This window comes from Verrucomicrobiia bacterium (assembly GCA_035629175.1).
Taxonomy (GTDB): domain Bacteria; phylum Verrucomicrobiota; class Verrucomicrobiia; order Limisphaerales; family DASXHY01; genus DASXHY01.
Window position 1 is genome coordinate 1 of the sequence record DASPIL010000021.1, and the last position, 89096, is coordinate 89096.

Below are 89096 nucleotides of genomic sequence, written 5' to 3' on the forward strand. Positions count from 1 at the left end.
CGCCTACGGCTCCAGGGACTCCGTTCCACCGAAGGGGGTGGTTTCGAAAGGGTTGAAAGATGACACAGAGATGAAAACAAAACCGGCAGGCACAGTGATTTCTAATTGTCACTGAAGTGAAGAATAATTGTCATTGAACACCCTCTCCGCTCGTGACCGGTGTGGCTTGGGTGGCGTCGCGCATCACCCCAGCCGCCGAACGGTTCCTGCGAGTCACGCGAGATTCCGCGAAGGAAAGCTAAAGGCGACTGCACTATGGTGACGCTTCGTTGCTATCCCGGGTTGGGCCGCAATTCGCCGGACTCCGGTCCCGTCGGGACAACATCTGATCGGACCACCAGGAACCCAGCGCCATACCGCTGATATTGTTTCCAGCCGGTGCTGCAACGGCCGGGCACCTCTAATCCATTGAGCCAATCTCAAGCGCGTAAATCTCCCGGGCGAGACCTGCTGGGTGGCGGGGAGGAGAGATAAGCCGGTGGCGTTATCCAATGAAGCCGACCGGTTTGCACATTGCCTGGGAAGACATTCGAAATAATATCGACGTAGTTTGCAGGCGAATTCTCAGTTTCGGTCGCGATGAGATTTTTCGGCCAAGTCAAGTTGGCAACAGTTGGCAACAGCGGCACTGCCAAATAGTGCACTTTCGCGCGGCAGATGTTCGTCAGGCGAAATCTATAATGGTCTTAGCGCTTTGAGGGAAATTGGAAATTTGTTTCCATGATTCGAATCCCTTCGCTCGCTCCATCTTTTTCATCCACTTCTCATCCCCCGGTTCTGGTTCACTTTGAGCGGTAACGTTCCGCAGCGGAATGCGACCGAGCGCATCGGCGCGCCGCTGGCCTCGCTCCGCCTCCCCGACGCAGCGATAAACGCGAATTCATAACCACGGTCCCCCGCGAGTTCCTCGAGCTGCGGTGCGACTCCGCCTCCTTACTTTAATTCCTGCCCGCCCTGGCGAACGTTGCTGGCATCGAACAATCGTGTGCCCAGAATGATCTCCCTGGGCACCGTCTCTCCTTTGAGGATTTTCAGTGCGGTGTCGATTGCTTCTGCGCCTCCGCTTGGATACTCGAAGGTGGCATCGAGAATGGATTGGCTGACATAGGCAACGCCTTCCTGCGGCAAGGCATCAATCCCGACAAATTTGATTCCGGTTCGGCCCGACGCCTTGGCTGCGAGATAAGCACCGTGCGCCGCAGCATCGTTGTGCGCGTAGACCAGGTCAATTTTCTCGAAGCGCGACAATGCCGATTCCATCTCCTTGCGCGCATCAGGCTCGAGCCATTTCATGTCCGCGCTAAAAATGATTTTGATGTCGGAGCCGGCGATGCCTTCCAGGAATCCGCTGTGCCGATCCTGGCCGGGGGTTGATGTTTGAAGGCCCATCAACTCCACAACATTCCCCTTGCCGCCCAGCGTTTTCACAATCCACTCGCCCGCTGCCTTTCCTATCTTCTTATTGCTAGCCCCTATGAAACACGTGAACTTGTCGCCGAGCAACGCGCGGTCGAGCACGATTACCGGGACGCCGGCCTGTATCGCCTTAGCAACAGGTTCAGTCAGCGGCTGGGCTTCCTTGGGACTGATGATGAGCAAATCCACCTTGGAACTGACGAACTCCTCCACGTGCGCACGCTGCTTGAGGGTGTCGTTTTGCGCATCCTTGAACACCACTTTCAGGTTGGAGTGTTTCGCCGCCGCATTCTTGATATCCTCGTTCATCTGCACACGCCACGGTTCTCCCAAATTGCATTGAGACATGCCGATTGTGTACACCCGGTTCTCACCATCCGCTTTCGATTCGTTGCCGGATTTTGAGGCCGGGTCGGAACAGCCATTCGCCAGCAGACTGAGGAAAGAGAGAATTGCGAATGCCAGGCTGCGGATGTGGTTTGGTTTCATGAGTTTCGTCAGTTGCTAAAAAATGCGCTCAACTTTCACGGCGGCGTTGGGTCAACACGGCTGCGACAATGATCACCCCGGTCAACATCAACCGGCCCGCCTCCGGCACGGCATTGATGCTGAGAATCTTGTCCAAATAGCCAATCGTCAGCACGCCGAGCAAGGTCAATCCCATTCCCCCACGGCCGCCTGACAAACTCGTTCCGCCGATCACCACCATCGCGATGGCAATCAATTCGTAGCCGGCGCCTGCCTCGGGATCACCCTGCTGTTCCTGCGCCCCCTGGCAAATCCCGGCCACTGCAGCCAGCACACCGGAAGCCGCATAAGCGCAGATTTTGGCGGAGACCACCGGCACACCAGAAAGCCGGGATGCCTCTTCATTGCCTCCGATTGCATAAAGTTGCCGTCCCCAGCTGTGTTTCGCGAGCGCAAGCCATGAAAAACCAAGGCAGATCAAAAAAATCACTGTGACCATTGATACGTTGTCCCCAAGGATGCGAGTGTCCACGGCGCGGAACAGTGCGGGCACGTCCACGTAGTCGTAACTGCCACTGGAGCTCTTCACGGCTGTCGAAACCTTCATTCCGCCGGAGAAGTATTTGGCAGCCCCTCGAGCAGCCACCATCAACGCCAGGGTGGCTATGAACGGCTGCACCCGCAGTTTTGCTGCCACAACACCAGACAATCCACCGCTCACCGAACCCACCAGCATGCAGGCAGGAACAACCAGCCACCCGCTCCAACCCCAGTGAATGGCCATCTTCGCGCAGCACACAGCGACCAGCGCCAGCACGCTTCCGACTGCCAGGTCAATGCCGCCAGAGATGATGACGAGCGTGAGACCGCAAGCCAGAATTCCGTAGACCGACGCCTGTCGCAGGGCGTCACGGTGGGTGCCGATTTTGAAGAATGCTCCGTCGGCATTGAAGATTGCTCCCACCACAAACACGAGAACCAACGCCATGAACGCCCGCCCGGCTGCGCTTGTTGAGAACCTCCGCAGTCCATTCGTTTTTGCCATTGTCGAATCGCTGCTCATGCCACGATAGCGGGCGTCGCGTTGCCGACCCTCCCCATTGCCGCAGCCAGAATCGCTTCCGGCGTAGCGTCAGTCCGGTTGAATCTCGCAGTCACCCTGCCGCGGTGCATCACCACGATGCGATCGCTCAACGTGAGCAACTCGGGCATCTCGGAACTGATCAACAGGATCGCCATTCCTTCGGACGTCCATTCATCCATCAGTTGGTAGATTTCGCGTTTGGCAGCGACGTCGATCCCGCGCGTGGGTTCATCGAGAAGCAATACCCTGGGTCGCGTTTGGAGCCATTTTGCGATCGCCACCTTTTGCTGGTTGCCGCCGGAGAGCGCACTCACTTCCAGCTCGAGCGACGCGGCGCGCAACTTCATCCGGCTCGTGGTCTTTTCGGCCGCGGCCCGCTCCGCATCTGCTCGCCGCCATCCCGCCCTCGACAACTCCCGCAATCCGGCCAGAGTCGCGTTTGCAATAATCGAAAGGGACAGCACCAGTCCCGTCGCCTTGCGATCATTCGTGAGCAACGCCAATCCAGATTCAATCGCGGCGCGCGGGGAGGCGAACGACACTTCCCTGCCATCCAGGCGCATGGCGCCCTGCGTGGCGCTGCAGGCGCCAAACATTCCCCAGAAAAGCTCGCTGGCCCCCGAGCCCTGCAGGCCGCCGATACCAAGGATCTCCCCGGCGCGAACCTCGAGCGACACTCCGTGCACCGCGTTTTTCTCAGCGAATCCTTTGGGAAACACACTGAAATTCTCCAGGCGCACTCTCTCGGGTCCCGGATTGGGCGCGCGTCGTGGAAACTGTTCGCCGAGATCCCGTCCCACCATCCATTGGATAAAACGTTGCGCCGGCAACTCCGTTGCAGGTGCAGTGCCGACCCATTGTCCATCGCGCAACACCGTGATGCGATCCGCGATCTGCTCGATCTCCTCCATCTTGTGCGAGATATAAACGATCCCGCAGCCGCGTTCTTTCAAGGTGCGGATGAGTGCGAACAGCTTCTCAACCTCAGGCGCGTTCAAGGCGCTCGTGGGTTCGTCCATCACAATCACCTTTGCCTTTTGGCTCAGCGCCTTCGCGATCTCGATGAGTTGCTGCACTGCAATCGGAAATTGCTCGGCGCAACGGCGCACATCAATTTCCAATCCCAATTGCCTGACCCAGTGCAAGGCTTCCTCGTGCTGCCGCGCCTCACAGACGAAGCCAGCTCGCGTTGGTGTCCGGCCGAGAAAAATGTTGTCGGCCACGCTCATCGGCCCAATCAGGGAAAGTTCCTGATGTATCACAGCGACCCCGAGCGCACTGGCTTCCAGCGGAGAACACGGCCGCGCTGGCCGACCGCAATACTCGATCAGTCCTTCGAAGTCGGTGTGGATCCCCGCAAGGATCTTGATTAGCGTACTCTTTCCCGCCCCGTTTTCTCCCGCAAGCACGTGAACTTCGCCAGCCGCCACTTCAAACCTGACATCCCTGAGAACCGTCACGGCGCCGAAACGCTTCGTGATACCGGATAGCCGCACCAATGGTTCAGCGAGGGACGTGGTGCCGGACGACGAAGTCGCGTTCACGGGGACTGCACGCCTCCTGGATTTTGTTCAGCCAGCGGCATCCAAACTTGGTAAGGGTCCTGGGTGCTGCCGGCTTCAGCAAACGAGATGAGTTGAAGCGCGAAAATTTCATTTGTCGCGCGCTCTGCTGAAGGAGTTGTCCGGATGGCGTGAACAGAGCCGCGTTGTTCGCCGATTAACGTGCCAGCCTGCATCTTCGACTGTGCCGGCAAAATGCGGAAAGTTCCGATGGGTGCCCCGGGATTGAGGGCATCGTCTGCCGCCAGGATTAAAGGACCTCGCGCAAAAGCCACTTTGCCCGCATTTCCATGCGCTCCGACGATCGTGCGAAGCGACATTGGCATTCTCAACGTGATGACATCACCGTCATGCCATTCCCGTCGCAGCGCTGCATACTCGCCAGCGGGCAGCGACCTTTCCTGAGATCGGTCGTTTACCGAGAGCGTTGCTGTTTGGCTCCAGGCGGGCACGCGCAATTTCAAGGTGAACACCGAGGCTTGGTCGAGAACGACTTTAACGCGCATGTCGCCGGTTCCGGGATAGCCGGATTCAATTTCAAGGCGAACGAATTTGCCGTCGGGCAGCCGCAGCCGGGATTTCCCAGCTGTCAGAAAATTGATGATTACGCCTTCATGGTCGGCCGTCACCGCAAATGTCGGCACGAGAGCCAGGCCACGGGGTCCGCTTGAAAGGCAGCAATGCCCCGAGAGCTCCGCCGAGTAGGGTTTCTTTCCCTCGAGTTGCACATAATATCCCCAGCCACTGCCGTCAGGTTTCTGCGCGCCCAGTAATTGATTGTAAACGGCACGTTCCAACTCTTCCGCAAAGCGCGCTTCGCCAGTCAGCCGAAGCAACTGCGCGTTGAATTGAATCCACGTGACGGTCACGCACGTTTCACCCACGTCGGCATTGCCATTTGGGAGTTCATGGTCCTTGTGGAAATGCTCGTGGTGACTGGCGGTGCCTGTGAGATACAGGCGGCTGTTGACGATGTCCTGCCACGCATTCAATGCCGCCTCCAGCAACTGCTTCTCGCCTGTCGTGCGATAAAACTCGAGGGCGCCATTCAGGCACGAAAGCATTTCATAGGCTTTGGCGTTGCCGACCTTGTCCACGCGTTTGGCTGAAAGCAGAGTCGAAACAATTTTTGGCCCCGCGGGAGTCTCCCACGATGCGAGGATGTAGCGGCAGAATTCGAGATACTTCGTTTCCCCTGTCAGCCGATACAACAGGACCATCGGTTCCAGCACGCTCGTAGGAGCCATGCCCATGTGCCAGCCGGCTTTAAGAATGTCCCGCTGCCCGGCATTTGTTCCAAAGGTGCGACACAACAGATCGGCGCAACGCCGGCTGATGGCGAGCGCGTTGGTGTTCCCTGTCGCGCGATAATAAGTCAGCAGCCCAAGCATGTCATACTTGTGAGCCCAAACATCCCACTCCGTCCAACGTTGCTCGGGCAAGTAGGTTCCAAGATAGCCATCTTCCATCTGACACTTTCCCAACTCGGCAACAACGCGATCCAATTTCGTGCGGAGTTCGGAACCTTGCGAGTATTCCCACGCCAATGTCGCAGCGTGCAGCCATTTGCCAGCGTGTTCTCCATCCCATGCCTGCCGGCCTGGACGCTTGCGAAAACCTTCGAGCAGTCGTTCCTCATCAACCTTCGCAAGCCGATTCGTGACATTTGCGTCCAACCGCTTGCCCAGAAACCCACCCAGCTGGATCGCCGCTGGGATCGTGGCTTCCTGCCTGTCCTTGACGGCTGGAGGGACGGCGTCGACGACAACCGGGGCGCCGTGCAGAGCGGCGGCCAGTGAAAACAATCCGACCATTGTTGCGTTGAGAAACAGACACTGCATGCGATCAGTTCTTTTGCAACGTGCGGAGGTCGACGCTCGCGGGGCGGCTGTAAACCGGCGTTTGCGCCGTCAACGCATCGAATCCCAGGAAGTACCCTGCAGACTTCTCGGATTTGCCGGCGCACTCGAACCGAAGCGTGTGCTTGCCTGCGGCAACGTGATGCGTGCCCAGCTTGTGCTGCGCTTGAGTGATTCCGGGCGCGTAGAGATCAAATTGTCCGATTTCCCTGCCATCCAATTTCACCCGATAGATGCCGTAATCCCACGAGTGGGTGACTTTCCACGCAAGGCCGAGCGGCTGGTCCTTGTCGGTTTCGAATGAAACCTCCACCCAACCCTGGTCATCGGTGGGCTTGAACCAAAGTTGTTTTCCGTCAATGACGCCACCGAGTGGCTGGACTTCAAGCGGATGGTTCGAATGCCTGGCGGCCACAACGGCTTCATACCCCTTCAGCACCAAGCGTTCGCGGAGTGGCAGACGATCCACACCCGAAGGCAGCGCTGGCCACGGCTTGTGCGGTTCGGTCTGGTACCAGATGGCAACACTGGAAAACAGATCGTCGCGTTCGATGCAGCCGTCACTTTTTCCGTCGGGAAATTTCTGGAAACCTTTGTGTTCGATTTCCAACCGCAGGGATTTCTTGAAAGTGACCGGGTCAGGCAGATGAAATCTATAGGCCGTGCCTCGGTCGCCCGTATTGAATCCTTCCCACAAGGGTGTTCCATAGAACGGTCCGGCCTGCTCGCGAAAGCCCCAGCCGTCGCAGAAATAGTCTTCAGTGCCCGTGCCGCGCAAGCTGGGCGTTTTTTCGCCGTCGATGAAAAAGAAATCATCGCCCTCACCGTACCAGCCCCCCGAAGAATGATAAACGCTCTTGATCGTACCGACGTAGTGACCCCGTCCCTCAATGTCCGCGATCAAATAGTTCTGGCCCATAACACAGGGGAATTCCTGGCGATACATTGCGTGGAAATAAGCGGTGTCGGCCGGCAGGGAGTCATGCTTCTGCCAGTCGATGTAATAATAAAAGCAATCGCAGCGCCTGTCGCTTTCGTTAGTAACGGTGATGCGGGCTTTCTTGCGGAATGGCATCGGCCAATAGGAGTTTCGCCCGCGGCCCTCGGAGCTGACGCGAAGGGGAATGGATGTGAATGGTTTGTCCACGCCGAAGCCGATGCCAAAGAAATCACCGATGGGACATTCGACGCTGGGATGCTCCTCGTCGTCCCAATAAATCCGCAATGTAAGCTTGGCCGAGTAGAAGGGATCGCCGTGTGCAATGGTGATCCAGATGTGCACGATCTTGCCGGGTCCCTCGAGTTCAGCGAGCGTCAGCATTCCTCCGGGTTCGATTGGCCGCAGATCGCCATTTCCGTTCTTCAGGTCCGGATCTGTTGAAGACGCGCGGCGGGTTTCAAATCCCTTGAGCCGCTCCAGCCCGCCGAGCGGATTGCCAAGGTTCTCCTGCCCGGAAGAACCAAGGACGGTTAATGACAGGAACGCTGTGAAGACGAGACAGTGCAATTTCATTTTAAATTGACGGAGTTCATTTGAGATTCGCGGGCGATGAAACGCAAGCTTTGGCATGCCTCCCGGCACGGCCAAAGCTTGACGTTCGGAACGAATGCAGATCACTGGGCGAGCCGATAAAATCTGCTGGAGTCAGCGCCCGGAACAATCACCGCATTGTTGGTGATTCCTGCAACAGGCTGCCATTCTGGAGTAATGAGGTCGACCGCTTGTTCCAGTGCATAACCCACATAACCGGCCGGCCAGGATACGACCGCGCCAGCCGGAGAGCTTTGAACCGAAAGTGCGGGCGCGGGTGAGAGACTGGGAACGAAAATTCCACTCGCCCTGGCCGCACCCAATCCCGCGATCTCGGATGCAGATAGCGCGCGATCCACGAACGCGATACTGCTCACATAGAGCTCGTGCGTGTAAGTTCCCGAACTGTCTCCCTCATTAAACAGCAACAGGTCGGGACCTGGATCCTGATTTGAATAAAGGGCCCAGCGCCCGCCAATCCCATCGGCAGCCCGCGTCTTGACGTTCGTTCCATTGACGTAATACGTGAGCGTGTTCGCTACAAGGTCGGCGACGAACGCCACGCGGTTCCAAGTGCCGGGCGTGATGACGCCTGCCGCGGAATACCCACCGCCGCCGATTCCGACCGAACCATCCGCGGCAAAATAAAAGTCAGCATCATTCAAATTGAACGGATCAGTGTTGAACAGTGCGGTCCAATCCAATGGCCCCGGCTCCATCACGTCAAAGAGCAGGGTGTAGCGATTGATCGAGGCGTTTGTGCCCGTATTGGGACCACTGCCTGAAAAACTCAGGTGGTAGCCGTCCGTGTCGGAGGCAAAAGCCGGGACATGCATATAGGTGGCAGGCATCCCCTCGATGTGCGGAACGGTGCCGCCATCGGTCGTGCCGAACGAAGTGAGACCCGCGTTGCCGGGGTCTGCATGAGCCAGGACACCGTTCCCGAGAGCGGCGCTCAGGTCGCCTTCGGTGAAACGCCACTCATAGGGAGTGTAGTTCTGGACCGTAAACGTGACTTCGTTCGTTGCAAGAGTCTCGCCAGAACCGGCGATCAGCGTGTAGGTGTGCGTCGAGCCACCGCGAAGGAGGCCGCCGCTGGATGACTTGATTGCCTTTGTGGCAGCGGATGTGATTTCGATCGGCATCGGAACACCATCGAGCAGCAATTGAATCGAGTTGGTATTGATCACGTCATCCGGATCAAGAATGGTCGCCTGAAAAGAAAAGTTCGGCGCAACATTCGTCTCCCCTTGTGCAGGCGACATCGACGTCAGTGCTGGAGCCTGGCTCGGAAAAAGCAAAGGCGTTGGCGAAGCCGCCTCGCCGATCCACCCGCCCATCCCGGCGACCTCCGCGTCGGTCAACGGCCGATTCCATACCGCCGCAGTGCCTGCAAGACACCATGCGTCTTCCCAGTTGTCGTCTGCAAACAGGTGGAATCGATCCAGTTCCAAGGCCCATCGCCCGTCAATGGCCTGGCCGGGTCCATCGAGGATCAACGTTCCATCCACGTAAACGCGGAAGAAGTTTCCGTTGTCGACGGACCACACGATTCGGTGCCATTTTGTTGCATCAAACGTGATGGTTGAATACCCAACGCCTGAAACGCCGACGACGGCGTTGGAAACGGATGAGGCATTCACCCAAAGGTCGGCATCATTGGCGTTACCATTGAGCGACGTCTGGTACAGACTGTTCCAGCCAACACCCGCGAAGAAATCGACGGCAATCGTGTACTTGTTGATGTACTCGCCGTCGCCTTTCCCTTCCGCCCCAATGCCGTGATACACCGTCAGGAAATCAAAGCTCCGATCCTGGACGATTCCACCATCGCTATACTTGGTATGCCACGATTCCACCCCAAGATCAGTCCACGGACCCAGCAGGAAGTTGGCATTGTCGACATGGCTGTTTACGAGATTCGCACCGATCGTCGCGGTCAACTTGTCTGCACTGTTCTGAAAACGCCAAAGTCCCGTCACGCCCGGGGGAACGTTTGCCGCCTCGAGGTGGCCCGCGCCAATCAAAGCGAGCGAGAAAAGCGCTGCGTTCATCAGTAGCGGCAGCCGCGTTCCCCTGATTTCACCCCCCTGATGGGTTGTCCCGACTGCCAGGCATCCATGGATGCGAGGCACGGCCGAACGTTTGGTAGTATTCATATATCTGGTTTTGTATTCCGATGAAGCGTTGGTTCGAATGTCTTCGTATGATCTGCGCGGATAGGGCAAGGGGGCGCTACGGCGTCACCTGGGAGGCGCCCCATTTTTGCAAATCGTCTTTGTGTGGTTGCACCAAGGCGTGCTTGAGCTGAGCGTTGCACCGCTCGCAAACAGCAGCGCCTTCAGGTCCCGGTACTTTGGGTCGCAGAGTCAGATGCTGGTCATTCGCACATCGATATCCCACAACTTCTGCCAGGGCGTCCTCCTTGCACTTAGGACATTTTTCCAGGAACACCTTGCGCTCCGTGAACATCTTGCCCCTGCACTTCTGGCAGAAATAGCCGTTCGCATCTGTCTCAATCGCTTCACTGCCTGGCTCCGGGAAACAACCCGCGAGAACCAGACATATCACTGCTGCGAGCAAAGATTCAAAGATGAAAAAACGCGACTTCATGAGCCACAAACGCGTCCGCCACATGCATCCGCCAAACGAGTTGAGTCAGGGGTCGGCATCTGTTCCGAGGTAAATTGCGGTGATGTATTTTGTGTCCGGCCGGGCGCTGACAAATTCAGCGTGTCCGTCGCAGAAGGATATATTTCCGCCGCTCGCCCCGTGATTATCAATCGGATCAGGAAAGTTGCTTACATCCGTGCGCGTGCTTTGGTACGCCGAATCGCCATCCAAAAAGAGACAGGCACGCGACGGACCCGCCGCCATGCCTTTGTAGCCTGCATTATACGGAAATATGGATGTGAACTGGTAAACCCATGACTGGACGTTGCCTTGAGTTTTGGCCGCCGGAACGGGAGTGGGTTTCCCCTGGTCACCCCACCATGAAAACAACTCGTAGCTGGAACCCGGCTTCAGCGTTTTGTTGCCTGCATAGGACAACAAGTCGCGGAGAACCATTGGACCTGCAGGCGGAGGGCTGGGGACCCAGCTGTCCCGGATGAAATTCTGTGTGCCAGGACATACAAACGAATTCATGTTCGGAATGTACGCCTTGTAGAGCCACGTCTGGTTGTCGTCCGAGGGATCCACTGTCGGCGCGAACTGGCCTTTTCGATTTTCGTCAGAATACATGATGCTGCCGAGCGTCAGTTGTTTCACGTTGTTGAGGCAACTGATCCGCCGCCCCTTGTCCTTCGCCTTGGCAAGCGCCGGAAGGAGCATGGCTGCGAGTATCGCAATGATCGCGATGACTACCAGCAGCTCGATCAGGGTAAATGCACGCTGTGTCTGTCTGCTGGTTTGCATAATGCGAGACGCTTGAAAAACGCCAGACGTTGGGCCTGGTCTGGGACCGGCATGAACCCTACTCGATGGCGCCGCCTGGATCGATGTCTCACCTTCGTGATTTTTCAGACGGACACGCATGCCTCGGGTAAAGCTCGGTTTGGGTTCTGCGGAAAACTTTACATGGTGCAAATGCTTTCTCCATACCCTGTTTTAGGGAGACTTCTGGTACGGCGGGGCCTGGCGCATTCGCCTGCTTCAGGCTCTTCGTCAACAAACCCTGAATCAATATGATCTGATCGCGCACCTGCAGATCCCCACGGGAATGGCCGACGTTCTGCCAGGATTCCACACGCACGCGACTGCCAAATCTGGAACTTGAGGTATTTGCCGCCGTGGCTTAAAGAGGAGACGTGTTCAAGAAACGTCCAAGAACTCGACGCCATCCGGTTACTGATTCATCGGTGTCTGGCGGGCTTTCGAAGATGGAATCCGCTTACTGGGGGCAACGATTGTTCAAAAACACGTTCACCTACAAGGGGCGCAGAAGAAAGGTGAACGCCTGGTCTGTAAAAATACAGTTATTCGGCAAGCGCAAAACCTTTTCTCTCAGTTCGAGCGACCCAGCCGAAGCAGCAATAGAGGCCAGCCACATCTATCAAACCATCAACAGCCAGGGCTGGGATGCTGTCGGGCAGCGCCGTGGCAGGACAGGATTTCATCCGCCACTCGCTGAATCCAGAGCGGCTGCCACCGCCTCGACGGAACTTGGCCCGGAGTATTGGAAAGGACGGTTGATCCATCGAAAACATCCCGAGCCGGCCAGCGCCAGCGGCGAACGCTCTCTCTCGGTGCGCATCGAGCATTCCGGCGTCAGCCGGTATTTTCCGTTGGGCACGGGAGACGAAAGCCGGGCGGCGATCCAGGCAATGCACATTTATCAAGTGGTCGCCAGTCAGGGTTGGGGGATCGCCAACCAAAGATTTGCCAGGGAGCTCACCCTGGCCTTTCGCTGGCTGGAAGATCCCCTGGCGTGGACTTATACCACGTTACACACCCGGACCAACTCGGATGCACCCGTTTTTCTCCCAGGCTCGAAGTCGAAAGCTGCGAAACGAACTGTTGCCATCATAGAGCCCGATGCTGGCATTCGAAACGCGCTGATCGTCTGTGCCAACAGCCAGGAGGGATTCGGGTGTTGCGCTGCGTACAGCGGTGTCGCTGAAGCCATGCGCGAAATCACCCGGCGGCGCATTGACCTGATGATCGTCAACTACGCGCTCCCCGATCAGCCTGGCTCGAGCTGCCTGGAAGCGTTGGACAAGGAAAAGTCCGGCACGGTTGGCCTTCTCTACTCGGTGTTTGAAGATAGCGACCAGCTTTTCAAGTCCACGCCCGGAGGAGCGGTTGGATACATGTTAAAGCGCACGCCAACCAGCCGGATTTTCGATCCCATCGCGCAAACTGCTGGCGCACTGACGCGCGAAGTTATTGCACTGAAGATTCGCGAATATTTTCAACGGCTCGTTGCGGCAATGCCGTCGGGCCCCTCAGCCCTGGATATGGCCAGGCTCACTCCACGAGAACTGGAAATTCTGACGCTCCTCGCCAAAGGCGATCTTGCGAAGGAAATTGCCGACTCCCTGGACATCAGCGTGTGGACCGTGCATGGCCACGTAAAGAGCATCTTCGAGAAGCTCAACGTGCATACGCGGACTGAAGCCGTCTTGAAATTCCTGCAAAAATAGATTCGCTCGGGAGAGCTTGCTTCACCGGTGGATGGCCGCTGAAATGGCCGGAGGGACGGCATTCCATTTGGGCAACAACAACAGTCCTGCGAAAACCACGGCAGCACCCAGGCAGTTGAATACACCCTGCCAGCCCCAGCTTTCCTGCAGCAACCCGGGAATCACTCCACCCGCCATGGCTCCAATTGAACCCAGGCCGTTCACCAGTCCCGTCGCGGTTGAAGCACCTTTCTTCGCGCCGAAATCAACCACCGCGACTCCCGCGATCATGGCGTCCGGAGCGTAGGCCAGGAATCCAAGCAGGAACAGGCTTGCGCCGAGCGCCCAGCGCGTCGCCGGCAAATGATCAAGGGCGAACAGCAATCCACCCAACAAAAACAGGCACAGTATTGAGACAGGCATCCTGCGCGCGCCAAAAACCCGATCAGACACAACGCCCATCAGCAGAATGCTGAATGGCCCAGCCAATTCAAACATGGAGCTCAAAATTCCCGCCTCTGCCATGTCAGATCCCAGCCGGTCGTAGATATATTTCGGGCCCCAGAACAAGATCGCGTAACGCGTCGGCTTCAGGCAGAAATAAACCGCTCCCAGCAGGATCACCATCGGATTGCTCAGCACCGCGCGAATCACCTTCCACGATCCTTCCGGTTCCTCCTCCGGCGTTTCACCCGCCTTTACCAATGGCGTGGGCTCACCGTGATAGGTCTCCACAGGCGGCAAACCGAGATCTTCGGGACGGTCGCGTTGGAGGCAATAGAACAGTATCCAGACCCCAAGCAGAATTCCGGCGGGAACATAGAACGCGTATCGCCAGCCCAATCGCTCGGCGACAACACTCGCGATTAGAGAAGCCATCAATCCGCCGACGGCGTAATTCGTGCACCACAATCCAAGGACGAACCCGCGCTCTCGCCGCGAGAAAAAATTCCCAACATTCTTCACAAGCGGGGCCCAGCCGCTGGATTGGCAAAGTCCCTGGAAGAAAAAAAGGGCGACAAACATCGTGACGTTCGAACAAGCGCCCATCACGAATCCCGCCAAGACAGAACACAGCATCCCCGTGAGAACAACCCTGCGCGGCCCGAATCGATCCCCAGCCACACCCCAGAAAAACTGGCCGATCGCATAAGCGGCGAGAAACGCACCATCAATCCCGGCCATCTGCCTCTCGGTCAGTTGAATGTGCGTGTCTGCCTCGATGCCGGCCTTCGAAACGGCAAACGACATCCGAGTGAGATTGAAACCGGCGTAGGCCAGCCAGGTGATGGCGAAAGTCTGCCAGCGCCAGCGCTCATACAGGGGGTCGCTGCCGAGCTTTCGAAAGATTGGATCCAACGCCCCGCTGCCGACGAAGTCCGGCCTTGCAGCTTTGGGCGATGGCATCCGTTGTTACTACTTGGCGGTCCCGACCGGGAGCAAGTCCTGAATCGGCGGGCCCGACTTCGGCACCGCAGAATGGTAATCCTCACCCAAAAGCGCGGCGAGTGTCGCGGCAATCTGGCTGTGCGTTACCTGTGCGATGTTGGTTCGTTCACCGAGCGGCCGGGTGTCAGGTCCTATCACAGCCAGCCATGTTTTCTCCGCGCCGGCAACACCCGCACCGTGGTGCTTCCACTCCGCCCCGCTGCCACGTCCGTGATCGCAGGTAATGATGAAAGTGGTCTTGTCCTTGTAAGCAGCGATGGACTGCACAGTGTCCCAGAGCTTCCCTATGTAACGGTCCGAGTTGTTTGCCGCCTGCAGGTAATGCTCGTAATTCCCTCCGTGCCCCCATTCATCCGTTTCGCTTAACGCCAGCCAGACCAGGCGGGGTTGCTTGTCCCGCATATACTCGTTTGCCGCATGGAAATAAAACGAGTCAAAGGTCATCTCGTACCAAATCTGAATCGTATCCTTCTGCAGCTGTTGAATGAGTTCCAGCCGCGAGCCGGGTTCGCCCGGAAAGTTGGTGTCAAAACCCGACCATACCGGTATCCCACTGCGCTGCGTGTTCAGGACGTAGGGATGCACCGCCCAGTTCGCAAAGCCCACGACGCGACCCGCAAACGCTGGTTTGCGATGCAGCCATTCCAGAACGGAAACATTGGAATTATACCGCTTCTCGTTTTTGTCGATGCGATCGTCGGGTGAGCCAGTGAATATCTCATTGAAGCCTGGATACGTGAAATTTTTTCCGTTGGTGACAATGGAGACGCTGCCTTTGTTGCCGTTGCCGTAGAGCTGTCCTCGTTTGCCGATGGTTTTCCAAAGGAACGGCATGAGCGCCTGTCGTCGTTCCTCCGTCGTTTCGCGCCAGAACCAGGAACGCAAGCGGTTCGTATCCCACACCCCGTATTCTCTCGTTGCCAGCTGTTCCTCCATGCCCATAAAGACTTCCTGCCACCGCAGTCCATCCAGGGTGATCAACACCACATTTTCGGTCTGATGCGCAGGGGCAGCGATGGCCAGAAGACGCACGCACGAGAGCGCTGCCGCGATGAGGACAATTCTTTTGAACATAGAAGGTTTCGTTGAGTCGCGACGAATGTAAATTTCCCGATGTGAACGGCAATGCCTTGTTTAGGTGAGAATGCCGCCTTGCTTGGACGCATCTTGGACAGGTGGCATCCCAACCGCGGGCCGACCGACCAAATCAAGCCATTGACGTTACGCCACCAGCTTCGCGAGGCTACGAACACACCAAAATCACCCATGAGCTCACTCGTGCGAAAATCGTTGCGGCTACTCCTCGCGATAACCGCCATTTCACTTCCTGCTGCGGAACCGGCATTCGAGATCCGCCTCGAGGGCGTCAAATTCGATTATCCTGGCGCGGAGCAATGGGCGGCGATTGCCCGGCCTGATGGGCAAACAAACTGGGCATTTGCCATCTATACGGGCCAGAACAAATGGACCGTTCCACTCCAGGAAGATACGCCAGGCACATACCGGATTGTTCGCGTTGAGCGGCGGGCTGGGGAAAAGAAATCTGATGTCACCATTGGCAACGAGTCGCAACTCGCTCTCGATCTGCCGGCCGGGACGAAAGTTTCCAAACCCACCGCTGCGTCACAGCCCCTTTTGGAAGTCGGAGAATTTAAAACATTCTACACCGCTGCAGAACCGTGGTGCGTGAACGATCACACGTTTGTGCAGGGACCGGACAAGACATGGCACCTGTTCGGCATTACGCATCCAAAACCCCTGGTATGGGAGAAGGACCCCGGCCGGCAGCTGGCGCATGCCACCGCAAAAACCTTGCTGCAGATTCCGTGGGACAGCCAGCCGTTTGCGGTGACGCGCGATTGGGAGAAGTATCGCGAGTTTGTCTTCTGGGCTCCGCACGTCGTGCGACACGATGGAACGTATTACATGTTCGTCTGTGTCGGGGACCGCGATACCCACCGATATCGTATCCACCTCCTGACTTCGTCCGACCTCAAATCATGGACGCGCAGTCCGCACAATCCGATGGTGGTGGACGGCTTCGACGGTCGCGATCCATTCGTGATGCGTGTTGGCGAGCAGTGGGTGCTCTATTACACCGCCAACTCAACCCCCGAATGCGGCAATTACATCATCGCCGCCGTGACGAGCAAGGACCTTGTTCATTGGTCTGATCGCAAGGTGATTTTCATACACCCACGTGCCGGAAGTTTTGGCGGGCCCACGGAATCGCCCTTCATCGTGCGTCGCGGCGGCCAGTATTACCTGTTCGTCTGTGACAACGAATGGACAGACGTGTATGTGTCAACCGATCCATTCCACTGGGACTTTACACAGAAGAACACGCGGTTCCTTGCGCACGCATCCGAAATCGTTCGTGACACCGACGGGAAATGGTTCATCAGCCACGCCGGCTGGACCAGCGGACCGTTGAAGATCGCGCCTTTGAAATGGAAGGACGGTTTGGATATGGAAGCCACAAACATTTTGCCCGCTGAAAAATAGACTCCCGCGACAATCCCAACCAATTATCCGACGCGCATGAAACCAACATCGAAAAAAACCGCGCAGGGCGAGATCCAGGCGGGCATGGATCGGCGCCGGTTTGTCACGGCCGTCGCCGCGCTTGGCGCTACGGCCGCCTTGCCAGGCATTGCCACCGCCGCAGAATCCACGCCCTCCGACGTCAGTAATCCAGCTTTCCGAGTGGATGCTCTGCGCATGGCAACGTTGCGCAACGAAACCACCCGGCAATTCACGACGTTCAATCTCGATCGCAAGAGCAAAACCATTCCGATTCCGAAAGGCCAGCGCGTCACGATCGGCGAGGTGAAGGGAGAAGGATATGTGACACAGTTCTGGCTGACGTTTCCAGGCTGGTTCTGGCAGCACTGGAACACCAAAGCCGCAGTCAATCAATCCATCCTCAAGACATTGCTCCTTCGGATTTATTTCGACGGTGCGGAGCGGCCCGCTGTCGCCGCGCCCGTGGGCGATTTTTTTGGTGCTGGATTGTGTGAAGTGGCCAGCTTCGCTTCCCTCTACTTCGGGACCTCGAGCGGCGGATTTTTCTGCAAGTGGCCGATGCCGTTCCGCAAAAGCTTCCGTGTGGAGTTGGAGAATGTTGATCCCGAAATTACCACCGACGTGTTCTGCAACATCCTGTATCAACTCGCGCCTCTGCCGGATGGAACCGCCTACTTCCACACGCAGTTCCACACCGGCTTCAACAAAGGTCCGGAGCCGGTGAAAATCGCCGAAGCGCACGGACGCGGTCATTACGCCGGCTGCCAGCTCTACATGCAGGGCGAGGATCGCAACTACCTCAGCTTCCTGGAAGCGCCCGAGTACGTCTATGTGGACAACGACTGGGAGAAACCGCGCTTTGCGGGCACCGGCCTCGAGGATTATTTCCTCGGCGGCTGGTATTTTCGCGAGGGAACCATTGCCGGCCCCACCCATGGCGTGACCATCAAGGACACGCTCAATTCAAACGTGGCGATGTATCGCATCCACGAATCCGACACCATCCACTTCCGCGAGCGGCTTAAGTTCTCGTTCGTAAATCCCTGGTCACCCGATCGGTTAAAGCCTTTCTGCTTTTCCTCCGTGGCGTTCCTGTATCTCGACAAACCCGAGGGCCAGGGCCCTGCCATCCCGTCCGCAAAAGACTTGATGTGCTGGTATCGCATTCGCGACACCGATCACCTGAGCGTGCCGTGATCACAGCCGCGCGGACGGCTTACCAGTTGTCGAGCGCCAGGGTGGCAGCATCATCGCGATGGAGCGGAATGGATTTAAGCACCAACGCGCGTTCGCGATCCACCAAAACGCGGTCGAGTTGGAGCAGGGAGTAAAGCAGGCAGCCGACGCCATCCAAAGCCTCGTAGTAGGGCTTTGCGGGGTGACCCCGAAAAAGCCCGCGATACTCCAGCCGTTCCGTGGCGTCTTCTGCAACCTGCTGCGCCGTATTTAAATAGTGTGCGTCTCCGGTCAGCAAGAACATCTGGATGAAGAACGAAATCGTTTGCCCATAGATCCCTGCATAAGTGCCCCTGGGCGCGTACTGTTGCGAGTAGCCTCGATACCACGTGTTCGTCTCGCATTGGCGGGGCGGCAGCTCGCGCCCAATCCATCGGGCAAATCTTTCAGCTGTGACGCGCAACTCGGAGTCGCCCGTTCGCAACGCAGCAAAAGCAAACATTTGAGCCGTCGCGATCGGATGTTCGTAACCCGCGACGTACGGCTGCCACAGATCCAGATGCCCGCGCGGCTCATAGATCCCGTATTCTTCGGCCTGGAGTTCCTGATCCTGGCCTGCTGGAGGCGGAACGCGCGGGCCGCGCACAGGTGTTCCATCCAGATTAAGGGAGCCCCAAAACTTTCCTGTCTGCGCATCAAAGCCGTAGCGGCCGTAGGCTTTCAAATACGTCACCGCCTGATCCTGGAAGCGTGCATCGCCCGTCAGTTCAGTGCACTTGAAAAGCGAATGACAAAAAAGCCCGGTGTCGCTCGTCAGGAAATGCGATCCATCAAACCGATTCGCTCCAGCGTTCGGCCGGTCGGGGAACAAGCCGGTTGCGGGATTGCGGCTGTTCCAATACCGGTCTGAAAGCAAACGCACGCGATCCAGCCACACCCGCTCCCCGGTCTGCCGATGCAGAAACGCAAACGCTTCCGCACATGAACCGGCCGACATGGCAAAATCGCAGCCTCGCACCCCGTCACCATGGCGATCCACCTCTCCGGTTTCCTTGTCGATGACGTGCCACCGCCAGATGGCTTCAATCTCCCGGAGAACCGCATTGGAGTTCACATTCCAAAGTTGGGCCCACGGAATGTCATGGATGGCGTGGATCTCGTGGTGATTACCCAGATGCCCTGCCCTCTTGTCCGCGAACACGTCAAAGTGCCGATGCCAGCCCCACCAGATGAAACCCCGCTCGTCAACGAGATGCTGCAGATACCAGCCAACATACCTGTCTGCGAAATGCGCAAACTTCTCCTCGCTCGCGATCTTTGAAAGCGAATACATCGTTTTCAACATCGGAAGATCGGTAAGAAGGTTTGCACCCGCAGGATTGCGCCGCTCGCGACGCACTGCCCGCCAGGCTTCATCCAGCGCTGCCGGGTTGCTGGGACATTGACGGGTCTCGACATCGAGAATGCTTACAAGGATCGGGGCGTTCGATCTTCCGTAACGATCCGTGCCGTCACCCATCAGGATGGTAAGACAATCCCAAACCCGGCGGGCATAGACCGATTCAACCTCAGCCCCGCAGGCACCAGAGAGGAACACGAAACAAGCCAGCACCGCGCCAATCAAAACACTGCCGCGACAATAACAATCCATTTTCATGCCAGGTGCGCTCATGTCGATGCCAAGCAAGCATGACGCCGAATCCAGGCTGCGCGAGTCATTTCTCCACGTACGTGACTCGTGAACAAAATTTGAAACTCGCAACTCAAAATGAACTGCGGAATAGAAGCCATCCGAGTAGGCCAGCACCCATCACGACGCATGGGATCACAGTCTTGCCTTTCCACACGTACAAGGGGATCAGCGCGAGGACAAACACGGCCGCCGCCTTCACGTTGGTGATGGTTCCCACTCCGAGCGTGATCAGCGTCGACACAATGATTCCGACAACCGCAGCGGTAACGCCTTCCAACACCTCGCGCAACAGCGGCCGTTCCATCAACCGTTCGAGCTGCGTGTGAAAGAGCAGCGAGAAACAAAACGCCGGGAGAAAGACCCCGATGGTCATCAGAAGCGCTCCCAGTGCACCCCCGCCAATATAGCCGACAAACGTGGAGAAGATGATCAACGGCGCGGGCAGGGTTCCCGAAATCGCGACACCGTCCAGGAACTCGCCATCGCTCATCCATCGGCCGTTGTGGACGGCATCACGCTGCAAAAATGGAATCGCCGTGTAAGCTCCGCCAAACGTCAGCAACCCGGCGCGCAAGCCCGACACGAACAGTTGCGAGCCTGAGGCCGTGTGGCTCCCTTCAAGGACGGTGGATTGCATTGTTCCGGTCCGCTGTGTTGTTTTGAAAAGTTTTTGTTCAGGCCCATACGTCACCGCGCCCGCAAGCAAGACAGCCCCAAGCACGGCAGCAACCATCCAGCGCTTCTGTGTTGCAAAGAGATACGCCAGTCCGGCCACGGCAAGCGTCATCCAGAACGGCACGCCCAGCAGATCGACAACCCCGCTCACTACCGCAATCACGAGCAGCGCCCGATCGGTCAGGACATGTGATCCAATCCGATGCGCCGCCCGGAAGATCAACGCAATCACAGCCGGTTGTATTCCCAGAAACACCGCCTGCATTGGCGTCTCCGTGATTTGATACGCCACGTACAACCAGGAAAGGAGGAACATCAAAAGGAAACCCGGGAGCATGAAACCGAGCCCTGCCAGGATGCCGCCAATCCTGCCACGCGCCAGCATTCCAAAATAGACGCAGAGCTCGTGGGCTTCGGGTCCTGGCAGGATTTGATACATCGCAAGGAGCTTTTTGAACCGGGAAGGCGACACCCACTTCTCCTCTGTCACCAACTCCTGTCGAATCATGTCGATCTGAGCGACGGGCCCGCCCCACGCAAGAAGACCGAATCGCAAAAACCGCAGGAACAGCTTTGCGAACGATTCACGGGGTGGACCGTGGACGTCTGCTGCGTCATCCAGAAATGCGTGCGCCATGGCGGCCTTTTATGAGTGCAACACCTGGAGCAATCAAGTGCTTACAACGACAGCGTGACAGTGACAACTTTCCCGGTTTCTACTTGCCAGTGCTCGCATGGGGCGCTGCGACCTCCTTGGATTCCGCCGAATCCTTCTGCCGCAACCAGATCGAGAGAACTACAATGGCGAGGACCGCGAGGAACTCGCTCTGCCAGTTCTGGAACGACTCGAACCAAAACCGCGCCGAACTCGCGTACTCTGCCAGCGACAACTCCGCCAGGCCGTGAACACTTCGCTCCTCGTTATATTCCTTCACCCCCGAAATCGCGTGGCCAAGCATTGAAAGGAGAAACAATAGCCCCAGGGCGATCGAGAGTGAGTTCTCATAGATTTTGAGCATCCAGCCTCCACGCCGCACCGGGCTGGGCGTTTCGTCTGTAATTTTGCCGCAGCCTTCGGATTCGGATTTGTCGGGATCCTTTGACTCCGCCGAACCGCGCTGAAAGAGGAATGCTGTCAGGACGACGTACGCAGCCATTTGCAGGAATTCGCTTTCCCAGTTTTCAAAGAGAGCTTCGAGGAAGTGACTGCTGCGGATGTACTCGCCGAATGTGCTGGTCGGTTCGTTGTGGAGCCTTTGATCCTCGTTGAACTCGTGATTTCCGGCACGTGCCATGCCGAATAGGAAAATGACGAAGAGGAACACCAGAGTGAGCGAAAGACCGTTGTTGCGTAAGAAGTTCCTCATAGTCACTGGTCCGCTGACCTGCGTTCGCTCCCTCAGTCACCCGAGGCATCGTCGCGCGGAAACGTCGGACGGTAAACTGGAGCAAGTTGCCCAGCGGCTATGGGGAGAATCTAATGGGCTCTTGCCGCAGGAACGGTGAGCCTGTCAATCCACGCCAGCGCAATGGCGGAAGCAACGAACGTCACGTGAATGATCACCTGCCACAACATTGTTTTCTGATCGTGCGAACCTGCGCTGATGAAGGTCTTGAGCAGGTGAATCGAAGAAATGCCGATCAGCGCCGTCGCCAGCTTGACCTTGAGAATGCCTGCGTTGACGTGCGACAACCATTCCGGCTGGTCGGGATGCCCTTCCAGCCGCAGCCGCGAAACGAACGTTTCATATCCGCCGACGATGACCATGATGAGCAGGTTGGCGATCATCACCACGTCGATCAACCCCAGCACGCTTAGCATCACGATCGATTCAGCATCCGTGGCCGAGGTAGTGACCGAGGCCGGGGCAGGATGATTGAACAGTGCGAATCCGAGCAGATGCCAGAGTTCCAGCAGGAACCGATAAACGTAGACGGCCTGCGCCACGATGAGCCCAAGGTAGAGAGGAGCCTGGAGCCAGCGGCTCAGAAAAATAAAACTCGCGAGCGTCCGTTTACGTTGTGGACTGATTGCAGACGTCATGGTTCAGATTCGGGTCTCGTTCAAATGGTTGTGCGGCGACAAGTTATTGGTCGCCAGCGCAGCGTCCAGCAGAAAGCCGCGGAACGATCGAAAGGCAAACGGCTTTACGCGAATTACGCTCATTTTCGTGAAGTTCATCGATGTCTCTTCAGCCTCCGTTCGAGAGCTTCGCGCCACCATTCGGTTAGCTCGTCCGCTTCCGTGCTGCTGTCCGTCAAAGTCTCGTTCTTTTGGCAAATTTTAGGCGGCAATCTTTCGTAAGCTCCTGAATGTCAGCCTGCGACCGCAGTGTCTTTCGTGGCTATACCTCTTCTCCGCGGCCAAACAAATAATCTCACGCGAAGGCCGCGGAGGTCCCGAAGAAAAAAGACGTCGAACGGATTTCTGTTTTAAGTTTTTCGTGTTTCAGCATTTTTCTTCCATCCGTGTCCATCCCGTTTAACAGGAGCAAGCAGAGGCAGCAGAGAAAGGGCAAAGGAAGCTGTTTCCGAATCCGGGTTCATCCGTCTCCATCCGTGATTAGATTTCCATCTCCATTGCTGTCTCTTCGTGTGGTTCGTGTGATTCGTGGTTGAACTTCCTCTCTTCCAATCCGCGCAATTCGCGTAGACCCGTTTTGTCTTTCCCGATCTGCCTCCAGAATTCAAAAGAAGTTGCCTCACGGGAAGGGCACAAGAAGCGCGAAGAGAAGACGTTTAACAGGAGCACTCAGAGGCAGCAGAGAAAAGGGCAAAGGAAGCTGTTTCCGAATCCGGGTTCATCCGTCTCCATCCGTGATTAGCTTTCCATCCCCATTGCTGTCTCTTCGTTTGGTTCGTGTGGTTCGTGGTTGAACTTCCTCTCTTCCATTCGCGCAATTCGCGTAGACCCGTTTTGTCTTTCCCGATCTGCCTCCAGAATTCAAAGAAGTTGCCTCACGGGAAGGGCACAAGAAGCGCGAAGAGAAGACGTTTAACAGGAGCACGCAGAGGCAGCAGAGAAAAGGGCAGAGGAAGCTGTTTTCCGAATCCGTGTTCATCCGTCTCCATCCGTGATTAGATTTCCATCTCCATTGCTGTCTCTTCGTGTGGTTCGTGTGGTTCGTGGTTGAACTTCCTCTCTTCAATTCGCGCAATTCGCGTAAACCCGTTTTTTCCTTTTCGCGTTTTGGTTGCGGCTCTGCCGTGCTGTGTGATTCGTGGTTGCTTGTCTCTTTCCCTTCAATTCGCGTAAACGCGTTTCCCCATTTCGTTTGGGTTGCGGCATTGCCCTGCTGTGTATTTCCTGACGTCCGTTTTCCCCTTAGTCTATGTGGAATCCGAACACGATTCGCGATCTCCCAATTGATCGTTGACAGCCGGCTGCATGACATGGCTAATGGAACGCAGTTGTTTGCGGAGAAAGGTGGTACATTACGAAATCCAAATCTTCCCGAAAAAGCCTGCTGCTGTTGACTGCTGTTATTTTCTGTTTTGTCATCGGCCATTGTGGTCGGGCGCAAACCTTGGCTGACGCCGTGGATGCCAGCAGCCTCTCGTGGACAACTGGAGGTGATGTTCCGTGGGACGCGCAAACAACCAACACTCACGACGGCGTTGACGCAGCGCAGTCTGGAAACATCCAGTCGAACCAGATCTCATGGATCGAGACGGAGGTTGTGGGACCGGCAACGATCCATTTCTGGACGGCGACGCAGTTCGACGCATCCGGATCTTTCGGTTTCGTTTGGGAATTTACCATCAACGAAAGGCGGTCTGGTGTTTACCTTATGAGTTCGTTTTGGACGGAGCAGGTGCACGATTTGCCGGCCGGAACAAACGTGTTGCGCTGGACGGGCTTTTGTCACCATGGGAATTCCGGTTCGGTTTGCCTGGATGGGTTTGCCGTATCGGAGCCGCGGCCTCTGGCCATCGATTACGGACCGGCGGACGTGACTGCGTTCATGGGAGAGTTTGCCGGGATTTCTGTTTCAGCTTCGGGAACTCCGCCGTTCCGGTTTCAATGGCGGCGCGACGGAACGAACATCGTTCATGCGACGAATTCGTTTCTATATTTCCCGGCAGCAACCACAAACGATTCTGGAACCTACTCGGTCCTCGTGACTAATTCACAGGGTTGGATCGTGAGCAGCAATGCTTCGGTCACCATCCTGCCGCCGGTCCCCCCGTTTTTTACTTTCGAGCCGGAATCAGCCATTGCTTACACGGGGCAGAGCTTCACTGGGTGGGGCGGCGTCGGTGGTTCGCCTCCCTTTTGGTTTCAATGGCGAAAGGCCGGCTCGGACTTGCCCGGCGGCATCGGGGAATGGCTGAACCTCACGAACGTCTCTCCCGCACATGCCGGCAGCTACAGTCTCTTTGTCACGAACGCTTTCGGAAGCGTCGAGAGCAGCAATGTGTCGTTGACAGTGATCACGTCCGTGGCCCCGGTCATCACCTGTCAACCGCGCAGCGTGGAAGCAGCAGAAGGCGTGAACACGCATTTCACGCTTGAGGCCGCAGGTTTGCCGGACCCATGGGTTCGTTGGACCAAAGTCGGAACAACGTCATCGCCAAACCCCGGCGTGCCTTTTCCGCAAACTGCTGGCGCCAGTCGAACCAGGAGGTTCGACAACGTGAGCACCAATGATTCGGGCGTTTACTTTGCCACGGCGGGGAATTACGGCGGCGAAGTCGGCAGCCGTGAGGTGCTCCTGACAGTGCTGCCTCCCATCGCATCCATAGGCACATGGAACCAGGACGCGGAAGACGTTGTTGTAGCGAACGGCCTGGCTTATCTGGCTAGAGGAACAAACGGGCTCTCCATTGTCAGCGTGACCGATCCCGCGTCGCCGCACCTGGTCGGGAGCTTCGCCACTGCGGGTTATGCTTCGAAGCTAACTGTCTGCGATGGCTTGGCCTTCGTCGCCGAGGGAATTCTTGGTTTCGAGATCATCAGTGTTGCAGATCCCTCCGCTCCATTTCTGCTGGGCGGCTGCAACACCGCAGGATATGCGAGCGACATTGCCGTGCGTGGAAACTTCGCATATGTGGCCGACGGAAGCGCAGGGCTCCAGATCTTCGACATCAGTAATCGAGAAGTTCCTGTTCTGGCGGGCGGCTTTTCTACCAATATCCAGCCTCGCCACATATGCCTCTCCGGCGATATCGCGTACCTCACGTCAATTGCAGCCATTGTCCCGATTGGCTCCAATTCGTCGCCTGGTGGACTGCTCATCGTTAATGTCTCCGATCCAACCCACCCGTATGAAACGGGCCGTCTGGAAACGTCCGTCTTCGCAATCGCCGCCCAACAGGATTTTTTAATCGCTGACACCTCGATCATCTCCGTGACCAACCCAGCACAGCCCGCTTCGATCGGATATCTGAGCTACCAGACCCCCAATTTCCCGCGGCTTCTTCGCATCTCGGCAGTACAGATCGTGAACGGATTGGTTTATCTCGTCGATTCTGACGGCAGCACCATGGAACTGATCGTGTTCGACGTACGGGAACCGGAACTCCCGGTGCCGGTCGGCTACTACCGAGGTGACGGCTATTGCAGCGCCATCTCGGTGGACGGCAATCGCGTCTATGTTGTCGGATATGACACGCCGATGCGGATCATTCAAACGCCGTTCAATCTGAATTCCGCACCCGCGCCTGAGTTGTGGCTCTTCGGGCAGGACGGAATGAAGCTGATTCTCCGCGGGCGGCGTGGGCTGCACTACGCACTCGAGGTTGCCGACGATTTGAACAGTCCCGAATGGCAGAGCTCCGCAACAATGCTGCTCACCAACGACACCAGGGTCTTGGACGTGCCCGAGGGTCCACCCCAACGGTTTTTCAAAGCGAGGTGGGTGGACTGACCCTTGCGCAACGAAGCTTTGTTCTACGGGATATTTCGCTTTGGCTTCGATCGCGTGTTCTGTTTTAACTACCGCATGCGTTCAATCCCTGGCAGCTTCTGTCTGGCTTTGGTCTTATTGTCCGCCTTAGTGACCATGGCTGGTGAGCCCCCAGGATCCTCCGCAACCTCCAATCTCGAACAAGCTGCCATTCGCGACGTCCTGAAGCGCGTGGCCGACTGGCAATTGGTCAATCCTTCATCCTCCAGCAACCGTTATACTGAAGACTGCTGGACGTGGGCGGCCTTTTACACGGGGCTGATGGCATGGAGCCGAATGGCGGACGACCCACGCTATCACAACGCCATGCTGCAGATGGGCAAACGATTCAACTGGCAGCCGGCCCGGCGCATTTATCACGCGGACGACCATTGCGTAAGCCAGACATACCTCGAGCTTTATTTGCAGCATCGCGATCCTGCCATGCTTCAACCCACAAAAGCGCGCTTTGATTACATCCTGGAACATCCAAACACCAACAGCCTTCAATTCGATATCCGCGGCGCGCTGGATCGATGGTCCTGGTGTGACTCGTTGTTCATGTCGCCGCCGGCCCTTGCGCGTCTCTTCACCGCGACGGGAGATCGGCGATACCTCGACTACATGACGCGCGAATGGTGGATCACGACCGATTACCTTTACGACCGGGAAGAACGTCTCTATTTCCGCGACAGCACGTTCTTCAGCCGCCGCGAGGCAAACGGCCGCAAGATCTTCTGGAGCCGCGGCAATGGCTGGGTGCTGGCGGGGATTGCGCGGGTGCTGGAACACCTGCCGGCGGATCACCCAGATCGTCCACGATTCAACACGCTCTTTCGCGAAATCGCAGGGAAAGTTCTCGCGTGTCAACAACCCGACGGTCTTTGGCGAGCCAGCTTGCTGGACCCGCAGAGTTATCCAATGAAGGAAACCAGCGGATCCGGGTTCTTCGTGTACAGCTTCGCCTGGGGGGTCAACCACGGCCTGCTAGACCGAACGGAATTCGAACCCGGAATTCGTCGAGGTTGGCACGCGTTGGTGGAATGCGTTCAACCCGACGGAAAGCTCACGCATGTTCAGCCCGTGGGTGCCAATCCCAAAGAGTTCGAAGCATCGTCAAGTGACGTTTTCGGCGTCGGGGCCTTCCTGCTCGCAGGAAGCGAAGTCCATGCACTTGCTGTTTCGCTGTCCAAGGCCGAGCCACAAACATCAGAAAAACAATAGGGCAGTGGCTTCGTCATCTCAGCCATAACAGCGGCTGAGTGATGGCGATGTTTCGTTTAACCTCCCCATCTTCGGGGTCGGGCGGCAGCTCGGTCCATAGCTTGATGTATTTGGGCTCATCAAACATGAGTCCTGCAAACAGCAGGCACGGCTGGCGCGCCGGCCATCCGTTCCAGGCTTGCACATCGGGCGGATTCGGCCAACTCGACTTGTCTGCCAGATACGGAAAGAGGTGCTGCATCGCCCGCCGGATTCCGCGGCCGTCAGGCAACGCAAAGCGCCACAAATCATCTTCCGGCGTGGACGCGACCTGGCACAGCGACGTCATGTTATCGAGCTGAAAAATCGAATAGGCATAAGGTTTGGTGCGGCGTAATTCCGCTGGAAAGCTGCCATCCTGCGCCATCTGCTTCGCGACGAACACCTCCTTGAAACGCCTGCGGACTTCAGCGAGCCGATTCGAGTCACCCGTCAGGCGCGCGAAGCACGCCACCTGCAGCCAGTACGCCACTGCATGATTGTTGCCGGTGTTTGCCTCATCACGCCCGTTCCTGCTGGTGATCATCCACTCAGTGTATTCCCTGAACCATTGTTCAACGGCTGTCGCAACCTCGCGCGAAAAGGCCGGCGACTTTCGTAATGCGAGCACCGCCAGCGGCACTTCGGCAAGGTGCAGCGTATCGATGATGCCGATCCCCCGGCCGGGAGTGATCCCCGGAATGGCCTGTGCAAAGTTGAGGCTCGGGTTCATTCGCGTTTCAGCATCAACAAAGAAAACCCGCAACAGGGTTGCGCCCTTTTCCGCGTAACGTTCCTCCCCCGAAATGCTGTAAGCCGCCGCCAGCGCTGCCACAGCGTCGCGCAACCGCATCACGCAACGGCGATGCTCCGCGAAATTTTCAGGATTGGATTCCCCGTCCCGCTGCACATATGGCAACCCGTTTGTTGTATTCGGGTTGGGCCACCAATAGTCGCCGTTCGAATAAAAATCGTGAGGTCCTCCTTCGCTCAGCTTCGCCCGGAATTGCGTGATCGTGATTGGCGCCATTGCCAGCGCGAGGTCCGCCGCACGGAAGATCCGCGCCCGATCAATTCGCTCCACATCCGCGGCCGCGAACGGGAACTCCGTTGCCGACAGTCTCTGAACGAAAGACAAACTCCCGATGAGATAGATGACGAGACGGAAAACCTGCAGCGCGCGACCAGTGTTCATGTTTTCAAGGGATCGGGTGGACAAGTTCCAAAATAACCGCGGACAAACGCAGGCATCATGCACGACCTGGTGACGGATCCATTGCATCTCCGCGAACTCGCGGGCTATTTACTTTGGCATCTCGAGACCAACTTTTGCCGCGACTTGCGAGACGTCCTTGTCGCCGCGGCCGGAGAGGTTGGCGATCAGGATTGAATCCTTGCCCATGCCTGGCGCGCGGCGGAGGACTTCAGCGATCGCGTGGGAACTCTCCAGGGCGGGAATGATTCCCTCAAGCCGGGCCAGTTTCATGAACGCTTCCAGCGCCTGCTCGTCGGTGGCGAAGGTGTATTCGGCACGATGCGCATCACGCAGGTAGGCGTGCTCAGGTCCGACCGCGGCATAATCAAGTCCAGCGCTGACACTATGCGTCGATTGAATCTGGCCGCAGTCGTCCTGCAGGATGTAGCTGCGGGTTCCCTGCAATACGCCAAGCGAGCCGCCCTGGAATCGCGCGGCATGCTTCTCAGGCTGAATGCCGAGACCGCCGGCCTCCACTCCGATCAAGCGAACGGAGGTGTCTCCAATGAACGGGTAAAACAAACCGATGGCATTCGATCCTCCGCCGACGCAGGCCACAAGTGCGTCTGGAAGGCGCTGCTCTTTTTCGAGAATCTGCCGCCGCGCTTCGTCTCCAATCACGCGCTGGAAATTCCGCACCATGACAGGATAAGGATGAGCGCCGTACGCGGTGCCGAGAATATAATGCGTGCTGCGGACGTTCGTGACCCAGTCGCGCATCGCCTCGTTCACGGCCTCCTTCAGCGTCTTCTGGCCCGCATGCACTGGAACGACGTCGGCCCCCAGCATCTTCATGCGGTACACGTTCAGTGCCTGCCGTTCGCAATCGACCGCTCCCATGTAGATCACGCACTTCAAGCCAAACATGGCGCTCACGGTTGCCGTGGCGACTCCATGCTGGCCCGCGCCGGTTTCGGCGATGATCCGCGTCTTGCCCATGCGCCTGGCGAGCAGGATCTGACCGATGGCGTTGTTGATTTTGTGCGCGCCCGTGTGGAGCAGGTCTTCGCGCTTCAGGTAGATCTTTGCGCCGCCGAGTTCGCGCGTGAGCCGTTCGGCAAAATACAACGGCGTCGGGCGGCCGCAGAACTCGCGGAGGTAATACTGAAACTCGCGCTGGAATTCCGGGTCCTGCTGCGAACGAAAATATTCCGCTTCCAGTTCCTGGAGCGGGTGCATCAGAGTTTCCGGAACGTAGCGGCCGCCGTAGGGACCGAAATGCCCCTGGGCGTCCGGAACAGTTTCAGCAACAGGATGGTTCATGGCGGAAACCTAAGGCAAAGCGCGTGAGGGAGAAAGTGGGAATGTGGTGCGCGTCTGCAGCACGAGCGCTGACTTGCAGCCTGCTTAGGACGCTCAACAAGACGATCACGCGAGCGAATGGCGAGTTTAGTCCAACTCGCAAACAGGCCCAACGCTGCACTGGCAACTTCAAGGCTTAAGCCAAACTGCAGGCAGGGTGTAACCGCAGCGTTCTAAACGTTTCGGCGTAATCGACGCGCAGCCGGCTTGGAAGCCAGCGATACAACAGGTTGGGAAACCTCGCTACGCCGGCTCTCCCTTGGCTGCGCGGATGAACTCGCGAACTTTCACGTGATCCTTCACGCCCGGTGCGGATTCCACGCCGCTCGAAACGTCCACGGCAAAGGGTTGCACGCGCGTCACGGCGTCACCGACGTTCTTTGGTGTCAGGCCGCCTGCAAGAAAAATCAGGCGCCCCCACTGTTTCGCCTGCAGGGCAAGATCCCAGTTAAACTGCTCGCCCGTACCGCCAATGCTCTTTTCTGAAAACGCGTCCAACAACCAGGCGTCCGTTGGATAATCAGCGAGTTGCTTCAGGGAATCGGCATCACGCACACGAAAGGCCTTGATGCTCATCACTCCGAATTGAACGCAGAACTCAGGCGATTCGTTGCCGTGAAACTGCACGACGTTCAGGCCGCACTCGGTGATCGCCTGGAAGACGAGATCCTCCGGCGGGTCAACAAAGACGCCCACCTTCAGCACGAATGGAGGCAGGTTGCGAACGATCGCTGCGGCTTCGCTGACGCACACATAGCGCGGGCTTTTTTCGTAGAACATCAGGCCAATGGCGTCGGCCCCCGCCTCCGCCGCGGCAAACGCGTCGGCGGCGCTCGTGATCCCGCAGATTTTGACTTTTACGGACATTGAGTGGCCGCATCATTCCACGGAATTCCGGGAATCTCAATCGATGTCGTGGCTCAAGGTTTCGGACGAAGGTCGCGCGACGTTGCCAGGGCAATGGTGCGATGGTGATTCTTGCCGCCGACCGCGCAGTAGAAATGGTACACCACTCCATCATGCTTGATGAGCCATGGCTTGTGCGCAAACGGCGTGTCGAACGGCTCGCTTGGCTTGACGAGATCCTCGCCGTCCCATTTGGTCCAGTTCACCAGGTCGCGCGAAGCCGCAAACGTGTCGAAGGCACCCTCCTTCCAAAACGCACCAAAATAGAACATCACCCAGAGATCATTCATGCGCACCACTTGCGGATCCCCGCTGATCACGCCATGGCGCGCGCCCGCTGGCGGAAGATTCTCCAACGCAGTGCCTGAGCCGAACCGCTTCCATGTTTTCATGTCGTGCGAGGTCGCGGCAAATATCTGTTCGCTGCCGCGATTCGGCTTGGCGTTGTAAAACATTACAAACGGTGCGCCCAGCGTCCGGTGTTCATCCCGAAAAATGTAACTCTTATACAGCGTCTCTTTTTCCTGCGGGCGTGCATCGGCATCGTCCGCCCTCAGAACGGGCTTCGGAAGCTTTCGCCACGGCTCCGGACGCGAGGGATCGCTTGTGTAGCCCAGGCCGATCGCGAGCGGCGTTTTTTCGTATCCGAACAATTCGCCGCCAAGATAGGAGAGCCAATACTGCCCTTCGTATTGAAGAAGCGTATTGCTGCCGCCCCACTTGGTGTCGAAGAGCGCGACGCCTCCGCCCGCATTGGCATGATCCCATGTATTCGTGCCGCCACGATTCAGGATGGTGCCGAGGGGCTGCCAATGCAGCAGGTTCGTGCTTTCCGCCAGTTGCGTGGTGTAACCTTCAGGCGAGTTCTCAAGCAGCACATACATCATGTACCAGCGGTCTCCCGCGCGGAACACGTTTGGGCAATCAACCTTTTTTCCAGGAGGCGGCTCGAGAACAACGCCGTATTTGCACGGCGTTCTTACCTCCTCATAAATTGCCTGCATTTCGACCGGCGAAACGCCATTGGTTTCGGCGGCGTTGCTTGTGCCTGACGCCAGCAACATCAACAAGAGCGCTGTGTTCACCAGCAGGTTCCGCTCACGCGAACAGCTTAAAGTTTCCATGCATCTCGATACGGTTTGGGAGCCAGCAGCTTTTCCGCTGCCTCATCGCCAATCACCTTTTCCGCGGTCGGATCCCACTTCAGCGGCCGGCCTGTTTCCATCGCGGCCAGCGCGAGATGACACAGGCTTGTGTTGCGATGCCCCGCCTCCACGTCGTAGAGCGGTTGTGTTCCCGCTTTTACAGCGTCGAGGAAGTCCCGCTTTTCACTTCTCTTGTAGGTCAGGTGCAAATCGTCCGGGCCAGGTGTCCATCGAATCAGCGCCTTGTCGCTCGCTTCAACGGAGCCTGAGTCGTTGACCTGAATCCATCCATCCGTCCCTTCATACCGCACAAAAGGCTTCGGGTCGGTTTTGCAAATCAGATCCATTCCATTCGCAAAGCGATAGGTCACTTCGAAGTCGATCACCACGTTCCAGAGATTCTCCCGCGGCGGGAACTTGCCGCTTCCCCGCACTTCAACAGGCCCTGTGTGCTCAAGGTTCATTGCCCAAAGCGCCATGTCATTCAAGTGCGCTCCCCAGTTCGCAATCATCCCGTCCGCATAATCCCGAATACAAATCCAGCCGGGCCGTTTTCCCGTGTTATGCCGCGTATGAACGCGTTGCTCGGTATAGGGGGCCTCGGGTGCAGGTCCCAGCCACATGTCGTAGTCGAGTTCCTCGGGCACAGGCATCGCCGGCTGCGGTTCCAGCGTTGGATCGCGCGGGGTGGCGGTGATGACGCGCTGCAGCTTGCCGATCCTGCCGTTGCGAACTGCCTGAATAGCGTTGAAGAAGAACTTGCGGGAGCGGTATTCGCTATCTGTTCGAAAAACCACTTTGGTCTCCTTCACGACGTCGCAAAGCTTGCGTCCTTCAGCAATGCTGCGCGTCAACGGCTTCTCGCAACTGATCGACTTGCCAGCGCGCGCTGCAGCGATGGCCTGGATGACGTGCCAATGGTCGGGCGTCGAGATCATCACTGCATCGATATCCTTGCGCGCGATCAGCTCCCGCCAGTCGCGGAATGTGGCGCAACCCCTGTAGGTTCCTTCCTGCTTTGCAGCGTAGAATTCCTCGATCTGTTTTCGCGCCTGGCCCATGCGCCACGAATCCACATCGCACACGGCAACGCATTGCGCATCGTTCTCGTTGAGCAACGCGGGAATGTTTGCGTAGAACGCCTGACGCCCCGTGCCAATGAAGCCGATCGTAATCCGATTGCTCGGAGCGACTCCTCCCTCGAGGCCAAGCACGCGGGCGGGAACAATCATCGGGGCAGCGACGGCGGCAGCCGCTGCGGCGGCGGAGCGGGATAGAAAACGGCGCCGGCTCCAGTCCGGCTGCCACGACATCTTTTTGTTCATAATCGAAAAAACAGATTGGTCTTAACGCGCGAGGGTTACACTCATGAGGCCAATGACCACTTCGTTCGCGAGCGCGCGAACCGTCAGTGACTTCAATTCCTTCGCGGGATTCAGCGGAAGGTCGAGCACGGTTGCGGCGCCGCCCGCCACGGTGCGACCGCGTCCTTTGAATTCCACAGGATCGGTAACACGCACCTGCCCGGTCTTCAACACCACTCGCGGAGGAATGGGTTCGTCACGGCGAAACGCAAAGTCATCAATGAAATAATCCTGGTCGATCAACCACCAGTTGTCCGGGTTTCGCAGCGGCAAGCGCTCCACTGAGCCGTCCGTGTAGGCCACCACCACTTCACCATTGTCGAACCGGCTTTGCATCGGGCTCGACGAACCCGCCATCAACAGATACGCGTGCGATGCCTTCCCGCTGAGCCCAACCGCGGCTTCACTCGGATAGTTGTCCCACTGTGACGTGAAAAGCACATTGCGAGCGCCGTCCTGAGAAGGCGTTCGCAGGGGAACACCGTTCGGCAAACGGAGGACGCCTTCATTCGAACCCGCCAGGGCGCGCAAGCCGGAATCGTCGATATCGAACTGATCAGCGGGATGACACCAGCTGCCGATGCCTTGCTTGGGAACGGCGAGCGAACAGAACGGCGAGCGCGGCGAAAGGTATTCGTTCTTGAAGATTTGTGACACGCGGTCGTTGAAAACCGCGGCAAGATCCACCGCCTCGAAACGGGAATCCGCCGCAGCATCCAGTCGCCAGTTCACCACGCTGTTACTGACGGTCAGCGAATCAGAAATCTTCACTGAGACGAGATTCGCGCCGGGAACAAGGCGTTTCGCTGAAAGCACAATTTCATCGGATTCCGCGAATGCGCCGACTGGCACCTGCAGTCGCACGGTTTCATCTCCGGCCTCGCACGAGACCGCGCGGCTCAGCGGGTCTGGTGTGTTGTTGCGCAGTCGAAACCGAAGTTCACCAGGACGTTGAACGACCGAACCCACAATCTCCCAAGCCGGCCGCACTTCGAATTCGAGCGGCTCGCGCCATCGCAGTTTCCCCTGCTCAACCAGTGCAAAGACGGTGCGATGTCCAATCGTGCCGGCGACTCTTCCAGAAACAGTCGAGCCTTCGAACCCTTCGTCGTGCAACGCGTCTTGAGGGTCAGAGAGGCTGATGACGCGCGGCCCATTTGCAGCGCGATATTCGGATTGCAACGCGGCGATCGCAGGTCCTTGCATGTGGCGGATACCTCCGCCGTTCCAGTCGATCGTCACTGCGTGCGCGGAGCCCGCTTCGGTTTCAATTTCGATTGCTGGAGTGCCGATTGCGGTTTCAATTGGCTTCCAGGAAAGCTGTCTGCCATTGCATGTGACAGTGGCCTGATCGCGCAAAGCGGGTGCGTGCAGTCGCAGTTTCACGGGCTTTGCGAAACGCGAATGAAAGACGTAGTGCTCGCGGGTCCCATCCCGCTCGAAACGAATCGTGAAATCGGGATGGTCCATACGGGCGAATTGCCAATCGCCAGGGAAACCTGGGCGCACACGAACCTCGCCCTGCAGCAGGTCTGGCTGCACGCCAAACAATCCTTCCACAAGCGCTCGAGAAAGACTGCCAACGCCATCAGCAAAGTCGCGTTGCGATTCGCGGCGGTATGCGTCGTAGAAGGTGCTCATTCCAACGTTCCCCGGGCAGAGGCCGAGGAACATGCTGTCGAGCAACGCGCCTTTGAAGAGCGGCATCGCGGCATCCCGCCTTCCTGCCTGCCAGTGTGCGAGCGCGGTGTGCTGGACTTCGGACAGCACCACGTTGTTCAGCGACCAACTGTAAGGCATCCACGTGGTGGTCGGTTGCGTATGCGCACCTTCGGGAACGCCGGGTCCCCGCACGGGAATCTTCGTGATCTCCTTTTGCGCAAACCGGCTCATCTGCCACGCCTCTTCAGCTGAAGGCACCGCGGAATCGATCGTGTGATAGAAAGTCCAAGCCGCAGCATTTGGGTGAACGAGTTGAAGCCCGAGCAAATCCTTCCACTCAGCAAACCAGCCGCGTTCCGGCAGCCAGAGTTCACGCCGCATGGCCTGCCTGATGAGATCGGCTTCGCGATTGAAAGGCGCTGCATCTTTTCCAAGCCGTGCCGCAACACGCGCAGCCATGCGTTGATGAAAATAATTATACGCTGAACCATGCGTCGAACCTCCGCCGTTGTAGGCAAGATCGTCGCTCGCCCAGATCGCCGCATAAGCTTCGTAAAGCGGGAGCCGATCTGATCCAAACTCACGCCGGAACAACCGCCTTTCCCAGGCGAAATGGCGTTCAATCACAGGCCACATCCGCGCCGCGAATTCCAAATCACCCGTCCACAGCAGGTGGCGAAAGAACGCGTCCACAGCCACGAGGTTCATGTCGTAGTGGTTGCGCGTCATGTTGCCATTGCTGTGCAACGCCGCTTCGCTTCGGGACAAATTGGCCGATGCGTCGGCAGGAGGAATTATTTCAGGTATCGCGTTGGTATTCTGCTGCCGCGCGAACCCGTCGAAGTGGCGGCGCGTCCGTTCGTGCCAGCCCAATGCGTCACCCGAGTACATGCCGCGCCAGCCCAGCAACCGATTGCGCCACGCAACAGCGCCATGCATGAAGGATTCCTGGCGCGCATCCCACACGCCGTCCGCCGCGATGTTCAACGCCGCCGCCGCCGCGTTGATGAAGGGATCGGGAGTTTCAACCCGCACGCGTTCTGCGATGCGTTTGCGATGCTCCTCGGCTTCAGCGAATAATCTCGCGAGCGAAGCTTCGTCAGTTTGTGCCACGTCACGCGGCGCCGAATTGGTTTCCACCTGGCGCAGGACGAAGTGAAAGGCAGCTTGCGATTGAGCGTTTCGTCTGAGCACTGCCAATTGATTCTCGATGTTCGCTGCATTCGTATTCTGCAGGAGCGAAGACAGCGACGACCAATGGTTCGCATCGGCAATGACGGCGCGCGAAAGAGGCAGCACGCCTGCAATGGCTCCCGGCCGCCCGTGCGTGATGAACACCCCGTTGCCAGGCGTGATCCTGTCATCACGACACTGTTCCGGGCGCAACTGAAAGAACTGGCTTATGGGAAGGTTTTCGCAGCCGATGTCCCCGCTTCGCCTGCCCCGCATTCCATTCACCCCGCCGAATGCGAGGACCCATTCGGTTCCGTTTTGAATCGATGATCCCGGCTCAACGCGTCCAACCAACCCGCGCGCATCCTTCAGCGGCAGGACCGTTAACCGCGCAACGTGTTTCCCCGATGAGTCGGTGACATCGTAGATCAGGGATCCAGGCCGATACCGCGCGACGATATTGGAACTTTGGTCCAGCCAAGCTGCGGCGCCATTTGCGATCCAGCCCAAACGCAAATTTCCCCCGCGGCCTGGAAGGTAAAGCGAAAATTCCGGGCGATCGCCGCCATCGATCCGGAACGGCGCGTTGGCGGCATACAACGGGCGATTGAAATACTCTGTTCCGTTGGTGATCACGAAATCCGTTCCCTGCGGGGTGTAGCGCAGCGGACGATCGATCATGTTTTCGAGGATTGGCGTGAGTCCATGCGTCTCCTGCTCAGGTGGCCGCTCTGCGGCTGGCGTGGGACGGCAGACAACCAGCAGCGAAAGTATTCCATGCAGCAGTACCGTAAACCGGCCGGAGCTCCGTCTGCCGCACGCGCTTCGAACCCATGGGGCGCCGAGGCGTAAACCGCGCGTTCCAATAGGTGTATGCATAGGCATGTCTGATCCGGCAACGGCAGTGGTACCCCCACCCTGAATTGAACAGGGATCAACGGTTTAGGAAACCGCTGCTCTATCCATTTGAGCTATGGGGGCGACCCAATATCGGAGGCTCAATCGCGCCTCACGGTCCTGGATGAGTGTCGGAGAATACTATTCAACCGCTGCGGGATGCAGCAAGAGGTTTGGCCGGGATCCCGCCATGAGAATGGATGGTTCGCCGCGCCGCATCAAAAAGGCACAGAAGAATTAGATCTTCCAAGTTCGGGTCAGGCAGGGACAGCCGCTTCCGCCGCAGCCTGCTGTTCGAAAATCTGTCTCACTCTGGATACAAGGTGTGCGGGAGTGACTGGTTTCGCGACAAAGTCCGTCGCGCCGGCTTCGATCCCGGCACAACGAGGCAGTTGCCCGCTCAGGCCGCTGACCATGATGATCGGTATGCTTCGCGTGCCTTCGTGCTTCTTCAGCAGTTCGCATACAGCAAACCCATCCAGTTCAGGAAGAATGACATCCAACACAATCAGGTCGGGTTGAATGCTGCGCGCCTTGCGCACGGCTTCGAGGCCATCGACCGCAGTCGCCGTGGCGAATCCCTCCTCCTTGAAATGGATGCGCAGGAGTTCCAAGAGCTCCACCTGATCCTCCACCAGCAGGACCTTTTTCCGCCTGAATAGACTCGTTTGATTCATGAGATGCCTCAATTTGGTCCGTTGGACCGCGTTTCTGGAAAACCGGGGTTGGTAAAGCACATGCGGTGCCGGAGCCCCGGCGTAAAAACCGGGAAGTGAATAGGACACTGAGGGTGCCAGTCTGAATATCAAAATGGATCGCGCTGCAAAACCGGCGTATCTTCGAAAGAGCCAATGAAAACAAAAATCCTTTGGAAATGGAGTTTCGGAATGGCCCTGGCCTTCCTCCCATTCCTGGGCTGCGGCCAGAAGACCCCACCTCCAAGCCCTGTGGTGGTTCAAAACACAGCTCCTCTGGCAGGCATCGCCGCAAACACTAATTCCACTGCGGTTGAATTGCCGGATGTGGACGAATCCGAGGCAGCGCCTGAAGGCGAGTCGCTCGAGAATGCGCCTGCCCAAATTGTCGCCCCTGCGGAAATTCCTGCCGAGAACCTTTCCCGAGCGGCCGCGGAGATCGTCAAGCTCGCGCAGGCAGGATTGGACGAAGCGGTGATGATGGCGTTCGTAACGAACTCGACAAACACCTTTCGGCTCTCTTCTGACAATCTGGTTTACCTGAACGACATCGGCGTTCCAGGAACCGTGATCACCGCCATGATCCAGCGGGATCAGGCTGCAGGCATCAGCACCAGCGAGGCAGAAACTGTGATGCCCGCAGCAGCCCCCACGAATCAACCCACTTACGTCGCTGGTGCGCCGACTCCCTATTCGATGGAGGCCCCGGCAGCGACTGCTCCCGTTGATGTTCCTTCCGCTCCTGTTATCCAGGCGCCCGCAGAATCACAGGTGAATGTCGCTTACACCTACTTCTACGATTCGCTGGCGCCGTACGGATCATGGATCAATGTTCAAGGCTACGGGCTCTGCTGGCGGCCGACGGCAGTCGCAGCCGATCCCGGGTGGCAGCCTTACCTGCATCGGGGCCGCTGGTTGTATACGGACGCAGGATGGTATTGGGCTTCTGATTACACCTGGGGCTGGGCGCCATTTCATTACGGTCGATGGTTTCGGCACAGCAACTGGGGCTGGTGCTGGGCGCCTGATACGGTCTGGGGTCCTTCCTGGGTCAGCTGGCGGTACACGCCGGATTACTGCGGATGGGCTCCTTTGCCGCCCTCGGCTTATTATCGTCCTGGTTACGGCTTCAGCTATTACGGCCGTTCGGTCGGGATCGGATTCGGGTTTGGCCTTTCTGCCAATTACTATTGTTTCGTTCCCACGCGCAATTTCCATGGCCGGCACATTCACCATCACCGTCTGCCTCACCATCGCGAACGGGAGCTTTATCGCCATACGCGGCCGCTTCAACGGTATGACCGCGACGAACGCAACCGCGTCGTGAATCGCGGAATTCCGGTTGAACATGTCCGCGCTGCTTCACGCAGTGACATTCGCCCCATTCCGATTCGGGAGACCGATCGTCCGACCCCTGCGCGGTTGGAACGGCAGCGAGACAACACGCCAAGGCTCGCGGTATACCGCCCTGAGATGCCCCAACCCGAGCGCAACGGCAGATTGGTCGGCGAAGGCATCCGCCCCGCTCCCATCAGGATCCAGCCTCGCACTGTCGACAACCCGCGAGGAGAAGGCGCTGTTCCGACACCCGCCCGCACCGGCAGAGAAGCAGGCCGGGGACCTGCGCGCGATGGCAACGGCAACGGTGCGGCAAACGCGGTTCCCAGAAATGCAGTCCGGACGCGGGACATTTCTCCGAGGGAGCGCCCGCAGGTTGCTGATACTCCGGCGCCTGCTGGAAGTGTTACAACGCCGGTGCGTGTCGCGCCGCAGGGCCGGGATGGACAAGTCTCGAATTTGCGCGGGAACAATCGCCCTGAAAATCCAATCGCGGCGCCCCCCCCGCCCACTCAGGCAGTTCAGCCGTCGGTGACGCCGAACCAGCCCACCGAACGGACTGTTGTCCGCCCGCGAAACCCAGGTTGGGCCGCACGGACTGCCACTCCCCAGCCAGCGAGCCCATCGGCAACACCTGGCCCGACACCCACGCCAACGGTCCAGCCGCGCCCGCAAACGCAGGCTGAGCGCGGGGTGAGTCCACAGGCAAATCCGCTCCCTCGGATGAATCCGGGGGCCGCGAGCCCTCAACCGGGTCCCACACGCCAAGCCCCGATGGTCCGGCAGCTTCAATCAGCTCCCGCACCCGCCCCCGCACCGAACCCAGTTCACAATCAGGGTCCAGCAATTCGTCGATCCGTTTCACAGCCTGCTGTGACACCGCGCGCGTTTAATCCTGCGCCTGCACCAACGCCTGCGCCCAGGCAGGAGATCCGAACTGCACCGCGCGTAATGGAACAGCCCCGTGCCGTTTCGCCGCGCATGGAAGTTCCCGCACCTCGCGTTTCTCCGCCGCCACAGATGCAATTGGCCCCCCGCCAGGTTGTAACACCTCAGCCGCGCCCCTCCCCGCAACCGCGCCAAGCGCCTCAGACTCAGCCAGGTAACCGAGGTGAGGGGCGGCGCAACCGGTGATCGGTGCTATGTTCCGGCATGCAAATCACAAAGCAGCTGGCGCTATTCCTCGATAACCGTCCCGGAACCCTGGCCCGCATGGCCGACGCGTTGTCCGAAGCCCGCATTAATATCTACGCATTCGCCACCAGCGACACCGTTGACCACACGGTGGTCCGGCTTGTCGTGGACGATTATCGAAAGGCCTTGGATCTATTCGAGGAGCATGGAACGCTTGTGATCGAAGATGATGTCCTCATGGTGAATGGTGACAACAAACCGGGTTCGCTCGGGCGTATCGCACATAAGCTGGCCAAGGGAAAAGTGAATATCGAATACGCGTATTGTGCCACTCCCCCCGACGCCAAAAAGGGCCTCATGATTCTGCGGGTAAGCGATGTCAAGAAAGCCCTCAAAGTGTTGAACAGCTGACGCGCTGCCGTGCCGTTGCTTTACGAAATCAATACACGATGCTGGCTGCGAGACCTGTCCTCACGATGTGAAAGCGAAGTCACGCTCGGAAACGTTCCTGAATTTGAGTTTCAATTCTGGGCCAGCGCCGGCTTCACGCACATCTGGTTGATGGGGGTCTGGCCGTCAGGCCCGAAAAGCCGCCGATCCGCACAACTGCACATTGCCAACGCGATACGTGCAGGCGAGTTGCCGCCCGTGGATCCAGACGATGTCGTCGGTTCGCCCTATGCCGTCTCAGCGTATTCGGTATCACCTGACTTCGGGGCAGCCGGGGAGTTGAGCGCGTTTCGTCATCGACTCAACTCCCACGGAATCCGGCTGATCCTTGACTTCGTTCCCAATCATCTCGGGATCGATCACCCATGGATCGAGCAACGTCCACAGCTGTTCGTTGGAACCAGCTCGGAACGGCCGGGATTTTTCCGACCCGGCACGCCACAGGGCTCGCGATGGATCGCACACGGAAAGGATCCATTCTTTCCCGCGTGGTGCGATACCGCTCAACTGGACTATCGCAGCGACGAAACCCGCCAAACCATGATCTCGTTGTTGCATACAATTGCCGCGCAATGCGATGGCGTTCGTTGCGACATGGCAATGCTGCTGTTGAACGACGTCTTCAACGAAACCTGGGTGGCGTTCCAGATCGGCCAGGAGAACTCGGCAATGCACTCCGAGTTTTGGTCTGAAGCCATCGCAGCCATCAAAGAGGAGAATGCCCGGTTCGAATTCATTGCCGAAGCCTATTGGGGCCGCGAAGAGCAACTCCAGCAGCTGGGCTTTGATTTCACCTACAACAAGGACCTCTACGATGCGCTGGTCGGAGGCAACTCCGCGGCAGCAGTCAAACTCGTTGCAGAGACGCCGCCTCAGATGCTCGAGCGCGGCGTTCATTTCCTCGAGAACCACGACGAGCGTCGAATCGCGGGAACCCTTCCTCTTGCGATGCATAAACTCGCCGCATTGCTGACTTTCAGCCTGCCGGGAATGCGGCTTGTTCACGAGGGACAACTATCGGGAGCGCGAATCCGTGTGCCTGTTCAACTCGGCCGGCGGCCTGAGGAGGCGCCTGATCCTGTGATAGGCGGGTTCTACGACGCATTGCTGGCTGCGATTCGCAGTGCGGGCGTTGGCATTGGAATTTTCTCGATCTTGCGTCCATCGACCAACCGTCTTGATGAACGTTCCTCAGATTGCGCAATGGCGCTGCTTTGGCAACGACCTGGCCGGCTTGCGTTGACTGTTCTCAACTTGGGTGACGAGCCAACCCGATTGCGCGTTGATTTGCCCGAAGATGGATTGGCTGCTGAGGATCTCCTGAGATTGGAACCTAAGATCGCGTTTGAGTTGGCGGGAAAGCAGCTGGTGTTCGACCTTCCTGCAAAGAGCGGAACCCTTTTGGGATTGTGGCGCTCCTGCATTTCGGTTGTTCGCAATTCATCGCTGTTCCATACTGCGCCGCATTGAAACTGCTCGTCGCCATCACTGGAGCCAGCGGCGCGCTCTACGCGCAACGGTTGCTCGATCACCTGGATCCCACGAAGCACGAGGTGCATGTGGTGTTGAGCAATTACGCGCAACAGGTGATTGCACAGGAGCTGCCGCAAGGGCTGAAACTGCCGGAGGGTGTGCGCTCGCATAACCTGAAGAGCATGAACGCGCCCTTCGCGAGCGGATCCAATCCGCCCGACGCCATGGTGGTCATTCCCTGCACCATGGGCACGATGGGCCGCATTGCACATGGCTACAGTGAAGATGTCCTGCTGCGGGCTGCTGATGTCGTGTTGAAGGAGAAGCGAAAACTGATTCTGGTGCCGCGCGAAACGCCGCTGAGCCTCGTCCATGTGAAGAACATGGAACTGCTTCTCCTGGCCGGCGCGATTATTCTTCCGGCCAACCCGAGCTTCTATGCTGGGCCGAAATCGATTCAGGAAGTCGTCGATACCGTTGTCTCCCGGGTGCTCGACCACCTCGGAATTGCCAATCAACTCGCGCCGCGTTGGGCGGAGGAAAACGAATAACTGCCCGTGTTTTCCCGCGTCGGCAAATGGCTCGCGTTCGTGCGCTTCTCGCACACGGTGTTCGCCCTTCCGTTCGCCCTGGCGGCGATGTGCGTTGCCGCGCGCGACAATCGCGGATGGCCGGGATGGCGCCCGTTTGGTCTGATCCTCGCCGCGATGGTCTGCGCCCGCACCTGCGCCATGGCATTCAATCGCGTGGTCGATCGCCGTTTCGATGCGTTGAATCCGCGAACGGCACGGCGCCATTTGCCTGCTGGAGAAGTATCGGTCGCGGGCGCCGTAACACTCTGCGCCCTCTCCGCGGCTGGCTTGATCGCGGCAAGTTACTTCCTCAACCCGTTGTGCTTCTATCTCTCGCCCGTTGCCCTGGTTGTCATCTGCTTTTATTCGCTCACAAAACGGTTCACCGACTACACCCACGTGTTCCTGGGGATCGCCCTCGCGCTGGCACCCATCGGCGCATGGCTCGCTGTTAAAGGATCCAATCTAAGCATTTTGGAAATCATCCAGATGCTCGTTCTCTCGGCTGCGGTCGTGTTGTGGCTGGTCGGTTTCGACATCATTTACGCGCTTCAGGATTATGAGTTCGACCGTGCCCACGGCCTCCATTCGCTGGTTGTCGCATGGGGACCGAAGAATGCGCTTCAAGCGGCGTTTCTTGCGCACATGGTCATGTGCGGCCTGCTCTTTGCCTTCGGCGTGCTCTGCCGCTTTCGTGTCGTTTACCTGGTCGGCTGGATGATCATCGCGCTCTGCCTGGCGCTGGAACATTGGATCGCACGCAGGCGCAGCTTGAACTGGGTGAACGTGGCGTTCTTTCGTTTGAACGCGATTGTCAGCGCCGTGTTCTTCGCCGTCGTTGCCGCAGAAGTCATTTTTCGGGGCGGCTTCCGATGGCGTTGATCATGACCGCCAGCAAAGCCAGGTCAGGGCGGCGGCTTTTGAAGGCTGATCCAAAACCGGCTGCCGCGGCCCGGCTCCGATTCCACCCCAACCGTTCCGCCAATGCGCTGGATCGATCGACGAACAATCGCCAGTCCGATTCCCGTTCCAGCGTAGGTCTTCTGCGAATGCAACCGTTTAAAAACCTCGAAAATACGCTCGTAGTATTGAGGCTCGATGCCGATTCCATTGTCTCCAATCCAGATACGGTAGTGGCTGCCCGTATCCTCGGACCACACCGTGATTTCCGGCTTAACATCCTGAGCAACAAATTTCATGGCGTTGTTGAACAGGTTGGTGAATACCGTTGCCAGGACAAGATCGTGGCCCAGAACGACAGGCAGCTTACCCTTGCGAACGACTTTCGCATGGCGTTCCTGCAGGGTCACGTGCAGGTTTGCAATGACTCGGTTCAGAATCTCGTTGGCATCAACAGCAGTGGCCAGCAACTCGACGGTGTTGAAACGGCCATACTCGAGCAGGTCCTGGATCAAGGTGTCCATCTGCTGGCCCGCGGCCACGATGCGCCGCACGAAATCCGCCCCGCGGTCGCCGAGGCGCACGTTGGGGTCCTCCTGGAGCGCGGTGCCAAAGCCCGCCATGACACGCAACGGCCCGCGCAGGTCGTGTGCGATGCTGTAGCAGAAGCTCTCGAGCTGCTTGTTGCTTTCACGCAGCTCGTGCGTGCGGGCATCCACGCGGCGCTCCAGTTCCTCGTTCAGGTGCTGCAGCAACTGGTTCGTCTGGGCAACCTGCTCCTCCGCGCCCTTCCGCGCCGTAATATCCTCCAGGGCAATCAACAGGACGGGCGCCGAATCCTCCTTGTGCTGGAGTCTGCGAACGTTGCACAGGAGCACCTGGGGACCGGACGCCCGATGTTGCATCCTGAATTCAAAATTCTTCAACGGAACGTTCTTGAGCAGGACATCTTCAAGCCGGCTTCTCAGGTCGTTGCCTGTCCACGACACCTTGAGCACTGCTTCCAAGGACAAACCAGTCATCAGCTTCGGCGCCGCGTGGAAAAGCTCCGCGAACGCTTCGTTCATCCTGAGGATCCGAAACGAAGCGTCGACCACCAAAAGGGGCTCGTGAATGGTCTGGATGATGGCGTCAGCAAACTCCCTCGCTTCCCGTACGGCACCTTCGTTCTTTTGCCGCTCTGTCAGGTCGACGATCGCCGTCTGGTATTCCCGCCGCCGCTCTGTTCCCGAGCATGTGCTCACCATCTGCACGGGGATGGATCGTCTCTCAGTGTGCTTCAAACGCAGCTCCGAAACCACTAGGCCGCCGCCATTGCAGCGGCCGCAACGCCGCAGATGCAGCAGCGCAATGTCGATGTCTTCGCATAAAACAAAATTCTGAAGTGCGGGATTGAGCATGCTGTGGAATTCCAGCCCGAGAAGATTGGCCGCCGTACGGTTGCAATCCGTGATCAGGCCGTTTTCGTCCAGGGTGACATAGCTGATGGGAATATTCTGGTACAGGTTGTGAAGGCGATCCCGGGCTTGTTGCAACTCCTTCTGCTCGCGGTGCAGGTGGGCGATCTCCATTTCCGCCTGGGTCTGTTGAAGTTCCAGGGAAACAACCAATCTATCCCGTTCCTCTTTGGCCGCTGTGGATTCCCCTGATGTCATGCGCCTCAAGGAGACATGCCGACGATTCCTCGCCAGTTTCTTCATTCAATGCCTGTCTTCTGCGACGGACCACGAGAGTGGCGGAGCCCGAGAACGCAGCCTAAGCTGGTAAAAATGCCGCTACAAGGAGTTTTCGAACAATACGGAATTGTCCTCGGAAAAAATTACTGAGAAAGAGAGGCGGCCGATGTCGTGGCCTCACCAAATCGCACGACAACATAGTGAGTTCCTTTCGATTGCTGGTATATGCGCCGCGCCGCCACCATGAATGTTGAGGGTTCGCCCGATTCTCCGAGGATGTCCACGCGGCGGTTCGCCGCCCGTTTGTTTTCCGGAAGGAGCTCCGTAAGCAAAGAACGAAGAGCAGGAATGTTCCATCGGCTGTTGCGCATCTCGAAAATCCCCTTCGCCTCGGTTTCTTCACGAGAGAGGCCAAACGTCAGCAGGAAGTTATCGTTTGCCTTCGCCACGACCAGCTCCTCATTGAGAATCAGCATCGGGTCCGACGTCATTTCCGTGATCTCATCGATTGCTTGGCGGATATCCCCGATGTCCACAAGGACGATGACGGCGCCTTGAATTCGATTCTCGCTCGTGCGATACGGGCGAATCCTCATGGAATACCAGTGACCTTCCTTGTCCTGGACGTCGATTTCTCGCATTATCAGGCTGTCGATTACCTCGGAAACGATGCGATCCAGCCGGGGAACCGTGATGTTGGGATTGATGTCACTGATGCGGCGTCCAACGTCGGCTGGGATGAGATTGAAGAGCCTCTCGGCAAGCGGTGTGAATCTTCGAAGCGCGAGATCGTTGTCGAGCATCAGCATCGGCATGTTAAAGCTGCCGAGCAGGTTGTTCAGGTCGTTATTGGCCTGGCTGAGTTCCACGTTCCGGTTCTGCAATTCCTCGTTTAATGTGGTGAGTTCCTCATTACTGGATTGCAATTCCTCCTTCGCCGTTTCCAGTTCTTCGTTGGTGCTTTGCAACTCCTCGTTGCTCGACTGGATTTCCTCGTTCGCAGACTTGAGCTCCTCGTTCGTGACCTCCTGCTCTTCGATGATGGTCTGGAGCGATTCCCGCGTGTGATTAATCTCCTTACGCAGTCGCTGAATCTCGCGTTCAGTGAGCTGCTGAGCCTTCGGCACCTTCGCCCGCCGCCCCTTTTCCTCCTTCTGCACGCCAATCACATCGTGGAACAGCACGAGGAAAAAGCGGACGGAACTGGGAGAGGTCTTGAAAGGAACAACTTCCACGCCGACTTCACGATAATGACCGTTGTAGCGGATGCGGACGGGGTGTTTTCGAACGGGAAGCCTCGTCTTGGATGCCTGTGCGAACGCCGTGCGGATGTCGATGATCAACTCTTCGCGCGCCATCTTGAGCAGGTTCAGGCTGGCGGTCCCCGGCGCGGGTTCCATGTAATAGCCCGTGCGTCCTCGAAAATGCAATACTTCGAGTCTGGAATTCACAACCACACCTGCCGGCGCGTATTGCGAAAGAAGGATGTCATCCGCCCGGCGCTGCAGGTCCAGAGGACTGAGATCCTCTTTCAGCCGGGCGGGCTTGTTCTGGGAGATCTCAGGCGAGGGTGACGGAAAGAACTCCAGATCAGGCCGCGAATGATTCTCCACCTTGCAATAAATCTTGTTCTTCTTGTCTACCACTGAGAAAAGCGTGGCAAAACTTCCCACAGTTTCAGACGTGCCAAGCATCAAGAAACCGCCCGAACGCAGCGAGTAATGGAAGGTTGGCATCACCTTGCGCTGCAGTTCCGGCCCCAGATAGATCAGAAGGTTGCGGCAGCTGATGAGATCGAGCTTGGAGAACGGGGGATCCTCCGCAACGTTCTGGCGGGCAAAGATGCAGAGATCGCGGATGAACTTTGCAATCTGGTATCCGTCCTCGACCTTCACAAAATATCGGCGCAGCCGCTCTGGCGATACTTGCGCCGAGATGTTGGAGCTGTATAACCCGATACGCGCGCGGGCGACAATCGCATCGCTGATGTCGGTTCCGAAAATCTGGATCTGCTTGCCGCTCACATTCTTTCCGAGGAATTCGTGGAGGCATATGGCCAGCGAATACACCTCCTCGCCAGTCGAACAGCCCGGAACCCAAATGCGGATCGGAATTTCGCTGTTCTTGTTCTTTGTAATTCCCGGAAGCACCTTCTTCTTGAGCGCCGCAAACACCTGAGGGTCTCGAAAGAAGCCAGTGACTTTGATCAGGATGTCATTGAAAAGCAGGTCGACCTCGGCCGGATTCTTTTGCAGGTGCCGCAGGTATTCCTGAAGGCTGCTCATCCTGCGCAGCACGATTCGCCGAAGGATTCGGCGCTTGAGAGTTGTGACCTTGTAAAACGTGAAGTCCACGCCCGTGGCGGATCGAAGCAGGGAAAAAATCCGGGTCAGGTCCGCATCCATCTCGGGTTGGGGAGCGTGCAACTCCTCGATCCTGGCGCGCGGCGCCGCCTGGGAAATACGCTTCAGCTCGCGCGCGATGTTTCCCGGCGACATGACAAAATCGACACATCCCGCCCGCACGGCACTCCCTGGCATCGCCCCGAATTTTGCAGAACGCTCCTCTTGCGCAAACGTGATCCCGCCCTCCGCCTTGATCTCCTGCAGACCCTCTGTGCCATCCACACCATTTCCAGAAAGCACAATTCCAACCGCCGCATTTCCCTGGTCCATGGCAAGGGACCGAAAGAAACGGTCGATCGGCAGGTTCGGCCCTTGAACTTCCTTGCGTGGTGTCAGATAGAGCACGCCGCCCGCGATTTCCAATGAACGGTCGGGCGGAATAACATACACGTGATTGGCCTCGACTACCGTTGCGTCCTGGATATCCCTCACGAGCATGGATGTCGCAGGTGAGAGGAGATGCGTCAGGCTGCTTGCGTGCGATGGATCCAAATGCTGCACCAGCACGAACGCCATGCCCGTGTCCGTGGGCAGATTCTCCAGCAGCTTCGAAAAAGCCTCCAAGCCGCCCGCCGACGCTCCGACTCCAACGATAAGAAACGGCTTGTTTCCGTCGGAAGAATGGGTGTTGATCCGCGACGTTGCGGCTGCCTCCTGAACCTCGGACTTTGCCGCTTGAGGATGGCCTGCTTCGCCGCCTTGCCCGGCCCCCATCGCAAAAGACGCGGCTGATTTCGATGAGCTTCGTGTGCTGCGCTTTTTCCGGGATCCTTCCACTGGCCGCGCAGAAGGGATTTTCGTGGTGGCCGGTTCGGGGAGCGGTGAAGATGCCTTGCGTGGCTTCGATTTCGGGCTTCGGGAGTTGGATGACTTTGACATTTGACCCGTTCGACAGTAACCGGAATTGAACGTGAGCTTAGAACCAGCCTCTACAAACGCAATCGCCATCTGCGCACGGCCACGACGCCACCGCGATTGGAAGGGTCATCGCGTTCAGAAACTGCGTTGGTATTTCGCTGCACATCTCTGCTCTTTACAAGCGCCCCAGCACCTCTTCCAGCAGCTTGATATCATGCGCAGCGGCGCTGGCGTTTTCTTTGTAACGTTTTTTTAATTGGGCGTTTGAACCCTCTGCAAGGTGCTCGTAAATCGCCTGGCTTTCCCGCAGCTTCCGCAAAGCAACCCAAACCGCGCGTTCAACGGCCTCGGAATGCCCTTCGGTGAAACTCTCAAACGAAAAGCGATGGCCGACATGGCAATGCAACTGTGTGGATTTCCCATTCTTAAACTCGAGCAGCGCGCCGCCGCAATCGGGGCATGTAAAGGCGATTGGCTCGTTGTTTGCCGCTATGTCTTCGGGCATTTCGCACTCATCTCCGGCAAGCTCAGGCAAATCCGTGACACGCTTGTTGGAAACCATCCGCACCAGCGCTCCTGCAATATCGCCGATCTTGAGGCATTGATCCGTCTTCACCTGCCGCATGACGTTTGAAGGCATGTCGGAGACTTCAGCATCGCTCGGATCCTGGACGATCACAGAGCCGCCGCGGGATTTCACTGCAAGCGCGCCCGCGCTGCCGTCGTCCAGCGCACCCGAGAGCACCACGGCCACAACTGATCGTCGATAAGCGCGCGCCGCGCTGCGGAACAATGTGTCCACGGCCGGGCGGTGACGATTCTCCCGCGGGCCCATGGTGGCAATGGCACAACCGCGCTTCACGATCAGGTGTCGATTTGCCGGTGCCACATAAACGCTTCCGGCGCGCAGCGGCGTCGGCTGCTCGGGGCTGGTCACAGGAAGTTTGCTGGAACGCTGGAGAACATCGCGCAGCGCACTGGAGTGTTCGGCAATATGGATCACCGCGAGGATGGGCGCCGGAAAGTCCGGCGGAATACCTCGAAGCAGCGAGCACAACGCCTGAATCCCGCCAGCGGAACCGCCGACGACGATGACTTTCTTCATCCCAAAGGGTAGCACGAGGCACGGGCCGCCGAGAGTGGTAGTTCTCACCAGCCCGTGAATACTGGGGAGAACCGCCGCCCAAAGGCCGGTCCTCTCGAAATCGGGGTTCGTTGCTGCGGGTAATGGCGTTGTTGGCCATTTGCTCTCTCCCAGTGCATAATGGAAGCATGAAAACCGTTGCGATCATCGGAGCATCGAGCAACCGCGGAAAGTTTGGGAACAAGGCAGTTCGCGCATTTCTACAGCAAGGTTACACGGTCTATCCCGTGAATCCCAATGAAGCTGAGGTCGAAGGATTGCCAACGTTCAAAAATGTGCGCGATGTTCCTGAACGGCCGCATATGATCAGCGTTTACGTGCCGCCTTCGGTTCTGTTGAAGGTGTTGCCTGATATCGCGGCGCGGGGATGTGACGAGCTGTGGCTGAATCCGGGAACGGAATCAGACGCCGTGCTGGAGGAAGCGAAACGCCTGGGGCTCAACGTTATTCAGGCTTGCAGCATCGTGGGAGTGGGTGTCTCGCCGTATCGCCTTTGAAGGCGAATCCATCACCTAACGCCATTGCCTGCAGCTATTTGCCTTTCAGCGCAGCCAGGCCGTAATCGCGGTTGAGCTTGGCGATAAAGCTGAGGCTGATTTCCTTCGGACACACGGCCTCGCACGATCCCGTCACTGTGCAATTGCCGAATCCTTCCGCGTCCATCTGCCGCACCATGTTCATCGCCCGGCGATCCTTCTCAGCCTTGCCCTGGGGCAGCAGGTTGAGGTGCGACACCTTGGCGGCAACGAACAGCATGGCTGACGCGTTCTTGCAAACCGCAACGCACGCTCCGCAACCAATGCAAGCCGCGGCGTCCATCGAAAGATCCGCATCAGTTTTGGGAACTGGCAATGCGTTGCCGTCCGGAGTTCCGCCCGTGTTGACGGAAACAAACCCGCCCGCCTGGATGATGCGGTCAAACGCCGCGCGATTCACCGCCAGGTCTTTGATCGTGGGAAATGCTTTGGCGCGCCAGGGTTCGATCGTGATGGTGTCGCCATCATGGAAATGGCGCATGTGCAACTGGCAGGTGGCCGTGCCTCGATGGCCGCCGTGCGGTATGCCGTTGATCACGAGCGAACACATGCCGCAAATGCCTTCGCGGCAATCAGAGTCAAAGGCGATCGGATCCCCGCCGGCCTGGATGATGTCCTCGTTAACGACGTCCAGCATTTCCAGGAACGACATGTCTTCGATGACACCCTTCGCCTGATAGGTTTCAAAGCGCCCCGCGGAGCTCGCGTTCTTCTGCCGCCAAACTTTCAGTGTAAGATTCATGACTAACGGAATGTTGCTAAAGCTTCTTACTTGTAACTGCGGGTGCTCATGTGCACTTCCTCGTACACGAGCGGTTCCTTGTGCAACACGGGCTTCTTGTCGAGCCCCTGGTATTCCCATGCGGCAACATACGAGAAGTTGTCGTCATCGCGTTGCGCCTCGCCATCAGGAGTCTGGAATTCCGTCCGGAAATGGCCGCCGCAAGACTCATTGCGATGCAACGCGTCGAAGCAGAGCAGTTCCGCAAACTCCATGAAGTCGGCAACACGGCCGGCATACTCGAGGTCCTGGTTGAACTCGCCGCCCTCACCCGTCACGCGCACGTTCTTCCAAAACTCATCGCGCAGTTCCGGAATGCGTTTCAATGCCTCCTTCAGTCCCGCCTCATTGCGCGCCATGCCGCACTTCTCCCAAAGCAGCTTCCCGAGTTCGCGATGAAAGGAAGTGACTGTGCGCTTGCCCTTGATGCCGAGCAAGCGATTGGTGAAGTTGCGGATGTCCTCCTCCACCTTCCTGAATTCCGGGTGGGTTACCGAAGGTTTTGCCTGCTTCGATGTCGCGAAATAATGGCCGATTGTATACGGCAGCACGAAGTAACCGTCCGCCAATCCCTGCATCAATGCACTGGCGCCCAGGCGATTGGCTCCGTGGTCGGAGAAATTCGCCTCGCCCACGCAAAACAAGCCTGGGATGGTTGTCATCAGGTTGTAATCCACCCAGGTGCCGCCCATCGTGTAATGCACCGCGGGATAAATGCGCATCGGCATTTGATACGCGTTTTCGCCCGTGATCTTTTCATACATGTCGAAAAGATTTCCGTAACGCTCGCGAATCTTGTCTTCGCCCAGGCGATTGATGGCATCGGCAAAATCAAGGTAAACGCCCAGTCCGCCGGGCCCCACGCCACGGCCGTCGTCACACGCTTCCTTGGCCGCTCGTGAGGAGATGTCGCGTGGCGCAAGATTTCCGAAACTCGGATATTTGCGTTCGAGGAAGTAATCGCGGTCCTGCTCGGGAATCGACGATACCGGCTTGCCGCAATCCTCCTTGCGCTTCGGAACCCAGACGCGCCCGTCATTGCGGAGCGATTCTGACATGAGTGTCAATTTGGACTGATGCTCTCCGCTGACAGGGATGCAGGTGGGATGAATCTGTGTGTAACATGGATTCGCAAAGGCTGCGCCCTTCTTATAGGCGCGCCACGTTGCCGTGACGTTGCAACCCTTGGCGTTGGTGGACAGGAAGAACGCGTTGCCATAGCCGCCCGTGGCCAGGACCACGGCATCCGCAGCGTGCGATGCGATCTCACCCGTAACCAGATTGCGCACGACAATGCCCTTGGCATGGCCGTCAACGAGGACCACGTCGAGCATTTCCGTGCGCGGATACATCTGCACCGATCCCAATCCAATTTGGCGGCAGAGCGCCTGGTACGCACCGAGCAGGAGTTGCTGGCCGGTCTGGCCGCGCGCGTAAAAGGTGCGGGAAACCTGGGCACCGCCGAACGAGCGGTTGTCGAGCAATCCTCCGTATTCGCGGGCGAATGGAACGCCTTGGGCAACGCATTGGTCGATGATGTTAACGCTCACTTGTGCCAGCCGATGCACATTCGCCTCGCGCGCCCGGAAATCGCCGCCCTTGATGGTGTCGTAGAAAAGCCGGTAAATGCTGTCACCGTCGTTCTGGTAATTCTTGGCGGCATTGATGCCACCCTGCGCCGCGATGCTGTGGGCGCGCCGCGGGCTGTCCTGGAAGCAAAAGCACTTCACGCGATATCCGAGTTCGGCGAGCGTTGCCGCCGCGGAGGCACCTGCAAGGCCGCTGCCTACAACGACGACATCAAATTTGCGCTTGTTGGCCGGATTGACGAGCTTCAGGTCGAATTTGTGCTTGTCCCACTTCTGACCGATGGGACCGGAAGGGATTTTGGAATCGAGGACCATATTACTTCAGCGCCTCCTTCCCGAAGCCAAAGAGGATGGCCGCGGGAATTGAGATGTAACCGAGAAAAATCAGGACTGCGAGAATGCGCGCCCCTTTGTCCAGGCAAGGTCCGTAAACCTTGTTCTTCCAGCCGAGCGATTGAAACATCGCGCTCGCACCGTGACTCAGGTGAACACACAGCAGACCAACGCCCAGTGCGTAAAAGAGCGACACCCAGACGTTGCTGAAGCCGATGATCATCATTCGGTAGACATCATGCCGATGCAGGTCGACTGTCCCGCGGATCGGTTCGGCAAACGATGGGTCGTGGAAATCAACACCTGTGAAGTTAACCGCCTTCACGCGCACGGTGTAATGCAGCAGGTGATAGATGATGAAAACGAAGACGATCAATCCGCTCATCATCATCGTCCGCGACGCGAAGGTGGACCCAACGGGTTTGTATTCGCGATAGCCCACGGGACGTGCCGCCATGTTCTGCGTGGTGAGCGTGACTGCAGACCAGATGTGCAGACCGATCATCGCGAGCAGGCCACCGCGTACGAGCCAGAGCCCCTCACCCAGGTTCTGCAGGAAGTGTCCGTAGCGGTTGATGGCTTCAGGTCCCAGGAAGATCTGCAAATTGCCGATCAGGTGACCGATGACAAACAAGAACAGACCACAGCCCGTGACAGCCATGATGTACTTCTTGCCCAAGGAGGTTCCGAAGATGTTGTTGATGACTTTCATTTAGCTGGCTCCCGACCAGGGGAAACGCGAAGGCAATCTACGTATCATTTGCGCGCACCGTCAATGTTGCAGTATTAGCTATAAGGATTTCCCGTTCGCAGCATTCAAATCCACTTATGCACATTCAATTCGGCGCACCAGGCTGAGGAGGTTCGGGACTGTCATCTCAGTTTCAACGTCTTGCCCGCGATCGAGCAGCACTGCCTGGAATCTTGCGTTGCGCGCGCCGTGCACATCCATTTCCAGACTGTCACCGACGTGAAGAATTGCCGCGGGGTCGACTTTGAGAACCGAAGCAGCCCGATCAAAAATGACACGGGACGGTTTGGGTGCGCCCACTTCGCACGAAATGAATTGCGACTCGAAATACTGCGCGAGTCCCACGCGATCGAGGAGGAGTCTCAGCCGTTCGTCCCAATTGGAAATGACTGCAAGCTTCACGCGCTGGGATGCCACGGCGTCCAACGCAGGCTTTACGTCGTCGAACACCTTCCAAACATCGGGTTCCGTGAAGCGTTCGTACAGGTCCGCGAAGAATGGCACTGAGCCGCCGGGAAATTGAAACGTCTCTTGAACCAGCTCCTCCCATCCGCGCCGCGTGTAATCGAACATGGCGCACGCACGCCACGCCTTTCCAAATCTCTCGTTCAAGAGCTGCGGGGAAGGGGGAACAAACCCGTTTCGCAGGGCGACTTCGGCATACACGTGACCGACTGATGGCCACGGGGAAATCAGTGTCCCGCCAACATCGAACGTGATCGCTTGAATTTTCGAGGAGGATTTGGCCATGCCTTCAGCGCCTGCCTGCCCATTCATTCAAGTGCCGTTCATCTCCTGCATCGGGCGGCGCAAGTCCCAGCAACTGGATCGCTTCGCCCACCAGGTAGAGCGATCCCGTGATCACCACAGTTTGGGGGGTTGCAGCGGGACGGATCGCTTCAGCCAGTGTGCTGCAAGCAATCACCTCCGCTGACGGATTCGATTGCACGCAGGCCTCGACAAGCTGCGCAGGCATCGCAGTCCGTTCATTCTGAACAGGCACCAACAAAATGCGTGGGGCCAGCGGGCTGAGTGCATGGCAGATTGCGGAGTAATCCTTGTCCAGCAGGATCCCCAGGATGAGCGTGCGTTGTTGGGATGCCTCCCGGCCCAAAGCACCTGCCAGCGCCTCAGCTCCCGCGATGTTGTGAGCACCATCCAGCAGGAAGCGCTGACCGTTTGCGGCGGTGAAACTCTGCATGCGTCCAGGCCAATGAACCGTCCCAAGCCCCGTCCGGATTGAGGATTCAGGAACGGGAAGGATTCCCTGCAAGGTTTCAATTGTCGCGATAGCTGTCGCCGCATTCCGACGCTGGTGAGCGCCCGACAGCGGTAATGGGACCTTCTCCAGTGACGGAAACATCGCTTCAAAGGGCTCAGCCTTGTGAACAGCAGAGCCGCACGCCTGCGCCGTGTCGACGATGACCTGGAGCGGCTCGTCTCCAGTTTCCCCCGTGATTACTGGCACGCCGGGTTTAATGATTCCGGCCTTTTCCGCAGCGATCTCGCGCAACGTGTTCCCGAGCCACTTCTGATGATCGAACTGGACGTTCGTAATGATGCTTGCCAGCGGTGTGACCATGTTTGTGGCGTCCAACCTCCCGCCGAGTCCCGTCTCCCAAATCACGACATCGCAATGCTGCTCCGTGAAGTAAACCAGCGCCATGACTGTGAGGGCTTCGAAAAACGTCGGGTGATTCTCTTGAGGAAATTGCTCCAGAAAGGGGCGGAGTTGGTTCACCAGGCGAATGACGTCATCGCGGGAAATCCACGTCCGGTCCACTTGCAAACGTTCACGGAATGAAACCAGGTGCGGCGAAGTGAACAATCCGGTTCGGTATCCCGCGGTTCGGTAGATGCTCTCGAGCATCGCACAGGTGGAACCCTTGCCATTCGTTCCGGCAACGTGGAGGAATCGAAGGTGCCGCCCAGGATTCCCCATCCTTCCCGTCAATGCTCGGACATTCTCCAAACCGAGCTTCGCGCCGAACCAACGAAGATCGTAGAGATATGCGAGCGCCTCCGCATACTGGTTGATTTGCTGAGTCATTCGAGCTGTTCGCAAAAGTTAGAACTGGCCCGGTCCAAAGCGAGAAGTTTCTGAACCGCTGCACTGCAGCCGAGAGAATCCAAACACACCGACCGGGACATTTCCAATGCTGCGCCACGACGGCACACAAAAGCCAGCCAATCGCCGTCACAGATTGTGTCATTTTGTCTTATTACTTGTTGAGGTTTATACGTAAGTCGTTGATTTTCAATGGTCAAAACTCCCGCACACTTGTGGCATAGGCAAAGCTAAAAGGATCGTGAAACAATCTGTGAAGAAAGGAATGAATATGAACGTAATACGATGGCAAAGACCTGTGCTGGCCAACTGGCCGAACCTGGATCGCTTGACCGGGCTGCGTGCTGAGTTGGATCGCTTCTTCGAAACCCCGCTTGCAGAGCTCGCTCGGAACTCACAGGTATTCAGCGGCTGGAGTCCAGCGCTGGATCTCTATGAGGACAGCGACAAGTTTACCGTCCACGTGGAGTTGCCCGGGATGAATAAGGAAGACATCGACATCTCGCTGCATGGCGGCAGCCTCAGCATCTCCGGTGAACGGAAAGTGGAGGAGAAACACGAAAGCTCTGAAGCCTACCGATCCGAACGTTACGTCGGACGATTCCAACGTTCCGTGCATCTGCCCGCGCCCGTTGCTGGAGATCGGGTCACCGCACAGTACAAGGACGGTGTGCTCACAGTGACATTGCCGAAGGCCGAAGAAGCCAAGGCGAAGCAGATCAGCGTGCAGGAAGGTTAACACAAATTCGGAGACGAAAGGAAAAGCATGAAAAGCGTTACTGAAGATCGCACAACAAACGGCACGACGTCGCGCAGCAATGGCTTCATCGGACCTGCTGTGGACGTTTACGAAACTGAGGACGGTTACGTTCTCACGGCTGAGATGCCCGGCGTGAACAAAGATGGGCTCGAAGTGACCCTCGAGGGAACTGAGATCACGATTATCGGCCGCCGCAATCAACTCGAGCGAACAGGCGAATCGTTGATCCAGGAGAGACTGAATGCGGACTACCGCCGCGTGTTCGAACTGGATCCCGCGATCGATACCGCACGGATCAGCGCGCGGGTGGATAAGGGGATTCTGACGCTGACCCTGCCGAAATCGGAGAAGGTTAAACCGAGGAAGATCAAGGTTAAGGAGTAATCAAGCGAACCTCCGGTTCTGCCCGGCGTTTCGAGGCAGAAGAATAACGAGACATCCTCCCGAACAATTCGGGGGGATGTTCTTTTTACGAAGCGTTGACCGGCGTTTCAGACGATTGCACAGCAGGGGGCACCTCAACCATCATGCGCGCTGCGTCGGATACAATATCCTCCATCATGCCATCCCCCAGCCTCGAACACGACGCGCAAACATTGGGGTCACGTGACATAGCGCCACCACCATTTGACATGGTTTCTCCGCAGCAGATACAGACAGTTGATTTCACCTGCCATGATTCCTCCGTCAACTCTGGAAATTTGCAATGCAAAGATGCTCACAAAGTGGGTAGGTAAAACCCGCAGTGGTCCGTATGTTTTCGTGGCGGACGGGAGCGGATAGGCAGAGAAATCGATGACTCGAAGGTGGTGGTAGGTGATGGATTCGAACCATCGAAGGCGTAAGCCAGCAGATTTACAGTCTGCCCCCGTTGGCCACTTGGGTAACCTACCGTCGCAAAGGGCGCACATTAAGCCACGTGGTCATGGCCTTGTCAACCTAGTCTCAGTAACCTAGCTTACGCAAATGTTCGACTCGCTCAGCAGCAAACTTCAGAACGCTTTTCGCAATCTGCGAGGGCTCGGAAAAATTTCCGAGGAGAACGTGTCCGATGCGCTGCGCGAAGTCCGCCTCGCACTGCTCGAAGCCGACGTCAATTTCAAAGTCGCGCGCGATTTCATCGAACGGGTCAAAACCAAATCCATCGGACAGGAGGTCGTCCAGAGCATTCAACCCGGCCAGCAGATCGTCAAACTCATCAGTGATGAGCTCGTCGCCCTGCTTGGATCAGAGAATTCCGGGCTCGAACTAGGCGGGAATCCATCGTCGATTCTGATGGTCGGCCTGCATGGCTCAGGAAAAACAACTTCGAGCGGCAAGCTCGCGCGGCTCTTGCGCAAGCAGGGTCGCGCACCACTGCTCGTCGCCGCGGATGTGTATCGTCCTGCTGCGATGGACCAGCTCGAAACGTTGGGCAAACAAATCGATATCCCTGTGTTCGTGAAACGCGGCGAATCCGACGTTCTCAAGATTGCGCGGGAGGCATTCGATTTCGCCCGCGCGAACCAGCGGACGACGTTGATTTTCGATACGGCCGGGCGCCTGCAAATCGATGAACCGCTCGTGCAGGAACTCGTGCGATTGCGGGACCTGGTCAAGCCGCAGGAGATTCTCCTGGTCCTCGACGCTGCAACGGGTCAGGAAGCGGTAAATGTCGCCAGCCACTTTGACCAGGCGCTGAATATCACGGGTTCAATCCTCACGAAACTGGACGGCGACGCTCGTGGCGGCGCCGCCCTGAGCATGAAGGCGGTCACCGGCAAACCCATCAAGTTTGCGGGCATGGGCGAAAAACTTGAGGATTTCGAACCGTTCCATCCTGAACGCATGGCATCGCGGATTCTTGGCATGGGCGATGTCGTCAGCCTTGTCGAAAAGGCAGCTGAAGCTGTTGACGCGGACGAGGCCAAGCGCCTTGAGGAGAAAATGCGCAAGGGCCAGTTCACACTGGAAGATTTTCTCGAGCAACTACGTCAGATGAAGAAGCTTGGATCGCTGGAGAGCATTGTCGGAATGCTGCCTGGCGGAGCCGAGGCGTTGAAGGACGCGGACCTCACAAAGTCTGAAAAGGAATTTCAGCAAATGGAGGCAATGATCTGCTCGATGACGTTCAAGGAGCGCCGCAATCCGCAAATCCTCAATGCGAAGCGGCGCGTGCGCATCGCCAAGGGCAGTGGAACGACAGTCGCCCAGTTGAACCTGATGCTGAATAAATTCGGCCAGATGCAGCAAATGATGAAGAAAATGGGCAAGTTTCAGAAGATGATGTCGAAGATGGGCGGCGGCGGCTTGCCTGGGATGCTTCGGCGGTAATCTGGATCCTGCCAGCCTGTTCAGCAACACGTCGGGGATCAGGCGCTTGCAGATCCGAAATTCGCGGGAAATTCGGCTTGTTTTCCACAGGACAGGTGATACTTTTTCCGGCCTTTGATTTATGAAAGCAGACATTCATCCAAAATATGTGGACGCGGAGATACGTTGCGCGTGTGGCAACGTAATCAAGACGCGCTCCACCAAGCCGACCGTCATTGTCGGTATTTGCAATAACTGCCATCCCTTCTATACCGGCCAGCAAAAGTTCGTCGATACCGCCGGTCGCGTGGACAAGTTCCAGCAGCGCGCTGCCAAAACCCAGGCGGCACAGGAAGCCTTTGCTTCCAAGAAGAAGAAGAAATAGCGATTTTCAGAACACCGCCCGCAACACCGTTTATCGGAGTTGCGGGCGGTCTCTTTTTATCTGCTCTTCGCCACTCGTGATTCCCGCTCGAGCTGTTCGTCCTCTTCGTGGCACGTTTTTGTGCTGGGATGAACCCGCGCTGTGACGACGATGCCAGGAACTCTGGACATGGATCTGATTCCCCACATTGATCGATTCGCCCGCCGCTTTGCAGAAGTCGAGGCGGCCTTGAGCGATCCGCGCCTTTTCGACAACCCGCAGCGCGCCCAGGAGCTTTCGCGCGAGTATGCGAACCTCAAGGAACTGGTCGCTGTGGGAACGCGCTTCAGGAAGGTCCTCGCCGACCTTGAAGACAATCGCGCCCTGCTTCGCGATGAGGCGTCCGATCCCGAGCTGGCGCAAATGGCCCGTGAGGAAATCGCACGGCTTGAGGAGGAACATCGCCGGCTCGCGCTCGAGCTGCAGAAAGGCATCGTTCCGCCGGATCCCACGGACTCGCGAAATACGATCGTCGAAATACGCGCCGGCGCCGGGGGCCAGGAGTCGGCCCTGTTCGCCGCCGACCTGTATCGCATGTACACCCGCTACGCCGAAACCTGCGGATGGAAGGTCGAAGGCCTCGATTCCAGCGCGTCGGATTTGGGCGGCTTCAAGGAAGTCGTGTTCCAGGTCAATGGCAGCGACGTTTACAAGCGCTTGAAATACGAGAGCGGGGTGCATCGCGTTCAACGCGTTCCAGCGACTGAAGCACAGGGCCGGATTCATACCAGCACATGCACGGTCGCGGTGCTGCCTGAGGCACAGGAGGTGGATATCGAGATCAAGCCTGATGATGTCGAAATCACGGTTTGCCGCGCGTCGGGCAAGGGTGGCCAGGGCGTAAACACGACGGATTCCGCCGTTCAGATTCAACACAAGCCGTCCGGGTTGATCGTGCGCTGCGCTGATGAGCGGTCCCAAATCAAGAACCGCGCCCGCGCAATGACCGTGCTGCGATCCCGTTTGCTTGAGCGCAAGATTGCCGAAGAGAACGCGAAATATGCGGCGCAACGCAAGGAACAGGTGGGGACTGGCGAACGGTCTGAAAAGATTCGCACGTACAACTTTCCGCAGAACCGCGTCACGGATCATCGCATCGAAGTCACGTTATACAATCTCGCGAACGTGATCGAAGGCGACCTGAATCCCTTGCTGGATCCGTTGATGGCGCACGACCTCGAGCAAAAACTTGCCGCCCTGAATTTATGATCAAAGGATTGATTTTTGATTGCGACGGAACGCTGGCCGACACAATGCCTCTGCATTGGCGCGCATGGCAGATCGTCTCCGCGCGCTACAAACTGCACTTTCCGGAGGAACGCTTTTACTCGCTGGGTGGCGTGCCTTCGCGCGACATCCTCAAGATGCTCGCGGAAGAGCAGGGCCTGACGCTCGACCACATCAAGGCTGCGCACGAAAAGGAGGAAGCCTATCTGCCGCTGATGGCCCAGGTGGAACCGATTCACGTGGTGGTGGATGTCGCACGCGAAAACTTTGGAAAGATTCCCATGGCCGTTGCCTCAGGCGGCACCCGCCAGATTATCCCGCAGGTTCTCGAACATCTCGGCATCCGCCACCTGTTCAACGCGGTCGTCACGAGCGAATGCGTGGTGAACCAAAAGCCTGCGCCCGACATTTTCCTTGAAGCCGCCCGCCGGATCGGGGTGGAACCGCGCCTCTGCCGCGCATATGAGGACACGGACCTCGGCTTGCAGGCAATCCGTTCCGCAGGGATGGAAGCCGTCGACGTTCGCACGCTGCTCGCAGCGCGGTAGGAACAGGCTGCGGCGGTTGCCCGAAGCAATGTGGGGCAGCGCGCGGACCGTGCGTTACGCTGTGCGTCTCTTCTTCCAGATGTAGCGTCCCATCAGCACGCGCAGCACCGCGGTGAGCGGAATTGCAAGGATTCCTCCCAGCAATCCGCCGAGCAAAGTGGTACCTGCCATCACGGCAATAATGATCGTCAGCGGATGCAAGCCGACGCGATCGCCCATGATCTTGGGCGCGATCAGCACGCCCTCCAGTGCCTGCACCACGGCAAAAACAATCAGGACGTATAACGGATGCAGCCAGTCACCGAATTGAACCAGCGCGATGATCACGGCCGCAACGGACAACACGATTGCGCCAAGGAATGGAATGAGCGTGAGAAAGATGGCTGCGAATCCAAGCAGCACCGCGTAGGGCAGGCCAATGATCAGGAAACCGATGGTATAGAGCAGCGCGTCGCAGATCGCCACCAGCACCTGCCCCCGGAAGAATGCGATCAGGTATTCATTGATCGAGTTGAGGATGAAAACGAGTTCCTCCTTCAGCTTGGAATCCGAAAGCGGAAGATAACGCGTCCAGCTTGATTCAATGCCGCGCTTCTCGAGCAGCAGATAAAAGGTGTAGATCGGCACCAGCGCGAGCCCCACCAGCACCCCAATCCACGATGCCACGCGGGTTACCTGTTCAAGCACCCATTTCCCCGCCTTCGGCAGAAGGCTGGTAGCGGATTGGATTGTATCGGCACCCAAAGCTCCACTGAGCAGCGTCGGGTTGTTTGTTGATGCCGACGGCGTGTTGGTTGCGGTTTGCACGATAACCTCGCCTTGGTCATTCGTGACGGCAGACGGAAGCGGCGTCACCGCCGTTTTCTTTGGTCCCGACGGCTGGAGAAAACGCTGCACCGTGGGATTTTCGATCCATTCGGTGACGCGCCGTTGCAGACGCTCCGCGTACTCGGGAGCATTCTTTGCCAGCTCGCGGGTTTGAAAAACGATTTGAGGAATGACACTGCCCACGGCTCCGGCGACAAGCACCAGCGCCACCAGGAAGACGCACAGGATCGCGCGCGGCCGCGGGATGCCTTTCTTTTCAAGCCAATCGACGACTGGATCGAGAAGGTAGGCAACCACGCCGGCAACGGCGAGCGGCCACAGCACCGGCGCAAGGATTTGAACCACCTTGCCAAGCCCCCAAATCAGACCCACAACCAGGCTCACCATTATGGCGATCGACAGGCCTGTGATAGCCATCCACACAATTCGCGCCTGCTTCGCCGATGGTGGAGGAAAGCTCATGTTCTCTGATCAGGCCTGCCCAAGCTTCTTCGATTTCTCAGCCGCCGCGCGAACGGCGCTCATGACGGTTCCCCGGAATCCCCCGTTCTCCAACTGGTGCAACCCTTCAATCGTTGTGCCGCCAGAGCTTGTCACCATGTCCTTCAGCGCACCGGGATGCAGCCCCGTTTCGAGCACCATGCGAGCCGCGCCCGATACGGTCTGCGCAGCAAGCTGGGTCGCGACATCGCGCGGCAAACCAGCCGCCACGCCGCCATCGCTTAATGCCTCAATGAACATGTAAACGTAAGCTGGCCCGCTGCCACTCAATCCAGTCACCGCATCCAGCAGATATTCCTTCACCTGCACAGCGACTCCCAGCGACGACAGCAGGCGTTGCGTCAGCTGGCTGTCGGCGGAGGAAGCAAAGTCCCCGGGCGTGAACGCACTCGCCGACGCCCCGATCAATGCGGGTGTGTTGGGCATCACACGCACGATGCGCGACCGGTCCGGAAGGCCGGCTTGCAAACGGGCAATGTTGATGCCTGCAGCAATGGAGATGATCAGATGATCCTGTCCGAGGAAATTCCGGATTTCCGCCAGAACACCCGAAACCTGGTCCGGCTTGACCGCGAGAATCAGCACATTGGCGAACTGCACGACGTCCGAATTGCGGGAGGTCGTTCGGGCGCCGACCGCCTTTGCGAACGCAGCCGCGGCAGCCTCACTGGAGTCGCTGGCGATCACCTGGCCCGCAGCCACCAGGCCGGCATTCACGAAACCTTTTGCAAGGGCAGTTGCCATTTTACCGGCGCCCAGGAATCCAATGGACAAAGTGGCTGACATGCGGCGCTTTTCTAACAGGCCGGCGCGAAGGTGTCACTTTCCAACTTCAGGACCGTTCAACTCCCGTGGCGGAAGGCATCCTTGCCTGCCGTGGAGGGCGCGCATCCTTGCCGCCCGGAAAGAAAGGAAAAAGTGCGAGAGACGCTTGAGTTTTCAACCTCGCCCGACGAGGCCTCATGTTCCTTCCGCCGGGCTTGGAAGCCCCGGCTCTACGGCAGGCAGGATGCCCGCCGCTACAGCTTTCGTGGCGGCTGGCATCCTTGCCTGCCGTGGAGGGCGCGCATCCTTGCCGTCCGGAAAGAAAGGGGAAAGGGCGAGAGACGCTTGAGTTTTCAACCTCGTCCGACGATGCCTGATGTTCCTTCCGCCGGGCTTGGAAGCCCCGGCTCTACGGCAGGCAGGATGCCCGCCGCTACTGCGGAGGCCGGACAGGTTTCGAAACCTGCGCTATTCACGTCACCTCCTCCAGCGTCCCATCGGCGCGCAATCGGAATTTTCGTCCGCGCCACTCCACTGTGTTTCCCGCGAATGCAAAAAACCACAACGCAACTTGCAGCAGATCCTTCAACGGTGTCATTCCCACGAATGCTGCGTGGTGATTGGATCGGTTCAGCCGGCGTTGCAAGTCGTGCGAAATCCACGCCCGCAGAATCACTGCCGCGATCAGGGTAATCCACGACCACCGCTGCGGAACGGCCAACACCCAGATCAAGGCCCACAGCAACGGGTTGCTCAGGATGCTGAAGAAGTAGGGAATCGGCTGGCAAACCCGGATCGTTCGCGCCCATCGCAACTGATGCTTCCATACAGCCCGCCATGACATCGGTGCGTCCCAGCATTCAACAACAACTTCACTCAGCGCGATTTTGCCGCCGGCTTTGGCGATCCGATGGCCGAGCTGATAATCATCGGCAAGGCAGTCCGCCAGCGACTTGAACCCGCCGATCTCCTGAACGTGCCTTCGGTGCGTGACCATCACGGCACCCAGTGCAAAATCGAGCGGCTTCAACATGCGCGATTGCAGGACCTGGCTCCAGAAATCGGCATTGATCGCGATGCTCTCCCATTGCATCGGCAGGGTGCTGGGATTCGCCAGGCGATAGAAGCAATTCACCAATCCGACTTTGGAATCCCCCAGGGCCGACACGACCTGCTGCAGGAAATCCGCAGGCACCCGCACGTCAGCATCGCTGACCACAAACACATCATGTTTCGCACGCTGCTCCAGTTCAGCCAGCTTGGATACCTTCGCGTTCGGTCCGATCAAGTGTTCGACAACGACGAGTTCCGCATCAATCCCCGGATGCTCCTTCATCAAAGTCGTAACCAACTCACAAACGGGATCGGCATGCGATGCGACCGCGAAGAGAACCTGGATCGTCCCGGGATAATCCTGCCTCAGCCAGCTTCGCAGGCAGTCGGCCGTTGCGGGTTCAACACCTTTGAGGGGTTTGAGAAGCGTTACGGCGGGAAGGGTGCCATGCACCGTAATCCGTTTGTGAAGCGGAAACTTGCGGGCGGCAAGCCATTGCCAGATCAGCAGCACAATGCTGAGCAGGGCCAGGCATGCGAGCGCGAGATTCAGAATCACCGCCCGTTCGTAAACTTGAAGGCGGAGCGCGGCAAGCCCTGAGTTCGCATGCTGCTACGGAATGACGGCTGGCGGCGCAGGCTCGCGCGCGACTCCAGCAATCTTGTTCTTGGAAGCTTCCACCTTGATGTAATGCAGCACCACGGGGGCGAGGATCATTCCGGGAATGCCCATCAACTTTTCGCCAACCACAATTCCTATGAGCGTGAGCCACATCGGATTCTTGATCCGGCTGCCGATGATCTTGCTGTTGAGGAAGTATTCCAGTTTGTGAATGACGACGAGGAAGATGAGCGAGACCAGCGCCATCTTGGGTGAAATCGTGAAACCAACGCCAACGATCAGCGTGTTGCTCATAATGTTGCCGATGATCGGCAACAAACCGCAAAGGAACGTGAGAACAATAATCACCATCACGTAGGGGAAATGGTTGTAGAGCAGGAAGACGCTCGTGAGCAGCGTATTGACCGCCGAGATGATGATTTGCGCGCCAATGACGCGGGCGAAACTCGCATAAAACGTCTCAAACCGCAGCACCAACTCCTGGACCACGGTCGCATACACGCTGTCCCGCGTGGTGTGGGGATCATCATCGGCGCCCCATCTGCGGTTGAGGAACAAGCTCACGGCCACGACGAGGCCAATGATGAGCAGCACCAGTTGAAACACGGCTTCCTGCGCGTAGCGTCCGATATTCGCAAACCGTTCCTGAATCTCCTTCAGCGTGACTGTTCGCAGGCTGGCGTAATCCGTGAACGGCAGTTCAAAACCCTTCTGTTCGGCGTATTCAACGATCTTCGGAATCGACTCATTGGCAATCCGCGGCAGGGTGAGATAAGCCTGCTTCGAGAAGAAAAACAGGCCGTACGCCGCCGCGAACACGGTTACGAAATAAACAACCACCGCGAGCGCTTTGCTTCGCCCCAGGCTGAACTGCTCCAGCGCGAAGTATCCGAACACCGCTGTCAGGACGAGCGTTCCGAGATGGAACCACCCGATCAGGACGAGCAGCACCACCATGATCGCATATGAGATGCGGGTTTGACGTGTCATGCTTTAATCTCTCATCGGGCTCGGCACAGATACACCAGGGCAGGAACCTAGACGTAACGATTATCGAACGCGCGCGAGCAGCCAGTTTAAGAGTTCGGCAATCGGCAAACGTTCCTGTTTTCCGTCGTCACGATGGCGAATCGTCACGGTATCTTTCAATTCGGGTCTTTCTCCCAGTGTGTCGAAATCGATGGTCAGGCAGAACGGCGTTCCAATCTCATCCTGCCGCGCGTATCGCCGGCCAATCGACCCGCCATCGTCGTAATACACGTTCATCCATGGCTGAAGCAGATCGCGGACTTCCTTCGCCTTGCTGACAAGATCCGGCTTGTTCTTCAACAGCGGCATGATGCCAACTTTGATGGGGGCGACCCGTGGATGAAACTTAAGTATCACCCGAGTATCGCTTTTTCCCTTGTCGTCGGTTTCCGTGACTTCGCTAAAGGCATTGGAAATCAACCCGAGGATCAATCGGTCAACCCCGGCCGAAGGTTCAATCACATGGGGGATGTAATGGCCCTTTGCCAGGCCATTCGCATCGTCGGTTGCGTCCTGGGCAGCCTGCTCGGGCGGCACTCCCGCCTTTTCCAGGTAGCTCTTCCTGTTTTCATAATATCGCTTCCAAAGCGAGTCCTGCTTTTCCTTCGGCAGCTTGCCCCAGGCAGTCCGAAGTTCCTCGTCGAAGATGCCCATCGGCTTTCCAGAGAACCGCTCGTGCTGGCTCAGGTCGAAATCGCTGCGCGCCGCAATGCCTTCCAACTCCTGCGTGCCGAAGGGAAACTTGAGGAGGAGATCCACCGTCGCGCGCGCGTAATGTGCAAGTTCCTCCGGCTTCTGCCAGTACTCCTGCAACGTCGTGCGCGGCAATCCAATGTTTTCGTAGAAACGGATGCGTTCCTCCACCCAGTATTGATGCCAAATCTGCCAGCCCCAGTTGGATTGCGGCTCCCCAGGATGCCCCTTGGTTTCCGCGGCAGCAACGCTTCCGGAAATCGCTTCAATGGCTTCATCGGGTTTGATGAAGAATTCAAGTTCCATTTGTTCGAACTCGCGTGAGCGGAAGGTGAAATTTCGAGGTGTGACCTCATTGCGGAACGCCTTTCCAATCTGCGCAATGCCAAATGGCACCTTCTGGCGGCAGGTTTCCAGCACATTTTTGAATTGCGCGAAGATTGCCTGGGCGGTCTCGGGACGCAGGTAAGCGACGCTGTCCTCGCTTTCAACCGGCCCGACGAAGGTTTTGAACATCAGGTTGAACGGGCGCGGTTCTGTCAATTCAGTCGAACCGCAGCTCGTGCATTTCGCCCCGGCTGGCAGCACAAACTTTCCTCCCTCCGAACGTCCCAGCTGCAGCCCCTGATCCTCACACAACTGATCTGCGCGGAAACGCTTCTTGCATTTGCGGCAATCGCACATCGGATCGCTGAAGGTGTCGACATGTCCGCTGGCACGCCAGATTTGCGGCGACATGATGATCGTCGCTTCCAGGCCAACAACATCGTCGCGAAATCTCGTCATGGACGTCCACCACAACTCTTTCACATTGCGTTTGAGTTCAGCGCCGAGCGGGCCGTAATCCCAGAAGCCGTTGATGCCGCCGTAAATCTCGGAAGACTGATAAATGAAGCCGCGCCGCTTGCACAACGACACGATTTTTTCCATGAGCTGGTTTTCTTTGGGCTCCGCCATAAGGGGCACAGTCTTTGGAAAGGGCAGGGTGATGTCAAGGTAGCCACACAGAACGCGAAAGTTCCGCATCCTTGCGAACTTCGGCAAACCGTGTTTAATCGCGGGAACCATGCCGAAAGCATCGCCGAGCCAAAGCGCCGAAGATTACCTGGAACGGATTCACGAGCTCATCGAGCAAAAGGGATATGCGCGGGTGGTGGACATCGCCTCTTCGTTGAAAGTCAAACAGGCGTCGGTCACGGTGATGGTGCAGCGTCTCGCTGAGGCGGGCTATCTCAAATACGAGAAGTATCGCGGCCTGGTGATGACGGATGAAGGCCGCGCGGTCGCCGTGCGCATTCAAGATCGGCACACAACACTCTCCCGTTTCTTTTCGCTGTTCGGCCTCGATCCCGAAACGCAGCACCAGGACATCGAGGGCATCGAACATCATCTCAGCGCGGATACAGTCAAGGTGCTAGCCGACCTTGCCCGGTTTTTTGAAGAGAATCCGGCGACGCTGAAGCGATTCCAGACGTCACGACGTTCGATTGGAAAATGAAACCGGCGGGACCCCTCAGTCCCGCCGGTTCACCATCAACCCCATCTGTTCACGTCCCGCTCACGGCTGCCGCAAGCGGAAAAATACTGCCGGTGAGGGAGTAATCGGCATCGTTACGGAGTTTGTGCCACTCGATCCGAGCACGTCAGCCCAGTTCGTGCTCAAACCAGTTGCAAGCGAATTGGTTTGCGACTGAAGCACCCAGCCTTGATGGCTTTGCGGCCACGCGAGCGTCAAGTTGCCAGAGGAAACGGAGAACTGAATGTTTGTGGGCGTCGTTGCTGCGCCAGCGATCACAGTAACCGTACCGTTTGCAGCATTGAAACCGAAGGCCAGCCCAGGTCCTGCGGAGCCCGTTACCGAGGTGAAGTTCCCGGCATGCGCTGCAGCATTGAACACGGGAAATACATCACCCAGGGTGTAGGAGCCGCCCAGGTTGTTCACGACCAGCGCCCCCCCGTATGTGATCGTTTGCACGCCGCTCAGCTGATCGCGCGTTCCAGCGGACTTGTTGATGTCGATCGTAGCCGTGCCTGTCAGCGATACGTTTCCGTTCACGTTGAGCGTGCCAATGTTCATTGCGCCGCGGCCCGGCGACAGATTCCCGCCGGTTCCCACTGTGACGTCGCCATTGATCGTGCCCGTGCCGCCCAGCGTTCCGCCGGCAACCTGCACCGGGCTGCCATTGTTGTGGCTGATGCTCCCAGTAACCAGAAGCACGCCGTTGCTCACGATCGTGGTGCCAAGCACTGTGGAATCTGCGGAAGCTCCGCCATACGTGTTGGCGCCTGCAAGCGTGAGTGTTCCCGGCCCGAGCTTCCTCACGCTGATGGGTGACCCCAGTGGCGTGGTGTCAACGAGAGGTGACGCGTTGATGTTGCCCGTGACAAGGATGTCGCCATCGCCAAGGAAGTTATAAAAGCGGGCGCCCGCGAGGGTTCCCACGTAATCGATGTTGCCGCTGATCGCGAGCGTTCCCGTGCTGGATTGGAACCAGTCGTCCGCGCCGCCCACTTGAACGAGAATATTGCCCGATATTACGTTGCTGCCCATCACGCTTCGAATATGAACGTTGGTGTTGTTGCGCGAACTCACCTGCACATCCTGCGCGATTGTGATTCCTGCAGATGCCGTCGGCAGCAGTTCCAATGTCGAAAACCCGCCATTGTTGTTTCGTATGAGAATCGTGGGAACGCCGGGCGTCACCGGAACGTTCGCAATCGCATCGTTGCCCGTGATCTGCGTCACGCCATCATTGGCTGTAGTGCTGTTGCTGTCTGCAAACAGGGTTCCAGAAAAGCTCTTCGGCCCTTGCAACACGAGCGTTCCAGGTCCCGTCTTGGTGATGTTTCCACTCCCCGTGATATCACTGGCAATCGTCAGTGTCGCACCCGCCGGAACATTGAAGCCTCCGTCGCCTGCTGCCGTAATGCCGCGCATCCCGCTGAACACGACGTTGGTAGTGACTCCCAACGACCCCCCGGCCAGGGTCACGTAATCCGGAGTAACGCCTGCCACGGGTCCCAGCGCGGTTTGGGTGGGAACTGCCAGTACACCGCCGTTGATGATTGTCTTGCCGGTAAAATGATTGGTCTCCGCAATCGTCCAGACCGCCGCGCCCGCCTTTGTGAGCGAACCCGTCTCCAGCGAAATCGGGCCCGTTATCGTGCCCTGCCCACCATCGCCCGCCAGCGTCAGACCCACGTTGGTGCCTATGATGCCATTTGCGTTCGTCAGATTGAGGGTCGATCCGCCATCCAGATGAATCGTGGAATCGAGCGCGAGACGGATTTCGCCCCCGAGCGTCGTCACTCCGGCTCCGCCTTTTCGAATGGCTCCGTTGCCCGGGCCCACTCCGCTGATCGTCAATGCTTCATCCACGATGTTCACGTTCGCATCGATGAAAAGCTGAGCGCCGTTTGCGACGATTGTGCCTTCGTTGGCCGTCCCCAGCGCCATTGCGTTTCGGGCATGAAGAATTCCGAGTTCGATGGTGGTGGGTCCCGTATAGCTGTTGCTTCCGCCGAGCGCGAGTCCGCCCGCACCGGCAACTGTCACGTTCGCGCCGCTGATCGGCCCGGAGAGAACGACTGTGCCTGAGTTGCCAAGGTTGGTAATGCTGCCGGAACCTGCGATGCGGTTCGTGTATGTGAGATCGTCAGCCCGATTAAACACAAGCGCGCCGTTGTTGGTTGTCGGGCCGGTTCCCAGCGATCCAGCCAACCCCGCGTTTCCAACCTGGAGGATTCCGGAATTGATCAGTGTTGCACCACTGTAGTCGTTCTGCGTTTCGAGCGTCAGACGGCCCGACCCGCTCTTCGTTAGCGATGCGATTCCCGAGATGCCGCCATTGCCACTCGTCGTAAACGTGTAATCCAGCGATGAATTGACCGTCACTGTTCCCGGCAGAACGGGCGCGACGATGTTGATGGGGGAACCGTTGTTGCCGAAGTTGCCGAAGCTGACGTTGTCGCCCTGGGAGAAAAGATCCGCGGCAAGCGTTCCTGTGTTCGTCCAATTCAACGTGCTGAAATCCCAGTCAGCACTCGTGACTCCGGTCCATACCAACCCCTGCGGATTGCCGCTGATGCTCATCGTGACCTTCCGGGGCGACGACGCGTTGTCGATAGCAAAGCTGACGTTGTAACGGGCGCCCAACTGGGGCGGAATGAGATCGCCAGGATTCCCCGAAATCGTGCCACTCGCCTGAACGAGAGTATAGGTTCCAGCGACTGGCAGTCCGCCGAGGAAGTTCACATTCACGCTGGTGGACGGAGTGAGCGCGACATTCCCGGTGACATTAATGACATCGTTGAAACCAGCTGGAGAGGTGACGTCGAAATTAAGGATGCCGCCGCTGTTGAGAGTGAGATTGCCGCCCACGTTCAACACCCCGGCGAACCCCTGTCCACCAGGTGCGAGCACGGCCGACGATGCCAAGCCCCCCTGCAGCGTGCCGCTGCTGAAGAACGCCTGATCAGGACCGATGGTGAGCACGCCGCCCGGCAGTCCGCTGACATTGAGCGTGGCGCCCGCCGCGATGGAGATGTTCGTGCTGGATGCGAGGCCTGCCGACCCACTGAGCGCCAGGGTCCCGCCGTTCACGAGGGTGCTGCCGGAATGATTGATTGCCGGCGACGAAAGCGTCAGCGTTCCAGTGCCAGCCTTGACCAGCGTGAGGGCGCCTCCGCCCGTGTTTTGAATCGGCCCGGTGAATGCGCCGCTCGCATTGTTCAGCCCAACAGTGACGCGAACAGGATTCGCTGTCGTGTTGTCCAGGGTTCCACCACCCGTCAAACCGTTCAGCATGGCGTTGGTTGCAATCGCGAGAGTGGCGCCTGAACTGACCACCACATTTCCCTTGCCCGGGCCGTTCGGCAGGGCACGGGGATGATCCAGTTGCAACGTTCCCGCGCTGACCGTGGTGTCGCCCGTGAAATCACTCACGCCGCCGCCCAATGCAAGAATTCCGTTGCCAGTCTTCACCAATGCGCCGGATCCCGACCAATTGTCGGAAATCTGACCGTTGAAGTTGACTGTCTGGCCATCGACAACGCGAATGGTGCCGCTGCCTGAGCCATTGATCGGGCCCAATCGAATGCCGCGATTCGCATTCAACACAAACGTTCCTGCGATCTCCAGCGTGCCACCATTCAACACAAGGTTATCAGGGCGGTAACAGGTAAACGCGCCGTTCAGGCTTGGACTGTCGAAGCTTCCAAGGTTCGCGTCGGAAGAGATGCTCAACACGCCTTCGTTGACGATGGTGCCGTAAGTATAAGTATTGGCAGCAGTTAATCCCAGAGTACCCGCGCCCACTTTCGTCAGCGATCCGGCGATGGAAACACCTGTATTTGCTGGCACGTTGTTCGCCACAACGCCGTGGATGTTCACCGCTTGTCCCGCTGCAACGTCAACGGTTCCATTGCCATAACCGGCAGATGGACCGACGAGGACGGGGTTGGAAATGTCGAATGTACTGGTGGCGCGAAGGGTCCCGTTGTTGATGACGACGGTTCCCGAACCGAGATTCGCTGCACTGGCAATGTTCAGCGTGCCGCCGCCAATTGTGTTTGTTCCCGTGTGGCTGTTGTTGGCGTTCAAGGTCGCAGCGCCCGAACCCGCCTTCGTGATCCCCACCATTCCGCTGCCGTTATCTTGAACCTGCGCATTGATCACAAGGTTGTTTGCAGAATGATTGATCAGGATGATTTCACCCGCCGTGTTGTCAGCCCCGCCTGCCGTTAAAATTCCCGCGTTCGCTGCGGTCCCAATCGTCAGACCCTGCCGTCCCGATGGCACCAACACACCGCCCGCAGACCCGAGCCGCAATAATCCTGGCGCGGTATCAATGGTCGCAGCGGTCGTCGTGTTCTGCAGCAGCGTGTTTACTGTCGTCGTCCCAGCCCCAATCGCGATGCTCCCGCCAGCCCCCGCGCTATTCAGCCTGACGTTGGCAGCAGTGTTGTTGGCGATGGTGCTGCCGAGCGCGGCGATGTCTGTGTAGCCCGCGTATGCAGTCACTGGCCCATTTGGGCCGCCAGTCGAATTGATCGCCCAATCGGACCCGCCGACTGTGGCAAAGCCGCCGAGGATTCCATTGATATTGGCCGCAGTTGTATCGGCAATGCCAGGCGCTGCAAAATTCACGATGCCACCACCGCGACGCACCACGTTGTTCATGCGGAGCACGCTGGCGCCAGTGGGCCGGGTGATCGTCGATTCCCCTGCAGTGACAACATTTGACGCCACCGATTCAGTGAAGGCACCGCCGTTCAACTCCAGAACCCCGCCAGCAAGATAAAGCGGGGATTGCGCTGCAAGTTTCGAATTGTTTTGGGTGCTGTAATCGAGGGCCAGGATGCCTCCGCTGATCGCGTAGGAAACGGCCGCAGTGTTTGGCCCCGCGAGTGTCCAGCGGCCAGTGCCTGCCTTGCTCACGAGGATCGACAGCAACCCGGCATTCCCGCCAACAATCGGACCTGACACGGTCCCGTTGCCACTGCCGCTCAACACAAGATTCCGTGGTCCGCTGTTCTGCAGCGTGGTTGTTCCGGCAACTGCCAGTGTGCTGGACCCATCGACCCGCAACGGATACTGCGATCCGCCGGGAGACGGATTCAGCGGCCCCGAAAGCGTGTTCGCTCCCGCAAGGCTTTCAATTCCCGTGGCCACGTTGTTGCGCCCGGCGAAAGTGACAGCGTTGGTGATCGTTACCCCGCCCGCGAGCTCCAGGCGCGGACTCGTGGCATTTCCCTGCCCATTGAAACTAATTGCGCCTGTGCCAAACGCGGAGCTCGACATCGCCCTGACCGCCGCAGTTGTGTTCGGAGCCCCGCCGTTGATTCCGCCGTCATTCGGTCCGATGACAAACCCGCCCGTGAATGAATTGTTGCCAGAAAGCGTTAACGTTCCGCCCGGGTTCAATCCCACGCTGTGGGCGAGAATCAACTGCCCGCCGGCTATATCAGCGGAGATCGTTGCGCTGGAATTGGCCACAATCGTTCGATTCGTGAGCAGCAGCGTGTTTCCCCCGCCTGTAATCGTGTAGTTTCCCGCGCCTGCGGGTGCAAAAACGATATTCGCCGAAAGGACGGCCGTCCCGAGCGTCACGGTGCCCGCGATACCGTCAAGCGCGCCAAAAATGGGCGCATCGGGAGCCGTCGTGCTGAAGGGAACATTTGCGGTTCCTGACCACCAGTTCGGCACCGTGGAATCCCAGACACCACCGCCATCCTGGGCCGCTGCCCGGGCCGTGTCCGAATCCCAGGTAAGGGTTGCTGCCGACAATTCGGGAATGGCGATGGCCAATGTAAGTCCAATTGCAGGAAGACGAAGTTGACGGATTTGAAGAGGCAAAAGTTCACGCAGTTTCATAGGTTATCCAAGCTGACTAACGCTCCAACGACAGAAGAATTTCGGGTACGGTGCGCATGCTATCAAAGCAGTGAGAGAGCAGTCTCTACCCGTTCGGGTAATTTTCGAGACACGCGGCCGTTCGCGCTGCGACGACTCCCCTGCGATTCAGGACACGGTGTCCCGGAACAAGACACTTCCGATTTCTCAGATCTGAAGCATTCAGGCGGTTTTTGTTTCAATGGCCTACACCGCTTCATAGCGCGTTCGATCGGTTGAACTCGCAATGACCGAGGAAAGCCGTGGGGCGGCACAGTCGGAGACAAATCTGTCCAGTTCCGGTTCCTCCGAGCGTCGCGAAAAGCCGGCAAAAAAGGTTCTCCGTACATCTCACGAATTCACGGCCTTGCGGCACGTGACCTGCATTTCACCCGCGATATGGCAGCATTCGAATCGTTTTATAGTGGCGCACCGGAAGTGAAATTAGATGGAGTTTCCGTCGAGCTGCCTCCCGATCGAAAATCATTCGTTGCCATCCGCTCCTACCTCGAATCGCTCGCGTTGCAACAACAACGAATTCTTTGCGCCCTCAATGTCGACGGGCAATCGATCAACCTCACCCAGCCCCGGGTTCCGTGGACGACATTTTCCCAGATCGAAGGTGAGACAATGACGCTCAACGAAGTGCCCGCCCAGTTGGTGCGCGCCGCATTGCAGCAGTCGGGCACCCTCCGTTCGCGAGTCCAAAAGGCAGTCGAACTGGTCCTGATTAACGACTGCAGCCAGGCGAGGGAAATCTGGTGGGCGCTGTCCACCGCCTTGAAGGAACCTCTCCTGACGCTCAGCCTGCTGCCTGACCACATTTGCGGACCTGCCAACGGCCGGGCCTCCCTCACCCAACTTCGGAAATGGCAGCTCGAACAGCTCGGCAACATTATCCAGGATATCGACGACGCCAGCCAGAAGGAGGACACCAGCGCACTCTCCGACGCCCTCGAAAAACGCGCCCTTCCCTGGCTGGATAATCTGCTCGAATCCCTGAACCTCTGGAGCGAAACTCTGGCAAGCCTGTCCCCAGAACCGATTCGACCGGCTCAACGCTCGTAACGCCGGGCGAGCCCGACCTTCGGGACACATCACGCACGTCCACTGCGGGTTTCCGCCCAGGCGGACAATCCTCCCCAGGCGAGTCCCGCGAGGAATCCAACCAGGTGCGCGGTATTCGCGACCGGCCCCATCCAGCCGGTGTAACACACGACCAACCAGATCAGCAGAATCGTCATGCTGTGGCCATCGAGGAAAAGTCCCGATTCCCGGTTCAACTTGCCCTGGATCCACACATACCCCGCCAGGCCATACACAACGCCGGACATGCCGCCGAATCTTGGCCAGCCCGTGACAAGCAATTGCGCGACGTTGGATGCAACTCCTATTCCGACCACCAGCAGCAACAAATTGAACGTGCCACGCCGCGCTTCAATCATGGACCCCAATTGATACAGCCACATCATGTTGAACAGAATGTGAATGGGTCCGAAATGCAGCAGGATGGGAGTAATCAGACGCCACACCTGCCCCGAAAAAACTTCAGGCATCCCTGGTCCGCCGACCAGCGGATCGCTAATCAACAACGGCAGATACGCTTCCTCGTTGCTGCCGAAACGAGTGTAGAGGGAAACGATTACGCAAACCGTGATGAGCGAGTACGTCAGCAGCCCGACGCCATAAGTTCCGAAGCTTGTAAACAGGCTTCGTCGCGAGCGCACCCGCTTCCGATACGCCTCATTATCCTTGCGCTGCCGTTCGCGGGCCTCCTCCGCAGCCTGCCCCGCATCCTGATACTCAGCCGCTTCGGGATTCGCAGAAAACCCGCCCAGATAATCCTGTGCACGGGCGAGGTCATCCTCTTCGTGGATCCAGATCGCGTATGTCCCGTCCTGTTCCCGTTCCACTGCGTTCGAGATGCCGCGTGAAACGAGAAAATCACTGAACACGCGCGCCTGACCGCCCGGAAGGTGGCCGATGTGCCTCATTTGCGCAGCGAGCGGGCTTTTCCGCGCTGGCGGCCCCGGGGTTTTACATAGCTCGCCCGGCGCGCGGCGACGTTCGTCGACGAAGGACTATCAATGTTTGATTTCTCTCCATGCAGCATGCGTTTCAATTCCTTGATCTGGTCGCGAAGCAGCGCAGCCTTTTCAAATTCCAGGTTGTTGGCAGCCGCTACCATCTCCTGCTCCAAGTCCTTCAACGTCGCAGAAACATCTATGTCCACGCCTGCTTCGTTCAGGACTGATTGCGCCTCTCCCTGCGCTTCGCGCGCAGATGACAGGCTTTCGTCAACGGCACGACTTACACTTCGCGGAGTGATGTTGTGTTCCTGGTTATACGCGACCTGCCGCGCCCGCCGATGCTGGGAAATCGCGAGGAACTTTTGAATGCTCTGCGTCTTTACGTCGGCATAAAGAATTACCTCCCCATTTAAATGACGCGCCGCGCGGCCCGCCGTCTGAATGAGGCTTGTCGTGCTCCGCAGATAACCCTCCTTGTCGGCATCAAGAATCGCGACCAGCGAAACTTCCGGCAGATCGAGCCCTTCGCGCAACAGATTGATGCCGACCAGCACATCAAACTCGCCCTTGCGCAACGACCGCAAAATTTCCACGCGCTCAATAGCGTCAATCTCACTGTGCAGGTATTGAACCTGGATGCCAACGTCTCGCAGGTAATCGGTCAATTCCTCGGCCGTGCGTTTCGTGAGTGTCGTCACCAAAACCCGTTCCTTGCGCTCCACGCGTTCGCGCGCCTGATGGATGAGATCGTCGATCTGACCCTTGAGGGGCTTCAGAGTAATGGTCGGATCAATAAGGCCCGTCGGCCGGACGACCAGTTCCACCACGCGGTCGCGCGACCATTCCAGTTCCTTTGGCCCGGGAGTAGCGCTGACATATACGGTCTGACGTTGCATTGCCTGGAACTCCTCGAAATTCAACGGCCGATTGTCCAGCGCGCTGGGCAGCCGAAACCCGTGCTCCACCAGAACTGTTTTGCGCGAGCGATCTCCCGCATACATGCCCCCGATCTGCGGGACCGTCGCGTGGGACTCATCGATGACCAGCAGATAATCCTCAGGGAAAAAGTCAAAGAGCGTGTGAGGTCGTGATCCCGGCGTGCGGCCGGCCAGATGCCGCGAGTAATTTTCAATTCCGGAGCAGAATCCCATCTCCTCCATCATTTCCAAATCGTATTCCGTTCGCATCTTGATCCGTTGCGCTTCCAGCAGTTTTCCCTGGCTTTCAAACCACGCGATGCGTTCGCCCAGCTCCTCGCGAATGCGCAGCAATGCGGGGCGCAGCTTCTCCGCGGGCGCGACATACTGCTTCGCGGGAAAAACCATGTTCGAGTTCAACGATTCAATCGCCTCCCCGGTCAGCGGTTCGAAGCGTGTGATCCGCTCGATCTCATCCCCAAAAAATTCCACGCGCAAGGCGTCTTCGCGCCCCGCGGGACAGAGCTCGATCGTGTCGCCCCGCACGCGAAACTGGCCGCGCGCAAACTCGATGTCATTGCGGGAATACTGCAGCTCCACGAGGCGCCGCAGAAAATCCTCGCGCGTGACCTGCTGGCCCACGCGGACGGGCAGGACCATCGCCTCGTAATCCTCCTTGCTCCCAATTCCGTAAATGCACGACACGCTCGCAATCACCACCACGTCCCTCCGCGTGAAGAGCGAACTCATGGTCGACAGCCGCATCCGCTCGATCTCCTCGTTCACGCTGGAATCCTTTTCAATGAACGTGTCGGTCCGCGGGATATACGCCTCGGGTTGATAGTAATCGAAGTAGCTGACGAAATATTCCACCGCGTTGTTTGGGAAAAAGCCCTTGAACTCGGCGTACAGCTGCGCAGCCAGGGTTTTATTGTGCGAAATAACCAGCGTTGGCTTTTGGACATCCCGGATCACGTTTGCCATCGTGAACGTCTTGCCCGATCCCGTCACGCCGAGCAATGTCTGATGCTGGGCGCCCGAGCGCAGGCTTTCAGTCAAATCGCGGATCGCGGCAGGCTGGTCGCCGGCGGGTTGATAGGGTGAAACCAATTCGAACATGACGCGTGAAAAGTACGGGCGGCGCTGGTTCCCGTCAAACCGGGGTACGCCCGCGGGCGTCCTTCCGCTCCGACCGGCTCGTCCGGAACAGGATGTCCACGACGTTGCGAATGTATTGTTCGTCGGGAACTCCGTCGGTGCATTCCGGCGGGAACTCGACCTTCGCGCGAAAATGGGCAGCGAGCTCCGAGAAAAGCTCCACCCGCGCGGTTCCTTCAAAGTCATCGCGACGCAACAATGCCTGCATTGCGATGCGCGCTTCGGCGGGTCCGACTGCCTGGCGCAACCGCGCTGTCAGATGCGGGTGTTCTCGCAGCGAGTTGAACTTGTCAGTCAAAAGCTGGTCCAGATCCGGCTCAACCCTCTGTGGCACGCGAATCACATTGGTGTTGGCCGCAATGTCACCCAGGCGCTGGCACTTGCGATTGAACCAGCACGCGATACCCCCAACCAGGTAAAGCGCGGGGAGAATATCCACGAACCGCAACAAGTTTCGCGTAACCACCTGGTCGAACTGCAATCTCAACCCTTCCGCATCCACCACGCGCAACCGCAGAACCCGCTTTCCAATCGTCTGCCCGCGCCACAGCCATTCCAGAACAATCCCGTAACCAACGCTCAGCACGAAATACGCGACGGTCAGAACCGCACCCGCGAGCCCGGCGTCGAAGAGCTGCAGCCCGTTTCCGGCGATTCCCACGATCATCATCAGCACGCCGATCGCCGCCGCATCTATGCTCCACGCGAGAAAGCGAATCACAGGGCTCGCCAAAGGCTGGGCAAAGACAATGCCCTCGGGCGTCCGAATTTTCAGTTCCGAGTTCACGGTTCGTTCGCAGACGCCCTGGAATTCTTCGCCTGCCTCCTGCCGGCAAATCCCAGATACGCACACAGGAGAATAAACTCAACGGTCCCGAACGCAATTTTCGCCGAGTAGGGAATGACGGGCTCATGATATTGCGACAGAAATGCCTCGATGAAGCCGGCCCAGATCAACATCAGGCCGACACCAAAGATCAGGGTCACGATGTCCTTCGAAGCCGCGCGCAGCCGCGTGCCCAATGGAAGCCGGTTTCCCCAACCGATCAGGGCGAGCGCCAGGATGAATCCAGCCTGCCCCGCAATCAGGATTGCTGGAATTTCAATCACGCCGTGCGGCATCAGCCAGCCCATGAGAAACCGGGTCTGCCCGTCGACCACGTAATCCACAACGATGGCTCCGAGAATCACGCCGTTGTAGAACAGGATAATGATGGTTCCAACGCCCCAGGTCATTCCCATTCCCAGCGTGAAGATTGACACCTTCGTGTTGTGGGTCATGAGCATTGCGGAAAACGAACTCTTGTATCCGCTCAAATGATCCCCAGCGTTGCTTTCCTCCTCCTTCACACGTTCGCTGGGTCGCATCTGATCGTGGCCGAAGGGCATGATCACATGGCGCGAGGGCGGATCGAGCAGCGTGGCAAAGCCGCCGAGCGCCGAGCCTGCCAGCGTGATGGCGGCGGCCAGATAAAACGCGCGAACATGCCGCCGAAAAGTTTGCGGCAGGGTATGAAGGAACCACTGAACCGGACGAAAACGCCTCCGCTTCTCGCGCGTCTCATGCACTTCGCCATAAGCCCGCGCCACAAGGCTTTCCAGGTAACGCCGCGTTTCAGGTTCCGATGAAAACGTGTTCAGCCGCGCCAGGTCCGCAGCCGCCCGCTCGTACAACTCGTGGAACCGCCGCAACTCCTGCAGTCCCAGCCGCAGGTTCGGTTCGGCTTCCAGTCGGTTCAGCGTCACCTCCAGTTCGGTCCAGGCAGGACGAGCAGATGCGATGAATCGGGGAAGATCAATGATCATGGCTAAAGCAGTTGCCGCCGTTTGATGTTCAGGTACTGGGTGATCACTTCGGAACTCAGCCGCTCGTTCTGCATGAGCGCAAACCGAACGCCCTGCCGTTGCAGCGTTTTGCCAACCTCCTGCAGCCGCGCCCATTGCAAATGGCCGCCAAGTTCCTCGTACAGTGCGTCTGCGGAATCAATCCCCTCGGTGCTGAACAACGGCCGCGTGCCAGGCGGCTGAATCATGCCGACAAGGACAAGATGCTGCCGACGGATCAGCTCCACATTCCCGACGAAACCCTCCGCCAATGTGGGATCGTCGAGCGAAGTTAAAAACACGATCAACGCCCGCCGGCGCAAACGCAGACGGATGAATGTGCAAAGTTCATCGAAGTCGGGCGTCACGTTTCGCGCTTGCAACGTGTAAAGCGTGTCTCGGCATGCGCTGTAATGCGCCTTGCCGTTTCGCGCGCGAACGAAGCGATCCACCCGGTCCGAGAAGGTGAGCAGGCCAAAGAGATCGCCCTGTTGCTCCGCCGCAAGCCCCAGCACCAGCGCGGCAGTTACAAACCGTTCCAGGATGGAATCGCTGGACCTGCTGGATTCGCCCCGAGAATGCCCAGGCGACTTCTCCGAATCGCCAACTGCAGCCGCATTGAGCGGCCTGCGTGCGCTCAAGCGGGAGGCATCGATCACGACGTACACCTCTTGCGTGCGTTCCACCTGGAAAACTTTCGTGACAGGCCGCCCGCGCCGCGCGGTCGCTTTCCAATGAATATCATCAAAGCTGTCGCCCGGGCTGTAGTCGCGCAGCTTCTCAAAGTCGCGCCCCTTGCCCACCTGCCGCTGCGCGTGAAGGCCGAACCCTCCCCGATTCAGAAACAGCGCCGCAAGGTTTCTGCGCTCCGTCATCAGGTTGGGATACACGCGCAACTCTGAGTCAATATCCACCCGCTTGCGAGCTGCCCACAGGCCGAGGGGCGACCTGCCCTCGACATAAGCGGATTCCACCCGGAAGCGGCCGCGCTGGAGCGGAACGCATTTCCACGGCACCCGCGACCATTCCGCGCCCGCCGGCAACGTGATTGAAAGCTCCTCCTCCTCAGGTCTGATTTCAGATGGCAATCCGATGGCGACACGCACCGTGCGGGCATGAAGCGGCTCATTGCGAATCCGCATCTCCAGGGTGACAGGACGATCCTTCGACATCCGCACGATGGGATCCAGAAGGATTCCCAATCCGCGAATCCCCGATGAGGCGCGCAGGCCATCCAGCAAAACAATAAGAGCGAGGACGCCGATTCCGATCAGCGCAGGCAGCGTCATTGCGGGCTCAACCGCGGCAACCAAAGTGAGCGGCAACGCCACAAGTGCGACGAAGAACAACAGCCTTGAGCGCGGTACAATCATGACCTCATTGCTGAACGTGCGTGCAACAGCTCTTCATCGGGGAACTGCGATCTGCTGCAGAATTTGCTGAATGACTTCCGCCACGCTCAATCCCTCGATTTCAAATTCGGGACGCAGGATGAGGCGATGTTCCAGAACCGGCACGGCCATGGCCTTGATGTCATCGGGGGTCGCGAAGTCCCGTCCCGACATTGCCGCATATGCGCGGGCCGCCATGATCAACGCCTGCGTGGCCCGCGGTCCCGCGCCCACCAGCACACTCTCGTTCTCGCGCGTCGCCCTGACGATATCCACCAGGTAGGCGATCAATTCGTCACGGATCACGATTCCTGCAAGCGTCTCACGAAGCGCGCCAAGTTCCTCGGGACGGATGACAGGCTGCACAACTCCTTGCGCCAACAGCGTTTCAGGCGCCTCCTTGGTCATCGTCCGTTGCGCCAGCGCCAGTTCCTCAGCGCGATCGGGAGCCTTCATCGTGATCTTCAACATGAATCGATCCTTCTGCGCTTCGGGCAGCGGATAGGTCCCCTCGTACTCGATGGGATTCTGCGTTGCGAACACCGTGAAGTTTCCGGGTAATGCATGCGTGTCCCGATCAATCGTCACCACCCGCTCCTGCATTGCCTGCAAGAGCGCCGACTGTGTTTTGGCGGGAGCGCGGTTGATTTCATCGGCCAGGAGGAAGGACGTGAAAACGGGACCTTTGATGAGTGAGAACTCGTTCCGCTGCAAATTGAAAACGCTCGTGCCCGTGATGTCCGCAGGCATGAGGTCGGGCGTGAACTGGATCCGCGCGAAATCGCTTCCCAGCACGTGCGCCAGCGTCCGCACGAGCAACGTCTTCGCAACCCCCGGCACACCTTCGATCAACGCGTGGTTGCCAGTAAAGATCGCGATGAGCGCCTTCTCGACGACATCGTGCTGGCCGATGATCACTTTTCCGGTTTCATGCCGCGCCTGCGCGAGCACTTCCTTGAGTCTTTCAATGTTCATGTGGGTTCAGTGTTCCGTCTTTTCCGGCAGCCGCATCATGGGTTCCCAGCTTCGTGCCTGCATCCGCCCGGCGGTGCTTTTCGAGCGCCGCTTTAATCCTGTGATAGGCACGAACAGGATCCCTGCGTGCCGCAGGTTGCGCATGCTCTTCCTCAAAAATGCGATCCGCTTCCGCAAGGCGGGCAGCCGAATAGCGTCGGTTGCCGCCCGCCGTCCGTTTCCATTCCGCAAACCCAGTCGCCAAAACTTCGCGGGTTGGAATGCTGCGGCGAAGAAGGTTCACGAAGCCCGCTGAAGCATGCTTCCCGACGACATAATCCCTTCGCCGCTCTTCCTCGTGAGCTGGAAGGAGGCTGAAGGCGTTCTTCCAGATGAACAATCCCGCCAAAGCGATCAGAGCGCCGGCAACCCAGTGCAGTCGATACTTTCGCAACAATGTCGCCATGCCGGGCTGCTCCGTCACCCCGAGGTGCGCCTCGTCGAATACAACCTCCCGCGCAGGGCCGATAAACCATGCAAGGAGATCGGCGTGTCTCTCCTCATGCATCGCTTCGTTGCTCACAAAGTAAGAATCGGTCGCAAAGACGATGCTGCCCCGGCCCCATTGGCGCTCCACCACAACAGGGTGGCGTCCGCGCAAATAAATCGTTTTCCAGGCCGATGAGTTACTGATGACAATCCCGCTGTGCCATTCCAGTTGCTCGGGCAGTGCGAGGTCGCCCTGGCGCTGCACGAGCACCGGCTCATAAACAGATTCATCATCCTTCTCAAGAGCGCGCATATCAAAATCAATGCCCCAGCGCTCCGCGAGCCGAACGCGTGAAGCAGCATCCTCGCGCCTGCGCATCCGGCGCGGCCTGCCGGCAGGCGCGTCCTCCTCCTGTTCCTGCAGCGAATCCCCGCCCTCCGCGTCATCAGGCCGATGACGCGGGACACCGTTCGTCGGCGGATCGTCCTCCCAGTTGCCGAACTGAAACGTGTTCACAGACCGCGGACGAAACGTGATCGCGAGCCTGCCACCGCCGCGAACGAATCGCTCGATTTCGTCCGCGAGGGAAGCGGGGATCCGGCGGAATTCACGAGGGGTTCCCGCGAGGTGCAGATACGTCACCCGCTCAGTCTCAGGCAGGCGGTTGTCGGTTGAGTAATCACGCCGCACTCGCAGCCCAAGCCGATCGAGTGATTCATAAAGAGCCATCGTTCCCAGGGGATCGGCGCGTAACGAAGAATACGGCGGATAGACGTCGCCGATATCATACCGCAACTTGAATAAGTGCAGGACTCCAGCGCACAGGGCCGCAATGCACAGCAGCATCAACACGAAAGGGAGCGCGCGCCTCATGGGGTGCGAATCCTTTCAACGCGGTTCGCAAACTCCGTCACGAGCTGCGGGTTCACCTCGTGCATGCCGTACCAGATGCGTTCGAATACGGACAGGTTTTCACCGAACAGCGGCAGGAGTTCAGGCAACGCGTGCGCGCGGCGCTGCAGTTCGATTGCGTAATCGCGATTCGACTTGTGGCGCGCAATGCGGATCAGGTTGCGCGCCGCCAGATGCGCCAGGCTCGCCAGATAAAACGCCCGCAACGCCAGCCGATACTCCCCGCGTTCGAACAGTTCGCGTCCAAGTCTTGTCCAGCCATCCTCAGGCATCTGGTCCGCGCCTACGTTTTCATCCGAAAGATCCGGCACGGTCGGAACAGCATCCGCAGCGATTGGACCCGGCGCGTTCTTCCTGCGCTTTAGATGGCGCATGAGGAACAACACCAAGGCTGTCGCGACGGCAGCAACCAGCACGAACAACAGAATCTGCTGCGTGACCATCCATCCCGATCCCGACCCTCCGCCACCTGGCGTCGACTTCCGATAAAACAACTTCCTGAGAAAGTCGTTGATCCATTGGAGGACAGCTCGGATGCCGTCCCGGATCATCTCGCCCATTCGATTGAAGAACCGAGCAATCACACCCGGCCCGCCTTCGGCAACTTGCTTTGTCGGCGGCATGCGCCACGTGTATTTGCGTTCTTGGATGACATCGGAGATCGCACGATCCAGATCGACCGCAGACACGGGCTGGGAAACGACAGGCGCGGGCGCAGCTGGTTCCTGCGCGGACATTGTGGCAACGGAGCTCAAGGTGATCAGCAATGCCAGGCCCGCCGCCAGCCGCTCCGGCTTCACTCGAAAGCGGCGCAGCTCCGAGCGAATGTCTTCGCCCGACTCGACCGCTTCGCCATGAAAACAACGCAGTGCGTAAATCACCTTGAGGAGCGGGTCGATGCACAGGTACGTTGCGCCTGCCACGACCAGCAGGAACGTCGTGTTCAACATCGCCGCCGCGCTTTGTGTGAAAATGGATTCCACTCCAAAAAGCATCTTGATCAAGCCGGGCAGCACATACGCCGCGATGCATAAGTTCAAGAAAACACAGCCGCCGAACAACGCTGTGAGGCTCAAGGCGACGTGATTCTGCAGGGGCCACAACGACGCTTGACGGCACGCGCGTTTGAAGAGCTTGGAGACGTCACCCCCGGCTGGGTCGCCCAGCGCGCTCACGCTCTGGAAGAACGCGATCACCCATGCAAGCGGAAGGCCCAGTGGAATCACCGACAGCGGAGTGACCACGAGGCCTGGCGTCTGGAGAATCGACTGCGCGACAAAACCGCGGAGGTGATCCCGCAACGTCAGGCTGCTCAACGTTTCCCCTGCGAGCTGGGCGCGAATGGCACGCGCGAATAGCGCCTGCCAGTGTTTCATCCAAAGATACAAGATTGCCACGCCGAGCGAGAACGCCGCGACATGACGGCTTGCGTATGGATTCCGGCTCATGTCGGCCCAGAAGTACAGAAACCCGAGCACGAAGGGAATCGAGCCAGCGTAATAAAGGAGCCAGGTCGAAGCGCCAACGCTGCGCAGGAGATGCGCCGCCTCCTCAATCAAATCAAGGCCTCCCCGCTCCGTTTTTCGCGCGCGCCGTTTCATCGATCCAGCCAGGGCGCCTTCCACAGGGTTCCTTCGTGAAATTCGGCGGGCAAACGGCTCAATCCATCCCCCACCAGAAAAAAGAAAAACCAGGCTGCCACGACGCTCACGACAAACTGTGCGCAGCGCTTAAAGGTGATAAAGCCGCGGCGCTGGTTGAGGGGAACCGACGCAAGCTTCTTGAGGCAGGCCGAGCAAACGACGCGGTCATCGTGTTCCGTGATGCACTCGCGGCAGAAACACTGTTTGCACTCAGGGCAGCGCGCCACCGCTTCGCGCATGGCATGATTGAAACACCGTTGATACGCGAGGGATGCCATGGATCAGGGGGTTTGATCCTGCCCAGGCGCAGCAGCTGGCTCAGCGCCTGCAGACTGCGGGCTCCTGGATGGCGCAACCGCGCGCGGTGCCTGGGCAGACAACGCCAGCCGTTCGAGAATCTCCTCCCCGGCCATGGAGCCCTGCGCCTCGGCAATGAGCGGACGCAAGCGTTCCAGCAGCCTTGTGGCGCGCGCGACGCGTGATACCGAATGAAGATCCTCCGTTTGAACTGCCGTTCGCAACTGGCACGCGCAGGTCTCGCCAAGAAGCAGATTGACGGCGAACGGAATGGCGCAAATGCCTGCGAGGATGCCGAAAACCCAACGCGCCACCGGCTCCGACGCGGTAAAGGCAATGACGCCGAACAGGACAACAAAGGCTCCAGTGATCACACCAAGGATCGCGATGCGCTGGGTTTTGCGAATCGTGATCGCCTGGATGTCGCGCAGGTAAAAGCGCTTGTAGCTTTCCGTAAAACCGTCAGTCGTCACGAGCAACAGGTGATCCCGGCCAAGCCACAGCCGAGAGCGAGACGCCGTGATCAGGGCAAAACCATTCTTCTGCCGGTTTCCCGTGAGTTTGATGTATTCGCGCTCGGCCATGTCAGGAGGTGGAAATGGCCACGAAAAAGAATACCCAGCCGATCAATTGGAGCGAGGCGATGATGCCTGCAACCACGAAACGCGCTCGCGAACCCTGAGAGCGCGTCTGAAAATGGATGATGCAGTTAGACTCACGCAAGTCGGCGAAGTTGAATGCGTATCATAGCCAGATGGATCCAAGCTTGGGCGCTGGATTCGGTTCGTTCGTAGTCGCGGACCAAACGACGGTGCCGCATGAGCCAGCCAAAGGTGCGCTCGACAATCCACCGGCGCGGCAAGACTGCGAAACCTTTCTTCGCATCCGAGCGCTTCACAATCTCCACATTCAACTCCGGCCAGTGGTCACGCACCCATTGAGCGAAGTTGTCGCCACTGTAACCGCCATCGGCCCAGAGTTTCCGCAGTCGCGGGAGCCATCCGCTCACTTGCTGGAGCAGCTTCTGTCCTCCGTCTCGCTCCGGACAACTGGCCGGCGTAACAAACACCCCCAGGATCAGCCCAAGAGTGTCGACCAGGATGTGGCGCTTGCGCCCCTTGATCTTCTTGCCAGCGTCGAATCCAACCTCGCCGCCGTGCCCGTCAGACTTGACGCTTTGGCTGTCCATGATGGCTGCGCTCGGCTGCGGATCACGCCCTTGATCCTCACGCACGCATATGCGAAGCGCGTCGTTGAGGGCAGCCCACGTGCAATCCAACGTCCAACCCCGAAATACGTGGTAAACCGTCTTCCAAGTCGGGAAGTTTTGCGGCAACAGGCGCCAGGGGATCCCGCCCTTGAGCACGTACAGGATCGCGTTGATCACAATTCGGCGATCAGTCTGCGGGCGGCCGAGTCGTTTGGGTTGTGGCAGCATGGGTTTAAGATATTCCCATTGCGCGTCGGTCAGATCGGTTTCAAAAGAGGCGTTTTGCATCGCCTCAACTGCGGCTCCGCCGAAAATGTGAAGCCAAAAGCGCGAGCGCAAAGTCAACGCATTCTTTTACATTCTCAAAGAGTTCGCGGTCGTTGCAGCCGCCGACTCCCGGGCCGGACTTATTGTCACTTATTTTTCAGACACGCTCTGAGTGATTCCCAAAGGCGCGTTGCGATATCGGAACACCAGGAACAATACTGCGGGCGCGGAGAAGATGGTGAGATAGAAGACAATCAACGGGTACAACGCCAGCGCCAATGCGAGGTTGTCATAACGGATCCGGGAGTTCTCGAGGCTTTTGATTTTTCCCTTCGTGCGCCCCGCCTCCAGGCATGCCGGGCAAAGATGCCGCTCGTCCAGAACGCAATCGCACAGGCTGCACACAAAGCGCCCGCAACTTTCGCACGCAACGGCCGCCTTCTTTTGCGGATGATAAAAGCAACTCGATTCGCCCTCGGTCAGGATCGTCTCGCCTTTCTCGCCAGTTGCGATGGGGCGGAAAAAGGCGGGGAAGACTTCCACCTTCAGCGGCGCCGCGCACGCCGGGCAGGGATTGAACCGCTCAGGATCGAAGACGCCCTGAAACAGCGGGTTCCGGCACTTGGGACATTGGATAAAGCTCGGACTCAAGTTACTTCACAACGACGCGCGTGTTGCAGATGCGATCATGCAGCGCCCGCCGTTCCTCCTTGTCAAACACCGCCATCAGGTAGCCGATAAGGCAGATCATCTGGCTGAGCATCTTCGCAAAGTAGCGCCCGCACGCCCGCGCATAGGAAACCTTGCCGCCCTCCGCCGTCACCACCCGGATCCCGACTGCCATTTTTCCGAGGGTTGCCCCATAGGCCCCAATCATCAGCGTTTCGTAAGTGACTGCCAGGCCAATGCCCACAACGGTGTAAACAACTTGGGAAATCCAGAAACCAGGCTGTCCGCGATCGGCCTCCTTGAGAACCAGTGCAAGCCCGAATCCCAGTGCCGCTCCAACGATCCAAAGCAGAATACCGTCGGCAAACATTGCCAGAAAGCGCTTCCAGATTGTCGCGTATTCGAGACCTGCCGGGTGAAGCTTCGCGCCTTCGGCAAGCTTCTGGAGAAACACAGGTTTGCAGTTGGCGCAAACGTTCACCGTGCCGTAGCGAATTGTGTCCTCGGCTGGAAAAACACCGCCGCATTGGGCACACGTCACCTGGGTTGCACCCGCCCGCGTACTCGCACCGGCCGCACCCGACGAGGCCAACGCTGCTCCGGAAGTCGCCGGTGCGGGCGCTCCCCCTGGCTGGCGCGCCTGGCGGTATGGCGCCCAGTTTCCCATGCCTTCCTTCCAGACGAGGGTCGCGTCGGTGATGCGGCCGGAGGCCCGCAGTGCATCGAGTTGCAAATCGTCGACGGGACCGGCCTGTTTTCCTTGATCAACGTAATACCAGTTCATTGCGGGATGGAATCAGCGAAATAATGCGGCATCAATGCTCCTGAACGCCGACTTTGTGCCACAGGTGTTTCGAAGTTCAAAGATCAAAGTTCGCAAGGAAGATAAATCGGGCGTGCTGAAAGTGGGTGGTCAAACTTGGTTTATGCAAACGCCCTCAGGCGAAGAAGCCGAAGAGGGATAGGGGTAGGAGCGAGGGATTAACCTCGCCCCTCCCTCCAAACCGGACGGGCGGATTTCCCGCATCCGGCTTTCCGTTTAGTGGTTCCTGTCCGGAGTTGGCTCGCTTCGGCTCGGGCTGTGGCCAGGGAGATCAGCC

General features: G+C 58.1%; 66 protein-coding genes and 2 tRNA genes. 19 read left to right on the plus strand and 49 right to left on the minus strand.

The window, feature by feature from the left end; all coding sequences use genetic code 11:
• Positions 1-933: 933 nt before the first annotated feature.
• From VEH04_03285 to VEH04_03315, 7 genes are all read right to left on the minus strand, one after another.
• Positions 934-1905, minus strand: a complete 972-nt coding sequence (locus VEH04_03285) for a substrate-binding domain-containing protein (protein HYG21781.1) — start codon at positions 1903-1905, stop codon at positions 934-936.
• 28 nt (positions 1906-1933) lie between these two features.
• A complete protein-coding gene (locus tag VEH04_03290) occupies positions 1934-2929 on the minus strand; it encodes an ABC transporter permease (protein ID HYG21782.1) in 996 nt (331 codons plus the stop codon).
• Between the two features lie 14 nt (positions 2930-2943).
• Positions 2944-4512 carry a sugar ABC transporter ATP-binding protein gene (locus tag VEH04_03295; protein HYG21783.1) on the minus strand — a complete coding sequence of 523 codons (1569 nt, stop codon included), beginning with the start codon at positions 4510-4512 and terminating at the stop codon, positions 2944-2946.
• On the minus strand, positions 4509-6371 hold the full coding sequence (locus VEH04_03300) for a beta-L-arabinofuranosidase domain-containing protein (GenBank protein HYG21784.1): 1863 nt from the start codon (positions 6369-6371) through the stop codon (positions 4509-4511). The genes VEH04_03295 and VEH04_03300 overlap by 4 nt, the downstream gene beginning before the upstream one ends.
• A 4-nt stretch (positions 6372-6375) precedes the next feature.
• A complete protein-coding gene (locus VEH04_03305; protein HYG21785.1) occupies positions 6376-7902 on the minus strand; it encodes a glycoside hydrolase family 172 protein in 1527 nt (508 codons plus the stop codon).
• Positions 7903-8003: 101 nt separating this feature from the next.
• On the minus strand, positions 8004-10079 hold the full coding sequence (locus VEH04_03310; protein HYG21786.1) for a hypothetical protein: 2076 nt from the start codon (positions 10077-10079) through the stop codon (positions 8004-8006).
• Positions 10080-10578: 499 nt separating this feature from the next.
• Positions 10579-11337, minus strand: coding sequence for a prepilin-type N-terminal cleavage/methylation domain-containing protein (locus VEH04_03315; protein ID HYG21787.1), 759 nt, complete (start codon positions 11335-11337; stop codon positions 10579-10581).
• Between the two features lie 464 nt (positions 11338-11801).
• On the opposite strand from VEH04_03315, the gene VEH04_03320 reads away from it, so the two are divergent.
• Entirely contained in the window at positions 11802-13064 is a 1263-nt protein-coding gene (locus VEH04_03320; GenBank protein HYG21788.1) for a response regulator transcription factor, read from the plus strand.
• A 21-nt stretch (positions 13065-13085) separates the two neighbouring features.
• Here VEH04_03320 and VEH04_03325 read toward each other — a convergent pair whose 3' ends face one another.
• Complete coding sequence (locus tag VEH04_03325; GenBank protein ID HYG21789.1) at positions 13086-14450, minus strand: MFS transporter; 1365 nt, start codon at positions 14448-14450, stop codon at positions 13086-13088.
• A gap of 9 nt (positions 14451-14459) precedes the next feature.
• The gene (locus VEH04_03330) at positions 14460-15566 is read right to left on the minus strand and encodes a sulfatase-like hydrolase/transferase (protein HYG21790.1); all 1107 of its coding nucleotides are present in this window, start codon (positions 15564-15566) and stop codon (positions 14460-14462) included.
• A 192-nt stretch (positions 15567-15758) separates the two neighbouring features.
• Between VEH04_03330 and VEH04_03335 the strand changes: the two genes are divergently transcribed.
• On the plus strand, positions 15759-16997 hold the full coding sequence (locus VEH04_03335; protein ID HYG21791.1) for a family 43 glycosylhydrolase: 1239 nt from the start codon (positions 15759-15761) through the stop codon (positions 16995-16997).
• A 36-nt stretch (positions 16998-17033) separates the two neighbouring features.
• Positions 17034-18215, plus strand: a complete 1182-nt coding sequence (locus VEH04_03340) for a glycoside hydrolase family 172 protein (protein HYG21792.1) — start codon at positions 17034-17036, stop codon at positions 18213-18215.
• 19 nt (positions 18216-18234) lie between these two features.
• Here the strand turns inward: VEH04_03340 and VEH04_03345 are convergent, their stop codons facing one another.
• The 4 genes from VEH04_03345 to VEH04_03360 all read right to left on the minus strand — a co-directional run bounded on the left by VEH04_03345 (position 18235) and on the right by VEH04_03360 (position 22606).
• Positions 18235-19851: a hypothetical protein gene (locus VEH04_03345; protein ID HYG21793.1), complete on the minus strand. Its 1617-nt coding sequence runs from the start codon at positions 19849-19851 to the stop codon at positions 18235-18237.
• Positions 19852-19957: 106 nt separating this feature from the next.
• On the minus strand, positions 19958-21199 hold the full coding sequence (gene chrA / locus VEH04_03350) for a chromate efflux transporter (GenBank protein ID HYG21794.1): 1242 nt from the start codon (positions 21197-21199) through the stop codon (positions 19958-19960).
• Positions 21200-21278: 79 nt separating this feature from the next.
• Positions 21279-21929, minus strand: a complete 651-nt coding sequence (locus VEH04_03355) for a DUF6766 family protein (protein ID HYG21795.1) — start codon at positions 21927-21929, stop codon at positions 21279-21281.
• A gap of 110 nt (positions 21930-22039) precedes the next feature.
• On the minus strand, positions 22040-22606 hold the full coding sequence (locus VEH04_03360; GenBank protein HYG21796.1) for a TIGR00645 family protein: 567 nt from the start codon (positions 22604-22606) through the stop codon (positions 22040-22042).
• Between the two features lie 1483 nt (positions 22607-24089).
• On the opposite strand from VEH04_03360, the gene VEH04_03365 reads away from it, so the two are divergent.
• Both VEH04_03365 and VEH04_03370 read left to right on the plus strand, forming a co-directional pair.
• A complete protein-coding gene (locus tag VEH04_03365) occupies positions 24090-26432 on the plus strand; it encodes an immunoglobulin domain-containing protein (protein HYG21797.1) in 2343 nt (780 codons plus the stop codon).
• A gap of 135 nt (positions 26433-26567) precedes the next feature.
• Complete coding sequence (locus tag VEH04_03370; protein ID HYG21798.1) at positions 26568-27674, plus strand: glycoside hydrolase family 88 protein; 1107 nt, start codon at positions 26568-26570, stop codon at positions 27672-27674.
• Between the two features lie 13 nt (positions 27675-27687).
• On the opposite strand, the gene VEH04_03375 is transcribed toward VEH04_03370, so the two are convergent.
• The 8 genes from VEH04_03375 to VEH04_03410 all read right to left on the minus strand — a co-directional run bounded on the left by VEH04_03375 (position 27688) and on the right by VEH04_03410 (position 38073).
• Positions 27688-28887, minus strand: coding sequence for an alginate lyase family protein (locus tag VEH04_03375; GenBank protein HYG21799.1), 1200 nt, complete (start codon positions 28885-28887; stop codon positions 27688-27690).
• A 108-nt stretch (positions 28888-28995) separates the two neighbouring features.
• Positions 28996-30210 (minus strand): tryptophan synthase subunit beta, encoded by a 1215-nt coding sequence (gene trpB, locus VEH04_03380; protein HYG21800.1) that lies wholly within the window; start codon positions 30208-30210, stop codon positions 28996-28998.
• A 282-nt stretch (positions 30211-30492) separates the two neighbouring features.
• Positions 30493-31116, minus strand: coding sequence for a phosphoribosylanthranilate isomerase (locus tag VEH04_03385; GenBank protein HYG21801.1), 624 nt, complete (start codon positions 31114-31116; stop codon positions 30493-30495).
• Positions 31117-31169: 53 nt separating this feature from the next.
• Positions 31170-32279 (minus strand): glycosylase, encoded by a 1110-nt coding sequence (locus VEH04_03390; protein ID HYG21802.1) that lies wholly within the window; start codon positions 32277-32279, stop codon positions 31170-31172.
• Positions 32267-33625 carry a Gfo/Idh/MocA family oxidoreductase gene (locus tag VEH04_03395; GenBank protein ID HYG21803.1) on the minus strand — a complete coding sequence of 453 codons (1359 nt, stop codon included), beginning with the start codon at positions 33623-33625 and terminating at the stop codon, positions 32267-32269. The genes VEH04_03390 and VEH04_03395 overlap by 13 nt, the downstream gene beginning before the upstream one ends.
• Positions 33626-33646: 21 nt before the next feature.
• Positions 33647-37378: a DUF4450 domain-containing protein gene (locus tag VEH04_03400; GenBank protein ID HYG21804.1), complete on the minus strand. Its 3732-nt coding sequence runs from the start codon at positions 37376-37378 to the stop codon at positions 33647-33649.
• A gap of 26 nt (positions 37379-37404) precedes the next feature.
• Positions 37405-37480, minus strand: a tRNA-Arg gene (locus VEH04_03405).
• 173 nt (positions 37481-37653) lie between these two features.
• Entirely contained in the window at positions 37654-38073 is a 420-nt protein-coding gene (locus VEH04_03410; GenBank protein HYG21805.1) for a response regulator, read from the minus strand.
• A 174-nt stretch (positions 38074-38247) separates the two neighbouring features.
• Here VEH04_03410 and VEH04_03415 point away from each other — a divergent pair, with 174 nt between their 5' ends.
• Genes VEH04_03415 through VEH04_03435 form a run of 5 tightly spaced genes read left to right on the plus strand, consistent with a single transcriptional unit; the run spans position 38248 to position 43940 of the window.
• Positions 38248-40563 (plus strand): DUF6600 domain-containing protein, encoded by a 2316-nt coding sequence (locus VEH04_03415; GenBank protein ID HYG21806.1) that lies wholly within the window; start codon positions 38248-38250, stop codon positions 40561-40563.
• A gap of 18 nt (positions 40564-40581) precedes the next feature.
• On the plus strand, positions 40582-40974 hold the full coding sequence (locus tag VEH04_03420) for an amino acid-binding protein (GenBank protein ID HYG21807.1): 393 nt from the start codon (positions 40582-40584) through the stop codon (positions 40972-40974).
• Between the two features lie 9 nt (positions 40975-40983).
• A complete protein-coding gene (locus VEH04_03425) occupies positions 40984-42483 on the plus strand; it encodes an alpha-amylase family glycosyl hydrolase (protein HYG21808.1) in 1500 nt (499 codons plus the stop codon).
• Entirely contained in the window at positions 42480-43037 is a 558-nt protein-coding gene (locus VEH04_03430) for a UbiX family flavin prenyltransferase (GenBank protein HYG21809.1), read from the plus strand. Before VEH04_03425 ends, VEH04_03430 begins: the two co-directional genes overlap by 4 nt.
• Positions 43038-43043: 6 nt before the next feature.
• Positions 43044-43940 (plus strand): UbiA-like polyprenyltransferase, encoded by an 897-nt coding sequence (locus tag VEH04_03435; GenBank protein ID HYG21810.1) that lies wholly within the window; start codon positions 43044-43046, stop codon positions 43938-43940.
• Between the two features lie 23 nt (positions 43941-43963).
• Here the strand turns inward: VEH04_03435 and VEH04_03440 are convergent, their stop codons facing one another.
• From VEH04_03440 to VEH04_03450, 3 genes are all read right to left on the minus strand, one after another.
• Complete coding sequence (locus tag VEH04_03440; GenBank protein ID HYG21811.1) at positions 43964-45658, minus strand: ATP-binding protein; 1695 nt, start codon at positions 45656-45658, stop codon at positions 43964-43966.
• Positions 45659-45777: 119 nt separating this feature from the next.
• Positions 45778-48753, minus strand: coding sequence for a chemotaxis protein CheB (locus VEH04_03445; protein ID HYG21812.1), 2976 nt, complete (start codon positions 48751-48753; stop codon positions 45778-45780).
• 319 nt (positions 48754-49072) lie between these two features.
• Positions 49073-50002 carry a chemotaxis protein CheB gene (locus tag VEH04_03450; protein HYG21813.1) on the minus strand — a complete coding sequence of 310 codons (930 nt, stop codon included), beginning with the start codon at positions 50000-50002 and terminating at the stop codon, positions 49073-49075.
• 167 nt (positions 50003-50169) lie between these two features.
• Between VEH04_03450 and VEH04_03455 the strand changes: the two genes are divergently transcribed.
• A complete protein-coding gene (locus tag VEH04_03455; GenBank protein ID HYG21814.1) occupies positions 50170-50538 on the plus strand; it encodes a CoA-binding protein in 369 nt (122 codons plus the stop codon).
• Positions 50539-50572: 34 nt separating this feature from the next.
• Here VEH04_03455 and VEH04_03460 read toward each other — a convergent pair whose 3' ends face one another.
• The 5 genes from VEH04_03460 to VEH04_03480 form a co-directional block, all read right to left on the minus strand.
• Positions 50573-51319, minus strand: a complete 747-nt coding sequence (locus VEH04_03460; protein HYG21815.1) for a succinate dehydrogenase/fumarate reductase iron-sulfur subunit — start codon at positions 51317-51319, stop codon at positions 50573-50575.
• A 26-nt stretch (positions 51320-51345) separates the two neighbouring features.
• Positions 51346-53262 carry a fumarate reductase/succinate dehydrogenase flavoprotein subunit gene (locus VEH04_03465; protein HYG21816.1) on the minus strand — a complete coding sequence of 639 codons (1917 nt, stop codon included), beginning with the start codon at positions 53260-53262 and terminating at the stop codon, positions 51346-51348.
• A gap of 1 nt (position 53263) precedes the next feature.
• Positions 53264-53992, minus strand: coding sequence for a succinate dehydrogenase cytochrome b subunit (locus VEH04_03470; protein HYG21817.1), 729 nt, complete (start codon positions 53990-53992; stop codon positions 53264-53266).
• Between the two features lie 114 nt (positions 53993-54106).
• Positions 54107-54781, minus strand: coding sequence for an HAD-IA family hydrolase (locus tag VEH04_03475; GenBank protein ID HYG21818.1), 675 nt, complete (start codon positions 54779-54781; stop codon positions 54107-54109).
• A 4-nt stretch (positions 54782-54785) separates the two neighbouring features.
• Complete coding sequence (locus VEH04_03480; GenBank protein ID HYG21819.1) at positions 54786-56081, minus strand: folylpolyglutamate synthase/dihydrofolate synthase family protein; 1296 nt, start codon at positions 56079-56081, stop codon at positions 54786-54788.
• A 289-nt stretch (positions 56082-56370) separates the two neighbouring features.
• Here VEH04_03480 and VEH04_03485 point away from each other — a divergent pair, with 289 nt between their 5' ends.
• Both VEH04_03485 and VEH04_03490 read left to right on the plus strand, forming a co-directional pair.
• Positions 56371-56838 (plus strand): Hsp20/alpha crystallin family protein, encoded by a 468-nt coding sequence (locus VEH04_03485; protein HYG21820.1) that lies wholly within the window; start codon positions 56371-56373, stop codon positions 56836-56838.
• Positions 56839-56865: 27 nt separating this feature from the next.
• Entirely contained in the window at positions 56866-57243 is a 378-nt protein-coding gene (locus VEH04_03490) for an Hsp20/alpha crystallin family protein (GenBank protein ID HYG21821.1), read from the plus strand.
• A 423-nt stretch (positions 57244-57666) separates the two neighbouring features.
• On the opposite strand, the gene VEH04_03495 is transcribed toward VEH04_03490, so the two are convergent.
• Positions 57667-57752, minus strand: a tRNA-Tyr gene (locus VEH04_03495).
• Between the two features lie 73 nt (positions 57753-57825).
• Here VEH04_03495 and ffh point away from each other — a divergent pair.
• The 4 genes from ffh to VEH04_03515 all read left to right on the plus strand — a co-directional run bounded on the left by ffh (position 57826) and on the right by VEH04_03515 (position 61350).
• A complete protein-coding gene (ffh, locus tag VEH04_03500) occupies positions 57826-59172 on the plus strand; it encodes a signal recognition particle protein (protein ID HYG21822.1) in 1347 nt (448 codons plus the stop codon).
• Positions 59173-59293: 121 nt separating this feature from the next.
• Positions 59294-59536 carry a 50S ribosomal protein L31 gene (gene rpmE, locus VEH04_03505; GenBank protein ID HYG21823.1) on the plus strand — a complete coding sequence of 81 codons (243 nt, stop codon included), beginning with the start codon at positions 59294-59296 and terminating at the stop codon, positions 59534-59536.
• A gap of 168 nt (positions 59537-59704) precedes the next feature.
• Entirely contained in the window at positions 59705-60784 is a 1080-nt protein-coding gene (gene prfA, locus VEH04_03510; protein ID HYG21824.1) for a peptide chain release factor 1, read from the plus strand.
• A complete protein-coding gene (locus VEH04_03515; GenBank protein ID HYG21825.1) occupies positions 60781-61350 on the plus strand; it encodes an HAD-IA family hydrolase in 570 nt (189 codons plus the stop codon). Before prfA ends, VEH04_03515 begins: the two co-directional genes overlap by 4 nt.
• 54 nt (positions 61351-61404) lie before the next feature.
• Here the strand turns inward: VEH04_03515 and VEH04_03520 are convergent, their stop codons facing one another.
• The 5 genes from VEH04_03520 to VEH04_03540 form a co-directional block, all read right to left on the minus strand.
• Positions 61405-62640 carry an AI-2E family transporter gene (locus VEH04_03520; GenBank protein HYG21826.1) on the minus strand — a complete coding sequence of 412 codons (1236 nt, stop codon included), beginning with the start codon at positions 62638-62640 and terminating at the stop codon, positions 61405-61407.
• Positions 62641-62649: 9 nt separating this feature from the next.
• Positions 62650-63465, minus strand: coding sequence for a pyrroline-5-carboxylate reductase (proC, locus tag VEH04_03525; GenBank protein HYG21827.1), 816 nt, complete (start codon positions 63463-63465; stop codon positions 62650-62652).
• Between the two features lie 451 nt (positions 63466-63916).
• Positions 63917-65056 (minus strand): bacteriohopanetetrol glucosamine biosynthesis glycosyltransferase HpnI, encoded by a 1140-nt coding sequence (hpnI, locus tag VEH04_03530; protein HYG21828.1) that lies wholly within the window; start codon positions 65054-65056, stop codon positions 63917-63919.
• Between the two features lie 54 nt (positions 65057-65110).
• Entirely contained in the window at positions 65111-66109 is a 999-nt protein-coding gene (locus VEH04_03535) for an AI-2E family transporter (protein ID HYG21829.1), read from the minus strand.
• A gap of 60 nt (positions 66110-66169) precedes the next feature.
• Positions 66170-67798, minus strand: coding sequence for a glycine--tRNA ligase (locus VEH04_03540; protein HYG21830.1), 1629 nt, complete (start codon positions 67796-67798; stop codon positions 66170-66172).
• 109 nt (positions 67799-67907) lie between these two features.
• On the opposite strand from VEH04_03540, the gene mntR reads away from it, so the two are divergent.
• Positions 67908-68339, plus strand: coding sequence for a transcriptional regulator MntR (mntR, locus tag VEH04_03545; GenBank protein HYG21831.1), 432 nt, complete (start codon positions 67908-67910; stop codon positions 68337-68339).
• A gap of 60 nt (positions 68340-68399) precedes the next feature.
• Here mntR and VEH04_03550 read toward each other — a convergent pair whose 3' ends face one another.
• Complete coding sequence (locus VEH04_03550) at positions 68400-74216, minus strand: autotransporter-associated beta strand repeat-containing protein (protein HYG21832.1); 5817 nt, start codon at positions 74214-74216, stop codon at positions 68400-68402.
• A 417-nt stretch (positions 74217-74633) separates the two neighbouring features.
• Here VEH04_03550 and VEH04_03555 point away from each other — a divergent pair, with 417 nt between their 5' ends.
• Complete coding sequence (locus VEH04_03555; protein HYG21833.1) at positions 74634-75302, plus strand: hypothetical protein; 669 nt, start codon at positions 74634-74636, stop codon at positions 75300-75302.
• Between the two features lie 29 nt (positions 75303-75331).
• Here VEH04_03555 and VEH04_03560 read toward each other — a convergent pair whose 3' ends face one another.
• The 13 genes from VEH04_03560 to VEH04_03620 all read right to left on the minus strand — a co-directional run bounded on the left by VEH04_03560 (position 75332) and on the right by VEH04_03620 (position 88780).
• Positions 75332-76228, minus strand: a complete 897-nt coding sequence (locus tag VEH04_03560; protein ID HYG21834.1) for a rhomboid family intramembrane serine protease — start codon at positions 76226-76228, stop codon at positions 75332-75334.
• Positions 76225-78300, minus strand: a complete 2076-nt coding sequence (uvrB, locus tag VEH04_03565) for an excinuclease ABC subunit UvrB (GenBank protein HYG21835.1) — start codon at positions 78298-78300, stop codon at positions 76225-76227. Before uvrB ends, VEH04_03560 begins: the two co-directional genes overlap by 4 nt.
• A 34-nt stretch (positions 78301-78334) precedes the next feature.
• Positions 78335-79126: an RDD family protein gene (locus VEH04_03570; protein ID HYG21836.1), complete on the minus strand. Its 792-nt coding sequence runs from the start codon at positions 79124-79126 to the stop codon at positions 78335-78337.
• Positions 79123-80145 (minus strand): stage II sporulation protein M, encoded by a 1023-nt coding sequence (locus VEH04_03575; protein ID HYG21837.1) that lies wholly within the window; start codon positions 80143-80145, stop codon positions 79123-79125. The genes VEH04_03570 and VEH04_03575 overlap by 4 nt, the downstream gene beginning before the upstream one ends.
• 2 nt (positions 80146-80147) lie before the next feature.
• Complete coding sequence (locus VEH04_03580) at positions 80148-81536, minus strand: DUF58 domain-containing protein (GenBank protein ID HYG21838.1); 1389 nt, start codon at positions 81534-81536, stop codon at positions 80148-80150.
• Positions 81537-81569: 33 nt separating this feature from the next.
• A complete protein-coding gene (locus VEH04_03585) occupies positions 81570-82529 on the minus strand; it encodes a MoxR family ATPase (GenBank protein ID HYG21839.1) in 960 nt (319 codons plus the stop codon).
• Entirely contained in the window at positions 82519-83871 is a 1353-nt protein-coding gene (locus VEH04_03590; GenBank protein HYG21840.1) for a DUF4350 domain-containing protein, read from the minus strand. Before VEH04_03590 ends, VEH04_03585 begins: the two co-directional genes overlap by 11 nt.
• Complete coding sequence (locus tag VEH04_03595; GenBank protein ID HYG21841.1) at positions 83868-85535, minus strand: DUF4129 domain-containing protein; 1668 nt, start codon at positions 85533-85535, stop codon at positions 83868-83870. The genes VEH04_03590 and VEH04_03595 overlap by 4 nt, the downstream gene beginning before the upstream one ends.
• Positions 85508-85831 carry a rhomboid family protein gene (locus VEH04_03600; GenBank protein ID HYG21842.1) on the minus strand — a complete coding sequence of 108 codons (324 nt, stop codon included), beginning with the start codon at positions 85829-85831 and terminating at the stop codon, positions 85508-85510. The genes VEH04_03595 and VEH04_03600 overlap by 28 nt, the downstream gene beginning before the upstream one ends.
• 3 nt (positions 85832-85834) lie before the next feature.
• A complete protein-coding gene (locus VEH04_03605; protein ID HYG21843.1) occupies positions 85835-86434 on the minus strand; it encodes a hypothetical protein in 600 nt (199 codons plus the stop codon).
• Positions 86435-86565: 131 nt separating this feature from the next.
• Complete coding sequence (locus VEH04_03610; protein HYG21844.1) at positions 86566-87348, minus strand: IS5 family transposase; 783 nt, start codon at positions 87346-87348, stop codon at positions 86566-86568.
• Between the two features lie 129 nt (positions 87349-87477).
• On the minus strand, positions 87478-87978 hold the full coding sequence (locus VEH04_03615) for a hypothetical protein (GenBank protein ID HYG21845.1): 501 nt from the start codon (positions 87976-87978) through the stop codon (positions 87478-87480).
• A gap of 1 nt (position 87979) precedes the next feature.
• Positions 87980-88780, minus strand: a complete 801-nt coding sequence (locus tag VEH04_03620; GenBank protein HYG21846.1) for an RDD family protein — start codon at positions 88778-88780, stop codon at positions 87980-87982.
• Positions 88781-89096 lie beyond the last annotated feature (316 nt).

What these genes read in the sequence shown, in the direction of transcription:
- VEH04_03285 (HYG21781.1), bottom strand. Translation starts at nt 1,905, where the DNA reads ATGAAACCAAACCACATCCGCAGCCTGGCATTCGCAATTCTCTCTTTC.
- VEH04_03290 (HYG21782.1), bottom strand. Translation starts at nt 2,929, where the DNA reads ATGGCAAAAACGAATGGACTGCGGAGGTTCTCAACAAGCGCAGCCGGG.
- VEH04_03300 (HYG21784.1), bottom strand. Translation starts at nt 6,371, where the DNA reads ATGCAGTGTCTGTTTCTCAACGCAACAATGGTCGGATTGTTTTCACTG.
- VEH04_03305 (HYG21785.1), bottom strand. Translation starts at nt 7,902, where the DNA reads ATGAAATTGCACTGTCTCGTCTTCACAGCGTTCCTGTCATTAACCGTC.
- VEH04_03310 (HYG21786.1), bottom strand. Translation starts at nt 10,079, where the DNA reads ATGAATACTACCAAACGTTCGGCCGTGCCTCGCATCCATGGATGCCTG.
- VEH04_03315 (HYG21787.1), bottom strand. Translation starts at nt 11,337, where the DNA reads ATGCAAACCAGCAGACAGACACAGCGTGCATTTACCCTGATCGAGCTG.
- VEH04_03320 (HYG21788.1), top strand. Translation starts at nt 11,802, where the DNA reads ATGGAATCCGCTTACTGGGGGCAACGATTGTTCAAAAACACGTTCACC.
- VEH04_03325 (HYG21789.1), bottom strand. Translation starts at nt 14,450, where the DNA reads ATGCCATCGCCCAAAGCTGCAAGGCCGGACTTCGTCGGCAGCGGGGCG.
- VEH04_03330 (HYG21790.1), bottom strand. Translation starts at nt 15,566, where the DNA reads ATGTTCAAAAGAATTGTCCTCATCGCGGCAGCGCTCTCGTGCGTGCGT.
- VEH04_03335 (HYG21791.1), top strand. Translation starts at nt 15,759, where the DNA reads ATGAGCTCACTCGTGCGAAAATCGTTGCGGCTACTCCTCGCGATAACC.
- VEH04_03340 (HYG21792.1), top strand. Translation starts at nt 17,034, where the DNA reads ATGAAACCAACATCGAAAAAAACCGCGCAGGGCGAGATCCAGGCGGGC.
- VEH04_03345 (HYG21793.1), bottom strand. Translation starts at nt 19,851, where the DNA reads ATGAAAATGGATTGTTATTGTCGCGGCAGTGTTTTGATTGGCGCGGTG.
- chrA (HYG21794.1), bottom strand. Translation starts at nt 21,199, where the DNA reads ATGGCGCACGCATTTCTGGATGACGCAGCAGACGTCCACGGTCCACCC.
- VEH04_03355 (HYG21795.1), bottom strand. Translation starts at nt 21,929, where the DNA reads ATGAGGAACTTCTTACGCAACAACGGTCTTTCGCTCACTCTGGTGTTC.
- VEH04_03360 (HYG21796.1), bottom strand. Translation starts at nt 22,606, where the DNA reads ATGACGTCTGCAATCAGTCCACAACGTAAACGGACGCTCGCGAGTTTT.
- VEH04_03370 (HYG21798.1), top strand. Translation starts at nt 26,568, where the DNA reads ATGGCTGGTGAGCCCCCAGGATCCTCCGCAACCTCCAATCTCGAACAA.
- VEH04_03375 (HYG21799.1), bottom strand. Translation starts at nt 28,887, where the DNA reads ATGAACACTGGTCGCGCGCTGCAGGTTTTCCGTCTCGTCATCTATCTC.
- trpB (HYG21800.1), bottom strand. Translation starts at nt 30,210, where the DNA reads ATGAACCATCCTGTTGCTGAAACTGTTCCGGACGCCCAGGGGCATTTC.
- VEH04_03385 (HYG21801.1), bottom strand. Translation starts at nt 31,116, where the DNA reads ATGTCCGTAAAAGTCAAAATCTGCGGGATCACGAGCGCCGCCGACGCG.
- VEH04_03390 (HYG21802.1), bottom strand. Translation starts at nt 32,279, where the DNA reads ATGGAAACTTTAAGCTGTTCGCGTGAGCGGAACCTGCTGGTGAACACA.
- VEH04_03395 (HYG21803.1), bottom strand. Translation starts at nt 33,625, where the DNA reads ATGAACAAAAAGATGTCGTGGCAGCCGGACTGGAGCCGGCGCCGTTTT.
- VEH04_03400 (HYG21804.1), bottom strand. Translation starts at nt 37,378, where the DNA reads ATGCATACACCTATTGGAACGCGCGGTTTACGCCTCGGCGCCCCATGG.
- VEH04_03410 (HYG21805.1), bottom strand. Translation starts at nt 38,073, where the DNA reads ATGAATCAAACGAGTCTATTCAGGCGGAAAAAGGTCCTGCTGGTGGAG.
- VEH04_03415 (HYG21806.1), top strand. Translation starts at nt 38,248, where the DNA reads ATGAAAACAAAAATCCTTTGGAAATGGAGTTTCGGAATGGCCCTGGCC.
- VEH04_03420 (HYG21807.1), top strand. Translation starts at nt 40,582, where the DNA reads ATGCAAATCACAAAGCAGCTGGCGCTATTCCTCGATAACCGTCCCGGA.
- VEH04_03440 (HYG21811.1), bottom strand. Translation starts at nt 45,658, where the DNA reads ATGAAGAAACTGGCGAGGAATCGTCGGCATGTCTCCTTGAGGCGCATG.
- VEH04_03445 (HYG21812.1), bottom strand. Translation starts at nt 48,753, where the DNA reads ATGGGGGCCGGGCAAGGCGGCGAAGCAGGCCATCCTCAAGCGGCAAAG.
- VEH04_03450 (HYG21813.1), bottom strand. Translation starts at nt 50,002, where the DNA reads ATGAAGAAAGTCATCGTCGTCGGCGGTTCCGCTGGCGGGATTCAGGCG.
- VEH04_03455 (HYG21814.1), top strand. Translation starts at nt 50,170, where the DNA reads ATGAAAACCGTTGCGATCATCGGAGCATCGAGCAACCGCGGAAAGTTT.
- VEH04_03460 (HYG21815.1), bottom strand. Translation starts at nt 51,319, where the DNA reads ATGAATCTTACACTGAAAGTTTGGCGGCAGAAGAACGCGAGCTCCGCG.
- VEH04_03465 (HYG21816.1), bottom strand. Translation starts at nt 53,262, where the DNA reads ATGGTCCTCGATTCCAAAATCCCTTCCGGTCCCATCGGTCAGAAGTGG.
- VEH04_03470 (HYG21817.1), bottom strand. Translation starts at nt 53,992, where the DNA reads ATGAAAGTCATCAACAACATCTTCGGAACCTCCTTGGGCAAGAAGTAC.
- VEH04_03475 (HYG21818.1), bottom strand. Translation starts at nt 54,781, where the DNA reads ATGGCCAAATCCTCCTCGAAAATTCAAGCGATCACGTTCGATGTTGGC.
- VEH04_03480 (HYG21819.1), bottom strand. Translation starts at nt 56,081, where the DNA reads ATGACTCAGCAAATCAACCAGTATGCGGAGGCGCTCGCATATCTCTAC.
- VEH04_03485 (HYG21820.1), top strand. Translation starts at nt 56,371, where the DNA reads ATGAACGTAATACGATGGCAAAGACCTGTGCTGGCCAACTGGCCGAAC.
- VEH04_03490 (HYG21821.1), top strand. Translation starts at nt 56,866, where the DNA reads ATGAAAAGCGTTACTGAAGATCGCACAACAAACGGCACGACGTCGCGC.
- ffh (HYG21822.1), top strand. Translation starts at nt 57,826, where the DNA reads ATGTTCGACTCGCTCAGCAGCAAACTTCAGAACGCTTTTCGCAATCTG.
- rpmE (HYG21823.1), top strand. Translation starts at nt 59,294, where the DNA reads ATGAAAGCAGACATTCATCCAAAATATGTGGACGCGGAGATACGTTGC.
- prfA (HYG21824.1), top strand. Translation starts at nt 59,705, where the DNA reads ATGGATCTGATTCCCCACATTGATCGATTCGCCCGCCGCTTTGCAGAA.
- VEH04_03515 (HYG21825.1), top strand. Translation starts at nt 60,781, where the DNA reads ATGATCAAAGGATTGATTTTTGATTGCGACGGAACGCTGGCCGACACA.
- VEH04_03520 (HYG21826.1), bottom strand. Translation starts at nt 62,640, where the DNA reads ATGAGCTTTCCTCCACCATCGGCGAAGCAGGCGCGAATTGTGTGGATG.
- proC (HYG21827.1), bottom strand. Translation starts at nt 63,465, where the DNA reads ATGTCAGCCACTTTGTCCATTGGATTCCTGGGCGCCGGTAAAATGGCA.
- VEH04_03535 (HYG21829.1), bottom strand. Translation starts at nt 66,109, where the DNA reads ATGACACGTCAAACCCGCATCTCATATGCGATCATGGTGGTGCTGCTC.
- VEH04_03540 (HYG21830.1), bottom strand. Translation starts at nt 67,798, where the DNA reads ATGGCGGAGCCCAAAGAAAACCAGCTCATGGAAAAAATCGTGTCGTTG.
- mntR (HYG21831.1), top strand. Translation starts at nt 67,908, where the DNA reads ATGCCGAAAGCATCGCCGAGCCAAAGCGCCGAAGATTACCTGGAACGG.
- VEH04_03550 (HYG21832.1), bottom strand. Translation starts at nt 74,216, where the DNA reads ATGAAACTGCGTGAACTTTTGCCTCTTCAAATCCGTCAACTTCGTCTT.
- VEH04_03555 (HYG21833.1), top strand. Translation starts at nt 74,634, where the DNA reads ATGGCAGCATTCGAATCGTTTTATAGTGGCGCACCGGAAGTGAAATTA.
- VEH04_03560 (HYG21834.1), bottom strand. Translation starts at nt 76,228, where the DNA reads ATGAGGCACATCGGCCACCTTCCGGGCGGTCAGGCGCGCGTGTTCAGT.
- uvrB (HYG21835.1), bottom strand. Translation starts at nt 78,300, where the DNA reads ATGTTCGAATTGGTTTCACCCTATCAACCCGCCGGCGACCAGCCTGCC.
- VEH04_03575 (HYG21837.1), bottom strand. Translation starts at nt 80,145, where the DNA reads ATGATCATTGATCTTCCCCGATTCATCGCATCTGCTCGTCCTGCCTGG.
- VEH04_03580 (HYG21838.1), bottom strand. Translation starts at nt 81,536, where the DNA reads ATGATTGTACCGCGCTCAAGGCTGTTGTTCTTCGTCGCACTTGTGGCG.
- VEH04_03585 (HYG21839.1), bottom strand. Translation starts at nt 82,529, where the DNA reads ATGAACATTGAAAGACTCAAGGAAGTGCTCGCGCAGGCGCGGCATGAA.
- VEH04_03590 (HYG21840.1), bottom strand. Translation starts at nt 83,871, where the DNA reads ATGAGGCGCGCGCTCCCTTTCGTGTTGATGCTGCTGTGCATTGCGGCC.
- VEH04_03600 (HYG21842.1), bottom strand. Translation starts at nt 85,831, where the DNA reads ATGGCATCCCTCGCGTATCAACGGTGTTTCAATCATGCCATGCGCGAA.
- VEH04_03605 (HYG21843.1), bottom strand. Translation starts at nt 86,434, where the DNA reads ATGGCCGAGCGCGAATACATCAAACTCACGGGAAACCGGCAGAAGAAT.
- VEH04_03610 (HYG21844.1), bottom strand. Translation starts at nt 87,348, where the DNA reads ATGCAAAACGCCTCTTTTGAAACCGATCTGACCGACGCGCAATGGGAA.
- VEH04_03620 (HYG21846.1), bottom strand. Translation starts at nt 88,780, where the DNA reads ATGAACTGGTATTACGTTGATCAAGGAAAACAGGCCGGTCCCGTCGAC.